Origin of the sequence: Paraburkholderia phenazinium (genome assembly GCF_900100735.1) — a bacterium.
GTDB classification, from domain to species: Bacteria; Pseudomonadota; Gammaproteobacteria; order Burkholderiales; family Burkholderiaceae; genus Paraburkholderia; species Paraburkholderia phenazinia.
In genome coordinates, this window is record NZ_FNCJ01000003.1 from 226,884 (window position 1) to 342,226 (window position 115,343).

The 115,343-nt window shown below is 60.5% G+C and carries 86 protein-coding genes and 1 pseudogene (1 of these 87 only partly in view); 48 read left to right on the forward strand and 39 right to left on the reverse strand.

Annotation, left to right across the window (positions count from 1 at the left end; genetic code table 11):
- Positions 1–72: 72 nt before the first annotated feature.
- Together BLQ92_RS08295 and BLQ92_RS08300 are read right to left on the reverse strand one after the other, a co-directional pair.
- The gene (locus BLQ92_RS08295) at positions 73–1,176 is read right to left on the reverse strand and encodes an alkene reductase (RefSeq protein ID WP_090683338.1); all 1,104 of its coding nucleotides are present in this window, start codon (positions 1,174–1,176) and stop codon (positions 73–75) included.
- Positions 1,177–1,223: 47 nt separating this feature from the next.
- Positions 1,224–1,997 carry an SDR family NAD(P)-dependent oxidoreductase gene (locus BLQ92_RS08300; protein ID WP_090684004.1) on the reverse strand — a complete coding sequence of 258 codons (774 nt, stop codon included), beginning with the start codon at positions 1,995–1,997 and terminating at the stop codon, positions 1,224–1,226.
- Between the two features lie 182 nt (positions 1,998–2,179).
- Between BLQ92_RS08300 and BLQ92_RS08305 the strand changes: the two genes are divergently transcribed.
- A complete protein-coding gene (locus BLQ92_RS08305; RefSeq protein WP_090683340.1) occupies positions 2,180–3,079 on the forward strand; it encodes a LysR substrate-binding domain-containing protein in 900 nt (299 codons plus the stop codon).
- A gap of 4 nt (positions 3,080–3,083) precedes the next feature.
- On the opposite strand, the gene BLQ92_RS08310 is transcribed toward BLQ92_RS08305, so the two are convergent.
- Entirely contained in the window at positions 3,084–3,887 is an 804-nt protein-coding gene (locus BLQ92_RS08310; RefSeq protein ID WP_090683342.1) for a DUF72 domain-containing protein, read from the reverse strand.
- Between the two features lie 213 nt (positions 3,888–4,100).
- Between BLQ92_RS08310 and BLQ92_RS08315 the strand changes: the two genes are divergently transcribed.
- Positions 4,101–5,273, forward strand: coding sequence for a 4-hydroxybenzoate 3-monooxygenase (locus BLQ92_RS08315; protein WP_090683343.1), 1,173 nt, complete (start codon positions 4,101–4,103; stop codon positions 5,271–5,273).
- Here BLQ92_RS08315 and BLQ92_RS08320 read toward each other — a convergent pair.
- Positions 5,249–6,013, reverse strand: coding sequence for a TetR/AcrR family transcriptional regulator (locus BLQ92_RS08320; RefSeq protein WP_090683345.1), 765 nt, complete (start codon positions 6,011–6,013; stop codon positions 5,249–5,251). The genes BLQ92_RS08315 and BLQ92_RS08320 overlap by 25 nt on opposite strands.
- Before the next feature lie 215 nt (positions 6,014–6,228).
- Between BLQ92_RS08320 and BLQ92_RS08325 the strand changes: the two genes are divergently transcribed.
- The 4 genes from BLQ92_RS08325 to BLQ92_RS08340 all read left to right on the forward strand — a co-directional run bounded on the left by BLQ92_RS08325 (position 6,229) and on the right by BLQ92_RS08340 (position 12,030).
- Positions 6,229–7,410, forward strand: coding sequence for an isovaleryl-CoA dehydrogenase (locus BLQ92_RS08325; protein WP_090683347.1), 1,182 nt, complete (start codon positions 6,229–6,231; stop codon positions 7,408–7,410).
- A gap of 74 nt (positions 7,411–7,484) precedes the next feature.
- Positions 7,485–9,092 carry a carboxyl transferase domain-containing protein gene (locus tag BLQ92_RS08330; protein WP_090683348.1) on the forward strand — a complete coding sequence of 536 codons (1,608 nt, stop codon included), beginning with the start codon at positions 7,485–7,487 and terminating at the stop codon, positions 9,090–9,092.
- A gap of 34 nt (positions 9,093–9,126) precedes the next feature.
- Positions 9,127–9,912 carry an enoyl-CoA hydratase/isomerase family protein gene (locus tag BLQ92_RS08335; protein ID WP_090683349.1) on the forward strand — a complete coding sequence of 262 codons (786 nt, stop codon included), beginning with the start codon at positions 9,127–9,129 and terminating at the stop codon, positions 9,910–9,912.
- Between the two features lie 96 nt (positions 9,913–10,008).
- On the forward strand, positions 10,009–12,030 hold the full coding sequence (locus BLQ92_RS08340; protein WP_090683350.1) for an acetyl/propionyl/methylcrotonyl-CoA carboxylase subunit alpha: 2,022 nt from the start codon (positions 10,009–10,011) through the stop codon (positions 12,028–12,030).
- 40 nt (positions 12,031–12,070) lie between these two features.
- Here the strand turns inward: BLQ92_RS08340 and BLQ92_RS08345 are convergent, their stop codons facing one another.
- Positions 12,071–12,862 carry a phosphate/phosphite/phosphonate ABC transporter substrate-binding protein gene (locus BLQ92_RS08345; protein WP_090683352.1) on the reverse strand — a complete coding sequence of 264 codons (792 nt, stop codon included), beginning with the start codon at positions 12,860–12,862 and terminating at the stop codon, positions 12,071–12,073.
- 130 nt (positions 12,863–12,992) lie between these two features.
- Between BLQ92_RS08345 and BLQ92_RS08350 the strand changes: the two genes are divergently transcribed.
- A complete protein-coding gene (locus BLQ92_RS08350; protein WP_090683354.1) occupies positions 12,993–15,233 on the forward strand; it encodes an NADP-dependent isocitrate dehydrogenase in 2,241 nt (746 codons plus the stop codon).
- A 133-nt stretch (positions 15,234–15,366) separates the two neighbouring features.
- On the opposite strand, the gene BLQ92_RS08355 is transcribed toward BLQ92_RS08350, so the two are convergent.
- The 8 genes from BLQ92_RS08355 to tssK all read right to left on the reverse strand — a co-directional run bounded on the left by BLQ92_RS08355 (position 15,367) and on the right by tssK (position 23,871).
- A complete protein-coding gene (locus BLQ92_RS08355; RefSeq protein ID WP_090683355.1) occupies positions 15,367–15,966 on the reverse strand; it encodes a LysE family translocator in 600 nt (199 codons plus the stop codon).
- 135 nt (positions 15,967–16,101) lie between these two features.
- The gene (gene tssE, locus BLQ92_RS08360; protein ID WP_090683358.1) at positions 16,102–16,542 is read right to left on the reverse strand and encodes a type VI secretion system baseplate subunit TssE; all 441 of its coding nucleotides are present in this window, start codon (positions 16,540–16,542) and stop codon (positions 16,102–16,104) included.
- A gap of 11 nt (positions 16,543–16,553) precedes the next feature.
- Complete coding sequence (locus BLQ92_RS41365) at positions 16,554–16,883, reverse strand: hypothetical protein (protein WP_425312406.1); 330 nt, start codon at positions 16,881–16,883, stop codon at positions 16,554–16,556.
- Entirely contained in the window at positions 16,819–19,287 is a 2,469-nt protein-coding gene (gene tssH / locus BLQ92_RS08365) for a type VI secretion system ATPase TssH (protein ID WP_425194944.1), read from the reverse strand. Before tssH ends, BLQ92_RS41365 begins: the two co-directional genes overlap by 65 nt.
- 146 nt (positions 19,288–19,433) lie before the next feature.
- Positions 19,434–19,919: an Hcp family type VI secretion system effector gene (locus tag BLQ92_RS08370; protein ID WP_090683359.1), complete on the reverse strand. Its 486-nt coding sequence runs from the start codon at positions 19,917–19,919 to the stop codon at positions 19,434–19,436.
- A gap of 78 nt (positions 19,920–19,997) precedes the next feature.
- On the reverse strand, positions 19,998–21,776 hold the full coding sequence (locus BLQ92_RS08375) for an OmpA family protein (RefSeq protein WP_090683362.1): 1,779 nt from the start codon (positions 21,774–21,776) through the stop codon (positions 19,998–20,000).
- Positions 21,776–22,459, reverse strand: coding sequence for a DotU family type IV/VI secretion system protein (locus tag BLQ92_RS08380; RefSeq protein ID WP_090683363.1), 684 nt, complete (start codon positions 22,457–22,459; stop codon positions 21,776–21,778). Before BLQ92_RS08380 ends, BLQ92_RS08375 begins: the two co-directional genes overlap by 1 nt.
- A 62-nt stretch (positions 22,460–22,521) precedes the next feature.
- Complete coding sequence (gene tssK / locus BLQ92_RS08385; RefSeq protein ID WP_090683365.1) at positions 22,522–23,871, reverse strand: type VI secretion system baseplate subunit TssK; 1,350 nt, start codon at positions 23,869–23,871, stop codon at positions 22,522–22,524.
- Between the two features lie 544 nt (positions 23,872–24,415).
- Between tssK and tssB the strand changes: the two genes are divergently transcribed.
- From tssB to tssJ, 12 genes are all read left to right on the forward strand, one after another.
- Positions 24,416–24,928, forward strand: a complete 513-nt coding sequence (tssB, locus tag BLQ92_RS08390) for a type VI secretion system contractile sheath small subunit (RefSeq protein WP_090683367.1) — start codon at positions 24,416–24,418, stop codon at positions 24,926–24,928.
- A gap of 50 nt (positions 24,929–24,978) precedes the next feature.
- The gene (tssC, locus tag BLQ92_RS08395) at positions 24,979–26,541 is read left to right on the forward strand and encodes a type VI secretion system contractile sheath large subunit (RefSeq protein ID WP_090683368.1); all 1,563 of its coding nucleotides are present in this window, start codon (positions 24,979–24,981) and stop codon (positions 26,539–26,541) included.
- A gap of 91 nt (positions 26,542–26,632) precedes the next feature.
- Positions 26,633–28,975, forward strand: coding sequence for a type VI secretion system Vgr family protein (locus BLQ92_RS08400; RefSeq protein ID WP_244106339.1), 2,343 nt, complete (start codon positions 26,633–26,635; stop codon positions 28,973–28,975).
- A 7-nt stretch (positions 28,976–28,982) separates the two neighbouring features.
- Positions 28,983–31,487: a glycoside hydrolase family 19 protein gene (locus BLQ92_RS08405; protein WP_090683370.1), complete on the forward strand. Its 2,505-nt coding sequence runs from the start codon at positions 28,983–28,985 to the stop codon at positions 31,485–31,487.
- Positions 31,488–31,491: 4 nt separating this feature from the next.
- A complete protein-coding gene (locus tag BLQ92_RS39260; protein ID WP_143016533.1) occupies positions 31,492–31,977 on the forward strand; it encodes a hypothetical protein in 486 nt (161 codons plus the stop codon).
- Positions 31,978–33,096: 1,119 nt separating this feature from the next.
- Positions 33,097–33,396 (forward strand): PAAR domain-containing protein, encoded by a 300-nt coding sequence (locus BLQ92_RS08410; protein WP_425194945.1) that lies wholly within the window; start codon positions 33,097–33,099, stop codon positions 33,394–33,396.
- The gene (locus BLQ92_RS08415) at positions 33,397–34,641 is read left to right on the forward strand and encodes a hypothetical protein (protein WP_090683372.1); all 1,245 of its coding nucleotides are present in this window, start codon (positions 33,397–33,399) and stop codon (positions 34,639–34,641) included.
- Positions 34,638–38,360 carry an ImcF-related family protein gene (locus BLQ92_RS08420; protein WP_090683373.1) on the forward strand — a complete coding sequence of 1,241 codons (3,723 nt, stop codon included), beginning with the start codon at positions 34,638–34,640 and terminating at the stop codon, positions 38,358–38,360. The genes BLQ92_RS08415 and BLQ92_RS08420 overlap by 4 nt, the downstream gene beginning before the upstream one ends.
- A complete protein-coding gene (gene tssA / locus BLQ92_RS08425) occupies positions 38,360–39,943 on the forward strand; it encodes a type VI secretion system protein TssA (RefSeq protein WP_090683375.1) in 1,584 nt (527 codons plus the stop codon). Before BLQ92_RS08420 ends, tssA begins: the two co-directional genes overlap by 1 nt.
- 10 nt (positions 39,944–39,953) lie before the next feature.
- A complete protein-coding gene (tssF, locus tag BLQ92_RS08430) occupies positions 39,954–41,768 on the forward strand; it encodes a type VI secretion system baseplate subunit TssF (RefSeq protein ID WP_090683377.1) in 1,815 nt (604 codons plus the stop codon).
- Positions 41,765–42,889 (forward strand): type VI secretion system baseplate subunit TssG, encoded by a 1,125-nt coding sequence (tssG, locus tag BLQ92_RS08435; RefSeq protein WP_090683378.1) that lies wholly within the window; start codon positions 41,765–41,767, stop codon positions 42,887–42,889. Before tssF ends, tssG begins: the two co-directional genes overlap by 4 nt.
- 13 nt (positions 42,890–42,902) lie before the next feature.
- Positions 42,903–43,433 carry a type VI secretion system lipoprotein TssJ gene (gene tssJ, locus BLQ92_RS08440; protein ID WP_175772654.1) on the forward strand — a complete coding sequence of 177 codons (531 nt, stop codon included), beginning with the start codon at positions 42,903–42,905 and terminating at the stop codon, positions 43,431–43,433.
- 55 nt (positions 43,434–43,488) lie between these two features.
- Here the strand turns inward: tssJ and BLQ92_RS08445 are convergent.
- The 8 genes and pseudogenes from BLQ92_RS08445 to BLQ92_RS08480 all read right to left on the reverse strand — a co-directional run bounded on the left by BLQ92_RS08445 (position 43,489) and on the right by BLQ92_RS08480 (position 50,768).
- Positions 43,489–44,528, reverse strand: a pseudogene (locus tag BLQ92_RS08445) (MFS transporter).
- Positions 44,529–44,683: 155 nt separating this feature from the next.
- Positions 44,684–45,496: a 4-hydroxy-2-oxoheptanedioate aldolase gene (gene hpaI / locus BLQ92_RS08450; protein WP_175772673.1), complete on the reverse strand. Its 813-nt coding sequence runs from the start codon at positions 45,494–45,496 to the stop codon at positions 44,684–44,686.
- A gap of 13 nt (positions 45,497–45,509) precedes the next feature.
- A complete protein-coding gene (gene hpaH, locus BLQ92_RS08455) occupies positions 45,510–46,313 on the reverse strand; it encodes a 2-oxo-hept-4-ene-1,7-dioate hydratase (protein WP_090683384.1) in 804 nt (267 codons plus the stop codon).
- 3 nt (positions 46,314–46,316) lie between these two features.
- Positions 46,317–46,763 carry a 5-carboxymethyl-2-hydroxymuconate isomerase gene (locus BLQ92_RS08460; protein WP_090683386.1) on the reverse strand — a complete coding sequence of 149 codons (447 nt, stop codon included), beginning with the start codon at positions 46,761–46,763 and terminating at the stop codon, positions 46,317–46,319.
- A gap of 63 nt (positions 46,764–46,826) precedes the next feature.
- Positions 46,827–47,690 (reverse strand): 3,4-dihydroxyphenylacetate 2,3-dioxygenase, encoded by an 864-nt coding sequence (gene hpaD, locus BLQ92_RS08465; RefSeq protein ID WP_090683387.1) that lies wholly within the window; start codon positions 47,688–47,690, stop codon positions 46,827–46,829.
- A 65-nt stretch (positions 47,691–47,755) separates the two neighbouring features.
- Positions 47,756–49,213, reverse strand: coding sequence for a 5-carboxymethyl-2-hydroxymuconate semialdehyde dehydrogenase (gene hpaE, locus BLQ92_RS08470; RefSeq protein ID WP_090683389.1), 1,458 nt, complete (start codon positions 49,211–49,213; stop codon positions 47,756–47,758).
- A 17-nt stretch (positions 49,214–49,230) separates the two neighbouring features.
- A complete protein-coding gene (locus BLQ92_RS08475; RefSeq protein WP_090683391.1) occupies positions 49,231–49,989 on the reverse strand; it encodes a fumarylacetoacetate hydrolase family protein in 759 nt (252 codons plus the stop codon).
- A complete protein-coding gene (locus tag BLQ92_RS08480) occupies positions 49,986–50,768 on the reverse strand; it encodes a fumarylacetoacetate hydrolase family protein (protein WP_090683392.1) in 783 nt (260 codons plus the stop codon). The genes BLQ92_RS08475 and BLQ92_RS08480 overlap by 4 nt, the downstream gene beginning before the upstream one ends.
- Before the next feature lie 176 nt (positions 50,769–50,944).
- Between BLQ92_RS08480 and hpaR the strand changes: the two genes are divergently transcribed.
- Entirely contained in the window at positions 50,945–51,349 is a 405-nt protein-coding gene (gene hpaR, locus BLQ92_RS08485; protein ID WP_090683394.1) for a homoprotocatechuate degradation operon regulator HpaR, read from the forward strand.
- 25 nt (positions 51,350–51,374) lie between these two features.
- Here hpaR and BLQ92_RS08490 read toward each other — a convergent pair whose 3' ends face one another.
- The 5 genes from BLQ92_RS08490 to BLQ92_RS08510 form a co-directional block, all read right to left on the reverse strand.
- Positions 51,375–52,370 carry an alpha/beta fold hydrolase gene (locus BLQ92_RS08490; protein ID WP_090683396.1) on the reverse strand — a complete coding sequence of 332 codons (996 nt, stop codon included), beginning with the start codon at positions 52,368–52,370 and terminating at the stop codon, positions 51,375–51,377.
- 149 nt (positions 52,371–52,519) lie between these two features.
- Positions 52,520–53,380, reverse strand: coding sequence for a DMT family transporter (locus tag BLQ92_RS08495; RefSeq protein WP_208449383.1), 861 nt, complete (start codon positions 53,378–53,380; stop codon positions 52,520–52,522).
- A 111-nt stretch (positions 53,381–53,491) separates the two neighbouring features.
- Entirely contained in the window at positions 53,492–54,307 is an 816-nt protein-coding gene (locus BLQ92_RS08500) for a 2OG-Fe(II) oxygenase (protein WP_090683400.1), read from the reverse strand.
- Between the two features lie 44 nt (positions 54,308–54,351).
- Positions 54,352–55,107: an SDR family oxidoreductase gene (locus BLQ92_RS08505; protein ID WP_090684011.1), complete on the reverse strand. Its 756-nt coding sequence runs from the start codon at positions 55,105–55,107 to the stop codon at positions 54,352–54,354.
- A gap of 13 nt (positions 55,108–55,120) precedes the next feature.
- Positions 55,121–59,449, reverse strand: a complete 4,329-nt coding sequence (locus tag BLQ92_RS08510) for a non-ribosomal peptide synthetase (RefSeq protein WP_090683402.1) — start codon at positions 59,447–59,449, stop codon at positions 55,121–55,123.
- A gap of 624 nt (positions 59,450–60,073) precedes the next feature.
- Here BLQ92_RS08510 and BLQ92_RS08515 point away from each other — a divergent pair.
- From BLQ92_RS08515 to BLQ92_RS08540, 6 genes are all read left to right on the forward strand, one after another.
- Entirely contained in the window at positions 60,074–60,454 is a 381-nt protein-coding gene (locus BLQ92_RS08515) for an ectoine synthase (RefSeq protein WP_090683404.1), read from the forward strand.
- 118 nt (positions 60,455–60,572) lie between these two features.
- Positions 60,573–61,340 (forward strand): formyltransferase family protein, encoded by a 768-nt coding sequence (locus BLQ92_RS08520; RefSeq protein ID WP_090683405.1) that lies wholly within the window; start codon positions 60,573–60,575, stop codon positions 61,338–61,340.
- Between the two features lie 48 nt (positions 61,341–61,388).
- Positions 61,389–62,558: an aromatic ring-hydroxylating oxygenase subunit alpha gene (locus BLQ92_RS08525; protein ID WP_090683407.1), complete on the forward strand. Its 1,170-nt coding sequence runs from the start codon at positions 61,389–61,391 to the stop codon at positions 62,556–62,558.
- Positions 62,555–63,508 (forward strand): multidrug resistance efflux transporter family protein, encoded by a 954-nt coding sequence (locus BLQ92_RS08530; RefSeq protein ID WP_208449382.1) that lies wholly within the window; start codon positions 62,555–62,557, stop codon positions 63,506–63,508. Before BLQ92_RS08525 ends, BLQ92_RS08530 begins: the two co-directional genes overlap by 4 nt.
- 118 nt (positions 63,509–63,626) lie before the next feature.
- On the forward strand, positions 63,627–64,886 hold the full coding sequence (gene ectB, locus BLQ92_RS08535; protein ID WP_341806999.1) for a diaminobutyrate--2-oxoglutarate transaminase: 1,260 nt from the start codon (positions 63,627–63,629) through the stop codon (positions 64,884–64,886).
- Between the two features lie 155 nt (positions 64,887–65,041).
- Positions 65,042–66,004, forward strand: coding sequence for a LysR family transcriptional regulator (locus BLQ92_RS08540; RefSeq protein WP_090683410.1), 963 nt, complete (start codon positions 65,042–65,044; stop codon positions 66,002–66,004).
- A gap of 308 nt (positions 66,005–66,312) precedes the next feature.
- On the opposite strand, the gene BLQ92_RS08550 is transcribed toward BLQ92_RS08540, so the two are convergent.
- Positions 66,313–67,041: an SDR family oxidoreductase gene (locus tag BLQ92_RS08550; RefSeq protein ID WP_342342393.1), complete on the reverse strand. Its 729-nt coding sequence runs from the start codon at positions 67,039–67,041 to the stop codon at positions 66,313–66,315.
- A 369-nt stretch (positions 67,042–67,410) separates the two neighbouring features.
- Here BLQ92_RS08550 and BLQ92_RS08555 point away from each other — a divergent pair, with 369 nt between their 5' ends.
- On the forward strand, positions 67,411–68,466 hold the full coding sequence (locus BLQ92_RS08555; RefSeq protein WP_090683415.1) for a helix-turn-helix transcriptional regulator: 1,056 nt from the start codon (positions 67,411–67,413) through the stop codon (positions 68,464–68,466).
- Positions 68,467–68,562: 96 nt separating this feature from the next.
- On the opposite strand, the gene BLQ92_RS08560 is transcribed toward BLQ92_RS08555, so the two are convergent.
- The 3 genes from BLQ92_RS08560 to BLQ92_RS39885 form a co-directional block, all read right to left on the reverse strand.
- The gene (locus BLQ92_RS08560; RefSeq protein WP_090683417.1) at positions 68,563–68,763 is read right to left on the reverse strand and encodes a hypothetical protein; all 201 of its coding nucleotides are present in this window, start codon (positions 68,761–68,763) and stop codon (positions 68,563–68,565) included.
- A gap of 55 nt (positions 68,764–68,818) precedes the next feature.
- Positions 68,819–69,508: a GntR family transcriptional regulator gene (locus BLQ92_RS08565; protein WP_090684014.1), complete on the reverse strand. Its 690-nt coding sequence runs from the start codon at positions 69,506–69,508 to the stop codon at positions 68,819–68,821.
- Positions 69,509–69,607: 99 nt separating this feature from the next.
- Complete coding sequence (locus BLQ92_RS39885) at positions 69,608–69,943, reverse strand: aminotransferase class III-fold pyridoxal phosphate-dependent enzyme (protein WP_176860731.1); 336 nt, start codon at positions 69,941–69,943, stop codon at positions 69,608–69,610.
- A gap of 202 nt (positions 69,944–70,145) precedes the next feature.
- Between BLQ92_RS39885 and BLQ92_RS39890 the strand changes: the two genes are divergently transcribed.
- Together BLQ92_RS39890 and BLQ92_RS39270 are read left to right on the forward strand one after the other, a co-directional pair.
- Positions 70,146–71,123 (forward strand): hypothetical protein, encoded by a 978-nt coding sequence (locus tag BLQ92_RS39890; RefSeq protein ID WP_176860732.1) that lies wholly within the window; start codon positions 70,146–70,148, stop codon positions 71,121–71,123.
- Between the two features lie 2,780 nt (positions 71,124–73,903).
- A complete protein-coding gene (locus BLQ92_RS39270) occupies positions 73,904–74,119 on the forward strand; it encodes a hypothetical protein (protein WP_143016535.1) in 216 nt (71 codons plus the stop codon).
- A 236-nt stretch (positions 74,120–74,355) separates the two neighbouring features.
- On the opposite strand, the gene BLQ92_RS08580 is transcribed toward BLQ92_RS39270, so the two are convergent.
- The 3 genes from BLQ92_RS08580 to BLQ92_RS39275 form a co-directional block, all read right to left on the reverse strand.
- Positions 74,356–76,248 (reverse strand): type III PLP-dependent enzyme domain-containing protein, encoded by a 1,893-nt coding sequence (locus BLQ92_RS08580; protein WP_143016536.1) that lies wholly within the window; start codon positions 76,246–76,248, stop codon positions 74,356–74,358.
- Between the two features lie 27 nt (positions 76,249–76,275).
- Positions 76,276–76,917: a hypothetical protein gene (locus BLQ92_RS08585; protein ID WP_090683423.1), complete on the reverse strand. Its 642-nt coding sequence runs from the start codon at positions 76,915–76,917 to the stop codon at positions 76,276–76,278.
- A gap of 102 nt (positions 76,918–77,019) precedes the next feature.
- Positions 77,020–77,670 carry a hypothetical protein gene (locus BLQ92_RS39275; protein WP_143016537.1) on the reverse strand — a complete coding sequence of 217 codons (651 nt, stop codon included), beginning with the start codon at positions 77,668–77,670 and terminating at the stop codon, positions 77,020–77,022.
- 138 nt (positions 77,671–77,808) lie between these two features.
- On the opposite strand from BLQ92_RS39275, the gene BLQ92_RS40605 reads away from it, so the two are divergent.
- From BLQ92_RS40605 to BLQ92_RS08640, 10 genes are all read left to right on the forward strand, one after another.
- Complete coding sequence (locus BLQ92_RS40605; RefSeq protein WP_244896628.1) at positions 77,809–79,911, forward strand: FAD-dependent oxidoreductase; 2,103 nt, start codon at positions 77,809–77,811, stop codon at positions 79,909–79,911.
- Positions 79,912–79,981: 70 nt separating this feature from the next.
- On the forward strand, positions 79,982–81,259 hold the full coding sequence (locus tag BLQ92_RS08600) for an NAD(P)/FAD-dependent oxidoreductase (RefSeq protein WP_090683428.1): 1,278 nt from the start codon (positions 79,982–79,984) through the stop codon (positions 81,257–81,259).
- Complete coding sequence (locus tag BLQ92_RS08605) at positions 81,256–82,713, forward strand: aldehyde dehydrogenase family protein (protein WP_090683430.1); 1,458 nt, start codon at positions 81,256–81,258, stop codon at positions 82,711–82,713. Before BLQ92_RS08600 ends, BLQ92_RS08605 begins: the two co-directional genes overlap by 4 nt.
- Before the next feature lie 48 nt (positions 82,714–82,761).
- Positions 82,762–83,958 carry a M20 aminoacylase family protein gene (locus BLQ92_RS08610; RefSeq protein ID WP_425312407.1) on the forward strand — a complete coding sequence of 399 codons (1,197 nt, stop codon included), beginning with the start codon at positions 82,762–82,764 and terminating at the stop codon, positions 83,956–83,958.
- A 135-nt stretch (positions 83,959–84,093) separates the two neighbouring features.
- The gene (locus BLQ92_RS08615; protein WP_090683433.1) at positions 84,094–84,762 is read left to right on the forward strand and encodes a haloacid dehalogenase type II; all 669 of its coding nucleotides are present in this window, start codon (positions 84,094–84,096) and stop codon (positions 84,760–84,762) included.
- A gap of 102 nt (positions 84,763–84,864) precedes the next feature.
- Positions 84,865–86,481, forward strand: coding sequence for an ABC transporter substrate-binding protein (locus BLQ92_RS08620; protein WP_090683435.1), 1,617 nt, complete (start codon positions 84,865–84,867; stop codon positions 86,479–86,481).
- A 66-nt stretch (positions 86,482–86,547) separates the two neighbouring features.
- The gene (locus BLQ92_RS08625) at positions 86,548–87,504 is read left to right on the forward strand and encodes an ABC transporter permease (protein ID WP_090683437.1); all 957 of its coding nucleotides are present in this window, start codon (positions 86,548–86,550) and stop codon (positions 87,502–87,504) included.
- A complete protein-coding gene (locus BLQ92_RS08630) occupies positions 87,501–88,457 on the forward strand; it encodes an ABC transporter permease (protein ID WP_090683438.1) in 957 nt (318 codons plus the stop codon). Before BLQ92_RS08625 ends, BLQ92_RS08630 begins: the two co-directional genes overlap by 4 nt.
- On the forward strand, positions 88,454–90,283 hold the full coding sequence (locus BLQ92_RS08635) for an ABC transporter ATP-binding protein (RefSeq protein ID WP_090683440.1): 1,830 nt from the start codon (positions 88,454–88,456) through the stop codon (positions 90,281–90,283). The genes BLQ92_RS08630 and BLQ92_RS08635 overlap by 4 nt, the downstream gene beginning before the upstream one ends.
- A 229-nt stretch (positions 90,284–90,512) precedes the next feature.
- Positions 90,513–91,439: a 2-hydroxyacid dehydrogenase gene (locus tag BLQ92_RS08640; RefSeq protein ID WP_090683442.1), complete on the forward strand. Its 927-nt coding sequence runs from the start codon at positions 90,513–90,515 to the stop codon at positions 91,437–91,439.
- Between the two features lie 295 nt (positions 91,440–91,734).
- Here BLQ92_RS08640 and gabT read toward each other — a convergent pair whose 3' ends face one another.
- Positions 91,735–93,033 carry a 4-aminobutyrate--2-oxoglutarate transaminase gene (gene gabT / locus BLQ92_RS08645; RefSeq protein ID WP_090683443.1) on the reverse strand — a complete coding sequence of 433 codons (1,299 nt, stop codon included), beginning with the start codon at positions 93,031–93,033 and terminating at the stop codon, positions 91,735–91,737.
- Between the two features lie 214 nt (positions 93,034–93,247).
- On the opposite strand from gabT, the gene BLQ92_RS08650 reads away from it, so the two are divergent.
- From BLQ92_RS08650 to BLQ92_RS08675, 6 genes are all read left to right on the forward strand, one after another.
- Positions 93,248–94,810, forward strand: coding sequence for a PucR family transcriptional regulator (locus BLQ92_RS08650; RefSeq protein ID WP_090683445.1), 1,563 nt, complete (start codon positions 93,248–93,250; stop codon positions 94,808–94,810).
- A 125-nt stretch (positions 94,811–94,935) separates the two neighbouring features.
- Positions 94,936–97,893, forward strand: a complete 2,958-nt coding sequence (locus tag BLQ92_RS08655) for an FAD-binding and (Fe-S)-binding domain-containing protein (protein ID WP_342342394.1) — start codon at positions 94,936–94,938, stop codon at positions 97,891–97,893.
- A 71-nt stretch (positions 97,894–97,964) separates the two neighbouring features.
- Positions 97,965–99,437 carry an NAD-dependent succinate-semialdehyde dehydrogenase gene (locus BLQ92_RS08660; RefSeq protein WP_090683446.1) on the forward strand — a complete coding sequence of 491 codons (1,473 nt, stop codon included), beginning with the start codon at positions 97,965–97,967 and terminating at the stop codon, positions 99,435–99,437.
- Between the two features lie 92 nt (positions 99,438–99,529).
- On the forward strand, positions 99,530–100,234 hold the full coding sequence (locus BLQ92_RS08665) for a DUF2848 family protein (RefSeq protein ID WP_090683448.1): 705 nt from the start codon (positions 99,530–99,532) through the stop codon (positions 100,232–100,234).
- A 364-nt stretch (positions 100,235–100,598) separates the two neighbouring features.
- Positions 100,599–101,351 (forward strand): cupin domain-containing protein, encoded by a 753-nt coding sequence (locus BLQ92_RS08670; RefSeq protein ID WP_090683449.1) that lies wholly within the window; start codon positions 100,599–100,601, stop codon positions 101,349–101,351.
- Between the two features lie 140 nt (positions 101,352–101,491).
- A complete protein-coding gene (locus BLQ92_RS08675) occupies positions 101,492–103,285 on the forward strand; it encodes a methyl-accepting chemotaxis protein (protein ID WP_090683451.1) in 1,794 nt (597 codons plus the stop codon).
- Positions 103,286–104,335: 1,050 nt separating this feature from the next.
- On the opposite strand, the gene BLQ92_RS08680 is transcribed toward BLQ92_RS08675, so the two are convergent.
- The 5 genes from BLQ92_RS08680 to BLQ92_RS08700 form a co-directional block, all read right to left on the reverse strand.
- Positions 104,336–105,766 (reverse strand): ISNCY family transposase, encoded by a 1,431-nt coding sequence (locus BLQ92_RS08680; protein WP_143016538.1) that lies wholly within the window; start codon positions 105,764–105,766, stop codon positions 104,336–104,338.
- 420 nt (positions 105,767–106,186) lie between these two features.
- Entirely contained in the window at positions 106,187–107,878 is a 1,692-nt protein-coding gene (locus BLQ92_RS08685) for a site-specific integrase (protein ID WP_090683453.1), read from the reverse strand.
- A 105-nt stretch (positions 107,879–107,983) separates the two neighbouring features.
- Positions 107,984–109,189 (reverse strand): hypothetical protein, encoded by a 1,206-nt coding sequence (locus tag BLQ92_RS08690; protein WP_090683455.1) that lies wholly within the window; start codon positions 109,187–109,189, stop codon positions 107,984–107,986.
- A complete protein-coding gene (gene tnpC / locus BLQ92_RS08695; RefSeq protein WP_011875611.1) occupies positions 109,186–109,533 on the reverse strand; it encodes a Tn3 family transposase post-transcriptional regulator TnpC in 348 nt (115 codons plus the stop codon). Before tnpC ends, BLQ92_RS08690 begins: the two co-directional genes overlap by 4 nt.
- On the reverse strand, positions 109,520–112,525 hold the full coding sequence (locus BLQ92_RS08700) for a Tn3 family transposase (RefSeq protein ID WP_090683457.1): 3,006 nt from the start codon (positions 112,523–112,525) through the stop codon (positions 109,520–109,522). The genes tnpC and BLQ92_RS08700 overlap by 14 nt, the downstream gene beginning before the upstream one ends.
- A gap of 136 nt (positions 112,526–112,661) precedes the next feature.
- Here BLQ92_RS08700 and BLQ92_RS39895 point away from each other — a divergent pair, with 136 nt between their 5' ends.
- From BLQ92_RS39895 to BLQ92_RS08715, 3 genes are all read left to right on the forward strand, one after another.
- Positions 112,662–113,192 (forward strand): hypothetical protein, encoded by a 531-nt coding sequence (locus BLQ92_RS39895; RefSeq protein ID WP_176860733.1) that lies wholly within the window; start codon positions 112,662–112,664, stop codon positions 113,190–113,192.
- Positions 113,193–113,380: 188 nt separating this feature from the next.
- Entirely contained in the window at positions 113,381–115,060 is a 1,680-nt protein-coding gene (locus tag BLQ92_RS08710) for a DUF3732 domain-containing protein (RefSeq protein ID WP_143016539.1), read from the forward strand.
- 156 nt (positions 115,061–115,216) lie between these two features.
- Positions 115,217–115,343, forward strand: partial view of a UvrD-helicase domain-containing protein gene (locus BLQ92_RS08715; RefSeq protein ID WP_090683460.1) — the beginning only. It continues 2,666 nt past the right edge of the window; only the first 127 of its 2,793 coding nucleotides appear in the window; it begins with the start codon at positions 115,217–115,219; the stop codon falls past the right edge of the window.

Sequence of the window (115,343 nt, forward strand, 5' to 3'; positions counted from 1 at the left end):
GATCTGAATGGATGATGACGGTGTGGCGATGTCGTGGTGTAACGCGCAAAGCGTAGCGCCAATTGCGCAGGGTCACACCGTCTCGGTTGCTTCGTAAGCGGGGAAATCCGAATAGTTCGTTTCGTCGCCACCCCAGAATGCCGCGCGCACATATGGCGTGAGCGGCAGGTTGTGCTTCAGGCGGTACGGCAGGTCGGGGTTCGACGAAAAGTGACGGCCAAATGCGACCAGGTCGGCGTCGCCCGATGCGACGATCGCTTCGGCGCTGGCGCCATCGAAACCGCCTGCGGCAATGATCGGGCCGCTGAAGTGCGGGCGCAGATACTTCACCGCCACCGGCGCGTGGCCTTCGTGCAGGGTCTCGTCGCCCTTGATGCGCGGCTCGATTACATGCAGGTAAGCCAGTCCGTAACCGTCGAGTACTTTCGCCACGTAGCTGAAGGTCGCTTCCGGATTGCTATCGGAGATGCCACCCCATTCGCCCGAGGGCGAGATGCGGACCCCCACGCGCTCTGCGCCGAACACCGAGATCAGTGCTTCAACCGCTTCGCGCAGGAAGCGCACGCGGTTTTCAAGCGGGCCGCCATAAGCGTCCGTGCGCTGGTTGGTGCCGTCCTGGATGAACTGGTCCACCAGGTAGCCATTCGCGCCGTGCAACTCCACGCCGTCGAAGCCCGCCTCGAGCGCACGTTGAGCGGCGACGCGAAACTCTTCGATGATGCCGGGGATCTCTTCGATTTCCAGCGCGCGGTGCGGCGAGGCTGGGACGAAGCCGTCCTTGGTCAGCGCTACGCCGTCGAACGGCACGACCGAGGGGGAGAGCGGCGCGACGCCACCCGTCATTTCGACATGGCTTTGACGGCCGCCGTGAATCAGCTGCATGAAGACGCGGCCACCTTTGGCATGAACCGCATTGGCGATGGCCTTCCAGCCTTCCGTCTGGCCGTCGTGATAGAAGCTGGCGGCGCCGAGGTAAGAGCGTGCCGTGATCGAAATGCTGACACCTTCGACGATTTCAAGGCCGCCTTGCGAGGCGCGCTGGCCGTAGAAGTCCGCCATCATCGGGCTGGGGATATCGCCGGGCTGGATGGTGCGCAAGCGGGTCATCGGCGCGAGAACGACCCGATGTGAGAGGGTGTAGGCACCGACCTTCGTGGGAGTGAACAAGCGAGTCATGATGTTTCCTTGGGGAGTTAGTGAGTACTGGGGAGCTGTGCTGCAAACTAAAACTTCACCTCGCCGTCGACGTATAGCGTGTCGCCGGTGATCCATCGGGCGGCGTCCGAGGCGAGAAAAACGATGGCCGCGCCTATGTCGTTGGGTTGCACAAGGCGCGTCGACACCTGCATGCCGGGGAACGCGTCGCGCACCGCATCGCTGCGGGTGACACCTGTCGCGTTGCTCCCGGTCTTGCACGGCGCGATTGCATTGACGCGAACGCCGCGTGCGCCGAGCGTCGACGCGAAGTGCTTGACCAGCGTGTCCAGTGCGCCTTTGCTGGCTGCATAGACCGACGACGAGCCCATTGCTTCGCGCACGGTTTGCGGTTTCTGCATCGCACCTGCGGCCGGTGGCGAGACAACGATCACGTTGCTGCCTTTGCACATCGCAGGCATAAGCTGTTGCACGAGAAAGAAGGGCGCTCGCACATTGAGGGCAATCAGCGCGTCGAACTGGTCGACGGTGAGGTCTTCGCTGCTTGCGTTCTGCGGGTTGCCCGCGTTTGCTACCAGCACGTCGAGCCGCGCGCCGATGATGGCGCGGGTGCGCCGCGCGAGCCGCTGCGGACCGTCCGGTGTGGCCAGATCCTCTGCCAGTTTCTCGGCATGGCCGCCCGCTGAGCGGATCGCCCTGACCACGCCGTCCGCTTTTTCACCGGCGCTGTTGTGATGCACCAGCACCTGGGCGCCGGCTGCGGCGAGTGCGAGCGCACTGGCGCGGCCGATGCCGTACGAGGCACAAGTCACGAGGGCAGTTTTTCCGCGCAGAGCGTTCATGGTCCGGTTCCCGGCGATATAGATGGCAGGCATGGGGCGGTGATCGAGACGGGCTGTTGCCCTAAGGCTGCTTCCGTCTTGTCCCGGCCCTGTGCGTAATCTAGTGGGGGCTTGCGCGAAGTAAAAAGACTTTGTAGGCTGGCGGGCATGCCTATGAGGCATGGATCACCATCGAGGGGCCCATGGAGCTTCGCCATTTGCGGTATTTCATCGCGGTTGCCGAGACCGGCAGCCTGACGGTCGCCGCCGAACGCCGCCTGTTCACGTCGCAGCCGTCGTTGAGCCGTCAGATCCGCGATCTGGAGGACGAGGTGGGCGCCGAGCTATTCAATCGCAGTGCGCGCGGGGTCGAGTTGACGGCGGCAGGCAAGGCCTTTCTCGACCATGCGCGGCTCGCGCTTTCGCAGGTGGACGCGGCCACCGAAGCCGCGCGCCGTGCGTCGCAGCCGAGCAAACAGGTCTTTGCGTTGGGTTTCCTGACCGGCCAGGAGATGACCTGGCTGCCGCGCGCGATGCAGGTGCTGCGCGAGGAGTTGCCGAAGATCGATGTGACTGTGTCGAGCCACTATTCGCCAGATCTTGCTGATGCGGTTGCGCGGGGCAAGCTCGACCTCGCGTTTCTGCGCGCCGAACCGGGCTACGATCTCGAGTATCGCGTGGTCAGCCGGGAGAAACTCCTCGTGCTGATGCCGAGCGACCACCGCCTCACCGAGCGCGCCACGATCCGTCCGGAAGACTTTGGGGGCGAGCCTTTTATCATGGCGAGCAACAAGGCCGCCGTGCTGCACCAGGTGATCTCGCAGTACCTGCGCGACAACGCAATCGACATCACGCCCGAACATGGTGTGGACAACCTGGCGATGGCTATGTCGCTGGTGGCGTCGACGCGCGGCCTCGCGCTGATGCCGGAGTATGCGAATAACCTGCTGCCGTGGTCGGTGGTGAGCCGTCCGCTTGAGGGTGAGGCGCCGACTGTTGACCTCGTGATCGGCTATAGCAAAGCGAATACATCGCCGGTGCTGAAGTTGTTTCTGTCGCGGGTCGATGAGTTGATGGAGCCGTTGCGCACGGCCGCCTCATGAGCCATCAAAGCCGTTCAATAATCGCCTTCGCGGCCGCCGGATTACGTTCCTTGAAGCCGCTGATCACGTAGAGATATACATCGCGCGCGCCTTTGGCGGCGGCGCGCGCTTCGAGCGGCTCCAGATCGTCAGGGACCGCGCCGGCAGCAAGCTGGCGGGCTCGCTCCGCCCATGCGTCGAGCGCCTTCTTTGCATACCCTTGCGCATGCGCGCCGGTGGTCCCCATGATGCGGGCATAGACAAATGGCGCGGTTAAACTGGCGATCTGCGGATACTCGCTATCGCCCGCAAGCACGATCGCGACACCGTATTTGCGTGCCAGTGCGACGAAGGCTTCGTCACGAAAACTCGCGTGACGCACTTCGACTGCATGCCGCAATGTAAGTCCGTCCAGTTTCTTCGGCAGCAGCGCCAGGAACGCTTCGAAGTCCTCTGCATCGAATTGCTTGGTCGTGGCGAATTGCCAGTTGATCGGACCGAGCTTGTGCTTCAGATGTTCGAGGCCACTGCCGAAGAAGCGCTCGATGCTGTCGCCGGCCTCAGCCAGCACACGCCGGTTGGTCGCGTAACGCGGCGCCTTGAGGGCGAACGCGAAATCGTCCGGTGTCTCGTCGTGCCACTTCATGTAGCTCTCGGGCTTTTGCAGGCCGTAGAACGTGCCGTTGATCTCGATGGTGGTCAACTGACGGCTCGCGTATTCGAGCTCGCGTTTTTGCGTCAGATCCTCGGGATAAAACACCCCGCGCCACGGGGCATACGTCCAGCCGCCGATTCCCACTCTGATTTGCGATTTCGTGCGCGTTGCCATATCCGGTTGTCCTCGTTGTGGTGGCGCATAGCTTAACGCAGGCGGCATCGGGCCGCCTTGGGCCTCCTCAGTGTGCCAGGCAGTATCCGCAGCGCATCGAGTCGTATCTCAAAAACGCATAGTTGTTATCTGTCATATCGCGTTGCGCGATAAGCGGGCTCGTCGGCACACTGGGCGCACAAATCAATCGCGGCATACAGGAAGGAGACACTCATGCGTACTCAAGTCGGCATCATCGGCGCTGGCCCAGCCGGCCTTTTACTTTCCCATCTGCTTCATCTGCGCGGCATCGACTCGGTCGTGCTGGAATCGCGCACCCGTGAGCAGATCGAATCCACCATCCGGGCCGGCGTGCTGGAACAGGGCACGATGGATCTGCTCAGCGAAGCCGGCGTCGGCGCCCGCATGAAGGCAGAGGGTGCACTGCATCATGGCTTCGAGCTGGCCTTCGAGGGTAAGCGACGGCGCATCGATCTCACGGACCTGACGGGCCATTCGATCACGGTCTATGCGCAACACGAGGTCATCAAGGATCTGGTCGCCGCACGAATGGAAGCGGGCGGCCAACTGCTGTTCAGCGTGTCCGACACCTCGATTCACGGCATCGAGACGGCAACGCCTTCCATCCGCTTTCAGCATGACGGGCAAGCCTGCGAGCTTCAGTGCGACTTCGTGATTGGCTGCGATGGCTCACAAGGGGTATCGCGCGCGTCGATTCCGGCTGCCTTGCGCAAGGATTACGAGCGGGTCTACCCATTTGGCTGGTTCGGTATTCTTTGCGAGGGACCGCCGTCTTCCGACGAGTTGATCTACGCTCGCCACGAACGCGGTTTTGCGCTCGTCAGCACGCGCTCGGCGAACGTCCAGCGAATGTACTTCCAATGCGACCCGAAGGAATCCGTCGCGAACTGGTCCGATGACCGCATCTGGGCAGAACTGCATGCGCGCGTCGATTCCGCCGATGGGCAAAAAGTGGTGGACGGCAAGATATTCCAGAAGAACATTGTCGGCATGCGCAGTTTTGTCTCGACCACGATGCAGCACGGCCGTCTCTTTCTGGCGGGCGACGCAGCCCATATCGTGCCGCCGACCGGCGCCAAGGGCCTGAATCTGGCGGTCGCCGATGTGCGCGTGTTGACCGCTGCGCTTCAAGCGTTTTACGTAGAGAACCGCCTGGACTTGCTCGATGGCTATAGCGCGACAGCGCTCAAGCGCATCTGGCGCGCCGAGCATTTCTCTTACTGGATGACGCGGATGATGCACCGGCTCGACGACGCCTCGCCGTTCGAACAACAGCTTCAGGTAGCGGAGCTGGAGCACGTCACCACCTCGCGGGCGGCGGCGACGGCAATGGCGGAAAACTATGTGGGCGTGGCCGCGGTGTGAGAGACCCGCTGGGCCGCCTCGGCTTGTTCAAGGCGGCGGCTCGCTTCCGCCACTTCATGCCTGAACTGCACCAGGGCAGCGAGAGCAGTGTCGGGCGGCTGCAGCGCCGCCCACAGCACCTCGATCAGGCTATCGGCGGTGGCTTCGATATCAATCTGGCGATTGGCGAGCGTCGCATCCCACAGCACATGCTCCATTGGCCCGAACACCATGGAGCGCAACAGGCGTAGCGGCACATCCGCGCGAATCTGGCCGGTTTCCCGGCCGTGCGCGAGCACGCGCATCAGCGGCGCCGTGTAGCGCCGCTGCAAATCCGTCAATGCTTCGCCCAGCTCGTGATGCCGTGCTCGCCCCTCGGAGAGCACCAGCGCGCACAAATCTGTGCCGTTCACCAGCATCAACCGCAAATGCATCCTGACGATAAAGGCGAACTGCTGCCGCACGCTGCCGTCGCGCGGCAAGCCGGTTTCGATCGCCTCGATGATTTCGTCGTACCAATCACCAATGACCCGCGCGCACAGTTCACGCTTGCCGCGGAAATAGCTGAACACCGTCGCCTCGGAGATACCCAGGCGCTGCGCAATTTCAGCAGTGGTGGCGCGCTCATAACCCTTTTCGGAGAACACGTCACGCCCGGCCTGAAGGATTTCCTTCACGCGCTGCTGCGACTTGCGTCCCGCCGGCTGGCGGCGCGAAGCCGGTGCTTCGGCCTTGCTTGGAGCCCTGGGTGTGGCCGTCATATGAGTAAAGGTCAGATTTGTGACTCGAGTGATGCCGGATAGGGCGAGTCTAGCACGATAATATAAGGCTAGAGGCCGTTCGATGCGTTTCTGAGTGTCACTCAAAATACCTATTGACGTATACGGAAATCTGGCGTGAAATTCGGCTTGTGCGGCCGCGCCCGCAAGCACCGCTTACCGCCTACGATGGCCTACGAATTCCTGGAGACACTGCAATGAGTAACCTGCCCGGTTTGCAATTCCCGCTTGGTGAAGAGATCGAAATGCTGCGCGACAGCCTCGCGGGCTTTGCGGCAAAGGAAATCGCGCCGCGCGCCGCTGAGATCGACCGCACCGACCAGTTTCCGATGGACCTGTGGAAGAAGTTCGGTGACCTGGGCGTGCTCGGCATGACGGTCTCGGAAGAATACGGCGGCGCCAATATGGGCTACACGGCGCATATGATCGCCATGGAAGAGATCTCGCGGGCCTCGGCTTCGGTTGGTCTGTCGTACGGCGCGCACTCGAACCTCTGCGTGAACCAGATCCATCGCAACGGCACCGAAGCGCAAAAGCAGAAGTACTTGCCGAAGCTGGTATCCGGCGAGCATGTCGGCGCGCTCGCCATGAGCGAGCCGAATGCCGGCTCGGACGTGGTCAGCATGAAGCTGCGCGCGGACAAGAAGGGCGACCACTATGTGCTGAACGGCACCAAGATGTGGATCACCAATGGCCCGGATTGCGACACGCTGGTGGTCTATGCGAAAACGGATATTGAAGCCGGTCCGCGCGGCATTACCGCTTTCATCGTCGAGAAAGGCATGAAGGGCTTTTCGGTGGCGCAGAAGCTCGACAAGCTCGGCATGCGCGGCTCGCACACCGGCGAGCTGGTGTTCGAAAACGTCGAAGTGCCGGAAGAAAACATCCTCGGCCAATTGAACGGTGGCGTGAAGGTGCTGATGAGCGGGCTCGACTACGAGCGTGCCGTGCTGGCCGGCGGCCCGACCGGCATCATGGTCGCGGTGATGGACTCGGTGGTCCCGTATATTCATGACCGCAAGCAGTTCGGCCAGTCGATCGGCGAGTTCCAGCTGATTCAAGGCAAGGTGGCCGACCTGTACACCACGCTGCAGGCTTGCCGCGCCTATCTGTATGCGGTTGGCCGTCAGCTCGACACGCTGGGCTCCGAGCACGTACGCCAGATGCGCAAGGATTGCGCGGGCGTGATTCTTTATACCGCGGAAAAGGCCACGTGGATGGCCGGCGAAGCGATCCAGATTCTCGGCGGCAACGGTTACATCAACGAATATCCGGTGGGCCGTCTGTGGCGCGATGCGAAGCTCTATGAAATCGGCGCAGGCACCAGCGAAATCCGCCGTATGCTGATTGGCCGCGAACTGTTTGCCGAAACGGCCTGATCCACTTGTGCCACTCAGCCCGCCTGGCCTTGCCAGGCGGCGAATAGAACAGCGGCGCACAGGAGAGCCACGCAATGCCGATCATCGAAACAAAGCTGAACCCACGCTCGGACGACTTCCGCAATAACGCGGCCGCGCTCGAGGCACTCGTTGCCGACCTGCGCGCCAAAATCGAAAAACTCGCCCTGGGCGGCGGCCAGGCCGCGCGCGACAAGCATGTGAGCCGCGGCAAGCTGCTGCCGCGCGACCGGATCGCCCAACTGCTCGACCCGGGCACGCCGTTTCTGGAGCTGTCGCAACTGGCGGCATTCGGCATGTACCACGACGACGCGCCGGGCGCCGGTGTGATCACCGGGATTGGCCGGATCGCCGGGCAGGAATGCGTGATTGTCTGTAACGACGCCACCGTGAAGGGCGGCACGTACTATCCGGTCACCGTCAAGAAGCACGTGCGGGCCCAGGAGATCGCAGCGGAAAACCATCTGCCGTGCGTGTATCTGGTCGATTCGGGTGGCGCGAACCTGCCGAATCAGGATGACGTGTTCCCCGATCGCGACCACTTCGGGCGCATCTTCTACAACCAGGCGAACCTGTCCGCAGCGGGCATTCCGCAGATCGCGGTGGTGATGGGCTCATGCACGGCGGGCGGCGCCTACGTGCCGGCGATGAGCGACGAGTCGATCATCGTCAAGAACCAGGGGACGATTTTTCTCGGTGGGCCGCCGTTGGTGAAGGCCGCAACCGGTGAAGTGGTGAGCGCGGAAGACCTCGGTGGCGGCGACGTGCACACGCGTCTGTCGGGCGTGGTCGATCATCTGGCGCAGAACGATGCGCACGCGCTGGGGATTGCCCGCAGCATCGTCGGCAATCTGAACCGCGTGAAGCAGGTGCCGGTCGCGCTGCAGGAACCGAAGCCGCCGCGCTACGACCCGAAGAGCATCTACGGCGTGATCCCGGTCGATACGCGCAAGCCGTTCGATATCCGCGAGGTGATCGCGCGCATCGTCGACGACTCCGCCTTCGACGAATTCAAGGCTCGCTACGGCACCACGCTCGTCACCGGCTTTGCGCATATCTGGGGCCATCCGGTCGGCATCATCGCCAACAACGGCATTCTGTTCTCCGAGTCGGCCTTGAAGGGCGCGCACTTTATCGAACTGTGCTGCCAGCGCAAGATTCCGCTGGTGTTCCTGCAGAACATCACCGGCTTTATGGTGGGCCGCAAGTATGAGAACGAAGGCATCGCCCGTAACGGCGCCAAGATGGTGACCGCGGTGGCGACCGCCAAGGTGCCGAAATTCACGGTCATCATCGGCGGCTCGTTCGGCGCGGGTAACTACGGCATGTGCGGCCGCGCCTATTCGCCGCGCTTCCTGTGGATGTGGCCGAACGCGCGCATCTCGGTGATGGGCGGCGAGCAGGCCGCGTCGGTGCTGGCTACCGTCAAGCGCGACGGCATCGAAGGCAAGGGCGGCACGTGGAGCGCCGAGCAGGAAGAGGCGTTCAAGCAGCCGATCCGCGAGCAATACGAGCACCAGGGGCACCCGTACTACGCGAGTGCGCGTCTGTGGGACGACGGTGTGATCGACCCTGCGCAGACTCGCGACGTGCTCGGCCTCGGGCTGTCCGCCACGATGAACGCACCGATCGAAGACACGCGGTTCGGCGTGTTCAGAATGTAACGCGGTACGCCCCCAAGCGAAGGAACCGATCGATATGCAATACGAAACTTTGAGCCTGACGGTGGCCGGCCAGGTGGCGACGGTTACGCTGAACCGCCCGGACGTACGCAACGCGTTCAACGAAACGATGATTGCCGAAGTCACTGCAGCGTTTCAGGCACTGAACGAGCGCGACGACGTGCGAGCCGTCGTGCTGGCGGCGAACGGCAAGGCTTTTTGCGCGGGCGCGGACCTGAACTGGATGAAGAAGATGGCCGGTTACTCCGACGAGGAGAACCGGGCCGACGCAATGCATCTCGCGGCCATGTTGTCGGCGATCTACCGCTGCAACAAGCCGGTGATTGCGCGCGTCAATGGCGACGCCTACGCAGGCGGCATGGGCCTGATCTGCGCCTGCGACATTGTGGTGGCGCTGGACACCGCGCGCTTCTGCCTCTCCGAAGCACGCCTCGGCCTGATTCCCGCGACGATTGCTCCCTACGTGATTCGCGCGCTCGGCGAGCAGGCTTCGCGCCGCTACTTCACGACCGCCGAACTGTTCGACTGCGCGACGGCGCTGCGCCTCGGTCTCGTCAGCGAGGCGGTGGGCGAAGACAAGCTGGATGCGACTGTGCAGCAACTCACCGAAACGCTCTGCGCCAACGGCCCGCACGCCGTGCGAGCGTGCAAGCAGCTTGTGCAGGACATCGCGGGGCGCGAACTGGACGAGGCGTTGATCGCCGACACGGCCGCGCGTATCGCGCAGGTGCGCGCCAGCGCGGAAGGCCGCGAGGGCGTGGCGTCGTTCCTCGAAAAGCGTACGCCCGCGTGGCGCAACTGACGCCGCCGCTTATGACGCCCCGAAACTAACCGCGACCACCCGCAGAACAACAGTCCTGAACGGGACACCGCAGCGAGACACTTCAGCGAGACACTCATGTTCAACAAGATTCTGATCGCCAACCGCGGCGAGATTGCCTGCCGGGTTGCGGCAACCTGCAAGCGGCTCGGCATTGCTAGCGTGGCGGTCTATTCCGACGCGGACGCCAATGCCAAGCATGTCGCGGCGTGCGATGAAGCGGTGCATATCGGCGGCTCGACGGCGGCCGAGAGCTACCTGCGCTACGAGCGCATCATCGCGGCGGCCCAGGCTACCGGCGCGCAGGCGGTACATCCGGGCTACGGCTTCCTGTCGGAGAACGAAGATTTCGCGCAGGCCTGCGAAGCGGCAGGCATCGTCTTTATCGGACCGCCGGTCGAAGCGATTGCAGCGATGGGTTCGAAAGCGGCCGCCAAGGCGCTGATGCATGCCGCGGCCGTGCCTCTGGTGCCCGGCTATCACGGCGACGATCAGGACGCGCAACTGCTGCAACGCGAAGCGGATGCGATGGGCTACCCGGTGCTGCTCAAGGCGAGCGCGGGTGGTGGCGGCAAGGGCATGCGCGTGGTCGAGCGCAGCGAAGACTTCGCCGCGGCGCTAGCGTCGTGCAAGCGCGAAGCGGCGAGCAGCTTCGGCAACGACCGTGTGCTGATCGAAAAGTATCTGACCCGGCCGCGCCACGTCGAAGTGCAGGTGTTTGCGGACCAGCATGGCGGGGCGGTGTATCTGTTTGACCGCGATTGCTCGGTGCAGCGCCGCCATCAGAAAGTGCTGGAAGAAGCGCCGGCGCCGGGTCTGTCCGCCGAGTTGCGCCGCGAGATGGGCGAGGCGGCTGTGGCGGCCGCGCGTGCGGTGAATTACGTGGGCGCAGGCACGGTCGAGTTCATCATGACCGGCGCCAGCGACTTCTACTTCATGGAAATGAACACGCGCTTGCAGGTCGAGCATCCGGTCACCGAAATGGTGACGGGCCTCGATCTGGTGGAATGGCAGTTGCGCGTGGCCTCAGGCGAGCCGTTGCCGCTGACGCAGGCGCAACTGAAACTCGAAGGGCATGCGATCGAAGCGCGTATCTATGCCGAGCATCCGGCGCGCGGCTTCCTGCCGTCGACGGGCACGCTCAAGCATCTGCGCATGCCGGAAGGCGTCGAGTTCACGATCAGCGCGGCCGCTGCACCTGGTTTGCGCGCTGCCGTGCGGATCGATAGCGGCGTGCGCGAAGGCGATACGATTACGCCGTTCTACGACCCGATGATCGCCAAGCTGATCGTCCACGGCGCGACGCGCGCCGAAGCGCTGGCGCGGATGAGCCGGGCCTTGCGCGCCTGCGAGGTGGTCGGCCCGCATACCAACGTCGAGTTCCTGCAGCGTATCGTGACGAGCGAGCCGTTTTCGAGCGGCGATCTCGATACCGGACTGATCGAGCGGCATCATGCGGCCTTGTTTGCGCCGGTTCAGAAACCTTTCCGCGAAGCGCTGGCGCTGGCCTGTGCGGCCTTGCTTACGCGTGAGGGCGGTACGGCACATGGCGCGTCGCCGTGGGATGCGTTGTCGCATTGGCGCCTGAACAGCGGTTATACGCAAACGCTCACGTGGCGTGACCTCGAAAACGAGTCTGTCTTCGCGGCCACCTTTGCTCGCGATGGCGCGACGCAGACGCTGGATTTCGGCGGCCATCGTGATGGTTTTACCTGGTGGAGCGGCAACGGCGCGCACGAGTTCGGCGCGACGATCGGCGATTCACATGTCACGGGCCGCGTGTTTGTCGACGGCGACGTGTTTCATGTGTTTTGCCTGGGCGAGGCGCTGGCCTTCGAATGGCAAAACCTGCTGGCGCATGCCGCGGATGCGGAGCATGGCGAAGGGCGTCTCACCGCACCAATGCCCGGCAAGGTGATCGCCGTGCTGGTCGAGCCGGGTACCGTGGTCGAGAAGGGGACGCCCCTGATCGTCATGGAAGCCATGAAGATGGAGCACACCATCGGCGCGCCGGCGGCGGGCACGGTGTCGGAAGTGCTGTATGCGGTGGGCGATCAGGTAGCGGACGGCGCGCAACTGCTGGTGCTCGACGTCGGTTGATACACCGAAACCGATTCAGTTCGGTTCAGTTCAGTTCAGTTCAGGCGAGGCGCGGATAACCCAAGGCCCGCGCCTCGTTTTCCAGTTGTGCGATGCGGGCGTAGTCGTCGAACGACAAGCTCGCAAACCCCTTCAGACGCAGTCGTGCCGCCCGTTCCGGGCTTGCGGCCAGCGCTTCGTCCAACGCCGCGCGCAGTGACTCGATCAGCTCGCGCGGCACGTCGTGTGCGGCAATCAGCGGCAAACCCGGCGACGACGCAGTTCTGCCGATTTCACGCAGTTGCTGCGCCAGTTCCGGCAGTTCGTCACGTACGAATGCAAAGGTCACGCAATCGATCGCCGCGACATCCGCAAGCTTGTCTGCGACGGCTCGCAACGAGCCGAGATGCGAACCGGTGCGTATCACCTCGCCAAAAAACCTCCCGTCCTGCGCAAGCGGCGCCACCGCGTGGCGAAACACGTTCATGCCGCTATTCGAATCGTCCTGGTTGTAGGCCGCGCGTGCGCCGCGGCAGGCGGCGAGCGTGTCGAACGGCGCATCGGCTCGGGTCATCAGCACGCTCGAATACTCAGCGCCCGTGCAGCCGGGGGCGTCGAATTGGGGCGTCGCGATCAGTTGCACCTGGCGCTGCAAGCCGTTGACGAGCGGATAACCGCAGGTCTGCGAGATCAGCAGGTCGGGGCGGCGCCATAGCGCGTGGAGATTGTCGCCCGGGTCGACGATGGACGCGTGCGGGGCGGCCACGCGTAGGACGTCGGCCAGCCAGGCGCGCCATTCGGCGGCCAGGGCAGGCGTCACGTTGTACATGGGGAGGGCGGCGATGCGGTTCATGCGGGAGATTCTGGCATATCCGCATTTGGTTTGGTCCCCGAAAGCAAGATCAGGCAAAATTGGTAATTCGTGCCGCTTTGCGGCGCAGCCGGTGGTGTCCCCAACCCGTTTCCCAGTCCAGAGGCCCGTGATGAGTACCCAGCAACCTACGATCATCTATACCCTGACCGACGAGGCTCCGCTGCTAGCGACGAGTGCCTTCCTGCCGATCGTCCGCACCTTCACCGCACCGGCCGGCATCAACGTCACCACCAGCGATATCTCGGTGGCCGGTCGCATCCTGGGCGAGTTCCCGGAATTCCTGACCGAGGAGCAACGGGTACCTGACAATCTGGTCGAACTCGGTCGTCTGACCCTTCTGCCCGACACCAACATCATCAAGTTGCCCAATATCAGTGCCTCGGTGCACCAGTTGGTCGGCGCAATCAAGGAACTGCAGTCCAAAGGCTACAAGGTGCCGGATTTCCCGGAAGAGCCGAAGACCGAAGCCGAGAAGGCCATTCGTCAGCGCTATTCCCGCTGCCTCGGGAGTGCCGTGAATCCCGTGCTGCGCGAAGGCAACTCGGACCGCCGTGCGCCCGCCGCCGTGAAGAACTACGCCCGCAAGAACCCGCACAGCATGGGTGAGTGGAGCATGGCTTCGCGCACCCACGTGGCCCACATGAAGCACGGCGATTTCTACCATGGCGAAAAGTCCATGACGCTGGACCGTGCCCGCGACGTGAAGATGGAACTGCTCACCAAGAGCGGTAAGAGCATCGTGCTCAAGCCTAAGGTGTCCTTGCTGGAAGGCGAGATCATCGACAGCATGTTCATGAGCAAGAAGGCGCTGTGCGACTTCTACGAAGAGCAGATGGAAGACGCGCGCAAGACCGGCGTGATGTTCTCGCTGCACGTGAAGGCCACGATGATGAAGGTTTCACACCCCATCGTGTTCGGACATGCGGTGCGGATCTTCTACAAGGAAGCCTTCGAGAAGCACGGCAAGCTGTTCGACGAACTCGGCGTGAACGTCAACAACGGCCTGGTGAACCTGTACGACAAGCTGGAAGCGCTGCCCACCTCGCAACGCGAGGAAATCATCCGCGACATGCACGCTTGCCACGAGCACCGCCCGGAACTGGCGATGGTGGACTCGGCCAAGGGCATCTCCAACCTGCACGCCCCCAACGATGTGATCGTGGATGCCTCGATGCCGGCCATGATCCGTATCGGCGGCAAGATGTGGGGCGCCGACGGCCGCCCCAAGGACACCAAGGCGGTAATTCCGGAGAGCACGTTTGCCCGCATCTACCAGGAGATGATCAACTTCTGCAAGACCAACGGCAACTTCGACCCGGTCACCATGGGCACGGTGCCGAACGTGGGGTTGATGGCCCAGCAGGCCGAAGAATACGGCTCGCACGACAAGACCTTTGAAGTACCCGAAGCGGGCGAAGCACGCATCGTCGACCTTGCCACCGGCGAAGTGCTGCTGGTGCAAGACGTGGAAGAGGGCGACATCTGGCGTATGTGCCAGGTCAAGGACGCGCCGATCCGCGACTGGGTGAAGCTGGCCGTCACGCGTGCGCGCAACTCGGGCATGCCGGCCCTCTTCTGGCTGGACCCGTATCGCCCGCACGAAGCCGAACTGATCAAGAAAGTCGAGACCTACCTCAAGGAGCACGATACATCCGGCCTCGACATACAGATCATGTCGCAGGTGCGAGCCATGCGTTACACGCTCGAGCGCGTGATTCGTGGTCTGGACACCATTTCGGTCACGGGCAACATCTTGCGCGACTACCTGACCGATCTGTTTCCTATCATGGAACTGGGCACCAGCGCCAAGATGCTCTCCATCGTCCCGCTGATGGCCGGCGGTGGCATGTACGAAACCGGTGCGGGCGGCTCGGCTCCCAAGCACGTCAAGCAACTGGTGGAAGAAAACCACCTGCGCTGGGATTCGCTGGGTGAGTTCCTGGCGCTGGCCGTGTCGCTGGAAGAGCTGGGTATCAAGACCGGCAATGACAAGGCCAAGATCCTGGCCCGCACGCTGGATGCCGCCACCGGCAAGCTGCTGGAGAACAATAAAAACCCGTCGCCCAAGACTGGGCAACTGGACAACCGTGGCAGCCAGTTCTATCTCGCCATGTACTGGGCCCAGGAACTGGCGGCGCAAACCGATGATGCCGCGCTTGCCGCTCAGTTTGCGCCGCTGGCAAAGCAACTGACCGATAACGAGGAGACGATCGTGGCGGAATTGTCTGCCGTGCAAGGCAAGCCGGCGGACATTGGCGGTTATTACAAGCCTGACTTCGAAAAGCTGGATATCGTAATGCGGCCGAGTCAGACGCTGAACGCGGCTCTCGCGGCGGCCCAGGTTCGGTAGGCTTCGGCTGCCCTGTCAATCGGGGCGGTTTGCTCTCGAATCATGATGTGCTGGACCCCTTTCGGCCGCTAGTCCGAAGGGGGTATCAGTGGCAGGAGCGAGACAGCTTCAAAGATGCGGGCGCATCGGCAGGCTAGTGAACCAAGGTCCACGCCAGCGACAAGGAAAACGCCCCCAGCACAACCGATGCACAACGCTGCATGCCCTCCGGGCTCACCCACGTCAGTCTGCCGCTGCATAGCGCGGCGCCGAACGCGATCCACGCAAGCGCGATCGGAATCAGCAGGAGAGTGAAAATCCCCATCGCCGGAAGATAAGCCGCCCAGCCTGAGAACGCGGCCGCTGGAAAGATCGTTCCGGCGAACAGGATCGCTTTTGGATTGAGCAGCGACGCGACGAATAGCGCGCGCAGTCCGATTGTTTTGTGCGACGACGTCTGAAAGTCGACCGCCGTACGCCACGTATGGACCGCCAGGTACGCGACATAGAGGCAACTGGCGACGCGTACGAGCATTGGCAACCAGGTGAGGGAAGGCGCGGCGTGCGTCAGACAGCGACCCCAGAGCGAAATCGACACAAGGTAGCCGGCGAGTTCAGCAATGATGAGTCGCGCCGCGCGCTTCACCCCTTGCCTGAGTCCGGCTATGGCGAGCAACGTGTTGGTGGGACCCGGCATGATCAATACGATTGCGGTCCCCAGTACGAATAGCGCTGTACTTGACGTTGAATGCATCGGTTAAATGACCCTTGGTAAGCGCGTTTGACTTTTACGCCTTGTCGATCAAGGCTTTTTCGGAAGCCGGGCGCAGGCAGTATTGTACGTCTTTGCGCAATCGGGCCTGAGTTCGGTCGTGCGACAGCAGGCGCTTTAGTAGCGCTCTGATTCCAGCTTTCCCTGAACCCGGCGCTCCACACGCATGCGGCCTGGGGGTTCAAAATAGGTGCCGAACCGCACCAGTCCGGCCTTCTTCAGGTGACAGGTCATCTCGTAGCTCACCAGGACCCCGGGATCGGCGTTGTCGATGTAGTCGACGTCGATCGAGCGGATACGCGGCTCGTACACCAGCAGCGTGGTTTCCATCTGCTGCTTGAGCAGGTGCGCCGAAGCCGGCAGGGCCTTGTAGATGTTCGTGAGGTCCGGCAATCCGTAATCGGGCAGGTGCTTGAGCGAGCCGGCTCGCGTATTGAGGATGCGACGGATGTTCTGCTGGACGCTCAATATCTCTAGCGTTTTGTCGTCGTAGGCGTCGAGCGGTTCGCCGCCGATCTGGCCGAGCAGCATGTCGTACAGGGATGGGCCCGTAGGCATCGCGCGCTCCTTCAGGTGCCGACGCCGGCTGCAACCGGATGGTCTATGGAGGCACCAGTCGAGGACGGCGCGTCACCGCGATCGATAAAATCGATTACGAGTTCGTTGTCCAGAGCCATCGACAGCCGGATTTCAGCCGGCAGCACGCCCTCGGCCATCCGCGCAAGGAGTTCCCGCGACACGGCCGGTAGGATCCGCTGGTTAAGGAACGCATCGACGTTGCGTGCGCCGGATTCGCGCGCGAGGCAAAGCTGTGCCAGCGAATCGGTCAACGCATCATCGCAGGTCAGCGTAACGTCGTACTGCCGGTGCAGACGTTCGGCGACTTTCGCGACCTTCAACCGTACGATCGACGCGAGCGCGGTAGCCATCGAGTGGCCGGTAGAGAAGTGTCTGGAAGCGAGCAAGCAGTGCTGGCTGGAAGTGCGCGACGAGTTGAGGATGAATCGCCTCGAGCAGTGCGCTTTGCGAGATGGACGGGTTCTCGGTCGTGGCCTCATCGATCTGTGCGCTGCCGAGATTGGACGTCATCAGGATCACGCAGTTGCGGAAGTCGATTTCCCGTCCTTCGCCGTCGCGCATCATGCCGCGGTCGAATACCTGATAGAAAATATCGAGCACGTCGCGGTGCGCCTTCTCAACCTCGTCGAGCAATACGACACTGTAAGGCCGTTGGCGCACCGCCTCGGTTAGCACCCCGCCGCGGCCATAACCGACGTAGCCCGGCGGCGATCCCTTGAGCTGCGAGACCGTGTGCGATTCCTGGTACTCCGACATGTTGATGGTGGTCAGCGCCGCCTCGCCGCCAAACAGCAGATCGGCGAGCGCGAGCGCCGTTTCCGTCTTGCCGACGCCCGACGGACCGGCGAGCAGGAACACCCCGAGCGGTGCGTGTTCGTTCTTGAGTCCAGCTTTGGCCGTGCGCAGACTTTCAGCGAGTGCGGCGAGCGCATCGTCCTGCGCGACCACTCGCGTACCCAGGCTCTGCTCAATCGACAACAGGCTTCTGAGTTCGTCATCTACTAGATTGCCGACCGGCACGCCGGTCCATTCGGCGACGACGCGCGCGATCGCCTGCGCATCGACGTCAGCGAGGATCAGTGGGGTCTTGCCTTGCGCGTCCGTGAGTGCCCGCTGGGCGACATCGAGCGTGTCATTGGCGTGGGTGTCCTGCTTATCCCGGCGCGCTTCGCGCTGCACGAGCAGCGCATTGACGAGTTCGAGTTCCCGGTCGTACTTCAGCCGAAGACTATCGAGTTCAACTTTTGCGTCGGAGAGTGCGCTGTTCAGGGCTTCGCGACGCAACGTGGCATCTTCGATACCCGCCTTCCGGTCCGCGTCGAGCGTGGCCAGTTCCAGCTCGAGCGCGGCAACGCTCGCCTGTGCGCGTTGCAGTTCGGCCGGCGGCGATTCGAGTCCCATGCGCACGCGTGCCGCTGCGGTGTCGATCAGATCGACCGCCTTGTCGGGCAGTTGCCGTGCGGGGATGTAGCGGCGTGAGAGCTTCACAGCGGCAATGATCGCAGCGTCGCGAATATGCACGCTGTGGTATTTCGCATAACGGCTTGCCAGACCACGCAGCATGAGGCACGCGGCGGCATCGTCCGGTTCGTCGACTTTGATGAGCTGAAAGCGCCGTTCGAGCGCTGCGTCGCGCTCGAAGTATTCCTTGTATTCGGACCAGGTGGTCGCGGCAATGGTGCGTAGCTCACCGCGCGCCAGAGCGGGTTTCAGCAGGTTCGCCGCGTCGGCGCCGCCGGCCGCGTTGCCCGCGCCAATCAGTGTATGGGCTTCGTCGATAAAGAGCAGAATCGGCACGGGGGAGGCCTGCACTTCGTCAATGACGGTCTTCAGGCGTTGTTCGAATTCGCCCTTCACACCGGCGCCTGCCTGCAGCAGGCCGAGATCGAGCGTGAGGATGCGCACATCGCGGATTACGTTCGGCACACTGCCTTGCGCCACACGCAGCGCAAGCCCTTCGACGAGCGCTGTCTTGCCGACGCCGGGCTCGCCCACGAGGATCGGATTGTTCTTCCTGCGTCTTGCGAGCACGTCGATCGTTTGCTGGATCTCGCGATCGCGGCCATACACCGGATCGATCTCGCCACGTTGTGCCTTTGCTGTGAGGTCGATGGCGAAGCGGGCGAGGGCGTCGCCATCCGTGCTGCGACTGGCAACGGGCGCAGGCCGTTTGTCCACGTTGGACGTTGCCGATCGTTCGGCTTGCGCGACCGCTTCGCTTGCCACCGATTCCTGCACATTGTGCTGCCGCCCTTCAGCCGAGTGACGATCCAGTTCGGGCAGCAAGCGCTGGATCTGCGTCGCGCTAATCGACAGCAGCGCCCATGCGTCGGTTGCCCGCAGGACATGCGGCGCAGCCCCAATGGCCTGCAACAGGTTCGCTGAGCGTATCGGCAACGCCGCATCGCCAGCCGATGCATAGAGCCACGCGCTTTCGAGAACCTGCATCAACGAGCGGGACAACGATGGCTTGCCGCGCAGATCGCGTGGCAGACGATCGATCGCCGTGAGCAACGCGTCCCACACGCCATCGATGTCGATCTCATAGCGGCGCAGGATCGCCGGGATGTCGCCATCGCCCGCCTCAATGAGCTTGAGCAGCCAATGTTCGATGGTAATTTCACCGGCAAGGCGTGCCTGACACAGGCTCGCGGCGGCTTCGAGCACACTCGCGCAATGTGGATTGAGCTTTCGAAGCAGGTGAGTGGAGTCGCGCATGGTCATGTGGGTACCCGGTCTTGGGGAACGGCAGAGAGCCGCCGCTCTGCCGGTAGTGAAATAACGCCAGGCGACAAGGTCGACTGGCGCAAAGAAGGTCGGCAAACATCTGGACAAGAAGGGTCCCTGCCGGCCTCCTGAGAGCTTTGCTCTTACGAGCGCTCGTTCCAGCTATCGGCGTGGATGATGTTGCCGTCCTTGTACGACCAGGTGATCTTCTCGTAGCGCAGTTCGACGTTTTCGAGGTGGTTGTGCTTCTCGAAATCGGGGTTCTTGATGTCGTGCATCTTCGGATTGACGGCCACGACCTTCACGTTGTCGAGCTTCGTGTTGAAGTATTCTTTTTCCTTGCCCGCATCGTCGATCTTGTACCACTTGATCTCGATCGATTTGAGCGTTTGACCACTCGTGACGGCCTTATACAGGTACGGCGTGGAGGCATCGGTTTCCTTGGTGAGCGTGATCGGCTTGTGCACGCGCGTTCCGGTCAGCTTGCCTGTGTTGTCGTCGGTCGGAATATGAACGCCGTGGTCGAATGCGACTAGTTCGACACTGCCTTCGCGGCCTTGCACCGTGACCGAACCCTTGACGTCTGCACCACCATCGTCCTTGATCCACATGTATGCGGGAATTGCCATCTTCTTCACTCCTTCACTGGTACTGCGACACTCGCCCGGAGCGTGCCCCCGAGCCTTGAAATCCCGAAGCGTCGAGCTTCAGGGGCTTAAACCGTTGCGTGTTTGTTGGCTATCGTGTGCGTCCGTCAGAGGGACTTCTTTTGCGGTGTCCGGCACGAGCGTGATCTCGACGCGCCGGTTCTTTGCGCGGCCGGCCGTTGTCTCGTTGTCTGCGATCGGCCGCGTGTCGCCGTAGCCCTGGATCGCAAACTGAGTGGCGGAAATGCCCGAGACCTCGATGAGCCAGTCCCGTACCGCACCTGCACGCGCAATCGACAGCTTCAGATTGCTGTCCGGATTGCCGACGTTGTCCGTATAGCCGGCGACGAGTACCCGCTTGCCGGGGTGCGCCTTTATCATCTCGAGCGCACCGACCATCGCCCGCGTCGAACCTGGCTTGAGCTGGGCGTTGCCGCTGTCGAATAGCGACATGCTGTCGAGCGTGACCACGGCCGGTGGCGGAGGCGGGGGCTGGTACGACGCGATGGCATCGTTGAGCACAGGCATGAGCATGGCGCCTCGGTACATGCCGAACGACAACCGCAACGGCACGCCAGTCCGGCCGTAACGGTCGAGCAGGTCGCGATCGGCGACCAGCGCTTGCAGAGCGTCGCGCCGTGCATTGTCGTGGTCAACGGGAATCATTGCGAAGCGGCCGAGATCGGCTCCGATGTGGGTGAGCAGTGCCTGGTTGTTCCGTGCCGCCCCCCAGATCGCCAGAGCGCCGGCGCAGGCGACGAGCGCCGTTGCATGCGCGAGAGCCGCCATGCGCGGCGACACCCACAACCTCGGTGGCAACGCTTCGATCAACGGCTGCGGGAGTGGCCATGGCGCGGGAGAAGCGGCCATTGACGGCGGTACGATGCGCGTCTGCGCCTCGACGTCGCGCGCCCACGGCGTGTCCGGACCACTTGCTGGGCCGCAATCGATCCAGCCAGCCCCGAAAAGCCGCCACGGCGTCGCTGGCTGCAGCCGGTCGGTCAGCACGTCGAACACGACGCGCTGCGTCCAGCCGATCACCGAAGCAAGCGCCGCAGCACGTGCGGCGGGCACAGGATCGCCTTGGGCCTGCTGGACCTCCACTTCTGCGACTCGCATGACATCTTCAAAGCGCTGTGCGCCAGCGAGTCGTGTCGCCGACGAGACGCCGTACCATTGCACCGGTTTCCCAGATGCAGACGCGTTGGCTTTATGACCCAAGGCCACTTCCTGCGCGGCGCGGGGACTTCCTCCGGTCGTGAGGCGCTGGTATACGGCCACGTAGCCAGGAAGCCTTGCACCCAGCATGCGCGACGCATCCCCAACCGCCTGGCGCGCAACCCGCAGCATCTGCGTCAGCGCATCCTCGCCGGCGTGCAGGGCAGGCGCTAGCGACAGCACAATGCCATCAGGGGCGCGTCCGTCGCGCCACTGCTTGACCGCTGTCGCGAGTTGCGGCAGGTCCTGTGGGCGGTTCACCCGCAACCAGATCGCGCCGTCGCCGACATGGGCAAGCCGTTCCTCGTCACCCCGATCGAAAAGTTGGGCCAGCACATCACCGATCACCAGCACGAGCGGCATGCGCGTGCGCAGACTAACTGGCAGGTCAGCAGTCGTCGCACCGAGTGCGGCCAGCACATGTGCGTTCTGGTCCTGCGCACGCTGGATCTGATGGGATCGCAACGCGAAGACCAGGACGGCGGCCAGCGTAACGACGGTGGCCACCGTCCATGCGAGGCCACGGCTGACCGGCAGCACGAAGAATGTGACCGCGACCACCAGAGCGGCCGCGAAGATCGCGATGGTGCGAAGGGGGTAACCTAGACGCAGATCTGACATCACGGTTTCGATGACAGCAAGTTCGCCAGTTGCAGATCGAGTGCGTGGCCCCAGATCAGATAGACGAGCACCGCGGCCACACAGCCGAGCCCTGCGATCGCCCACGGCGAGAGCCGGTAGAGCCAGTCGGCAAGCCGCCTGCCGGTACGATCGGCGATGAAGGTCTGCCTGCGGGCCGGACGCAGCTTCTCCAGTTGTGCATCGAGCGAGGCTATCAATGCAGAACGCTTTGCTTCCCCTTCACGGGCGTAGCGGCCCATGAAGCCGAGCCCCAGAATCGCCGAATAGTATTCGAGCAGATCGAGGTTCGGCGACACCTCGCGCATCCGCTCCGCAAGCCGTTCGAACACGCGATCACCGGCATCGTGCCGGCCGTCGCGCTCGACCTGCAGCGGCCGTGCATCCCATTCCGGCCTCTCCTTCGCAGACAGATGCCGCAACACGGCTTCGTCGAGCAGCCCGCACTGGGCGTAGAGCGCGTCTTCCCGCACGTCGGACGCGACGCCGCGCTGGTCGAGCGAAGCAGAGAGTGCTGCCATCAAGCCGAGGCAACGCTGGCGCAACCCCGACACGGTTTCAGTGTTGCCACCCTGCGAAAGGGTGGTGACCTGGAGCGCCGTGTCGCGCAGCAGGTCGCGGATGCCAGCGCTCGGGGCACGGCTTCCAGCCGCCTGGTCGTCCATGAGTGCCCCACGTGGACTTTCCCCGGGGCGTGGGATTGCCTTCAAAGCCTTGACAAGTGTTGTCATGATCGAAGTACCGCGTAGAGTTCAAGCGACGCCTCTGGCAACGTCGTCGGCAGGTAGATCTGGCAGGCTCGGGCAGCCAGCATCCTTGCGTGCGCCGGATCGTTCGCGTCGAGTGCGAAGTAGTGATTGTCCAGACGGACCGGAATCGCCGCCGGCACGCGCTGGACCGCCTTGAGCGGAATACCCGCGAGCGCCGAGTTGACGATATGCTCGACATCGTCCGGCGCGCCGATCTTGCACAGGCGTGGCAACTGCTCGACCAGTTCGAAGGGGGCGACCGACGCATTGACCGAGAGGTAATAGTCGGCGCCAGCAACAAGCCGTTCATCCAGGAACTGACCCGCCCACGTGGTCGGACTCTTGCGGCTGAGCCCGATCGAAATCACACGCGACGGGATGATCGCGTCGAGCAGATCGCGAATCAACGTCTCAAGCTTCGCAAATATATCTTCGGCACGCGCGTGGTCGTAGGGCGGGATGTCGGTGAGCTGCGAGCCGGTCGAAAAGGTCATCAGCACACTGGCTAGCTGCGAAAGTGTCGAATAGAGACGCTCGGGCGGCTGATTCGGATGCGTGGCGAAGAAGCGCAGTTGCGGCCAGTACGTGTGAATGGAGTGCAGTAGCCAGAACAGCGACACGTCTGCCACGCCATATTCAGCGACGTCCTCGATGCGCTCGCTCTTGCGCGCACCGAGCGTGGCGCTCTTCGCCTGCAGGATGTCAGCGAGGCGGCTGACACGTTCGACATGCAGCGGATGACCGGCGAGCGTCAGGCACGGCGGCACGTAACGGTGATCGACCTGAAACCGGCCACTTGCGCCGCGCGTGAGACGTGCGATCGCGCATACCGTGTCGTCAGCGTGTGACTCGAAATCGAACAGCAGCCGCACCGCATGGCGCTCGGCTGCGATCTCCGCTTCACCGGTGCCGTTCAGATCCGTGACCTTGACGAATTCGCGATATGAGCGACGCGGCCGCGCGAGCGTCGTCTCGTCGAAGCGGCAGTTACTGCCAGTGGCATTCACGAGCGGCAGGGCGGCCAGTACGACAACGCTTTGCGTATCGGGCGACAGCCCCTGTCCAAGATCGCGCGCAGCGGGAAGTGCATCGCTCACCGCGGTATCGATCAACGTTCCGTCGGGAAAGCGCAGCTTCAATTGCGCGACCTTCAGACGCCGGTTGGCGAGGGCTTCCTCGTCAATCTCCACGCCGTACGTACCCCACGGCTCGGCGAGCGCTGTCGAGGCGAACTGGCGATGCGCGAAGTTCGTCCAACGTTCCTGCTGCTGGAAGTGTTGCTGCGTAAGAATCAGCCCTTCGTGCCAGAGCGGTTTATCGATCCGCATAACTTTGGTTTAAACCCCGTATTGTGAAAGTTTGTGAACCGAGTATTTGATATGTGTTTGCCAAAACTTCACACTTTTAAAGTTCAACTTGGTATGCAAAGCATCTGAAAATTTTAAGATGGCTACCCGACGGTCCTCTTATATTTGGAATAGATATCTTAAAAATAATACTGCTAAGCCACGAACTCTAAATGACCTGGATAGCCTTTGCCGGCAGGGTATTTCGGTATATCGATTGTGCGAACTGATGTAATCCTCTCACGATGTCGAGTGGGAAAAACTGACAAATTGTCGAATTTACAAAAATTCACAGAAATGTGGTGTCTTTTTATCAGTACACCTTTGACTTAATGTCGCACTACTGTGTTTAATGCAGCCTGGCGTCAAAAAAATCGCATGAGTGAGAACCGCGCTATGGGGTATCTGGAAGCGTCGTCGGGAACCGGGCGGGAGAGGTCTGGCCGACTGCGCACAAGAGGACACCGCATCGCAAGGGATGCGTTCGGCGATACCCCTGTGATCCTCATTGTCTAAAGGACTACTTATGGATAGCTTCCAGCGCGAGATTCCGAAGAGCCGCGTTTCGATCACGTTAGATTTGCATACGGGCGGCGCCCAGAAGAAGGTCGAGTTGCCGCTCAAGCTGCTTGTGGCTGGCGACTTCAGTGCCGGTAAGGAGCAGGCGCCCCTTGCTGAGCGCAAGAAGACCAATATCAACAAGAATAATTTCGATGCTGTCTTATCGGACTACTCGCCCGCACTGAAGATTGCAGCGGCGAACACGCTTGCCGATGACGGCTCCGAGCTTCCGGTGTCCCTCAACTTCCGCTCGATGAAGGATTTTGAGCCGGAACAGGTGGCCCGCCAGATCCCCGAACTGCAGGCCATGCTGGCAATGCGCAATCTGCTGCGCGACCTGAAATCGAATCTGCTCGACAACGGCACCTTCCGCCGCGAGTTCGAGAAGATCCTCAAGGATCACGCTCTGTCCCAGCAACTGCGCGGCGAACTGGCGCAGATCGCGACGGCCGCGACCCAGCCTGAAGGCCATGCATAAGACCGAATCCGCCCACTGCATCCCAGACAACGGTAGAGACAGGAAACCCTATGACAAGCAATGAATCCCAGCAAGGCGGCGCGATCGAGACCGTCGTGCTCGATGCCCCGAAGGAAGTCCTCGTGGGGGAAAGCAACAGCGTCTACGAGTCGCTGTGCAGCAAGATCAATCTGAAGCCCGTGGTTAGTGCGCGCCCGCTTGAAGCGTTCCGCGATAGCGATCTGCTATCCGAATCGTCGGCCGACGAGCGCCTGGCGCGCGGCATGAGCGCATTCCTCGACCTCGTCGGCAAGGCCAGCAGGCCTGTCGATCGTCTGGACAAGTCGCTGCTCGATTTCCACATCGGCCAGCTCGACCGGCAGATCAGCCGGCAGCTCGACGCGGTGATGCATACGCCCGAATTCCAGGCGCTCGAAGGTCGCTGGCGCGGTCTCAAGATGCTCGTGAGCCGCACGGACTTTCGCAAGAACGCACGCATTGAAGTGCTCGACGTGTCGAAGGACGCCTTGATGCGCGACTTCGAAGATACGCCCGAGATTATTCAGAGCGGCCTGTACCGCCTCACGTATATCGAGGAATACGACACGCCGGGTGGCCAGCCGATCAGCTCGATGATCAGCGACTTCGAGTTCACGAATTCGCCGCAGGACGTGTCGCTGCTGCGCAATATCTCGAAGGTGGCTGCGGCCGCTCACATGCCGTTCATCGGTTCGGTTGGTCCTGCCTTCTTCGGCAAGCAGTCGATGGAAGAAGTCGCCGCGATTCAGGACATCGGCAACTACTTTGATCGCGCGGAGTACATCAAGTGGAAAAGCTTCAGAGACACTGACGATGCCCGCTATGTCGGTCTGACTATGCCGCGTGTGCTGGGCCGTCTGCCGTACGGCAAAGACACGACGCCGGTGCGTGCCTTCAACTATGAGGAGGCCGTGAAGGGCCCGGACCACGATCGCTATCTGTGGGTCAACGCGTCGTTCGCGTTCGCGGCCAATATGGTTCGCAGCTTCGTGAGCAACGGCTGGTGCGTGCAGATCCGCGGCCCGCAGGCGGGTGGCAAGGTCGAAGACCTGCCGGTTCACCTGTACGACCTTGGTACTGGCGCCCAGCCGAAGATCCCGACCGAAGTGCTGATTCCGGAGACGCGCGAATTCGAGTTTGCCAACCTTGGCTTTATTCCGCTGTCGTTCTACAAGAATCACGACTTCGCGTGTTTCTTCTCGGCGAGTTCGACGCAGAAGCCGGCGCTGTATGAGACCAAGGAGGCAACGGCGAATAGCCGTATCAACGCGCGCCTGCCGTACATCTTCCTGCTCTCGCGTATCGCGCACTACCTGAAGCTGATCCAGCGCGAGAACATCGGTACGACCAAGGACCGGCGTCTCCTCGAGCTTGAGTTGAACAGCTGGATCAAGGGTCTCGTGACGGAGATGAAGGACCCGGGCGACGAGCTGCAGGCATCGCACCCGCTGCGTGAGGCCAAGGTGACTGTCGAGGATATCGAGGACAACCCGGGTTTCTTCCGCATCAAGCTCTTCATCATTCCACATTTCCAGGTGGAAGGTATGGATATCGGGCTGTCGCTGGTGTCGCAGATGCCGAAGGCGAAAACTTGACCCGTAGTAGCTGAGGTAAGCCGCCGGGACGCGCTCGTGCGTGGCCCGGCTTTGTCATCTGTGGCGTGATACGTGTTTGTGGGAGTCGTTCATGGGGTCGATGGTTCTGCCGTCTCAGGCTTACGAGGTGAAGCTGGCGCCGCATCCGGCGCCGTTCTCGGTCTTCAGGTTCGAAGGCGAGGAAGCGGTCAGCCGCCTGTATCGTTACGAGATCGAGTTCACGAGCCCTGTTGCGGAGATCCCGATGGATCAGGTGTTGGGGCGGCCCGTGAAGTTCATTGTCGATCCCATCGACCCGAATGCCGACTATCTGCGCAAGATGTTTGGCGAGAACGCCGAGAAAATCAGCGACAAGCCGCCGGCCCGCACGATACATGGGATCGTGACGCAGTTTGGAGAGCTGGAGACGTCGGCCGATGAGACGCGCTATAAGCTGGTGATCGAGCCGCGTATCGTGGATCTGGCTCGGGCGGTTACGAGCCGGCTGTTTCAGAAGCAGTCGGTGCAGGAGATCATTACTGATACGTTGCGGCACTATGGCTTTCGTGAAGGGGTTGATTTCAAGTTCAACCTGCGGGCGAAGTACAAGAGGCACGAGTACATTACCCAGCATGATGAAACCACGTTTGCGCTTATCCAGCGGATCTGTGCGGACGAGGGTGTCTGGTTTCGGTTTGAACAGGTCAAGGACCGTGAGGTTATCGTCTTTGGGGATGATCTCGATGCGTATCTGCGCAACCAGCGTACTGTGCCGTTTCGGCGTGATGCGGGGTTGAATAGCGTTGGTGCCGAGGCGATCAAGTCGCTTAGGCGTCAGACGCAGCGCGTGCCTGAAGCGGTGCAGGTGAATGATTACAACCATCGTCAGGCGGATGTGTCGTTGTTGGTTGAAGAAAACGTTGCGCGTGACGATAAGACAACGAACGCAGTTGATTGCCGCTGGGGTGAGCATTACGAAACGCCGGAGGAAGGTAGGCGTATTGCGCGGCTGCGGCATGAGGCGCATCTGGCGCAGCAGATTATCTATGTCGGTAAGGGCAATGCGTTTGCGCTAGAGGCGGGGGAGGTGTTGCGGCTGGATCGGAACCCTAAGGATGCGCCGCATGGTCTGTTTATTACCTCGGTTTCATCAAGTGGTGGGCGACGGGAGACGTATTCGAACACGTTTACTGCGATTCCGTCAGACCGGGTTTGGCGTACGCCGGTTGATCCTTCAGCGCAACCGGTCATTAGCGGGATTCTGCCGGCGCGTGTTACATCGCCTGGGGATTACACCCGTGCATACCTGACGCCAGAAGGTTGGTATGTCATCAAGCTGCCGTTCGACCTCGACGAGTGGAGCCCGGGTGGGACCAGCCGACCCGTGCGGCTTGCCAAGCCGTACAGCGGCGATAACTATGGGCATCACTTTCCGCTGATCGATGGGGCGGAGGTGGCGATTGCTTTTACGCTGGGAGATCCGAACAGGCCCGTCATTATCGGGGCCATGCACGATAGTCTGCATCCGGATCTGGTTAGCAACCTGAATCACACCCGGAACCTTATTGTCACGGCCGCAGGAAACACCATGCGGATGGAGGACAAGGAAGGCAGCGAGCATGTGCATCTGATGACGCCGTTTCAGAGCAGCGAGTTGAATCTCGGGCACATGGTCGACGGCGACCGAAAGGAACGGGGACAGGGCGCGGAACTGCGCAGCGATGAGCATGTAGCGGTGCGGGGTGCGAAGGGCGTGCTGGTGAGCGCTGAAGCACAGCCGAACGCTACGGGTCAGCAGCTCGCCATGTCGGACGCAGGCGCTACGTTCCAGAAGGCATTGGACATGATGCGCTCACTCAATGACTCGGCAAACGCGGCCAAGTCATGGCTGGCTGAAATCGATCTGCAGCGTGCGCTTATCGAGCAGAAGCTTACGAATCTCCAGAAGCCAGTGATTGTCGCCAACGCGCCTGAGGGCTTGGGAATCGCGAGTGGGCAGCACGTGCAACTGGCCGCGCGCAAACAGATGTTTGTTACGGCGGGAGACGGCCTGGATATTGGCGCGTTCAAACGCATTACAGCCGCTGCTGGCGAGGCAATTTCGCTCTTTGCCGCGCAGTTCGGTATCCGGATATTTGCCGCCAAAGGCAAAGTGCAGGTCCAGGCGCAGGGTGATGCGATGGAGTTGATGGCGCTCAAGAACGTTGCCGTCAGTTCGTCGACGGGCGAAGTGATCATTACCGGTTCAAAGGGCATCACGCTGGGCGACGGGGCCGGTGCATACGTGAAGATTGCCAACGGAAAGATCGAGATCGCGAGTCCAACGGGGGAAGTCATCGTCAAAGGCAATCTGGATACCCAGAACGCGGCAGGCGGTAGTTTCACTTTCCCTAAATGGTCCGACACCTCGCTGAAAGACGTGAAGGGTGACATGAACTTCGGGTTCTCTGAATAAACGCATCATGGCAAATACCACACCGCAGAATCCCGCGACCACTCCCTTGAAGCAACCAGGCTTCGCGTTTCCGTTTCGCAAGAAGGGCCAAGGCAATGCGGGTTCGTCCGCTGAATTTACGGATGAGCACGAATTCTACAAGGTGTTGAAACAGGAGCCGTCAGGCTCCTATTCGGTCAGCGGCAAGGGGATGTGGCATGGTGGAATCCACGTCACAGAGGCTGGAGCCGGCGGATTGCTGGACCTGAAGAACGGTGTGCGCTGTATTGCCGACGGCGAAGTCGTTGCCTGGCGTGTCAATCAAACCTACCCGGTTAGCGAGATTGCTGCGCAGAACGGCCACCCGGCGATCAACGCGCCGTATAGCACTGGATTTGCGCTGGTGCGTCACTCGATGGAGTTTCCCAAAGGCACGACGCTGAAGTTTTTCAGCCTGTACATGCATTTGCAGGATCTTGAGGACTATGACGGCGATACGACACTGCAGAAGCCAGCTTACTGGTCGACGCAGTTTAAGGTGACCGAATTCGCCAGGGACAAGCCTCACGCTGGTCCGAACGGCCAGGCGGCGGCAGCAGGACAGCAAGGGCTAAGAGTTCACGCGACAAAGATACACGGGACGATCCTCGGTATTCTGCCGCAAGGCGCACAGGTCAGTATCGGCAAGCGAGAAGGGGACTGGGGGCAGATAACAGACACGCATGGGGCGCAACTGATTGCGCAGAAAGTCGGCGGATTCGTCGCACAGAAGGCGGTGAACGGGTGGATGTTTCTGGGCAAGGAAAACGGCGGTCCCGTTGTGGAGGAAGTCATGCCCGACTCGTCGCTCGATTGTGTGGTCGTGCCGCCCACTCCGTTTCCGGTCAAAGCGGGCGACCTGATTGGCCATCTCGGGCGCTACGACTCGTTGAGTCAGCAGACTTCAACCCGCATGGTCCACATCGAGGTGTTCTGTGACGACAGCGTCAAGTCGTCTATCGACCAGGGGCGGGCCTGGATCAGTAACAACGGTGCGCATGCCGGTGCATGGACGCAAGTGGGGTTGCCGAGCGCCCCAACGATCCTGCGGATCGACAAAGGCACGGCGTTGTATAAGGCGGCAAACCAGCAGGGACAGGACGCGAAGCAGACGGGAGTGATCCAGGTGTTAGCGCTCGCGGAGCTGGCGAAGCTTGGCGAAGACGGACAGCACATGGAAACGGAGCCAGGACCAGACGGACTGAAGCTGCACTGGTGGAAGGTCGATAGTGCCGATGTACATGGTCATGACATTAGCGGCTGGGTACGGGAGCAGAATTTCGCTGGCGGGCGGGTGACGCGCGAGTTTGCGCAGAAGTGGGTGGATTTCCAGATACTGGAAGACGCGCACGACCCGACGCATACGATGTTTGCAACCACGAAAGCGTTTGTCGACTATGCCATAGGTAGGGACGTGTCAGATGCGGGGGCGCTCGGCAAACTCAGTCCGCTGATGACCTCGATATATCGAACGTATCCGACCGGAGACGGTAGTCGCGCGGCCGACGATCTTTGCGTCGCTGCGGATGACCCGTGGATCGCGTTATGCATGTCTCGACTGATCGTCAAGCACGAAAGTGAATGGGCCAATCCGGACAAGTGGAAGCAACTCATTGCGGAGATTGAAAAGCAAACCGGACCGCAAGCTCAACACGAAGAGGAACAGAAGCGGATCGGAAAGCTCGTCTGGTGGGATGATGTAAAGGCAGGTCTGCTTGATCTGCCGGCGTCAGATGTTTTCCATATTCATCCCGTTGGATTGGTGGGGAATTTCCAGCGGAAATTTCAGCTAATAACGCTTGAAATGCTGCTTGCCGTGGACCCATCAAATTCACGTGAATACTATGGCAGTATTTTGCCCCATCTAAATAAATATGCAAAAATTTATGGCTTAACCCGTCCAAAAAGAATTGCTCATTTCCTGTCGCAAGCCGCGCACGAAAGCAACTTCAAAACGTCGGAAGAACGGCTGAATTATGGCCCACAAAATATGCGGAAAACATTCGGCTGCAAAGGTGGGAAAAAGAACTATAACGCCGCTTGCGATGATTGTACGCATGGCAGATTGCGAGACAAATTGTGGGGGCAAGAGTCATATTACTCGCACAACCCCGAACATCTCGCCAATTACGTTTACGCTGATAGGATGGGTAACGGGGATGAATCAAGCGGAGAAGGATTCAAATATCGCGGGAGAGGAATCATACAAGTGACTGGCAAGGATGGTTACCAGTCCTTCCAGGATGAACACAATCGACGATCGCCAGACGATCACCAGGATTTTGTCGGAAACCCAGGGCTTGTGTCCTCAAACCTGGGATACGGCGTCGAGTCTGCGTTTGTCTTCTGGTCGCGTAACAACCTGAATTCCGAAGCGGATACTGGCACTGTTGAAACCGTCACGCAGATTGTCAACGGGGGGCAAAATGGATATGTCGACAGACTTCATCGCTTCAACAGCGTTGCGTCTCTTTTGGGACTCTCGAAGGAGTAAGGATATGAAAAAAATACAGTTCATTATTGCTTTGTCAATAAATTTATTTTTCATTTCAAGCGCTCACGCTGAAGGAATGTGCAGGGAAGGAGAGGCAGCAATTTTCAATTGTGAGATGCAAAGATCCATTTCTTCGCTGTGTGAATCAAAGGATTCTAGTGTTGTTTCATATCGTAACGGAATTGGAGAAAAAGTAAATATTGAAATTTCAAGTGACGGTGCAAACGAGAGAAAAGTTTTTTACTTTTCCAATACTCCGTATGCGGGTGGAGGGGAGGCGCATATTAGGTTTTCACAGTCTGGATATACCTATTATCTTTATGATAAAACTATCAAGAGTAATGATGGGCCGGAATTCTCGGCTGGCATCGTTGTCTACCGGGGTGAAAGAAAGATTTCTAACCTCATATGTAACAACGACGCCTCCATTCGCCAGAGTGCATACCATGACATTGACAAGGAGAATTACCGAAGCATAGGGGCGAAATAGTGAGAGGAAATTGTCAATGGAAAAATCGAGATCGCGAGTCCAACGGGGGAGGTCATTGTCAAAGGCAATCTGGATACGCAGAAGCACTTAAAGGTTATAGGCGATATCTTGACCTAGATGACGCGGCTGGCAGACCGGTTGATAAAAACGGCAAGCCTAAAGACCTCGGCTGGTACGGCCTAGCTGGCAACAAGCCGGTTAGGGCTTTTGTGGAAGGTAGATTAAAGATATTGAGTGAGTCTTAAATGTCATGAAGTTGATTCATGCTCTAGCGATAGGAGCTATCGCTGCGATGATTGGTTGCTGTTCACCCGCCGTTGCCGGTAGCAACCAATCTATCATTACGGGATATTTTGATGGCGGTACCGTACCGGGGAAACAAAAAGTACTCATCAGATAGTCGTTGATGGAAGTTGTTCGAGCCAAGGTGGCCAGATATATCAGTATGTCTATGAATGGAGTGGTGCACATAAAATTGGTGTCTCGTTCGGGAGATCACTGGAGAAAAGGATGATATCTCGTCAGGGACGGTTACATCGTCAGAGCAGGTCTCGCGCGTAAAAAACTGCGCCGTCCTGGGAGCGGCCGGGCCTTATTCTTATGAATTGACTGCGGCAACAATCCAGGATATTGACGTCGAGCTGAAAGAGTTCAGAAATTCGACAAATGAAAGACGGCGTTGAAAAATATCTAGATTCATTGCCGTTTTATGATATTTCAGAATTGGCGGATTATATAAATGTCAAAAATGTGCGGGATGTAAACGATCTTGCATTTTGTCTGTAGGAAAATGGAAGCGCATAAGAAAGTACCTGATTGAGGGGGCAAGTGGCTGTTGGCAAAGTTACGGCTGGATGGTGTGAAGTGCACTACTCCGGAGGGGTAAACCACTAGGGATGTGGTTAATGTGCAGTGCACTTAATATTGATGAGCAGACAAAAAATGTGAATTAGTGGATTGGCGTTTGTTCTGAAGTGGTGTGGCCGTATTGCTCGCTAATAGTGTGCGGCTAAAAAGAAATAAATTTACATTTTAAGGGGGCTGTCAGGCTACTTTGATTGATGTAGTGGGGGTAAATGAGAGTCTATTTTAATAGGCGAATGGTCGTGTGTTGCATAAATGGATTCGCTGCTTAGATATACCATTCTGGTACTCAACGTTATGAAAAAGCTGGCGTACGAAGGCGATAGCACAAGCCACGGTGGCAAGATTCTCACCGGTTCGGATCGCGTCAAGATCAAGGGCCGCCGCGCGGCACGGATTGGCGACAGGGTATCGTGCCCGCTCCACGGCGAGAATGAAATCGTGGAGGGAGGCACCAGTATGACGGATGCCGGCACTCCACTTTCACGGGACGGCGACAAGACCCAATGCGGCAGCTTCCTCATTGCTGCATCAGAAGGGGCGACGGTCCGATAGATGCCAATTGACTTTGCAAGGGTACCGCCACGGGGCGTGGTGCCGGAGCCGCCGCGGCCATCAAAGCTTGTCTGGGCAATACTGCTCGGCGTGGTTATGTGCCTCGGCGCCGCGCTGACGATCTTTCTGTGGCCGGCAGGAAGACCGACGAACACCGTTTGGTTCTGGTTCTGTGTCCTCGGCTATCCGATGTTCGCGTGGGTATTCCTGCTCTGTTGTCACCTTGGATATTGTTACGCTCGACGCAGCGAAGCCATTGCAAACAATCGGGTCAGCGCGGCCGAGGAACTGAAATGCCACGAACTGGCCAGCGAGCCTCTCGCCCTGCTCGGGCATGCATGGTGTTTTTCCTGTGATGATCGGGAGAACAGTGTCGATGGACTGATAGACGGTAGTGTGAAGATGGGCGCTCGACCCAGCAGGGCAGAGCCAGGGTTCGATGTCGTCGCTCGGTGGCTGGAAATCCCTGATAAGCCGTTCTATGCAGGAAATGAACTGGCCGAGCACGCGCGTCATCGGGTGGTGTACGACTGGCTCCTGGGCAGGTTACTCGACAACATGCGTTCTGAGCTGGCTGCGCTTCCAGCTCGTACCTCACTTCACGTCGATCTGTGTGTGCAGTCGGCAATCGCCCTGGCAGACTTACGCGCCCGCTCGCAGGAAATAATTTCAGTCAAGATGCCAACCCTGCGAGTGACGGTCAATGCGAGTGAAGAGCATTTATCAATGTATCGGACTGACGAATGGCATGACACCCTGAAGCCACTTGAGGCACATTTGCTAATAGCAATCCAGTTACGTAATGCAGTCAGCGAACGTCTGCTGAACGGCGTCGCCGAAACGGGCGTCGCGCTGCTGCTGGGCCGGCCTGATCTCGTCCGGAACCTGCCTGGAGAGGAGACTTCGTTACGCCTGCATCGCCCAGCTATTGGAGCGCCAAACGCGGTGAGCGAGACACTTGAACTCGCCACCCGTTGGGGGCAGACCGGTTCGACGGACGTCAAGATCGTGTGGAGTCACGGTCTCTGCGCGGAACTCGTGCGTTCTGTCAAATCGTCCCCTCAACTCGGCGAGCAGAAGCCATGGGTCGACCTTGGCGCGACGGTGGGAAGTTGCGACGGTACGGGTGCCTGGCTCGCAACTGCGCTCGCCGCGGAACACACGGCGCTCACCGGGGATCCGCAGCTCGTCCTCACTCAGGAAGGCAGCAACTTGATTGCCCTAGTGTGCAGAAAGCAAAAATGAACGAACACAAGCCACAGCCAGTAGCGATCTTTATAGGCATCGCAATTGCTATCGTTTTCCTTGCGTTAGGCATCGCCGTTTGGGTCGAGGGTCCGGGACAGGGATGGTCGCGCAACACACGGATCATTATCGAGTTGAGTCTGTTATCGGCTCTGCTTTTATCACTCTTATTCGTAAAGTACTTCGAGGCCGTTGTGTTGTGGATCGCTTCGATGCGCGCAGCGAGGTGGCTTGCGCAGTACGACTGGAACCGGCAGAGCCGCAGTGGGAGTGGGCAAGCCGCGCAGTCGCGAGAAGCGGCCCTAGGGCACCCCGCCGCTTTGCGCGACGCGCTTCGCGAGCGTCACGGGTGGCGTTGGCGGTACCGGGACCGGTGGGTTGTGGTTGTGGGGGACGAGCCGATCGTGAAGCGCCTTGCGCCAAGCCTCGTGCAAAGCGGCCATACGATCTCGGGCGACACCGTCCTGCTGTACGCGAAGCAGACGGGCGACCAGCTGGATACTGCCTGGCTGGACCAGATACGTCGGCTGCGCCGCCGGCGACCGGTCGACGCAGTGGTGGCGGTGGTACGCGTCCATACCTCTGGCCATGGGCCGATCGACGCCGAACACACCGCCCAGCGCCTGGTTCGTCACGCCCGCGCACTGCGCTGGGCTGCTCCCGCATACCTGCTCAATGTGACCGATTCCGGCATCGACACATTCGGCCCAGACGAAGCGATCGGCTGCACATGGTCGAACGCGCGGCCCTGTCCGGGAGAGGTGAGTGACTCACTGCGCGGACTTTCCGACGAGCTTGCCGATGCCGGTGTCGTTCGCCTCACAAAGGATGCAACGGACCGGTACCCTGCCGAACTGTCGCAACATATTGCCCGGTACGGAAGCGCCGTGTCAGATTTGGTTACGCAGATTGGCCTGTCCCGTATCTGGCGCCGCGCGATTCATGGGGTACTTTTCACGCCGCTCTTTAAGGAACGCGTCGCGGAGAGTTCCGAAGCCGAGAAGCAAGACGGAGAAGGCAATACCATCCTACAGCGTACAGTCTGGCAGACCGTTGCCGACCACAGTCGCAGCGTCCACGGCCGCCGCGTCGGGTTCTCGTTTTCAAACTCGGCCGCGTGGCTCCTGACTGCGTTGGTCAGCTTATGGATTGCTGGCACCATGTTCTCCGGCGTCACGAACCGATCCGCAATACACGGCGCGGCGGATACGTTGATGCAACTCTCTGAGGCGCAGGACCACACACAGTCCGCGCTCACCCTCGACACCCTGCAAAAACAACTCGACACCCTAGAAATCCGCCAACACGACGGCGCCCCATGGTTCACCCGATTCGGCCTGAACCGCGACACCCAACTGCTTGCCGCGCTATGGCCGAGCTACGAAAGTGCAGCAAACCGCCTTGTCGTCGCTCCCATCCGCGCGAAGCTCGAAGAGCGCCTGCGCCAGCTAGCGTCCCTGTCGGACGAGGAAATCGCCAGCGGCGGCGACACACAGATCAAGTCAGCCTACGCGACGCTCAAGGCCTACCTGATGCTCGCCAAACCCGAACACGCTGACGCAAAGTTTCTCACGCCTCAACTAACCGACTCCGGCGCACCCACCCGCCCGGTCAACTCAACCCTGAGCATCGGCGCATGGGAAGACTTGCGCCAACATCTGATCGCGTTCTACGCAAGCCACCTTGGGCAACACGTGGCTGTCGACGGTTCATCGCTTGCGATCATTCCGGATGCCTCACTGGTGAACGGCACACGGCAGACCATCATCGGCGTCCGGGGCATCCAGAACTCGACGGACGCGATCTATCAGCAGATCCTGGACGAAGCAAAGCCCAAGTATCCGCCGGTCTCGCTTGCGACGCTGCTGGGCGATACGAACAGCAGAGGCCTGTTCAACACCACAGCAACGGTACCAGGTGTCTTCACCCGCGCGGCATGGGACGAACGCATCTCGAAGGCGATCGACGACGCGAGCGAGCAGCGCAGGGTGATGGGCGACTGGGTGCTATCGGATAACCGGACCGGTGCTACGATCCCCTCGTCGCTGAAGACCGAACTACGCCAACGCTATTTCGACGACTACGCCCGCGAATGGGAGCAGTTCCTCAACAGCTTGAGGTGGCAGCCGGATGCGACGCTGTCGGGTACGGTCGACCAGTTGACGCTGCTCGCCGATCCGCAACGCTCGCCGCTCGCGGCACTCATGAACGTGGTCGTCTATCAGGCCGGCACGGGCGCGCTCACGCAGTCGCTGTCCGATTCGCTGATCAACAAGGCGCAGCAACTGGTCGGCGCAGACGAGAAGGACCCTTCAAAAATCGCGCAGTCCCAGAATGTCGCGCCGCTCGCCGCCGCATTCGGCCCGCTATTGCGCCTCGCCGGCAGCGATCTCGCCGGATCCGGCGTCAACGCCGCCAACGGCAAGGGCGCCGCGCAGATGGCTGCCACCGGCGACCTCAGCGTGCCGCGCTACATGGAGCGTGTCACGGCAATGCGCCTGAAGCTGCAGCAGATCATGATGGGCAGTGATCCCGACGCGATGTCACGCGCCGCGGCACAGTCGGTTCTGCAGGGCAAGACCTCGGACATCGCCGACAGCCGCGACTACGCCAGCCGCGTGTCAGCGAGCCTGGGCGAACAATGGGCTGGTTTTGGTGATCTATTCGACGCACCGCTCGACCAGACCTGGCAGGTTGTGCTGCAGCCGGCTGCATCGAGCCTGAACGACACGTGGCGCACCGCGATCGTCGCCGACTGGGACAAAAGCTTCGGTGGCCGCTATCCGTTCGCCGACTCGGAAAACGACGCATCGCTGCCGGAAATGGCGCGCTTCATGCGCCCGGACAACGGCGTGATTGCCCAGTTCGTCACAACTCAGCTCGCAGGCATCGTCGAACGGCAGGGTGACCGCTGGGTGCCGGCGCAAGGGGCCAACCGCAGCTCACTGACCGTCGATCCGGCATTCCTGGCCGCGCTGAACAAGCTCATGCGCGTGTCAACGGTACTCTTCCCGTCCGGCGACGCACATATCCGCTACGAGCTTCGCGCCGTGCCGACGCCCGGCGTCACGGACATGAAGTTCGTATTGTCGGGCCGCGAGCTGCACTACTTCAACCAGAAAGAGGAGTGGACGCCGTTTGTGTGGCCGGGCGATGCGCTGGATAACATCGCGCACATCGAGTGGCAGACCGAGCAGGGCGGATTGCGCTCGGCGCTCGACATGCAGGGGCGCTTCGGTTTCATTCGCCTGCTCGAACGCGCGAAAGTGATGCCACAGGACAGTGCGCGGTATCTGCTGACGTGGATGCCGGATGCCACAAAGGAAGCCACCCATCCGGCCGGCAGCGCGCCTGCAGCGCCAGACGATGGCAGCGAGGGTCCGCTGGAAGGTAATCCTCTTGGGGCTACCCGATCGAGCAGTTCAGCACATGGAAAAGAGGGCACGACATCGTCCGGCATGACACCGCCACCGTCGCTGGCGCCTGGTCTTGGCACACCGTTGCGCTTGCAACTGCGCAGCGAAGCCGGCGCAGGGCCGCTTGACGTGCTCGCGTTGCGCAACTTCACCCTGCCTGGACGCATCTTTATGACGGCCCCGGTGAAAGGCGCACAGAAACCGGCGCTGGCCGGCCCACCACCGTTGCCGCCAGCGGCGATCGCGGCGGCCAAACACGCCGCGGTGCCGCTGCCGCACGGTGCACTTCCGGAGGTCGAGTAATGCTGCCCAATCTCCTGAAAGCGCTGTTTCCATCACGTGACGCCGAGCAGCTCGTTCGCGCGCGCATCGACGCGTGGAGTGAATGGCTGCAACCGTTTCCTGGACCGGATGCCGTTGGTCGCGACCCCGGCTACGAAGACGCCTTCTTTGGCCTGAAAGACGAGGTCACAAAACTCTCGGGCATCGACGATGCGCTGATCGTGCGATCTTGCGAGCAACTCATCAAGGAGGTCGGCAAGGATCTGCGCGTGGCTGGCTATTACGGATTCGCTCGCCTGCGCCAGGATGGACCGGCTGGCTTTGCCGACGGGCTGGAACTCACTGCGGCCCTCGTCGACCGCTTCGGCGAGACATTGTTGCCCGCGCGCGCCGAAGCGAAGAAGGGTGCGCTCGAATGGCTGGCGGCGACGCGCATGGTTGACCTGCTCGCGAGCCACGACGAATTCCCGCCGGCCGATCTCGAACGTGCGCTCGCGGCGCTCGATCTACTCGTCACGCGTACCGGCGAGTGGCCCGAGGCAGCACGCCCGAACCTGCAACTGCTTGTGGCCCGCTTCGAGCGTCACGAGGAATCGCCACGCAGCGTCGAGTCTGGCGGTAGCACGCCATCGTCCCCTGCACAAGATTCAGCCCCGTTTTCTGGAACCGTATCCTCGACGCGCGACCTGCTCGAACAGACGCGCACGATGGCGAGCTACCTGCGCGATCAGGAAAACGGCTACCTGCCGTCGGCGCGGCTCGTGCGCACCGTGCGCTGGGACACGCTGCACGAGGTACCGCCGGCGGATGTGCAGTCCCGTACCCGCCTTGTGCCGCCACGCAGCGAACTGCGTCAGCAGATGAAACGGCTCGTGCTGCAGAAGCAGTGGCACGAGTTGCTCGAACGCGTTGAAGGCGCATTCATGGAAGGCGTCAATCACCTGTGGTTCGACCTGCAGTACTTCCAGCATGTGGCGCTCGATCACGTAGGCGCGCCGTACAACACCTGGCGCGAACTGCTGCGCGCCGACTTTGCACTCTTCCTCGAACGACTGCCCGGCATCGAGCGGCTCGCGTTCAACGACGGTACGCTGTTCGCAGACGACACAACGCTCGAATGGATCGCGCGGCACGCGGTTGTGCGCGATCTGGAAGCGGGCGAGACGGTTGCGCCGCTGCCCGTGTCGGCCGACAGCGAAGACGGCGGCGCTGGCGACTGGCCTGAGATCGAGGCGCAGGCGCGGGACATCGTCGCAAGCCAGAGTCTCGAAGCGGCCTTCGCCTGGCTCGAAGCGCTTCCCGGGCTCAGGACCGAACGCCAGCGCTACCTGCAACGCCTCGTGATGGCGCGCCTCGCCGATCACGGTGGCCGTATCGACACTGCGCTACCGCTCCTTGCCGAACTCGACGCCGCCACACAAACGGTGCCGCTCGTGCGCTGGGAGCCTGCGCTCGCCTTCGAGGTGAAACACCAGTTGATCAAGGCGCTCATCGCGATGAGCAACCGCAAGGATGCGGACAAACCGGCGCTGGCACGCCGTATCGAACACCTGCGGGGCGAGCTGACCGTGCTCGACCCAGCACGCACGCTGACCCTGTCATAAGAACATCCCCATGGACCACGACGATCCGATCCTGCGGTACTACGAAGCCGAAATGCGCTACCTGCGTGAGGCCGGTAAGGAGTTCGCGAAAGCGCACCCCGACCGGGCACGCATGCTCAACCTTGATCGCGTCGGAGATCGCGATCCATATGTCGAACGCCTGTACGAGGGCTTCGCGTTCCTAACGGGACGCTTGCAGCAGAAGCTCGACGACGAACTGCCGGAGCTGACCGAGGGGCTGGTGAGCCTGCTGTGGCCGCACTACCTGCGGATGATTCCGTCGCTGTCGGTGGTTGAACTATCTCCGCTCGCCGAACAGCTGCAGAAAACGGAAACGGTGCCTGCTGGTGTGCCGGTACGCTCGGCGCCGATCGCCACACCGGTCGCATCGGGTGCGGAAGGCTCGACGCCGAAGACCGTGCAGTGCGTCTATCGCACTACGCAGGCTGTCATGCTGCAACCTGTCCGGCTAGTCGACGCGGGGCCGACGGTTCGGCATGACGGCCGCTCGGTGATTCGCCTGCGCTTCCTGATCGACGACTCGGCACGCCGTGAGGCAACCGATCTGTCGCGGCTACGTCTCTACCTGAACGCAGATCTGCCGACCGCGTTCGCGATGCACCTTGCGCTGACACGCCAGGTCGACTCGATCGCCTGGCGCATTCCCGAGGTGCGCGATGGCGAGTCCATGCCGCTCGCGGGCATGCACATCGAACCGGCAGGTTTTACGACGGAAGAACGTCTGTGGCCAAAAGCGGAGGCCGCATTCTCCGGCTACCAACTGCTACTCGAATATTTCACGTTTCGCGAGAAATTCCTCTTCGTCGACCTGTGCGGTCTCGACGTCGCGAAACTGCCGGCGAACGCAACGAGCTTCGAGCTTGAAGTCCTGCTGACGCACAGCTATCCGTCCGACCAACGCTTCACGATTGAAAACGTGCGTCTCTACTGCACGCCCGTAATCAACCTGTTCACTCTGGACGCAGAGCCGATCCAGGTCGACCACCACGAGACAGAATATCGCGTCGTGCCGGCCGGCCACCAGGGGGAGCACGTCGAAACCTATTCGGTCGACGCAATCGAATCGTTCGACCACGAAACCGCGGAGCGCTACGAGTACGTGCCGTTCGCTACCTTCCGGCACCGCGGCGGCATGCTACGGCACGAAGCCCCCGAACGGTACTTCCATACCCGGGTGCGCCCGGGTGTCACGGGTCTGCACGATACATGGGTGATCCTCGGTGGCCACGCCTGGGAAACGATGGATGATCTGCCGGAAGAAAGCCTGTCGCTGCGCGTGACGGGCACCAACGGCTTGCTGCCGCGAAAGGGCCTGCGCGAGGCGAGCATCAACGAACTGGGCGAGAGTACGCCGAACGTGTCAGCCGTCCGCAATCTGACGGCGCCGACGTTGCCGCTCTATCCGCCGACGGACGACCGGTTCCAGTGGCGGCTGCTGTCGCACCTCGCGCCAAACTTCCTGTCGCTGATGGACGCTGAAGTGCTGCGCGGTGCACTGGGACTCTACGACTGGAGCAACGACGAGCTGAACCGTCGACGGCTTGCGGGCATCTTGCATGTATCAGAGGAATTGCTCGAGGAGGTATCAGGTGGTTCGGTCGAGCGGGGCGTGTTGATCGAAGTCACGCTCGACAGCCATGCATTCGCAGGCGAAGGCGACGTGACGCTGTTCGCTGAATTGCTGCACCGTTTCTTCGCGCTATATGCGGAAATCAACCTGTTCACGAAGCTCGCGATCGTGAGCCTGCCATCCCAGCAACGCACCGAATGGCCACGTAGCAAGGCGCTGCGCTCTCCACTATGAAACCGCGTGACCTGCCCAATCTTGAACCGCTCGTTGCCTCGTTGCTTGCACGTGCGCCGACGATGAACTTCATGCAGTTGTGCCAGTTGCTCGAAGTACGTGTGCCGGATCATCCCGGTTTCGGTGAGCGCGATACGCACGAGCATGAGCCGGTGCGATTCCGCCCGCGGCAGCGCGTCGGCTTTCCCGCCGGTGAGGTATCGTCCGTCGAGTTTGATGACGGGGTCTGCGCATTCGGGCCCGATGCGAAGCCGACGGTACGCACGACCTTCATGGGCCTGTACGGCGTGGATGCCGCGATGCCTTCGCACACGATCGATGACATCGTGCTGCGCGAGGAGGGACATGAAGCGGTCGAAGCGTTTCTCGACCAGTTCAATCATCGGATCGTGACGCTGCTGTATCGCGCGTGGAAGAAGTACCGTTATCCGATTGGCTTCAGGCCGGGCGGCACCGACGGGCATTCGCGCAAGCTGCTGAGTCTCGCCGGTTTCGGCTGGGGTGAGAAGCCCACGCGGGCAGGGCTGCCGGATTCGCGCGTACTGGCGCTGCTGGGGTTGCTGATCCAGCGTACGCGCACGCCTGAGGGTCTTGCCGGCGTTGTTGCGCTCGCGGTGCCGGGCGTTGAGGTCCGCGTCGACGAATTTCACCCGACCTTGAAGGGCGCGGGCAAAGCGCAGCCGCTGACCTCAATCGGCAGCGCCAGCCGTGCGCGAGAGGAGGGCAAGCGCCGCGGTCTCGGCGGCGGCTATGTGCTCGGAAATCGCCTTGAGTATCGCAGTCGCGCCGCGCGCGTGACGTTACGGCCGGCGAGCGCAGAACAGGCCCACGACCTGCTGCCTGGCGCATGGCTGCACCGCGAACTGATGGCGTTTATCCGTCTTTACGTCGGCACGAAGGCAGACGTCTTCCTGCGCATGGAGGTGTCGTCAAAGCTCGCGCCTGCGCCCAGGATTGGCTCAACGTTGGCTGCGTCGGCCGCGCCGGTCGGACCGGCTCCGCGCCTGGCGTGGACCACGGTACTGCCCTCGGATGTCGAACGCCTCATCACGATCCCGCTCGGCTTCTACGAAGTATTTCCTGCGCCGGGACCGAACCCGTTCCTCGCGCCGCTTGCCTGATTCCGGAGTCTCCATGTCTATCCGTCTAACCGCCACCCTCTTTGCATCCAGCCTGCTGCTGTCCGCCTGCGGCGCCTGGCAGGCCGTCTCGGACACGAGCTCGAGCGCGTATCATGCAGTGTTCTTCAAACAGGTGAAGGTACTCGACGTCGACCTCACAGCGCGCGCGTCGATCAATCCGGACGAGGCGAACCGCCCCTGTTCTGTTTCAGTGCGGGTGTACCAGCTCAAGGACCGCAAGCTGTTTGACGCGGCGTCCTATGACGATCTGCTGACGAACGACAAGACCGTACTCGCTCAGGATCTGCAGGCAAACATCGCTACGGTAGTCAATCCGGGTGCGTCAGCGAGTCTGTCGCAGCCGATGCAGCCCGACACGGAATACGTGGCAATCGTTGCGTTCTACCGGGATCCGGACTCAGATGGTGCCTGGCGTCGTGTGATTGCGAAGAAAAAGCTTTCTGCCGATGCTCCGCTGAAGATCGAACTGGTCGGCCGGGAACTGGTTTCGGCAACGGATCTTGCCAGAACCAGGTCTGAATGATGGTACGAGGTCCGACTGCTCCGACTTTGGCCGGATCCTCGAAGCAGGTGAAACGCTACAGATGTTGAGCGCGCCGGCGCATGCCGATACGCACTCGCTCGTTACCGCCGCGGGGTTGGGTATGATTTCTCACCATCGCCAGCGCAACAAACACCAGCAACATGGAGATCGCCAGCAGATTCAGATAAGCACTGGCGCCTCCAGCGGAAATCACCGCCGCTCCCGCAAACGCGCTTAGCACCGCACCCAGTCGACCAAACGCCAACGCCGACGAAGTACCGGTTGCGCGCACACGGGTCGGATAGACAAACGCGCACAGCGCGTACATCGTCGATTGGACCGCATTCACAAACAGACCATGCACACCGAAGCCGACGATCAACAGACCGGGCGCTTTGGTCACATCCAACCCATGCATCGCGAACGCGCTAAGCGCCGCGCCTGCACAACAGATCAGCATCGGCCAGCGCGAGCCGAAACGGGCAATCGCCAGCGCACAGCCGAGCGCACCGAAGACCCCGCCCAGGTTGTACGCCGTCAATCCGGACCCGGCCAACGCTAGCGGCAACCCGGCCGAGGACAGCATGACGGGCAACCAGCTAAACGCGCTATAGGAAGCCACGAGACACATGAAAAAGGCACACCAGATAGCCAGCGTATCGCGGGTCATTCCGCCGGGGTGATCTCAGCGGTCACGGTGGTCGAACTGGGAAGCGCGCCGCCGATGCCGAGACCCGCCACCAGACGCAACAGCGCGATCGTGGGGACATCAGATGCAAAGCCAACGCAGCAGGTTGCCGCGCCGAACACCAGCACGCTGATGATCACGGCCCAGCGCCTGCCGAAGCGGTCAGCCAGCAATCCTGCACAGGCACTGCCGATCCCCATGCCAATCAGGCCAGCCGCCACCGCCGGAGCGAATGCGCTGCGGGTGATACCCCACTCCCTAAAAATATGGGGAATGGCAAAGCCGATCAGTTGACCGTCAAAACCATCCAGCACGATCGAAAGCGCAGCAAGACATACCGCGAGCTTCTGCAGCGTCGTAAAGGGTCCTTCGTCGATCAGCTTACCGACGTCGATGGCGTTGTTCATGCATGTCTCCTGGCTGAATTTCTTTGTATTTGCCGGACGGCCGGTTTCCTCAGGGCGAAACAAACCATGGCCGGCCGTCAAGCAAACCGAAACCTGCTGCACATCAGCACCCCGGCCACGACGGCCAGATGTGATGCGTGTCGTGAGTTCCTGCTTCAGTACGGGCTGTCTGTGCGGCGCGTGTCGGGCACCGGTGAGCGCGTGCCGGTATAGCTGCGAGCCAGCTCAGTGGCCGCTTGCACCAGCAGGGTGGTGTCGACGCCTACGGCAACAAACTGTGCGCCGGCTTCCAGATATAACTGCGCCATCTGCCGGTTCGCCATCAGCACACCGGCTGCCTTGCCGACGGCTCGAACCGTCTTGATGCCGCCGAGAATCGCCTTCTGAACCTCGGGATGGCCCGGCTGCCCTCGATAGCCCATCGACGCGGACAGATCAGCGGGGCCGAAGAAGACACCGTCCACACCCTCCACGGCGGCGATCTGGGCAAGGTTGTCCATTGCCAACGTGGTTTCCGCCTGTACGAGCAGACACATTTCGTCGTTGGCACGGTTCAGGTAGTCATCGACCTGATTCCAGCGCGATGCGCGGGCGAGCGCCGCCCCCATGCCGCGGATGCCTTCCGGCGCATAGTGCATCGCGCGCACCATCAACGCGGCTTGCTCGGGCGTGTCGATCATCGGCACCAGCAGCGTCTGCGCGCCGATATCGAGGTATTGCTTGATGAGCGCGACGTCGCCCTGTACCGGACGGACCACTGCATGGACCGGATAGGGCGCCACCGCGCGAAGCTGGTCGAGTACGGTACGCACGGTGTTGGGCGCGTGCTCGCCGTCCAGCAGCAGCCAGTCGAAGCCGCAGGAGGCGAGCGCTTCCGCGGCATTGGCATCGGCGAGGCCCATCCACAGGCCGATCTGAATCTGCCCCGCACGCAGCGCGTTACGAAAGGCGTTAGGCTGAATTTGCATCATGTCGAAACCTTCAGGCAAACCGGAACGAAACGGAACCGAGCGGGCCGTAGTCCACATGGAAGGCGTCACCGGCCGCTGCTGCCGTGGGCCGCGTGAAGGAACCCGCCAGAACGACGTCGCCGGCGTTCAGTTGCTCGTCGTAGGGAGCGATTTTGTTGGCGAGCCACGCCACGCCCGTGGCCGGATGGTTGAGCACCCCGGCCGCCAGCCCGGTCTCCTCGATCACGCCGTTCTTATGCAAGATTGCGCCGACCCAGCGTAGATCGACATCCATCGGCCGCACCGGACGACCGCCTGGCACGACGCCCGCGTTTGCGGCGAAGTCGCTGATGGTGTCGAAGACCTTGCGCATCACGCGGGTCTCGCGATCGAACTGCTCGATGCGCGAGTCGATGATCTCAATCGCCGGCACGACATAGCCAGTAGCCGACAGCACGTCGAACAAGGTCACGCCAGGCCCTTTTAGCGGCCGGTCCAGGATGAAGGCCAGTTCCACCTCGACGCGCGGCGCGATAAAACGGTTGATCGGAATATCGCCGCCTGCATCGAAGAACATATCGTCCATCAACGGGGCGTAGTCGGGCTCGGTGATCTGGCTCGCCTGTTGCATCGCACGTGAGGTCAGACCGATCTTGCGTCCCTTGATAGTGCGGCCGTCGGCGAGTTCGAGCTTGACCCATTCGCGCTGGATCGCGTAGCCATCCTCAATGGTCATCTCGGGGAACTGCGCTGAAAAATGCCGCAACTGTGTGCGGGTCTTGCGCGCTTCGTAAAGCTGACGGGCGAGAGAAACGATGGTGTCTTGCGGGAGCATGGATCAGCCTTTATTGAACAGAGGGTGCAGCGAGCTGTGCCGCGAGTTGAACACCTCGGTACCTTCGTCGATCTGCAGCGTGACGCCGATATGGCGCGTGGCCAGCAGTGGCGCGAAATGCGCATTCACGCGCTCGTCGAGTGCCCGGCCCACCGCCTCCTGCACAGCCGCACTGCGGCCGCGCGCCATGCGCAGGTTCAGGTAGACAAATGCATAGTCGCCCGTGCCGCCGGCAGCGCGTCCAGCGGCGCCTCCATCCGCGACGGCGAAGTGCGCCGCTGGATAAGCGAGCACGCGCACACCGCCGACCGGGAAAACGGGCTGTCCTGCTTCGTCGCGCTGGGCGTTCATGGTAGTGGCGAGCGTCTGGCACAGCGCTGCTATGTCGCTTCCGCCTTCGCTTGCCGAACGATCGAGGTTCGGGGTGTAGAGAATGGTCAGGTGTGGCACGTTGTGCTCCTCGAGACTTGAGACTTAAGTTGGTAACCTAAGTGTGTGACCTAAGCTTGATATCTAAGCGGGCAGGGGCGTCACAGGGAAAATCGCGTTGATCTGGCCGGTGCCCGAACTGCCGAAATACGGCGTGACGACTTCGACCTTGCCGTCGTAACGATCCCAGCCGAGCGCGCCTAGCAGCATCGCCGTATCGTGCATGCCGCCTTCGCCCCAGCACTTTTCGTTGTAGAGCGGCAGCATTTCGCAGAAGGTCTTCCAGTCGCCCGCCTCCCACAACTCGACCACCTTGCGGTCCATCTGTTCGAGGAAGGGGCTCCACACCTTGTGCATGAACTGTTCGGCGGTGCCGTTGTTGGCAAAGTGGTGGCTGAGCGAGCCACTGGCGAGAATTGCCACGGTACCGTCGTAACGTTCCTCGATGGCCTTGCGTACGGCAAGGCCAAAGCGCGCGCTGGTTTCGAGGTCGTGCCACATGCACCAGCCGGCTACCGAAACCGTTTTGAAATGCTGGTCGGCGTTCATGTAGCGCATCGGCACCAGGGTGCCGTATTCGAGTTCGAGAGTGGTCTCGCTATGCGCGCGGCTCTTCACGCCCATCTCGTTGGCGACTTCCGCGATCAGGTTGCCGAGCCCGACATTACCGGGATACGCGTACGGCATGTTCTTGATGAAGTGCGGCAGTTCGTTACTCGTGTAGACGCCTTCGAAAGCCGGTGCGCAGTTGATGTGGTATTCGCTGTTGACCAGCCAATGAACGTCGAACACCACGATCGTATCCACGCCTAGCTCACGGCAGCGCCGGCCGATTTCATGGTGGCCGTCGATTGCTGCCTGACGGCAGCCCTTATGTGGGCCGTCAAGCTCGGACAAATACAAGGACGGGACATGTGTCACTTTTGCTGCTAACGCGAGGGTGCCCACCGCGGTCTCCCATGCAAGATGCTTGCTATTGTGTTGTGCGTGAATCGCCTTTAAGCCACTACGGCCTACACGCCCCAGCGCGGAATGTGATGCGACCCAAGCGAAACGCAAACGTTCTTCGGCTCCAGGAACACTTCATAACTCCAGGTGCCGCCTTCACGTCCGGTGCCCGATGCCTTCGTGCCGCCAAACGGCTGCCGCAGGTCGCGCACGTTCTGGCTATTGACGAAGCACATGCCGGCTTCCACCGCAGCGGCGACGCGGTGCGCGCGGCCGGTATTCTCGGTCCAGATATAGCTCGACAAGCCGTACGAGATGTCGTTGGAGAGCTTGATCGCGTCCGCTTCGTCGTCGAACGGAATCAGGCAGGCAACCGGCCCGAAAATTTCTTCCTGGGCAATCCGCATGCGATTGTCGACATCGACGAATACTGTTGGCATAACGAAATTGCCCTTGCGCAGCGCGTCGGGCAGGGCGGGAGTATCGAGGCCGCCGCATGCGAGCGTCGCGCCTTCCTTCGGACCCAGCTCGATGTAGCTGCGTACTTTCGCCAGATGAGCCTGGCTGATCATCGGGCCGACAATCGTGCTATCGGCGAGCGGATCGCCTACCGTCAAGCGCCGTGCGCGTTCGATAAAGCGCTCTGAAAAGCGCGCATAGATCGAGCGCTGCACCAGAATCCGCGAGCCAGCGGTGCAGCGTTCGCCATTGTTCGAAAAGATCATGAAAATGGCCGCATCGAGTGCCCGCTCGAAGTCGGCGTCGTCGAAGATCACGAACGGCGATTTACCGCCCAGTTCCATCGAGAACTTCTTCAGGCCAGCCGTTTGCACGATCCGGTTGCCGGTTGCGGTCGAACCGGTAAACGAAATCGCATGGACGTCCGGATGCGCGACCAGCGGTTCGCCAGTCTCCTTGCCGTAACCGTGCACGACGTTCAATACGCCCGCTGGAATACCGGCTTCAAGCGCGAGATTGCCGAGCATCGAGGCGGTGAGCGGCGACAGCTCGCTCATCTTCAGCACGGCCGTGTTGCCGAAGGCGAGGCAGGGTGCGACCTTCCAGGTGGCCGTCATGAACGGCACGTTCCATGGCGAAATCAACGCGCATACACCGACCGGGTGAAACAGCGTGTAGTTCAGGTGCGTGTCGGTCGGATAAGTGTGACCGTCGACCCGTGTGCACATCTCGGCGAAATAGCTGAAATTGTCAGCGGCGCGCGGGATCAGTTGCTTGCGCGTCTGCGAGATCGTCTGGCCGGTATCGCGGGTTTCGGACTCGGAGATCTCCGGGACGTTCTTTGCGATCAGTTCGCCGAGCTTACGCAGCAGTTTCGCGCGTTCCGTAGCCGGCTTGCCGGCCCATGCCGGGAAGGCGTCTTTTGCTGCACGCACGGCGGCATCCACTTCTTGCGCGGTGCCGCGCGCAACCTCGGCGAGCACATCCTGATTCGCCGGGTTGACGGTTTCGAAATAGTCGCTTGCCGTGCCTGGCTTGCCGTTGATCAGATGTTCAATTCGCATTGGATTCCCCTTGTCGATCAAACGCGTCCGAAGTCGGCGTCTGAAGCGATCAGATTGACGAGACGGCCCAGGCCGTCGATCTCGCAGACGACTTCGTCGCCTGCATTGACGTTGACAATCCCTTCCGGCGTGCCGGTCAGAATGACGTCGCCAGGCGCGAGTGTCATGAAGCTGCTCAGATATTCGATCAGCGCGGGAATATCCGTCACCAGATCGCGTGTATTGCCGTGTTGTTGCTGGGTCCCGTTGACGTAAGTGCGCAATTCGAGTTGCGTGACGTCAGCAACGTCCGCCGCATCGACAAACCACGGTCCCAGCACCGTGCCTCCGTCGCGATTCTTCACGCGCAGATTGGGACGGTAATAATTCTCCAGATAGTCGCGGATCGCGTAGTCGTTGGCGATCACGTAGCCGGCGACGTGCTGCATGGCTGCGGCGCGCGTCACGTTCTGCGCGGTGCGGCCGATCACGACCGCGAGTTCGCACTCGTAGTGCATGAAGGTGACATCGGCGGGCCGCCGCGTGACGCCGCGATGGCCGATGACGGTGCCCGGTCCCTTGAGGAACACGAGCGGTTCTTCCTGCTTGGAGAACTGCAGTTCCTTGGCATGCTCGGCGTAGTTCAAACCGAGCGCGAAAATGGTGCCGACCTCGATGGGCGCGAGCCAAACCACTTCATCTTCACGACGCACCCGGCCGTCGGCCAGACGAACACCGTGTTCGTGCGGATACGCCTCGTGAATCGCACCTGCATAGGCAACGCGGCCACGCATCATTGCGGTGCTCCCTCTTGTCCGGTTGAACGGGTTGCGCCGATAAACGACACGTTCAACGGCGCCCACGCGCCGATCGATACCAGTACCTCGTCGCCAGCGTGGGCAATCGGTGCACCGTGCGGCACACCCAGAGTGAGCACATCGCCGGCCGCTAGCGTCATAAAGTCGGTGACATCCGCAATCAGTTGCGCCACGTTGCGCACGGTCGAGGCGGTATTGGCCGTGAAGGGTGCTTTACCCGCGATGGTCACCGTGATGGGCAATGCGTCGGGTGCCGGGACATGACGCGCCGCGATCACGGCCGGACCGATCACACAAAATCCGTCGCGTGCCCGGAACCGGACCGATGGCCTGTACACGCTTGCATGCGGTACGCTGAGGTCCGCCACGGCCGTGTACCCCGCGACGTAATCGAGCGCCCGTTCGACGCTTACACGCGTGGCAGTACGTCCAATCACGATGCCAAGCGAGGCGCCAACTTCGACACCCAGGGCGTCGTCCGGGACGACGATCCGCGCACGGTGTCCGGCAAGCGTATTGCGCGGTTTGAGGTAGAGAATCGGCGCCTTGGGCGGTGCCTTATAGGGCGCGCCGTGCAGCGCGTCGCCGAGCGCACTGAGCGCCGCAGGATCGTTCAACAGGGTTCCATAGACCGCACCCGAGAACGGCGCACGGCAGGCGGTACCACGCGCCAATAGCGTAGCGGCCGTCTGCGCATCGACATCGCGTGGTAGCGCGTCGCCTTCGGGGTGAAGCAGATGATCGGCAAGTGCAAACATGGACTAGGCTTCTCTCCGAGAAAACACTAACATGTTAGTAATGGTGCGCTTGTTATCATTCCCGGTCAATAGCATGCCGGCTGATTACGGGTTTTCCCCTGGCCGACGCCCCACTTTTTACCTTTCTCGTCATGTCTGCACCCACTGCCACTCGAGTTCTACACCGCAATCTGCCGATGCTGTTACTGCGCGCCAGAGAAAAGATGATGGAGCGCTTCAGGCCGTTGATTACCGCGCACGGGCTGACCGAACAGCAATGGCGCGTGATTCGTGCGCTGCACGAACAGGGCCCGATGGAGCCGAGGCAGATCTCCGACATCTGCACCATTTCGAGTCCGAGCATGGCGGGCGTGCTCGCACGGATGGAGAGCATGGAACTGGTGACGAAGGAACGCTTTGAGGAGGACCAGCGCCGCGTGCTGGTGTCGTTGACCGATACGAGCGTCGAACTGGTGCGGCTGATTTCGAAGGACCTCGAAGCACACTATCGCGACCTCGAGCGCAAGGTCGGGCCGGAGATCGTCGAGCGGGTCTATCGCGCGGTCGACGATTTATTGGCGGGGCTGGAAGAGGAGGAGTGAGCGCAAGCTCTATTCGCCGGCCAGTTCATGGCTGCGATTGCGGCATAGCCGCATGAACTGGCACGATGGCGTCGGGGCCGCGGTCGAGCGGGGCAAGCGGGGGGTGGCGAGAGGGGGCCGCGAAGAACGAGCGGATCTCACTCGCGCACAGGTCGGGGGCCTCGTAATGGACGAAATGCCCGGCATCCGCGAAGCCGATTGAATAGTTCGAGAAATAGTCGCCGAGTTTGTCGGACCAATCGGGTTTAATCAAAGGGTCATGCCATCCCCAAAGAAATCGGCTAGGCGCATCGATAACAGGTGGCTTGGCCAGCGTACCCTCGAGCCACCTACGCCGGTCCGGCGCAGAACTCAAATACCAGTCGAAGCCGCCCTGGATATTATCGTTTTGCATGAACATGTCCGTGTAGATCTCCAGCATGTTCGCGAACACGTCAGGAGCGTCGCCGGACCAATGATTCAGGAAGTGGGAGAGGTACAGCTTGCAAGTCTGCCGCGATGCGCCGATCAGTTCCGCCGCCCAGGGCAATTGCTGGAAGTACTGATACCAGACCTCGATCAGATGGCCCGGTGCGCCATATCTGGTGCCGATCCCGGGATAAGGCGTGCAAAAGAAGAAGGCGCGCTCGAGACGCTGCGGGTAATGCCGTGCGAACGCCTGCAGCACGTAGGCGCCGAGATCGCCACCGACTATGCCCGTGCTGGCAATACCCAGCGCGTCGAGCAGGCCGGCGATGTCACGGGCGTGCGTGTTGGCGTCTGCATGGGGGTCGGGGCCGGCGAACGGCTTGCCGGTAAAGCCGAATCCGCGCAAGTCGGGCACGATAACGTCGAACTCGTCCTCGAGCCGCTCGAGCAGCGGACGGTACACGATCCAGAATTCCGGCCAGCCATGCAGCAGCACGAGCGTTTTGCCGTGCCCCTTGCGGGCGTAGTGCATGCGCAGTCCATTCGTCTCGGCGAAGCCAAACCGGATGCCCGATGCGGCCGCTTCCCGCATTGCCTCTTGCAACGCCCCCATGCCTCCTCCTTGCGATGTAGCCCGCGCACCCAGCCAGTAGATCGTCTCAAGCCTTCGCTAACGAAGCACTATCCGACTCGTCCTGATGGATGTCCAATATCGCTTTGCTATTTTTCCAGACGCTATCGATATCGGGTTTCGCAGGCACGTCAGGCGCCCCGCCGCGCATGGGCTATCCAGACCCCCAAGGTTGCGATCGCCATGCCGAGCCAGGCGAGCGCCGGCATACTTTCGCCGACGAGCGGGCCGGCCAGGAGCGCGGCGCCTGGCGGAATCAGAAAGAACAATGCCGATACCCTGGCCGCCTGCTGGCGCCCGATCATGAACAGCAGCAGCATGATGGCGATCAGCGAGTTGCAGATCACCAGATAGGCAAGCGAGGCCAACATGGCCCCGCTCCATTCGATCCGGCCTGGTCCGATCAGCAAGGCCAGAAAGGTCGTGAGCGCGAGGCCGACGCTGCATTGCACGAGCGTCGCCACGACCAGATGCTGCGATGAGCCGGTTTTCTTCTCGTACAGCACGCCCGATGTCATGCCCAGCAGTGCAGCGATGGCCAGCAGGACGCTATCGAGCGAGGGCGCCTCGACGGACGACTTCGAGACGATGACGACAGCCGCGCCGATGAAGCCGAACAGAATGCCCGTCCACTGCCGCCAGGACACGTGTTCGCCGGTCGAAAGCGGCGACGCGATGCCCACCAGGATGGGCTGCATCGAGACGATCAGTGCCAATGCGCCGGCCGAGAGGCCGGCGCGTAAGGCAAGGTAGGTGCCGCCGAAGTACACAAACTGAATCAGGAAGCCGATGATGCAAAGATCGGTCCACCCTTTGCGCGAGGACGGCAGCGGTAGTCTGAAAATTATCTGGACCGGCAACAGGATGAGCACCACGCACGCGTAACGCATCGCGAGGAATGTGAGCGGTTCCACATAGCGCAGGCCGATTTTTGCCACGGAGAACCCGGAGGCCCATAGCACCAGAAAAACCAGAGGAATCCCGACTTCCATCGTCAGTCGGTTCTCCACCAATGAGGCGGCCGATTTGCTAGCAGTTGGAATTTGTGACATCGTCCTCAGCCTTGTTTCCGATAGTACCGGCGCATCTTCGCAAAGTCAGGGTCAGCTCCAGTAGGCTAGCGGACGATGCGGCCCGTAACAACCGATAAATGCTGCCATGCCGATACGATGATTGTCGCGGCTCGGCGTGACCGCATGCAGCATCCTCGAGCTGAAGATGATGAGATCGCCGGCGTCGGGATGGAGCACGAGCGCCGGGCTCTCGACGCTTTCGGGCAGCAGCCCCTCGACGTCGCGAATGAGCACCTTCTCGTCTTCGGACGGATCGCGCAGCCAAAGCTGCAGGTCACCCCCCTCGGTCGGCGTGCGCAGGTACATATTGGCGACGAGCTGTTCGACGATCCCTTCAAGCTCCGGCGCATTGGACTCCTCGTCGATCCGGTCGTGATGCGGGTAGAATTTCGAGGTCGACGGCCTGAACACGCGAATCGCTCCGACGAAGCAGGTGCGGCCATGCAGGCGCTGAATATTGGCGCCGCCAGGCCAAAACTCCTGTAGCAACAGGCGCACCTGATCGGCAGGGGTGGCATAGGGGGCAAACATGCTGCGCAGGTCGTGAATGTTCTCGACCGCTTCGCTGTGATACTTTCGGGCGGCTTCCTCGTTCCATTCGGAATCGATGTGCGGCATGCAGATGCGCCCGACGCTACTGGTGTACTTCTTGTTGTAGTGTCCCAGCTTGGGGTGATCGATCGCGTAGTCCGCGACTTTCTCGGCGACGGCTTTGGGGTAAAAGCCCTTGACGTGAATCGCGCCGATCTCGCGGGCAGCCAGTTTTAGCAAGGTGTCGGTGTTCAGTTCATGCGCAACCACGGCCGGTACGGTGGCTTGCGATTGCGGGCGGGCGAGTGTTTCCATGGATGCTTTCCTTGATGATTGACGGAGCGGGTGAGGTCTACTGGTCATACACGTTGGCGCGACGGCCGGATCCGGATGTCGTCGACATGCACGTGCGGCGGTTGCTCCAGCACGAAACGGATCGACGCGGCCAGATCGCGAGCCGAAAGGAACGGGCCTTGGGTCTGTTCGAGTTCGTTGAACCAACGCATGTCGTAACCTGCGCTCGCCTGGAACTCCGTCTTGACGAAACCGGGTTCGATCAGGCTCACACGTACGCCGCGTTCACATAGCTCTTGCCGCAGCGACTCGACGAGCGAGTGGAGGGCGAACTTGGTTGCTCCATAGACCGGATTGCCGGCCGAAAGGACGCGGCCGACGGTCGAGCCTATGACGACGATATCCCTGATCTGGGCGGTGCCTGGATGCGCTTGCGTGAACAACCCGGCACACGTGCGCAACTGGCGCATCGCGCCCAGCACGTTGATGCGCAGCAAATCCTCCCATTGGGACACATCGGAGGTGACCAGAGACCCCGGCATGCCGCGGCCCGCACACAGGATGAAGGCCGTAGGCTGAGCGCCGAAAGCAGCGCTTGCGGCATCGAACAGCCGGTGCACGTGATCCTCGTCGACTGCATCGGCGACAACCCCTTCGACGCAGCATCCGTCGCGGTTGTGTTCGGCCGCGATCTGGCGAACCCGCTCGGCTCGCCGTCCGCTGAAGGCGACCTGGACGTCGACCTCGCGCAGTGCTTCCAGCGTTGCATACCCGATACCTGATGTACCGCCCGATACCGCCGCTACCTGATGGTTGATCATGGGTTGATCCTGTTCAATCTGCTTCATGGGAGACGAATTCGGCGCGTCGCGCGTGCGGATTGGCGCGCTTGCCGATCTCCAGCACGCCGGATTGCTGGAGACGCGCGACGAACCGCGTGACCCATGCACGATCGAGAGGCTTGAATGCGATGCCCGCGCGGGCGAGCAGCGCCAGCGTTCTACGGTTGTCGTAGCGTACGTTGCGATAGCGCCGCGCCGACCAGAAGTACCCCAGCGCGACGTCCACGTTATCCAGCCGACCCGATTGCCGGAACAGATCTTCCAGGCTGGCGCAGTCGACCCGCTCAATGGACGTGCCGAGTGTCTCGATGGCGTCGATGAAGAGTCTGGCTGGGACCGCGTAGTCGGAATCGACATGGAAGGTTCCGCCCGGTATCCCGCGATCGAGGGAGATTGCAACGATGCCTCGCGCGACCAGATCGACCGCGCTCAATACGATCTGTTCGTCGTACACGCGAGGCGCCTGTTCGAGCGCGACGATGGCGCGCAGGCATTGAACCCAGCGGTTCGCTGCGGCATTTCTCTGGAACGCCCCGGTTCGCGAATTGCCGGTTACGTTGCCCGACCGATAGACAAAGGCATTGTGGCCGCGATAGGCGAAGCCTCTGACCAGAACCTCGGCGTCGAATTTGGTCCGCTCGTATTCGTTCTGAAACGCCTGGCCGGAGTCGAGCGAATCCTCGTCGAAGCTGAGAGGGCGCTTGCCCGGATAGATGCCGCTGACGGAAAGGGTGGAGACGTAGTGAAGGTCCTTGGAGCGCCCTTGCTCGGCGAGCCGGATGATCTCTTCGGTCGGACACAAAATGCTTGACTCCATCTCCGAGCGGCTGCCGACGAGCCGCGTATCCGCTGCGAAGTGATATATCGCATCCGCCGAGCGGGTCATCCGGTGCCACTCGGCTTCGCCCATGCCGAGACGGGGTTGTGCGATGTCGCCCGCGAGCAGCGAGATTCGCGGCCACCATGCTTCGAGCTCGCCTGTGGGAAAGAACGCCGACCACGCGTCGAAAAGCCGGCTGGCGAGGCGGCCGGTGCCCAGATCGCGGACCAGGCAATGAATCCGCGCATCGCTATTCAAGAGCAATTCGCGCAGGGCATGGATACCGATAAAGCCGGTTGCGCCCGTGAGAAACACCTGTTCGTACGAGGGGCGCAGTGCGTGTGTCCGGGTGGGAGACAGAACCTCGGCCGGCACGTTCCACAGGACTCCAGAGCTGTTCGACCCGCGAATCTGCCAGCCGCCGGGATGCGGCTCGCCGCGCGACGAAGCCGCTGCGAGCCGCCCTTTCAAGGCTTGCGAAAACGCCGCCATGGCCTTGTCGGAGCGCACGCTCGCATCGAAGTTGAGATCGATCACAAGCCGGCCATCGATGATTTTCCCCGTTAGCTTCAAGTCGTAGACACGATCGTTCCCGGCGCCCCTAAGGCCTGGTAGTTCGATGCATGCCGGCCGCATCCTCCAATCGTTGCGCAAGCCAAGGCGTTGTTGACCGAGGAAATTGAAGCAGTAGCGTGACGGCGAGTCGCACTGCGCTTGCCTGATCCGCGCGTACCCGTGACCGAGGTTGGGAAGACGGCCGAGGCGCTCGTGGACGATGGCCGGCAGGTTGCCGGAGTGGATTTCCGGGAGAGCGAAGGCGAGCGGGAAGGTCGAGGTGAACCAGCCGACGGTACGCGACACGTCGATTTCCGGCGACAAGCTTAGCCGTCCGTGACTTTCGATATCGATCTGGATCACTTCTGCCGCGGGACTATCCGCGCATTGCTCGAAGAAGCAGGCAAGCAACAGGCGGTCGACACTCGTCCCGTAGGCCGCGGCGCGCTTGACGAAGGCTTCTGTTTCGGTGGGCGTGAGCGTAATCCAGGCGGTGCCGGAATGCTTCTCCAGGCCGGCGGCTATCGGCCCGAGCGCTTGTCGTGGCTGGTTCTCCCAATAGTCTGCGTCGGAGCGAAAATGCCCATGATGGTCTTCAATATGCTGGCACCAGTTGCCGAAGACGCCTGGCTTGAGCGCATCGGCCGCGGGTTCATCACCGTTCAGGATTGCGTAGTGACGGATGAGATCGTCGAGCAGGATGCGCCAGGAAATGACGTCGACAACGAGGTGATGACCGACGAGCAGCAAACGATGCGCGTCATCGCAAACAAGTAGCTCTGCACGGAAAGTGTGCCCGGCAGCGATATCGAGTTGCGACTCAAGAGCGTGATAACGCGTCTTTACGCAGGCTGGGAGGTCGGTCTGAAGGCCGGGCTCGGCCGTGTACACGGAAAACACCGGCGCGCTTGCTGAAGGCGTACGGAAAAGCCAGCGCTGCGCTGCGGCATCGCGCTGAAAGCTCGCGCACAACATGCCATGCTCGGAGACGAGACGCTCGAAGGCCTGCTCGAGCAGCCGCGGATCCAGCCGCACGCCGAGCTCCAGGACCATCGCTTGGGTCCACCGGTTGGGCTCGGCAAAGCCTTTCTCGAGAAACCATTGTTGCGCTGGAGAGCAGGGCCACTGTTGCGGCTCGGCCTGCTTCGGCTCGGCAAGCGAGGATGAGAATACCTTCCGATGACCGGTGATCATGGCGGTCAGGCCAGTTACGCTCGGACACGCGAGGAAGCCATGCGCAGTGGCGGGGTAGCCCTTCAACTGCAGTTCGGAGATCAGTTGGATCGCATCTAGCGAGTCGGCGCCCAGGTCGAAGAAATTGTCGTCGGGTGAGAACTCGGGCGTGCCGATGTACTGGCCAAACAAGCGCATAAGGGCGTCGTGCAGATCTTCGCCGGCCGGTGCAGCTACGCCAGGTGCCGGGCGCGGTGCGCGCTTGAGCAGAAGTGCCTCGATCAGGTGGCGTTTGAGTGTGAGCGTATCCACCTTGCCGTTGGCGTTGGTGGGCAAGCATGCGTGATGGAGAAACACGGCCGGCACCATATAGCCCGGCAAGCACTGTCGAGCTTCCTCGCGTAGCGGCGCATCCGGCTGCGCCACACCTTCGTATGCGCACAGCAGATGGTCCCGGTCCTCGTGGTGGTGATGGACGACGACCGCCTGCCGGATTGCCGGCAGCGTTTGCAGTACCCGTTCGACATGCTCCAGTTCGACGCGATAGCCATTCACCTTGACCTGGCGGTCCACCCTGCCAAGGAAGGTCAGCGTACCTTGCGCGTCGGAGCGGACCCAGTCTCCGGTCCTGTAATAGCGGTCGCCGGCTCGCTCGAGGCTCACGAAGCGCTCGCGAGTCGTTTCCGGCTGATGCCGATACCCCTGGGCGACCGACGGGCCGCCTATGTATAGCTCCCCTTCGCACCCGACTGTACCGAGCCGGTCGTCGGCAGTTTTGATCCGGACCGTGGTCTGTCCAAACGGACGGCCGATGGGGACACTCGCCACGTCGTCTGCGCAAAGAGAGTCGAGTGCGACCGGATGAATGGCGACCCCGATGGTGGTCTCCGTCGGCCCATAGTGATTGACGAGGCGGCGTGCCAGGCCGCTCTCGAGTGTCTTTCGCGCGAGGCTCGTCTGGAGCCGCTCGCCGCCGAGAATCAGCCAGTCGAGGCGCGCGGCATGTGCGCCCGCAGCCTGCGCGGTGTCGAGAATCGCACGCCAGTGCGTGGGCGTGATCTTGAGAACATTGACGTGGTGCCGTTGCAAGGCCGTCACCATCGCCAGCGGGTCTTTGCGTTCGTGCTCTCCGGCAAGATAGAGCGTGCCCCCGCTCCACAACGAGAGGAACAAGGAGGTATTGCCGAGATCGGCTGATAGCGTGCTCACATGCGCGTAGGTCATCCCGCCGGGCAAACCGAGTTTTTCGATGAGCCCTGTGCAGTAGTGCGCAAGGTTGCCGTGACTGACTGCAACTCCTTTGGGGACGCCCGTCGAGCCGGAGGTGAACAGCACGTATGCGGTCGCGTCGTTCGATACGGCGGGGAGCGCTTGCAGAGCCGCAGGCGCCGCCGCTGTCTGCTCGAAGCCGGTCAGGCAATACGGCAGTCCGCTACGCGCGGCGAGGGGCTCCAGTTCCTCGGCAACGATGACCAGGTCGGGGGCGATCTGCGCAATGCGGCTCAGTTGTTCCTGTGGCGAACCGGAGGCTTCGACGACGGTATAGGCGGCGCCGGACATCATGACTGCCAGCATGGCCGCGACGCTCGCCGGCGAGCGCGGCATGAACACCAGCACCAGTTGACCGGGCCTGACGCCTCTCGCGTGCAGTTGCTGCGCGAGGCCCGCGGCTTGCGCGTGGAGCTCGCCATAGGTGAGGTAGCGGTCTTGGGAGCGGATGGCGATGCGGCTTCCGGAACTCGCTGAGAACGACTGGAATTTCTGAATGAACATGCAATCCACCCTCGCCAGGCTTCAAATCACGGAAAAGACGTCTTATGGAAATTGAAAATGATCACTTGCGGGAAATGCGGTGCTGGGCAGGCGCGCCGGCACCCATACAGCGATACTCGAAAAAGTAACGCGCCGTATGAAATGGTTTAGTTGATTTGGAATTCGCTCTCCAGGCCAACCGGCAAATGTGTGTTTAACAATTGCGGCTGATCCCGAATTCGATTGTCACGTGGTGCGTGAATGACCGATGCGTGGACTATATCCAGATTTATGCTGCGGATCATCCGTAAAAATACGGAAGGGAGGCCTGGCCTGAGCGATTGCCGACCCGGCGCGCGCCTGCCGGTCTTGTTGGGCCATTTTTTAACGGCCTCCGTATTTTTGCGGATGTTCCCGGATGAACCCCGCGTTATGGTTCGTCGAACAGATTGCCCGGATGGGCGGTCGCGCTGGGCGGATGCCTGAACTTGAGAGAACTTTTCAACATAAGACCGGCCAATAAAGCCGTATCGAGCCTGTTGCGCGCTCGTTTATAGAAACAGGAGTGTCATTTATAGAAGCGCGTTTTTATTGGTATGAATAAAGCGACGCCTGAATTGCGATGAACTGGAGCGAGAAGACAAGATGATAGTGAGGAATATCAAGGATTACATCGATACGGAATGCCATAAACGGGCGCAGAACTGGGATAGCGTGCGCTTGCTGCTCAAGCGCGACGGCATGGGTTTCGGCTTTCATATCACCACCATGTACGCCGGGACGATCACCGAGATGCAATATCTTCATCACCTGGAGTGTGTCTATTGCCTGTCCGGTGAGGCCACCGTCAAAAACCTGGCAACGGGCGAGACGTTCGACCTTGTGCCTGGGGTCATGTATGCGCTCAACGAACACGACCGGCACGTGGTGAGCTGTATTTCCGACATCAAGATCGCATGCACCTTTTCCCCGGGGCTCCAGGGCGACGAGACGCATGGTGCCGACGGCGCCTATCCGGCGAGCTAGTGAGCGTCTCGCGCGGGTCGTGGACGCTGCCGGCGGTGTGTTACATGGATAGTCATCCATGACACGTTGAGGATGCCTATGCGTTAGAGGGACGTTTATTCAATGAGGTGGACAGACAATGCTGATCAGTACTCTTTCCTTGTGTTTGCGCGCGATGCGCGACGAACTCGCGTTCGCCTACCTTAACTTCAAGAATCATCCACGCGGTCTGATCATGCTCCAGGCACTTCTCGACGCGGGATTTCGTCCCAGCCTCGTGATCGAAGAGGATTCGCCAGCCGCGAATGAAGGCGCACGGGAGCAGCGGCAGGTTCTGAAAAAGCTGCCCGACTACGACGATAGCGGCGACGTCGAAGCGCTGTGCCGCGCGCACGGCGTGCCGTATCGCAGCGTTGCCGATCACAACGCCCCGGAGTGCGCCGAACTGATCCGCGCCTTGCCGATTCAGCTTGCGATCCTTGGCGACACCCGTATCCTCAAGGAGGGAATCATCTCCGCATGCAATCTGGGTGTCATCAACGTCCACCCGGGCGTTTTGCCCGAGCTTAGGGGCAACAACCCCTACGTTTGGGCCGTTCTCGAAGGAAAAGTGCAGGGCGTCACGGTGCACTTCATCGATCGCGGCGTAGATACGGGTCCCATCCTGCTCAAGCGCATCCTCGAACGCGTGCCGCCAAGCTATCCGCAACTGATTCGCAGCATCAATACCTTGTGCGGCGAAGCGCTGGTCGAAGCCTTGCGGCGGATGCGCGGCGGGGCACTCGACCTTGTCTTGCAGCCGGTGCAAGACACCCCGGCACGCAAGGCTGCCTCAGCGGAGCTCAAGCAAATCGCCGCCGAGAAACTACGCGAGCGCCTGTCCGAGATCGACGCGTTGACCCGCTGACGAGCAGGCTGGCGAACGCAATTTCCTGAATCTTTGGAGCCCTCACTTATGTCTTCAAGGTCGGAGTTTCTATCCGAGAATCGCGGTGCCCTCTTCGAGACGGTGGAACGTCATTTCCTCGAAACCACTTCATTGCCGCCGGACTGCTACAAATCTGCGGACTTTCTTGACGCCGAGATCGAGAACATATTCTTCAAGTACTGGCTCTTCGTCGGGCGGGAGGAGAAGCTGGCCGAGCCTGGAGACTACTTTGTCGTCGATCTGCTTGGCGAGTCGATCATCCTGGTGCGCAACAGGAACGGCGGTATTTCGGCCTTACAAAATTTTTGCCGCCATCGCGGCGCGAGGCTGCTCGACGGCGAAGGATCGGTCAAGACGATTCGCTGCCCCTTTCATAACTGGGGGTACGGGCTTGACGGTTGCCTGCTCGGTGCGCCGGACATGGCGCAGAGCAGCAACTTCGAAAAGAAGGACAATGGGCTGCTTCCCGTCAGGGTCGAGACTTGGGAAGGTTTCATCTTCATCAATTTCGATGCCGAAGCGGCTCCGTTGCTGAGCTTTCTCGGCGATCTGCCGGAAAAGATGAGCGGATACCAGTTGCGGGATATGCGCTGCATCATGGAAAGGCAGCATCTCGTGAAGTGCAACTGGAAGCTCTACACCGAGGTGGACATGGAGGATTATCACGCGCCGACCGTCCATCCCGTTTCCATCGGAGAGCAGGTCTTTCCGAGGCAGCCTTCCTCGGGCGAGTATGAGACGACTTTCTTCGAATACCCGCGCACTGTGTCGGTCACGTCTATCGATAACGGCAAGATTTTCCCGAAGATCCCCGGCATTTCCGGCAAGGCAGCCACGGGGACCTATTTCACCATGGTGTATCCGGGTTTCTTCCTCGTCACCACGCAGGATTCGAGCTGGTGGATCAACAAGATTCCCGATACGCCGACCACGACCCGGGTGCACGTCGGCTACTGCTTTCCGGCCAGCACGATCGCGCGGGATGATTTCGCGGAAATCTCCGCGCGATACGTCGCCAGGTGGGACATGGTGATCGACGAGGACAATCGCATCTGCGAGCGCCAGCAGCTCGGTATCAATTCCAGATGGTGCCGTCCCGGCCGCTTCTCGCATCACGAAGAGGTCGTGCATGCGATGAACCGGTGGGTCATCCAGAAAGTCTATGGCGGCGGCGAGAGCGACGCAGCGCAATCATGATGACCCCTTCGACGTTCAAACTGGTGGCGATCGGCATTGCCAGTTCGGCCTTCTTCAGCGCCACCTTCCTGCTTAACGAAGTCATGCACTTGCGGGGCGGCGATTGGGTCTGGTCAGCGGTGCTGCGTTTTATTTTCATGATCCTGCTGCTCTCGGCCATTTTGCCGCTGACGAAAGGTGCTCAGTACTTCAGGACCGTGCTGACCAGCTACTTCAGAAATATCAGATTCTGGATCGTTGCCGGTGGCATTGGCTTTGGCCTCTTCTATTCCGGTATCTGCCTCGCGGCGGATTACGCGCAAGGCTGGATCGTCGCGGCGACCTGGCAAGTGACCGTACTGGCGAGCCCGCTGGTTCTGATGTTGTTCGGCAAAAGCGTGCCGCGCAAGGGGCTCGTCTACTCGTTTCTGATCGTGGCCGGCGTGGCGATCGTGAACTACGGGAGGTTGAAGGGTGGTGTCTCGCTGGACGAGGTGCTACATGGCGTCTTGCCGGCGCTGGTGGCCGCCGTGACGTATCCGATCGGCAATCAGATGGTCAACGGCGCAAGACACGGGCAGCTCGGCCGCTTTCGTCTCGTGAACGGCGCGATCCTCGAGAATCCGATGACCTGTGTGTTGCTGATGAGTCTCGGCTCGATTCCCTATTGGATCGGCCTGATACTTTTCATGCGCCCGCCGCAGCCTTCTTCAATGCAGGTGTTCGACAGCTTTCTGGTCGCTCTCCTGTCGGGCGTGTGCGCCACATCGCTGTTCTATTTCGCGCGTAACAGCACCGCCTCGGCGATGCAGATCGCAGCCGTGGACGCGACCCTGGCAGGAGAAGTCGTGATCACGCTGTTTGCCGGCATGCTCTTCATGGGCGAACTGGCACCGGACTGGATTTCATGGCTTGGGGTAGGGGTCATTGTCTTCAGCCTGATCGGTTACTGCTACAAAAGTTCGCTGTAGGCGGTGGGACGGCGGGTACTGCATCCGCGCGGATGACGGCCTTGCGCCCGCATTGACGAGCGCCTCACGCGCAAGAATGCAGTGTCGTGGGCAAACCGGGGGTGAGATCATGGACTATATGGTGGATAAACTGATAGCGTCCGAATCGCAGGTTCGGAGCTATTCCCGTTCATTCCCTGTCGTATTCTCGAAGGCGCGCGGCGCCGAAATCTATGCGGCCGACGGGCGCCGCTATATCGACTTCCTGGCGGGCGCCGGGACCTTGAACTACGGTCACAATCATCCTGTGCTCAAGGAGGCGCTGCTCGAATACTATGCCGGCGATCATATCGTTCATGCGCTCGACCTCTGGACGCAGGCCAAATACACTTATATCGAGGCGCTGGAGAAGTTCATCCTGCAACCTCGCCAGCTCGACTACAGGGTGCATCTGACCGGGCCGACCGGAACCAATGCGGTCGAGGCGGCGCTGCGTCTTGCGCGCAAGATCAAGAATCGCGCGAACATCGTGGCGTTTACCAACGGATTCCACGGCGTGACCCTGGGTTCGCTTGCCATGACGGGCAACGCGAAGTTCAGAAGCGTCGCCGGCCTGCCCATGGCCGGAAGCACGTTCATGCCTTTCGATCGTTATCTCGGGCGAGACGTGGATACGCTCGCATACTTCGAGAAGTTTCTGTCCGATCGTTCCAGCGGTCTCGATCATCCGGCGGCGGTGATCGTCGAGGTCGTGCAGGGTGAAGGCGGCATCAACGTCGCTTCCGAGCCGTGGTTGCGTGGCCTGCAGGCGTTGTGCAAGCGCAACGATATGCTGCTGATCGTGGACGACATTCAGGCAGGGTGCGGCCGTACCGGCAAGTTCTTCAGCTTTGAGCACGCTGGCGTGGTGCCGGATATCATTGTCAATTCAAAATCGTTGTCGGGTTATGGCTTGCCGTTTTCTCAGGTCCTGATGCGCCCCGAACTCGACGTTTGGGAGCAGGGACAGTACAACGGGACCTTTCGCGGGCACAACCCTGCCATGATAACGGGCGCGAAGGCGTTCGAGCATTTCTGGGGCGACCCTTCGTTCGAACGGGAAGTTGGCCGCAAGGCGCAAGTGCTAAGGGACGGCTTGCGTTCGCTCACGCAGGCGCTGCGGAACTACGACATTGAAGCCGAGGAGCGCGGGCTGGGCCTGATGCGTGGCATCGACGTCAGATCGGGAGCGTTGGCCGGCAAGATCAGCGCCGAGGCGTTTCGCAATGGACTGATGATCGAAACCTCGGGCAGTACCGGCCAGGTCGTCAAGTGCCTTTGTCCGCTTGTGATTAGCGACGAGCAGATCGACGAGGCCGTGCAGATCCTCAGGCGCAGTATCGGGAAGGTGCTTGACTAGCAGACTTGGCCACGCGTTCATTCGCGTCGCCGGCAGAGCGGGATTGAGCCACGCGACCGAATGAAGATGCGAAATGCATTTTATGAAAATATCTACGCGTTTATCCTTTTCGAGCAAAATGAGCAAACCAAATTGCTTGAGATTCGGAGGGGACAATGCGCACAGGAGTTCCGGCGGGACCACAATCTGACGGCAACAACAACGCTACGACAACTGAAGCGCGACTCGAGCTGCGCCATCTGCGCTATTTTCGCGCGGTCGCGGAAGAGCTGAGCTTTACACGCGCCGCAGACCGGCTCTGCATTGCTCAACCGCCGCTGAGCCAGCAAATCAGACAACTGGAAGACGATTTGGGTGTGCAACTGATCGAACGAACCGAGCGTCCTTTGCGGTTGACGGACGCGGGTAAACACTTTCTGCGGCGTTCAACCGAAATATTGTCGTCCGTGCAATCGGCGGTCGACGAAGTACGGCGTGTCGGCCGGGGCATGACCGGGACATTGTCGATCGGCTTCGCCGGCTCGGCGATGTACAACTTCCTTCCCGATATCGTCAACGCTTACCGCGACTTATACCCGGAGATCGCGCTCACTTTCGATGAAATGCTCGCGGGTCAGATTGAGGAGGCGCTGGAGGCGCGACGCATCGATGTGGGCTTTTCGCGCCCCGGCATAGATGCACCGGACAAGGTCCAGCAGCGCTTGCTACTGGAGGAGCCGCTGGTGGTCGCGGTCTCCGAGCGTCATCCGCTCTCCGCGAGATCCAGCGTGCCGGTTCAGGCGCTCAACGAACAGGACGCGATTCTCTATCCCCGTTACCCGAAGCCCAGCCTGACCGATCTTGTGCTCGAGCAACTGGAGCGCGCCGCAGTCCGTCTCAATCTTGTACAGGAGGCGGGCAATCTGCAAACGGCAATGGGCCTGGTCGCGGCCGGCGTAGGAATCACCTTTGTGCCGGCGAGTGTGGCGCAACATCGCCGTTCGGGTGTCCGGTTTCTGCCGGTCGATCCACAGATACTGTTTTCACCGATGACGGTGGTGTGGCTAAAGGACTCGACCTCCGCTGCGCTAAGAAATTTTCTGGCCATCGTCGAGAACCACAGTGCGTCTATCGCTTAGGGCATCGTCAAAATGACGATCACGGTCATTGGTCTTGTCCTGTTTGCGGCGCTCCTGCATGCTGCCTGGAATGCGGTTCTGCGAACCGCCATGTCTGCCTGCGACCAGGCGTGGGAATAGCCGTTACGAGCATTGGACAACATCTCCTTGACGTTTCTGTACGCGAGCAAGAGCGGCCGCATGGCTGAAGCGGGGACACGATTCAAGGTAGTGCAGAGAATCCGCTTAGTCATCCGTATAAATACGGCACCAGCATTGAAATGATGTGTGCGCGAAGGTGTCGGGCGGGCGCCCGATGTCCAGGGCGCCTATCTTCCGCCGGAAACGGGCACGATGGCGCCGGTAATGTAGGCGGCGGCCGGCGATACCAGCCAGCTTACGCATTCTGCGATCTCGTCGGGAAGCCCCGCGCGCCCGATCGGAATCGACGAGGCCATCTTCGCAGTTCGGTCCGGCTTGCCGGCCGCGGCGTGAAGATCCGTTTCGATCAGTCCAGCGGCAACCGCATTGACTCGTACCCCTTCGAGTGCAATTTCCTTGGCCAGTCCTTTTGTGAGCGTGTCGAGCGCGCCTTTGGTCGCCGCATAGTGAACCCACTCCCCGGAACCGCCAAGGTCGCCAGCTCGTGAGGAAATGTTGACGATACTGCCGCCACCGCCGTCATGCCTGACCGACATACGACGGACAGCTTCGCGTGCGCACAGGAATGCGCCAATGACATTGACCGCAAAAACATGTGTGAGAGACTCGGCGCTCAGCTCGTCGACCCTTGAGAATCCGCCGGTGACCCCACCGTTGTTGACGAGAACGGAAACGGTGCCGAACTGGGCGTCTGCCGCGTTGAAGAGATCAATGACGTCGCTCTCCCGCGATATATCCGCCTGGAAGCTACGCGCTGCTCCGCCAGTCTCCAGGATGCTTTCGACTGTGCGTTGCGCGCCTGACCGATCGTGTGCGTAATTGACGGCGATCGCGTATCCGTCGGCGGCTAACCGTGTTGCGATCGCCGCTCCTATGCCGCGGCTCGCACCGGTCACTATCGCAGCTTTCCGTTCATGGGGCATTGAATTTCTCCTTGGTCAGAATTAACGTATAAAAGCTGCGATGAGACACGATTGCCGATTTATAATCAAATACAAATGGTGTAAATAATTAGAGGTTCGATATATAGGAACTTCGTTTGCGCAGCTGCGGGCGGGTTGCCTTGTGAGCCGGGCTGCGCCGGAGCCGCCCGGCCAATATATATCCTGGATATGAAATAGTATCGACAAGATAATTGCCGGGGCCGCCCTCCAGGCTTAGCATCGGCGTTGGGCTTCGCTCTGTCGTGCTAGCCGGTTTAGGCCAGAACCAGCGGCACGAAGAGAGCAGATCGCGAGTCCGCTCCGCGCGTTCCGAAAACTGCCATGACAATCGCACCGGGTAAGGCGCCACAGCGCGAAACAGGGGCGGGGAACCTGGTGTCCGGTTTTCCTTTGTTTGGTGAAGGGAAGGCCGCGAGGTTTCGGCTGCACTTCAGTCAAGGGAAGGGCCGCCCAGTTCAGGCTGCGGCGGCTGTGCGCCAGTTCCCCCGTCTCTTTGCTGGTTCAGCCTCGCGCGCTGCGAGTGAACCAGTGAGGAGAATAATTTTGTCGGATAAAGTCATGTCTCTCGCAAACCCCTCGTTGACCGCGGCTCAAGATGTTGCTGCGATATGCAAAGATCTGTTCCGGAAAACCGAAATCAATTGCTTTTCCTATTCCAGGGTTTATAAGGACGGTTCGCGCGCGGAACTCTGGAGCGATGCCGATGCGCTGGAGCACACCTTTTGCAAGAAGAAATATATTGTGGGTGCGTATACGCCGGATTTCTACGGTGCGAACGAGCGCTACGCAATACTGGAAAGCAAAATCGAGTCATTCCAGATTGCGCTGCGCCAGCGCTACGCGGCGCAACTGGCCGATCAAAGGGTAATTTTTGATCACGCCAGCCCCTTTAAAATTATCAACAAGTGTGACGAATACTGTGAGTATTTCATATTCTACAGCCCGGCATCGAGGCGGTCGGCCGCCAGCTTTTATATAAACAATCTGGATATATTTGAGAATTTTTTGACGTTTTTCAGAATCGTAGCGGTCGACCTGATTTCTGTGGCGTCCAGCAATCGCCTGATCCGCGCGCCTGCGGAAGTCGGTCGAACGGCACTCGGAGGTGCTGGTTTTCTTGCGGCGGATTCCTGGAGCTTACCGAGAGCAGGAACGTATCCGCTTACCGGAAGACAACTGGAAATTGCGCAGTACGTAATAGCTGGACAGACTTCACGCGAGATTGCCCACAGACTGGGCCTCTCTGCACGTACGGTCGAAACGCACATCGACAACATGCGCTCGAGACTCGGCTGCGTCAATAAAACGGAACTCGTTGTACGATTCTCCCACCTTGGCATGATCCAAGGTAGCGTGAGGCGGGAGTCCGGCGCGTGAGGCACGTTCTGCTGCGCGTCGGTGAGTGCGCTCAACATGCGGCGGTTTATTGAGCATGGCCACGCACCGTCTCGGGCCGGTGCGAGAATGCGGTGCTCAAGGGATCGCGGCGATATCGGCGCTTTGGCGAGCGTCAGCCTGAGTGAAGCCGGACGGATTGCCGTGCACGGGGTGAGTAACCGGCGCGAACGTGTAGCGTTTCAACCATTCGCTATAACCGTTTACGAGAAAACCTCCTGAGCGTTGCTGCGCATTCGCGGCCTCGGCCGCGGTTTCGGGACGGGAATGGCCCTTCATTCGACAGTATTGCGTGGCATCGGAGGCGACATGGCGCCCATGGCCAACGGCCAATTCAGCGCGCCCGCAGCTTGTTCGCCTCGACGCGTAGCAGCTTGACGCGCAGATCATCCCAGTGTTCGAGGAAGGCGTCGCGCGCGGTCGGGAAGTCGCGCGTCTTCAGGCAGGCGATCAGATGCTCGTGTTCGCGCACGATCTCCTTCGGGTGTTCGTAGTAATGCTGGCGCTGCACCAGCAGTAACTCGATCTCGCTCTCGATCGCTTCGTAGCTGCGTTGCAGCCGCTCGCTGCCGCTGGCCGACACGATCGCGCGATGGAAGTCGCGATCCGCCGCAACCATGAACGAGACCGGTGCGTCGCCTGGGGCGTCGCGCAGCCGCTCGACAGCATGAATCGCCTCGACGGGGATTTGCCCGGTATGCACGATCATCTTCACCGCCTCGACTTCGAGCACACCCCGAAAACGCGTCACGTCAACGATATCGTCGGCCGAGAACTCCGGCACGAAGAAACCGCGATTGACCACCTGACGCAGGATGCGGCGCCCGACCAGCAACTGTGCGGCCGTGCGAAACGTACTGCGGGAGACCTCGTACTCCTCGGCCATCCTGATGTCACGCAGGTACTCGCCCGGCGCGAAGTCGCCGTTCAGAATGCGGGTCCGGAGCTTCTCGGCAAGCGCTTCGACGGCTGTGGGCCTGGCCGCCTCGGCGACGCTTGCCGGTTTGGAAATTGATGCACTCATATCGCAATAGTTCGTGGGTACCACGATTATATGCGGTGGATGCACCTGAATATGCCGCCTGTCGATGACCGGCTGGTTGGCGCGCCGGGCCATCGCTGATCACAGCCCGGCGAGTACGGCGTCCAGTTCCGTCAGCAGGCGGTCGGCGTCCTTGGCCGCGAACACCAGCGGCGGTCGGATCTTCAGCACGCTCGCGTCCGGCCCGGTCGCCGAAATCAGCACGCGCCGCTGGCGCAGGCCATTGACTACTTTGAGCGCCGTTGCGATATCGGTGTCCTTTTTCGCGCGATCATGCACCATCTCCACGCCGAAATACAGACCCGTGCCGCGTACGTCGCCGATGCATTCGTATTTCCTTGCCAGCCCATTTAGCCCCTCGAAAAAGATCACGAAGGTCCGGCCCGCGCGGCCCACAAACGAAGCGGCGCCGAACACGCCAACCAACGAATCAAAGCCCCCCACAGCCACGGAAATGCCGCCCAAGCAAGAGAAACAGCGCACGCACTGGCCAAACCCAGCCACGACAGCGCCCAGCAACACAACACAACACACCGCACACAAGCACCACATCCGCCAGACCAAACAGACGAAACAGGGCACCACTCCGCGGCGCCAAGCCCCCCAAACGGGCCTCCCAATGCGCAAAAAACCCCACGACAACACGGAACCGATGAACAACCCGCCAACGCAGCGCACCACCGCGGCGACCGACCCCAACAAACAACTCCGGCAGCCGAACACCCCACACCACGAGAAGAAAGACGCGCCGAACAACGACGCCACACCGCACCCGCGACCACGGAAGTCCACCACCCGCAGCGACACCAACGCAGCCAGCCGCGGCCAAAGCCCGCACGGCATGACCCGGCACCAGGCCAGGCCCGGCACACACAGCACACACGGGCCCAGCAAGGCCGAACACACCAGCGAGCAGGAAAAAATCGACCTCAACTCCAAAGTGCCCCGACAGGCCAAACTGCCAACGATCACCCCTCTCGGCCCGATGCAGCGCAGCGCCACGCCCATCCCCAGAGCGCTGGCCCCACAACCGCGCCACGAGAACAGCAGCAGCAACCAGCGGACCGACCTGCAGAACCACGCCACCAGAACACAGCCAGAGGCCAAGATCGGCGAACACATGCAGCGGCAATGCGTGCACAACCACCAGACCCCGCAACTAAAACAACCGACAAGCAGCCGACACGCACGCCACACCCAGACCAAAGCCGGCGAAGCCGCGAAACACGAGGCGCCCAGACAGCCCGACAGACAAACCTTCGCCCCACACACCATACCAACCGGCCAGGAAGAAAACACACAACACGACCGACAGACCAACCGGACGACCCCCGCGACGGCCCGTCGGGTAACGCCGCCAAAGTGCCAAAACCAAGAGCGACCAAAGCACGACCGCATCCAGCCCCGCAAGCAAGCGTCGGCGCCGCCGAAACCGCCGCCTGCCTGCAAAACCCGCGGCCGCGAAGCCGAGCCGCCGCTCAAACAGCGAGCAGCAGAAGCAGGAGCAACCGGCCATAACACCAACGCAAACAACACCGAGGAAACACGAGCATCATCAAGCAGCATGAACCAAACCAGAAGCTCCCATCCCAACTGAGCCAAACGAAGCACAAAGGCCCCCTGGGCCAGGAACAGGTCGGCACGCCATAAAGTCAACAAGACCAGCGCCGCAACGCCCGCCATGGCGAGGCGCCAAAGAAGCAGCAGCCAATCGGCACTCACACGCACAGAAACCAAATAAACGCGAAGCAGGCCCCGCCCGACAAAGAACAGACCCTAAGCGACCTCGAAGGAAAAGACCAACAGAAACACAAGCATGACCGCCCGAGCCAAGGAGAGAGCGAACACCCCGGGTACACAGTCACCAAAGCCGATGATGCCGCCGACGAACAGGCGACCACCTCAGGGCAAGACGACGCTCGAGCCGGGCAAGCAGCAGTGAACGACTGGCGGCCGAAAGCAGCAAAGAGACCGCCCGAAAGAAGCAAAGCGACAAAAGACCGCCTCGACCAGCGAGCGGCGCGACAAGACACCCAGAGGCCCCTGCAATCCCAAAAGGCCCAACAGGTGCAACACGACACACGCAACGACACGGCGCACGTGCACAAGATGGAACCAGAACAGGCCAAGGCGAAACCACGCCAGCACCTCACCAACTGCGCAGCCACAGAGCCCACGCCGGCGAACGACGTCCAACGAAACGACTAACAGAAAGCGAAAGAGCACCAACCCACCACCCACATACGTCAGCGAGGCGAGCGGCACAACAAATCACCCGGCAAGACCCAGAAGCAAACCCCGAACCGCCAACCCAGAAGCGACGACACCAACCCAGCGCACCGCCACCAACCGCAGACCGAGATACGCCCCCGTCAACCAAGGGCGAGAGACGCGCAGAAAGCACCGCCAACAATAGCGGGCCGCAATGAGAAAGGAGAAGACCGCCGCGATCCAAAACCGTCACCATGCGCCAGATATGCCAAACACCCCGCAAGCAAGCGCACCCCAAGCAAGGGAGCACACACCACGGAACCGAGCCCACAGGCAAACGCACAGCACAAACGCGAGCCCAACCCAGGGCGAGAAACATACGGCCCCAGAAGAAAGAGGCGAGCACAACCACGAAAAAGGAACCGCAACACTGGAACCAACGAGGGACGGACAAGAACGGCGCGTAAACCAAAATCACCAAGCCTTACCCGAAGAAACCCACCCAACGGATCCACAAAAACAAACGGAGGGCCACCAACACCACAACGCCGCTAAAAATCGACACGAAACCCCACACAACCGGAGAAGTCGAGGTCGTCAGCATCCGCAACGGCAAACCCGAGCCAGGATCAGAGGACCACCCGGCACCACCCCGGACGCCGGCACAGCGCGCACACAAAGGCCGCAACGCCAAAGAGCAGCCAAGACCGAACCGACGCGACTGCCCTCAACAGAACCGCGACCCACCCCAACGGACCACGGCAAACCCCAGCCACCCGCTGCCACAAGAGACCGCCGCCGAAAACGACCGCGACCGGGAAAACCGAAGCACCGGGCCCCCAAACAGAAGCAAGAACCCACAGAACATCGAAACCCGGCCGCGCTCCCCCGACGCCACACCGCCGGGCGGCACCACAAAGCACAGCCACAACAAGCGAGACACAAGCCACCCTCGAAGAACCACAGGACAGGCAGACAAGGGAGGACAGCGCCAACCACCAGACACCACAACCCAGCCCCCAACAGCCGCTCCAGCCAGCCCAAGCGGCATCCCGCAGACGCAAGCAACCGGACAACACCAACGCACTCCACACGCAACCGAAACCCAAGCCGGCAACAGAAACAGTAAAGGCACCCAAACAGGAACCACTCCCACCCAAGACACGAAGACCCCTGATGGAACAACGAAGTCCGCGATCGCCCGGCAAAGAGGAATCCCACTTCCGCAAACGTCCGCCAAGCCGTCCAGCCTGCAGGACGCGCCAGGGGCAAAAAGCAGACCCCATCCCACCAAAACGGCCCACGTCACCAGCACGCGCCAAACCGACGGCCGGAACACACCGCCGAAAACCGGGCGCGAAAACCGAGACCCAACATTACAACAATACCCCTACCCCCAGCAGATCCGGACCAAGAACCCCAACCGGCGGCGCAACCCCAAACAGGGACAACCGACCCGCCCGCCATCGGCCCACAAAACCCCAGCAAAAACACAGCCCGACGCGCCGAAACCAAAGAAAAGCAACCCAGAGAAAGATCAGGAGACCGAGCGCCAACCCAACCAGAAGACGGCGCGGAGAGAAACCAGGCCCCGACAAGCACTGTCGGCGGGACCTGGTACGCAAGCTAGCCCCCGGCAGAGCGAAAACACACCCGACACCGGAAACCAGATCCGCCAACTGGAACAGACTCCGCGGCGCTGTACCGCAGCCCGCCGCACCCGCCACCGAATCGGAAGCGAACCGCGGGCGAGACAACACCGGACCCATCAGCGGACGAAAGCCCACCCGAGACGAGAGCCCCGAACGTACCACCCACAGCGCCGCGCCAAAGCGGCACGCACAAAGCAAGCGCAGTGCTCAACGACACCGCAAAGCCCCGCAACCAACCCCAGGCCAGCCAGAAGCCGCACAGCGAGAAATGACCACCAGCACCACACCGAACACCGCAACCGGGATGGCCAGCAACGCCAACAAACCCAGACATCCGGCCAAACACAAGACCCCCCAGACCGGCCGACAAACACATGACCGAACTGCCGATACGGGACCCCGCAACACAGGGACCGACAGCACAAGGACCAGCAAAGGCACGGCCACAAGGACCGAACCCAGGCAACACCAGAAGAACAGCAATCCCCGAAGCAGAACCCCAACCGACCGAAACATGGACGAAAAGACCAGCACGCACCCCCACCAACCACCGCCGTCCAAACACCCGACGACGCCAGCCAACCGCGCCCCGAGCGACGCGAAAGCCCTCATCAACCGCGAAAAGTCCCCGAAGACCACCCCAAACAGCTTCCATGCCACCCAAACCAAAGAGAGCACCCCCAATACGGCCAGAAGACAGCCCAAGGCCGGCACCGCCAAAGACAACTGATCCGCCAACGCTGCGAACAAACGCAAGCCAATACGCGAGCACACCCGAAACACAGAACGAACGACGACCACGCGCAACGGCCGCCAGACACAAAACACCCAGACCCAAAGACAGGCGGTGAAAAACGAGACGAAAGTTGCCACCACGACACCGTAAAGGCGATGGACGAAGAGTTCCCGAACCATATCGCCCACGCCGAAGCTGACAAGGGCACCAAACCAGGAAAACGGGACGAATCAAACAACGAACGCGACCACAACAGCAGCCCCCATCAAATACCAAGCCCGAGGGACTCCACAGCAAAACACCCAGCCCAAAACCACCGCGACCAAGCACCGACCACGATGCCGCCAGGACACATCGAACCAAAAAAAAGTTGGCGCCGACAAAGAAGCGAAAACAGAAAAAAACCAACCCGAAAACTCCCAGACAGAAGCCGCAGCAACGCACACGGTGGCAAACAGCCCCGGGTGCGGACAGCGGAAGACGAGCGAAGAAACACTCGCAATCAACCCGCCGTCAGCATCCACACACAAGACGAAGAAACGCCGCCAAGCGGAAACCAACCCAACAGGACCGACGGAAAAATAAAAACGAAGTGCAACCCCGACAGCCCACACCTGCGCAGGCAAAACGAGCAGAAGAGGCCCGAGCGCAAAACCAAGGTCGAACTCGCCAACGCGGGCGCACGATCGGCAAACCAGGCCCTGACCCGCGTAAACACCCCACAGCACACACCCGTCAAACAGCGCCACGGCGCGCTCACACAAAACGACAAACCCGAAAACCCCCAGCTCGCGCTGACCACCACGACCCCCGCAAATCACCATCCAGAAAACGTCGAAAATGGCACAGAAGCCCTCCCCCACGTCGACGAGAACAGGAAGCAACACCACCAAACCGACCGCGAACACGTCCTGCACAACCACGTCACGCACAACGAGAGCCAACACCACAGAGACACCCACGCGAACCTCGAGCACAACATCGAGATCCAGAACGACCACAGCTGCGGACGCAGACACGAGACACACAACAGGAAACCCAAGCTCCGCGACACCAAGGCGCCCACCGGAGCACACGCACACCAAACGACCACGTTCGACGAACCGGACAAGAAAGAAAAAAATATCGCAATCACAGCCAGAACCCCCAGAGGCCAACACAACACCCACAGGCAGGCGGCCGTTACAAAGCCACGTGACCACACCCAAGAGGCGCCCAGCGGCCGCCGCCAACCCTGAACGAAGCCCGCCAACAACGACCTCGAGCAACAAAGCAAACCAGGCGTTCGGAGCCCCCCACAAACCGAAAAAACCCGGCCAGAAGGCAACACTGCCGGCAACAAGCATAACCTCACAGCCCCGATGCCGCACACCAAGCGCCCACGCAAGCTTCGGCAGAACCAGCACGACAGCCCAGACCAGAAAACGGATCCCAATCGCAAAAAACGGTGCCCCGGACCGGAAAACAAACACAGGGACACCAGACGCGCCGCCCACCACATACGCCCCGACCACATCCCCGCATTGCGCACACACAACGCCAGAACCAAAACCCACCCCCAGCCCATGCATGCCGCGCTCCAGCCGCACGACCATCCAGCCAACGCCCACAACAGCAAACAATGCCGCGCGCGGGTGCAACAACACCAAAGTCAACACGCACAACGCGAGATCCGACGCGCAATCCACACCCACGGCAGACATCACCAAAGCGAAAAAGACACAAAAGCACGCCACAACGAACGTCACCCCAACGACAGACAAAGCAACCAGCAAGCTACGCGCAAAGCCAAGACAAACCACCCAACACACCAGGCCGAAAGCCCGAAGCCCCGCAGCCAAAAACACACACCCACAAAGGGCCAGACCGGCAAGCCGCAACAGCAGGGCAAGTACAGCGGAAGCGTACAGGCAACACGCAGGCAACAACACCCCCACCAGACCCACGCCCACGAGACAAACCCAAGCCCAGACAGAGAGCACCACAACGCCGACGCCGGCAACACCCCAACCACGGACCACCACACCGACCTCGAAACACAATGCGAAGGACAACCGAACCGCCACGCCGAAACCCACAAGCGCCCCCGCGCAAGCGACGCGAACAAAAACAAGACGCAGCACGCAGCCATCGTGCCCTAGCAACAGCACCTACGAGAACCGCGTCAGGGCAAACCCAACAGCGAACACGAACACACGAAGACCAAGGCCAAAGAACGCCCACACGAACCGGACGGTCGACACCAAGAAACCACCCACCCAGGAGGACACCTGAACCCGGACAACCGAAACCAATGCGGCTGCCCCAAACGCCGCCCCAAAACGAACGCCGACCACAATCAGGCAAAGCTCCAGACGGGCGAGGGAGCGATGCAGGCCCCAAACAACCAGCAATACAGAGGCACGGCCCAACCACAACAAAGCCACCAAGCACAAATGGCCACTCACCCCACAAGACGCCCCCGAAACACACAACGCAAAGGACGAAAACCCACCAAAGAAGTCCACCGCGAACTGAACAAGAAGGGCACCTAAACCAACCAGGAAAAAACCTCCAACCCCAAGCCAAGCCAGCCAGACCACCAGACGGAAGGCCAGACGCGCCACCCCCAAAAACACACCCGGACGGATGAGAACAAAGAGACGCGCGGACGCCACAACCAATACCGATACACCGACCACACGCAACACCGGCAAGACGCCCAGCAGAAGCACCAAGAACACGAGAACGACGCAATCACAGGAAAATAAACACAAAAAAAAGAGGCCGTCAAAAACCAAATCCCAGAACACGGGCAACTCCGGCGAACACAAGGCGCTGCCCAACCGAACCGACACGGCCCAGAAAACAAGAGCGCCCGCCGCACCCGAGGGAGGCAAACGCAGACAGGTCACCTACTCAAAGTGCCCACCAAAGATCAGAAAAAACACCCGGCGCAGTACACACGGACGACGAAGCCTCCACAACGGACGACCAAGGGAGGCCATTACACAAACGAAGCGGTCGCAAAGGGCCAGAAAATGGCCCACCCACAACGACCCATTAACGCGAACAACCGAAAACACGCCGACAGCTCCCGACAACCCCACGACCAGAAGGTCGACCAAAATCAGCCAAACCCCCAGACTGGGGCAGGAACCAACCACAACAAAAACGAGCAGCGCCACATATACACCGCCGAACCCGAACAGTGCCACAACGCGAAAAAGACCAATGACCCAACGCGACGCGACGCAAAAACAGCACGCAACGGACTCCAGCCGCCACAGCACCACGACCGCCTCAAGAACCAGACCGAAGCCGTCGCAAGGGAAGAAAATCCAGCGAGCCCCACCCGTGACGAAACGCAACCAAACACGGTCTGCCACGCAATGAAACAGGAACGCGACCGCAACCGGCGTTAGACAAAAAAGAATCGCCGCTACCGAAAGCGAAACCCAGACGACAAACCCACGGACCAGCCGCAAGCCATCCAGCTGGACCAGCAAGAAAGCCCGAAAGACGGGCAAATTGCAGATGAAACACCAAAAAAATACGTCGCTCAAGAAAACAGCGCAGCAACTGAGAAACCGCGGTGAGCGAACGGCACGACCGAACGCCCGGCGCACGCCCACAAAACCGAGGCACCCCACCACCAGGGACAGCCCAGGGCCCCCAAACTCATGCAACCCGGACTGGAAGACATGGAGCAACACAAACACGGCGCGCAGGACACCCCGACCGGGAAACCACCCGAACAAAAGACGCCGGGTAGCCACTACAGGCACCTGGAAAAAGAAAAAGGACCAATCGGCAAGACGGCACAACCCCCGATGCACGACAACGACCGAAAACGCACCGACACCCCTGCCGAAGCGCAGGACCACAAGGCTCTCGCAAAGCGCGCTTCCGCCCTGAACCGCGAAGGAAGCGAGGCCAAAAAACTGACGCACGGCCAGAGCGACATCCTCGAACGCGAGCACGAGACCAGCGGCAACGACATCCACCCACGCTGGGCCCGCGACCAGAGAACAGCCCCCGCAGTCGCACCGCGTCCACCGCGACACGTCCGTCCAAAGACTGAGATCGAAGAGAGCCCAACCGCCCAGCACCAAGAAGTCACGCGCAGCCACGTCACCGCGGCAACAAAGCACAACGACCGGCGAAGCGACCGCAAAATGAAGCAAGTCGACACCGAAGAAAAGAGGCCACGCAACACCCCCGCGCATCCAAACAAAGCCGCGCCACAGCCCGACGAAAAGCAGGATGGGAACATCAGCCAAGCGATGGAACAATATCAAGCAACAGACAGCAAGACCCAAACAGCCCCGCAGCTACACGGCGAGCAACCGCACACCCAGACACCAACCCACCCCCCGGAAAGCAACGAACCGACCGTACACGAGCCCGAACCCAAACCCGACGAAAATTGCGCACAAACGATGAACCACAAAAAGAGAGCAGAGAACGAACGTGAACACAAGAGCGTACCGCTCACCCGCATCCCCACCACACCCACCCGCCAGCTCAACGCCCATGTAGTCGCAATACGAGCACGCAACGACGGCCGAGCAACCGCATGGATCCGCGAGAAGCGGACAAGAAAAGACCCCCAACTCAAAAACAGCAACGTCCCGGCAGAAAAAACCAGCACAAACTGGCGAAGCAAACAACAACAAAACCGAGAAGAAACCGAATCGAACATCGCGACCAAGACCCCGCCGCCGCGACAGAAGGGCGAACCAGAGCCCGGCGACACCCCGGACGGGCGTAGCAGTCAACCCATGTACCAGACCAACGATAAAAACGAACAACCCACAAGGAACCAAGACGGCGAAATGCACCGCACCGCGGCGGCAAACACGGAACCACGAAGCAACAAACAAGCAACAGCGAAAAAGGCAGCGACAAGAAACACCAGCAAAAGACGGGCAATAACGCCGAAAAAACGAAGCACCAAAAAACCAAACCCGACAACGCCCGTGGCCAGAAGCGCGAACAACCGACCCGCAACACTACAACACAAACGCGCCCACCAAACCATCAAGACGTCGGGAGACCCGCAAACAGCGGCCGCGAATGAACAGCACACCATCCGGACAACCACCGGAGGAAAGGCGCGCGGCGCGAAAAAGGCAACATCCGCGCAGAAAAACCGAATCCGAACGCCGCAGGGAACCAACAGCACAACGGCGATGCACGAGAAGGCACCACGACGAAACAGACCCGACGCGCGTCAGACCGCGGCCATCACCATCACGCGACGCGGTGACGGCACGTATACGCTCGCCATCAGCGGTCTGGGGAAGCTCGATCTGACGCTGCAAAAAGTGCGCTACGCCAAGGACTTCATTCCTATGTTCGGGCGCCGCTGGCGCAGCCTGAGTCCAGGAAATCTGGAAGGCGTGCGTTCCGGTCACGAAGGAACGGGGCGCTGGCGACTCGACGCACCGACGCCAATGGAAAAAATGCGGGTGCTGGACCCTTGTGTCGATGAAGCCACACTCAAAGAGATTCGGAAGCGGGCGGTCGATCTCTGTCCGGTGATCGGAGAGAGCCAGATTGCTGCGTCGTGGGCGGGCTACATTGATACGACGCCGGACGGCGTTCCCGCTATTGGCGAAACGAAGGAACTACCTGGGCTCGTGCTGGCCGCAGGCTTGAGCGGCCACGGTTTTGGCATCGGCCCGGGGTGTGGCCATCTAGTGGCGGATCTGGTCACAGGTGCGAAGCCGATCGTCGATCCCGAACCCTACCGTCCGGCGCGACTCAACGAATCGGTGTGGGGAAAGGTCGCCGACTTTTAAGGCCAGTTATTTGTCGCTCGCGTGCTTGGTGTCGGATATGTGCACCAGTACGCCAGCTTTGGAGTTTGTCATGCTTTTCAGTTCTTACTGGCTGGACACATCCGAGCCATTCGTTAGCAGCTCGCCCGATGTGCATGGCGGAAGTTGCGACGTCGTGGTGGTCGGTGGAGGTATCACGGGCTCGGCGGCTGCATTGGCGCTAGCCAAAAAAGGCGCGCGCGTCATGGTCTGCGAAGCGGGAACCGTGGGGCAGGCGGCGTCGGGGCGCAATGGCGGCATGTGCAACAACGGCTTCGCACAGGATTATGCTTCACTCTCGCAGCACATCGGCACGGAACTGGCCAACCGGCTGTATCTTGCGTTCGATGCGGGTGTCGATACCGTTGAGCGGCTGGTCAGGGAAGAGTCGATCGATTGCGATTTCGTCCGCCGGGGAAAGCTCAAGCTCGCGGCGAAGCCCGAGCACTACGACAAGCTTGCGCGAAGTCAGGCGTTGCTCGCCGCGAGCGTGGACCCCGATACGCGCCTTGTGACGAAGGCAGAGCTTCGTGACGAGATCGGCTCAGACCGCTATCACGGCGGGTTGATCTTTGAGAAGAGTGCCGGGATGCACGTCGGTCGATATGTTCGTGGTCTCGCGAAGGCTGCGCAAGCGCGCGGCGCACACATTCTGGAGCAGACGCCGGTTCTGGGATTGCAGAGGCAATCTCAGGGCTTATACGTGGTCCGAACGCCGCGGGGAGAGATCCGCACGCCGCAGGTGCTTCTGGCGAGCGGCATCTCGCAGGTGGGACCGTTCGGCTGGATCCGGCGCAGGATTGTGCCGGTCGGGGCTTTTATCATCGTCACCGAGCCTTTGCCGCAGGAACTGCTCGACCGGTTGCTGCCAACCCGCCGGATGGCGACCGACACAAAGAACTTCGTCAACTTCTTTCGTGTCACTCCCGACAACCGGATGCTATTTGGCGGTCGTGCGCGATTCGCGACGTCGAACCCGCGTTCGGACGAAAAGAGCGGGATGATCCTGCGACGGCAGATGGCCGCCGTGTTTCCCGAGCTGGCCAGCGTGCGTATCGACTATTGCTGGGGTGGGATGGTCGACATGACCGCCAATCGCCTGCCCCGTGCGGGCGAGCGAGACGGCGTGTACTACTCGATGGGCTATAGCGGACACGGCACCCACATGGCCACACTGATGGGCACACTGATGGCGGAGATCATGGACGGACGCGCCGAGCTCAACCCGTGGAAAGACTTCGACTGGCCCGCCATCCCCGGGCATTTTGGCAAACCATGGTTCTTGCCCTTCGTGGGCGCATGGTACCGACTCAAGGACGCACTGCAATGAATTCACCTGTTCTTCATCTGACGCAGGCGGGACGGCTCGATCGGTTCTTTATCGGCGGCAAATGGGTGGCGCCCGAAGGTACCGGTCGAATCGCCGTCGTTTCGCCGTCTACGGAAGAAACGCTCTGCGACATTCCGCTTGGGAACGCACGCGACGTCCACCGGGCGGTAGAAGCCGCCCGCGAAGCGTTCGTGCGATGGTCCGTGACGTCGCCGCAGGAGCGCGCCGCACGGCTTGACCGCGTCCATGCGCTGCTTCTCGAGCGCACCGAGCTATTCGCCCAGGCCCTGACGATGGAGATGGGCGCACCGATTAGCTATGCTCGCGGCGCCCATGTGCCGCTTGCGGCCGAACATATCCGCGTGGCGCGGGACAATCTGGCGAACTATCCGTTCCGCGTTCGACGTGGCACGACTGCGATCGTACGTGAGCCGATCGGAGTGTGTGCGCTGATTACGCCGTGGAACTGGCCGATCTATCAGATCACGGCCAAGGTCGGTCCTGCGCTGGCAGCAGGCTGCACCGTGGTCCTGAAACCTAGCGAGCTCTCGCCGCTAAGCGCCTTGCTGTTCGCCGAGGTCATCGCGGACGCGGATGTCCCCGCCGGCGTATTCAACCTGGTGAGTGGCTCTGGCACGGAAGTCGGCGCGTCGCTTGCGGGACATCCGCAAGTCGATATGGTTTCGATCACAGGTTCGACGCGCGCCGGTGTGCTGGTCGCAGAGGCGGCGGCGCCGACTGTCAAGCGCGTGGCTCAGGAGCTTGGAGGCAAGTCACCAAACGTTGTGCTACCCGATGCCGACCTCCCACGTGCCGTATCGCTGGGCGTCGCCGCCGCATACCGGAATATGGGCCAGTCGTGCAGCGCGCCGACGCGCCTGATCGTACCGCGCAGCGTGCTGAACCAGGTTGACGAGCTGGCCGTAGCGGCGACGGAACAAATGATCGTTGGTGACCCGTTCGCCGAGGCGACGACGCACGGTCCCCTGGCCAATCGCGCGCAGTTCGAGCGGGTGCAGCGGATGGTCGAAGCTGGCATTGACGAGGGGGCAAAGCTGGTCGCGGGTGGTCGTGGAAGACCAGCGGGACTCAGCAAGGGCTTCTATGCACGACCGACTGTCTTCTCCAATGTCCGCACCGACATGACGATTGCGCAGCAGGAGATCTTCGGTCCAGTTCTCACAATCCTTCCTTACGACATGGTCGAGGAAGCAGTCACTATCGCAAACGACACGGTTTATGGGCTCGGTGCACACGTTCAAGGCACAGACAAGACTCTCTTGCATGCGGTAGCCGCACGCATCCAGTCGGGCCAGGTTCATCTGAACTATCCGGCATGGGACCCACAGGCTCCGTTCGGAGGATACAAGCAGTCTGGCAATGGTAGAGAGTATGGAATCGAAGGGATGGAAGAGTACATGGAGGTGAAGTCAATCCTCGGGTTCTACGATTGATGCCATTGGTACGCCCGACGCTGTGAATATAAAGCTGTTTGCTTTCTAATGGTGCCCAAATTGGAAACGACTGTAATCACCGAAACATCGCTGACCGAGCATCACGTCCATTGGACGAGGCTGCGACGCGATCTTCACGCTCATCCCGAATTGCGATTTGAAGAGCACAGGACGGCAGACGTCGTCGCGCGCGAACTCGAAGAACTCGGCTATACGATATCTCGCGGGCTCGGAGGAACGGGAGTCGTCGCGAGCCTGCCTGGTGCGAACCCGGACCGGGGAATTGTGCTCCGTGCGGACCTGGATGCGTTGCCGATCCACGAAGTCAATGACTTCGCGCACGCATCGGGCGCAGATGGAATCATGCATGCCTGCGGGCATGACGGCCATACGGTAATGTTGCTGGGTGCTGCGCGCGTCCTGAAACAATTGCCGCAGTTGCCTGGCACGGTTCATTTTGTATTTCAGCCCGGAGAGGAGGGAGGCGCAGGCGCGCGGAAGATGATCGATGACGGGCTGTTCGAACAATGTCCGACCGAAGCGGTGTTCGGCATGCACAACTGGCCCGGTCTGCCCGCTGGACATTTTGGCCTGCGAACCGGCCCGATCATGGCGGCAGGCTCTCGATTTTGCATCAAGGTAACAGGCAAGGGTGCTCACGCGGCGCAGCCGCATCTAGGCCTCGATCCAATACCGCTGGCGTGTTCGATCGTACTCCAGTGTCAGACGATCGCGGCGCGGCACAAGGATCCGGTGGATCCCGCCGTCATTTCCGTGTGCATGTTCCACGCAGGGAACACGGACAATGTCATTCCGGATAGCGCAGAGCTGCGAGGGACGGTTCGCACGCTGTCGTCCGCTTTGCAACAGAAGTTACAGCGCGATATCCAGCTCATGTGCGAAGGGTTAGCCGCCGCATATGGCGCGCAAGTCGAGGTCACGTTTTTCCAATACTACCCCGCGACAATCAACTCGTCGGCCGAGACCGCACTCTGCGAAGCGGTTATTCGCGAGACGTTCGGCGGCGAGCGCCTGAACCGTGACATCCCGTCGAACATGACATCGGAAGACTTCGGCTTCATGCTGGAGGAGCGGCCCGGCGCTTATGTGCTGATCGGCAACGCTCCTATGGGAACGACCGCGCCGTCTCTGCATCATCCGGAGTACGATTTCAACGACGACATTATTCCGGCCGGCGTCCGGTATTGGGTCGCTTTGGCGCAGCATTACTTCGGTGCGGTGTGACCGATTGCACTTTTCGGTGCGGGATGGCATCCAATGAACCACATCCGTTAGTAATACGTAGTGTATGTTCGAGAAACGATTGCTGATTTCACAGTGGAACCCACGCGGGTTGACAAACACAGGAGGACTGAAACCATGATTGACTTTGAGCCAAAATACATCACTTTCGACTGCTGGGGCACGCTGACGAACTTTCGCATCAGCGAAATGACTCGCGAGGCGTACGGGGATCGGCTGCAGGGCGCCGAACTCGAGCGACTCGTCGACTTCTTTACCGCTTACCGTCGCGACGAAGCGCTCGGCGCCTGGAGGCCGTTCCGCGAGGTGCTGATCAACGCCGCGCGCCGCGCGTGCAAGCGCATGAATGTTGAGTTTAGCGAAGCGGACGCGGAGAAGTTCTACCTCGCCGAGCCGACTTGGGGGCCGCACCCGGACGTGCCAGAAGGCCTTTCTCGGCTCGCGAAAAAGTACAGGCTCGTTATTCTTTCGAACGCGCCGGACGAGCACATCCAGAGCAATGTCGACAAGCTGGGCGCCCCGTTCCATCGTGTGTTCACCGCGGAGCAGGCCCAAGCGTACAAGCCACGCATGCAGGCCTTTGAGTATATGTTCGATCAGCTGAACTGCAACCCTGAGGATGTGCTGCACGTTTCGTCGAGCATGCGCTATGACCTGATGACGGCGCACGACATGGGCATCAAGCACAAGGCGTTCGTCAATCGGGGCCACGAGCCGGGCACGCCGTACTACGAATACTACGAAGTCAAGACCATCGGTGAAGTCGCCACGCTGCTCGGCCTGTGATCCGGTGCCCTCGGTTACGCGAGGGCACGGCTGAAACTCGCTAAGGCGCGCGTCGGCACGAATGGCTTCTACTGAGAAACAACTCCCGTGTGGAGGAGACAAATGAACAAGATAAATATGCGCGCCGCTGCTGGCAGCGCCCAGGAGCAATTCCAACAGCTTACGGCCAAGGGCTTGTCGCGGCGCAATCTGCTTCGCGCGATGGCAGCCGGCGGAATGCTGTCGATGACCGGTGCGGGACTGCTGGCCGCGAGTGGGTCAGCTTTCGCCCAGGAGACGCCAAAAAAAGGCGGCAAGATTCGCGTCGCGACGGCAGCGTCGTCCACGGCCGATACGCTCGATCCCGCAAAGGGCGCGCTCGGCACGGACTATGCCCGTGCGTTTATGCTTTACAACGGCCTGACCGAGTTGGATTCGCATCTCGGCGCAAGAATGGCCCTGGCAGAATCGATTGAAACGAAGGACGCGACTGTCTGGGTCGTGAAACTGCGCAAGGGCGTGCAGTTTCACGACGGCAAGGCGCTTGTACCCGCCGACGTTGTCTATTCGATCATGCGCCACAAGGACCCGGCGACCGCCTCGAAAGCGAAGACGCTCGCGGACCAGATCAAGGACGTGAAGGCGACCGGTGCAGACGAGGTGACGATCACCCTGGAAAGGGCAAACGCGGACTTGCCGGTGATTCTCGCGACGTCGCATTTCACGATCATCAAGGATGGCACGCGGGATTTCAACACGGCTGTAGGCACCGGTCCGTTCAGGCTCAAGGAATTTTCGCCGGGCGTGCGTACCGTCGGCGTGCGCAACGAGACCTACTGGAAGACCGGACTGCCGCACCTCGATGAGATCGAACTCGTCGGAATTGCCGATGAAGCGGCGCGGGTCAATGCGTTGCTTTCCGGTGACGTGCACCTGATCAACGCAGTGACGCATACCTCTGCGTCGCGGATCAAGGGGACGCCCGGTTTTTCGGTACTCGAGACGAAGACAGGCCAGTACACGGACCTGATCATGAGGGACGAAGGCGGCGTCACGGGCAACGATGATTTCCGCCGCGGCATGATGTATCTGTTAGATCGCGAACAGATGCTTCATGCGGCTTTTGGCGGGTACGCGGTGATTGGTAACGACCAGCCCATCAGTCCGACGAACAAGTACTACTTTGCGGGCCTGCCGCAACGGAGCTTCGATCCGGACAAGGCCAAGTTTCACTTCCAGAAGGCAAAGCTCAGCGGCACTCCGTTGCAGGTGTATGCGTCGCCGGCCGCAAAAGGATCCGTGGAAATCGCGATGCTTCTTCAGGCTGCAGCGCCGCGCGCCGGGCTCAATCTCCAGGTGAGCCGTATGCCCGCAGACGGCTACTGGTCCAATCATTGGATGAAGCATCCGCTCAGCTTTGGCAACGTCGACGCGCGGCCAAGCGCCGATGTGGTCTTTACGCAGTTCTTCAAATCCGATGCGCCATGGAACGAAGCGAACTGGAAGAACCCGAAGTTCGACCAGTTGCTCATCGCCGCTCGCGGCGAGCCGGACGATGCCAAGCGCAAAAAGATCTATGGCGACATGCAGGTGCTCGTGCACGAATCCGGTGGGATTGGCATTCCGCTGTTCCTGAGTTCACTCGATGGGCATACGACCAAACTCAAAGGTCTCGCCTCGATCCCGATCGCTGGCCTGATGGGATATATGTTTGCGGAACACGTCTGGCTTGAGTCCTGATAACGGCCGATTGCAGTTGCACGCCGCATCTACGCGGCGTGCCCTTTTCATTCAGGAGGCACTTATATGAAAGCCAACGCGCAACGGCTCATTGCCGCTCGCCTCGGTTTCGCGCTGCTCACGCTGTTTCTGGTGTCGGCCATCGTGTTCGCCATCACGGGCCTGCTGCCAGGCGACGCGGCGCAGCAGGCGCTCGGCCAGGCGGCCACGCCCGAACAGGTGGCCGCCTTGCGCCACCAGTTTGGCCTCGATCAGCCCGTGCTGCAGCGTTACTTCCAGTGGTTCGTGCATGCCGTGATCGGCAACTTCGGCACGTCGCTGTCGAACAACATGCCCGTGAGGGAACTGATCGCGACTCGCCTGCCGAATACGCTCACGCTCGCAGGGTTGACGGCCGCCGTCTCGGTTCCGGTCGCGCTGGCGATCGGCATTCTGTCGGCGATGTATCGCGGTTCGCTGCTCGACCGCGCCTTGAACGTGCTGACGTTGTCGACCGTCGCGGTGCCGGAGTTTCTGATTGCGACGATCGCCGTGCTGATCTTCGCTGTCAAGTTGCGCTGGTTGCCGGCACTGTCATACCTATCGGAGGTCACGTCGTTTAGCGCGCTGCTGCGGATCTATGCAATGCCTGTAATGACGCTGTGCTGTGTAATCGTAGCGCAGATGGCGCGTATGACGCGCGCGGCGGTGTTAGATCAGCTGGACGCATCATATGTCGAAATGGCCGTACTCAAGGGCGCGTCGTCCGCGCGCATCGTGTTGCGCCATGTGCTGCCCAACACGATTGGCCCGATCGCGAATGCGGTTGCCCTGAGTCTGTCGTATCTGTTCGGCGGCGTCGTGATCGTTGAGTCGATTTTCAACTATCCCGGACTCGCGAGTCTGATGGTCGATGCTGTCACGAACCGCGACATGCCGCTAGTGCAGGGCTGCGTGATGGTATTTTGCGCAGCGTATCTCGCACTTGTGCTCATTGCCGACCTATGTCAGATCATCTCCAACCCGAGGCTGCGTCAACGATGAACCGACCTAACACATCCCGTGCGGGTACCGTTCGGTACGCGGTACCCGGTGAAGAAGCCCGGCCTTGCGCGGATGCGTTCCAGGACGCCCCCGCCGCAGAGCCAGTCCGGAAACGCGGTGCGCTGCGCCGGCTCGTGAACCGCCTCTCGCTGCTGGGCCTGGTCGGCCTCGTGCTTGTCGTATTCTGGCTCGGCGTTGCATTCATCGGGCCGTTGGTAGCGCCGTACAAAGGGGGCACGGTGACGTCGACTGAAATGTTCGCATCGTACAGCGCGGCACATCTGTTCGGCACCGATTATCTGGGACGCGACATGCTGAGCCGTGTGTTGTACGGCACCCGATACACGGTCGGACTGGCGCTCGCGTCGGCGGTTCTCGCCAGTTGCATTGGCACATTCTTCGGGTTGATCGCAGCCGTATCCGGTCGTCGGGTCGATGAAGCCATGAGCCGACTGTTTGATGCGCTGATCTCGATTCCCAGCAAGATTCTCGCACTCGTCATGATCGCCGCATTCGGCTCGTCGGTTCCCATGCTGATCATGGTCGCCGCGCTCGCGTACATTCCCGGCGCCTTCCGCATCTCGCGCTCGCTGGCGGTCAATCTGATGACGCTCGAATACGTGCAAGTTGCCAAAGCCCGGGGTGAAGGGCTGCTCTATATTGCACGCAGCGAGGTGCTGCCGAACATGATTCATCCGATGCTCGCGGACTTCGGACTGCGCTTTGTGTTCATCGTGCTGTTGCTCAGCGGGCTCAGTTTCCTCGGCTTGGGCGTGCAACCGCCAAATGCCGACTGGGGGTCGCTCGTGCGCGAGAACATTGGCGCGCTGGCGGAAGGCGCGCCTGCCGTGCTAATGCCTGCCGTTGCAATCGCAACGCTCACGGTGGGTGTGAACCTGCTGATCGACAGTCTGCGGCGGCGTGGTGCGCCGGCGCATGGAGGTACCAAATGAACATGATCGAAGTCAAAGGGCTGCGCGTGGTCGCCGGTTCGGCACCCGACCCGGTCGTTGAGATAGTGAAGGGCGTGGATTTCACCGTGAAAAAAGGTGAAGTGCTGGCGCTGATTGGCGAGTCTGGCTCGGGAAAGACGACGATCGCACTATCGCTGCTGGGGCACGCACGCGGCGGCTGTTCCATTGCCGGCGGCTCGGTGAGAGTCGGCGGCGTCGAGGTGCTGTCCCTCGATTCAGCCGGACGGCGCGCGTTGCGCGCGCGTACTGTCGCTTACGTCGCGCAGAGCGCGGCGGCGGGTTTCAACCCAGCTCGCACGATCATGGATCAGGTGACAGAACCCGCACTGCTGCACAGGCTGATGACGCCTGTTGCAGCGCGCGAGAAGGCCGTGGGACTTTTCCGCTCGCTGGCGTTGCCGTCACCTGAGACGATTGGCGCGCGCTATCCGCATCAGGTTTCAGGCGGCCAGCTACAACGGCTGATGGCTGCGATGGCCCTGATCACCGATCCCGCCGTCGTCGTTTTTGACGAGCCGACTACGGCGCTGGACGTTACTACGCAGATCGAAGTGCTCGCCGCATTCAAAAAGGTGATCCGCGAACTGGGCACGACTGCTGTCTACGTATCGCATGACCTCGCGGTCGTCGCGCAGATGGCGGACCGCATTGTGGTCCTCAACGGGGGCGCGGTGCGTGAAAACGGCACTACGGCGCAGGTGCTTGACATGCCGGCGGACGACTATACACGGCAACTGCTAGCTGCGACGCGCCGTCCGGAGCCGGAACTCGCGATCGCGACCGCGGATTCGCTGCCACCGCTGCTCGAAATCCGCAATCTGAACGCTGGGTATGGACGGCTCGACGCGAACGGTGTACCTGCCGTTTGCGTACTCGACAATGTGAACCTGAAGATTGGCCGCGGCAGCGCGCTTGGCGTAATCGGTGAGTCAGGTTCGGGCAAGACGACGCTCGCGCGCGTGGTGGCGGGACTTGTGGATCGTACTCGGGGCGATGTACTGCTCGATGGTAAGCCGCTCCCAGCGAAGCTTTCCGCGCGCACCCTCGATCAGTACCGGCGTGTGCAGATCGTGTTCCAGAACGCGGATACGGCGCTCAATCCAAGCCATTCGGTCGCCGACATCCTGGCACGACCGATGAACTTCTATCACGGCCTGCGCGGTGCAGCGGCACGTAAGCGGATGCTCGAACTGCTCGATCTGGTAAAGCTGCCGGCGGCGATTGCGAGGCGCCAGCCCGCTGGACTGTCGGGCGGCCAGAAACAGCGCGTGAACCTGGCCCGTGCGCTCGCGGCGAACCCCGCGCTGATTCTCTGCGACGAGGTGACGTCCGCGCTGGACACCGTGGTTGGCGCAGCGATTCTTGACCTGCTGGTGGAATTGCGGCGAGAACTGGGCGTGTCATACATGTTTATCAGCCACGATATTTCGACGGTGCGGGCGATTTGCGACGACGTCATGGTGCTGTACGCGGGTCAATGCGTCGAAGCCGGCCAGCGCGATGTTCTGGCGGCGCCACCACACCACCCGTACACGGGACTACTGATCGATTCGGTACCGGCACTGCGCCCGGGCTGGCTCGACTCACGGCGTGCGCTCACGGGCGCCGTGCTGCCGTCGATGGGGGCGGGCAGCAATTCGGCCGAACTGTGCAGTTTTCGGGCGCGGTGCCCGGTCCGCATGGACGGCAAGTGCAACGTCACGGCCCCCCCTGCCAGAAAGCTACCCTCGGGAACCGTGATCCTGTGCCATCGCTCTGCTGCCGAACTCGATGCCGTGCAGAGAGCCGATGCGATGACGGCATGACGACACGATTCGTGCAGGTGGTATGAGTTGCCGGCTTGTACTACGCATTTCGCATCCCACGGGGCAGCTTTCCGGCTTCGAAACAGAGCATGTGGCGAAGGTATTCCGTCCCACCTGACTCCGATTTTGGTTTTTCGACCGATCCTGCAACAACTTGATGCGCAAACGGTCATGGCTTCCGCTCCCTTTGGCCACTGCTGAAGCATTGACGACATATCTAGGAGGGCGCATGTCCTTTGTTTATAAAGCCGATCCCGTCCGCGGTGCCGAATGGGCGGAGTTCTTTGCTCGCAAAATGCCGGATATGCCGTTCCATATCTGGCCCGACGTGGGGGATGCGCGCGACGTGCGTTACCTTGCCGCGTGGCAGCCCCCGGCAAACCTTATGACTGACTTTCCAAATCTAGAAGTTCTATTCTGTACCGGCGCAGGCATCGATCACCTCGATCTGTCGGTCGTGCCCGACGCGATACCAATCGTCCGCATGGTCGAGACCGGGATCGTGAGCGGAATGGTGGAATACGTGACGCTGGCCGTGCTTTCTATTCATCGCGACTGGAAAACCTACCTTGAACAGCAGCGCGAACGCGATTGGACAGCACATCGCGTGCGCCCTGCATCGTCGCGCAGGGTCGGCGTGCTGGGACTAGGTTCGCTGGGAAGAGCTGTGTTGCCTCGCTTGCAAAGTTTTGGCTTCTCGTGCGCTGGTTGGAGCAGATTTCCACAGCAAATGGACGGCGTTGATTGCTATGCCGGCGCAGACGAAATGGGTGCGTTTCTCAAACGCACCGACATTTTGATCTGTCTGGTCCCATTGACCGACAGTACGCGTGGCATCCTTGATAAACGGCTTTTTGACGCGTTGCCGCGCGGCGCGGCCGTGATAAACGTTGGCCGCGGCGGACACCTGGTGCAGGACGATTTGTTGCAAGCACTCAACGACGGAACGCTTTCCTATGCAGTGGTGGACGTCTGCGAACCCGAGCCTCTGCCACGCCACCATCCTTTCTGGACGCATCCGAAAGTAACACTGACCCCACACATCGCCAGCATGACACAGCCAGAAACCGCGGTCGAAGCAGTTGTGGCGAACATTCGTCGACTTAAGGAAGGGTCGCCGATGATTGGCCTTGTGGACAGTGCGCGCGGCTACTAGCGAACGGGATGTTTTCCGTAGCACCGTCAGTGCGCACGCAGGGTACACCGCCGGCAACGCTGCCTCGATGCGGTCGATCGTCTCATCTTGAAGCTTGTATGCGTTCGCGATGAAGATAACGATCGACGAATTCTTGGAAGTACGAGGGAAGTAAGGCCCAAAGATGTTGGAAAATCTAGCTACAAACGACATTGCACGAGCGCGAAGGCATGAAACGACGCGTTGCGTTGAGCGCGCTCCCGCTAGACGAGCGCCCTTGGCAAATCCTCACGCGTCGTACCTCCTCTCGTGTCCTTCAAATAGCGGTTTTGGCGGCAGCGACAGCTCGACCAAACATATCGAGCGCGTCAGAAACGTCCTGGTCCGTGACCGTAAGTGGCGACAGAAAACGGACAACATTTCGCTCGACACCGCACTTGATTATCAGCAGCCCTTCTTCGCGAGCCGCATCGAGAATGCGCTGAACGAGGGCGCCGTCCGGTGTTTTCGATTGTGCGTCGGTCACGAACTCTACTGCGACCATAGCACCCGTTTTGCGGATCTCGCCCATCTCGGGATGCTTTGCCTGCAGCTCTTGCAGACCTGCACGCAGTTGAGCACCAATTATTTGGCTGCGCTCAAGCAGATTCTCTTGCTCAAAGATATCGAGCACCGCATTCGCCGCGGCGCAGGCGAGAGGGTTACCGCCGTATGTGCCGCCCAGTCCACCCGCTGGCGGTGCATCTACGATTTCGGGCCGGCCGACGACACCCGAGATAGGCAACCCCCCGGCGAGGCTCTTCGCTACCGTCACCAAGTCAGGCTCGATTCCCGAGTGCTGGAAGCCGAACATCTTTCCAGTGCGGCCAAAGCCGGTCTGGATTTCGTCGCAGATCAGCACGATTCCGTGTTGTTTCGTCAGTGCACGCAATGCCTGCATGAACTCAGCTGGCGCAGCGAGAAATCCGCCATCGCCTTGAACAGGTTCGAGAATGATCGCAGCGACGCGGTCGGGCTGAATCTGTGTCTTGAACACAGTGTTGAGCGCATCCAGCGCATCGTCCGAGCTGATGCCGTGGTAGGCGTTCGGAAACGGCGTGTGATAGACGTCCGGAGCGAACGGGCCGAAGTTCTGCTTGTAGGGGGCGCTCATCCCCGTGAGCGACATGCCGAGGAGCGTGCGACCATGAAAGCCTCCCCGGAACGCAATCACCCCTGGCCGGTCCGTGTAGCCGCGCGCGATCTTGATGGCGTTCTCGACGGCCTCTGCACCCGTTGTCAGAAACACCGACTTGTAGCCTTGACCCGGCGCGACCAGTTCAGAAAGGCGCGCAGCCAGCTTGACGTACGGTTCGTAGGACACTACCTGAAAGCATACATGGGAGTACGCCTCAAGCTGCTTTTGCACGGCAGTCACCACGGCAGGATGATTGTGTCCGACGTTCAGGACGCCGATGCCGCCAACGAAATCGAGATACTTGCGCCCCGTTTCGTCCCACAGGTACGCGCCCGCCGCGCGGGTCGCGATGATCGGATGTGCGGTCGCCACGCCGCGTGCCACGAACGCGCCACGCATGGCCGCAATGCGCTGATGGTCACCGGGATTTTGGTTCATAAATGTTCTCCGAAAGAGTGTGGACACATGCTAGGCGCCGATCCCCCCCGAGGATACCTACGAGAAGTAGGAAATTCGTCTACGCGGTTCGTTCCTTTTTGACGATTCTGCAAGTTTCTGAATAGATGTCCCACTGACGCATCGCGTCGGCCGTGACGTCCGGAGTCTGCTCACTTCCACCCTTGTCCGAAACCGACGCGCGAACCGCCAAGCCATGAAGCTCGACACCGCAATCCGTGAAACTGTTTTGAGCCAAGCAAAGATTGTTGCTGGCGGGCAAAACCTCGACCGAGTCATCGCATGGGTGCACATGGTCGACCATCCGGATATCGCCCAATGGGTCAAGCCCGGAGAGCTCCTCCTCACCACGGGCTATAACTGGCCGGCTGATAACGCTGCATCGCGGAATCTGGTTCGACAATTGGCTAGTGCCGGTCTGTCCGGAGTCGTTATGGCGGTTCCGCAGTTCCGGGATCATTTTCCCCCGGAAGCAGTCGAAGAAGCACAACACGTTGGCCTACCGATGCTGGAGCTACCGTGGGATGTGCCTTTCAGCCAGGTTACTCACCAGATTCTCGCAAAGATCATCAATTTCCAGGCGTGTGTCATCGAGCGTTCGGAGCAGTTGCACCGGGCGCTCACGAACGCTGCCGTTTCGGCGGACAGTCTGTCCGACATTGCCAGTACGTTGGACGCGCTCCTCGGGAGCGCAGTGAGGTTCACGGATACTTCGGGACGTCTGCTAGGAAGTTCCCGCCATGAGCATGAAACACCGGGGCTTGAACGACAGTTCATTCAGACCCTCGCGGCGGCAGCGATAGACATTGAAGCCCTTCGTCGGCCCACGCTTGTGCCGTTCCAACTGCCCGACGGCAAGTTCTATCGGCTGAGCGTGGCTGTCCAGTTGCAAGACACAGTAGTCGCAATTCTGTGGCTCGATCTCGAAGGGCGTGAGGCCGATGAATTGGACCTGCGGGCGCTTGAACACGCAAGCATCGTGGCCGCACTGCATCTCATGCACCAAAGGCAACTTACCCAGCAGGAAGACCGTTTGGGCCATGCACTTGTGGCTGGACTGCTGGACGGAGAATTTTCGCCGAGCGCGAGCGCGCTCGAACGAGCCAGGGTGCGCGGTTGGAGTGAGACGAGCCGGTACAGAGTGTGCCTCGTTCTGCTGGATGAACCAATACCGCTGACCACGCATGGATTGGAGCTTCGAGAACGCTGGGTCGAGAAGTTGAAGCGTCATCTCCGCCTTACTGGGAACCCGGAGCTCATCGCGATCTGGTTGAATCAGATCAAATTCATCCTGTCGGCTGAATTTTCGGCAGAAACACTATGGCGCGCCATCGGCGACAAAAGATGCGCCATGGCGGCGAGCCGCATTCACTCTGGCATTGAGGGCATGACCCAAGGATCCAAAGATGTCGATGCTCTTCTATCGTCGCTGAAACCGGGACGCTTGCATGGCTTCGATGAGATCCTTTTTCCGAGGGCGCTTCTTGGCGACGCGGACGCACGCCAGATGCTTATTGACCGGCTGATCAGGCCGCTTGCGTGTCGTCCTCGAGGCGAATCGTTGCTGGAAACGGTCGGGGTCCTTGCTGACGAAGGTTTCCAGCTGGCCCACGCGGCTCGTGCGCTCGGCATTCACATCAGCACCATGCGTTATCGACTCGAACAAATCGAGAGAATCCTTGGCTTTTCGTTCGAAGACCCGAGAATGAGGTTCGAGGTTCAGGTTGCCATCTCCCTGTATAGATTGCAGCAAGACTGAACTGGGATTTCCTACAGGACGTAGGAAGACTTCGATTTGTCATCGCGCTCTAATGCGGAGAGTCACAAGGTACATTCACACAAGGAGGACGTGTTGACCGGATATTTCCGGCTCGACATTAGACAATGATGAACAAAGCTGCCGCCCGTCCCCCTGTTGAACTGAACCGACTCCTGCATTTGCAGCGGCAAATCGCCGACACGTCTACAGCAGAAATAAGGTTCGATGCGGGGTCGCGGGCGGCTTATGCATCCGAGGCGTCGAATTATCGGCAGGTACCGATAGGCGTTGTGCTGCCACGGACGGCGGATGACGTCGTCGCGGTCATGCGCGCGTGCCGCGAAGCCGATGTCCCAGTACTCACCCGAGGCGCTGGAACGTCGATGTGCGGCCAATCCGTGAACGTCGCGGTCATCATCGACACCTCTCGTTACCTCACCAAAATCGAACGGCTTGATATCGAGAGTCAAACCGCGCTGGTCCAGCCTGGCGTCATCTGCGACCAGCTGAAAAGCGCCGCTGCTCTCGAGGGGCTGACGTTCGGCCCGGACCCGGCGACGCATAGCCGCTGTACCATCGGCGGCATGATCGGCAATAATTCCTGCGGCGCCCATTCGGTGATGGCGGGCAAAACGGCCGAGAACATCGAGTCGATGGAGGTGCTGACCTATGACGGAGAAAGATTCTGGGTCGGTCCGACGGACGATGCGGAATTTCGGGCACATCTGGCCGCCGGCGGACGACGCGCAGAGATCGTTCAGGCTCTACGCGACCTGGTGGACCGCCATGCCGGCGAGATTCGTGCCGGGTTCCCGAAGCTCAAGCGGCGGGTGTCCGGCTACAGCCTCGATCAACTCTTGCCGGAGAACGGTTTTAACATCGCTCGCGCACTGGTGGGCTCTGAAGGAACGTGCGTCTCAGTCTTACGAGCGACCACGACTTTAGTCCGCAACCCGGAGGCTCGCGTGCTCACCGTCTTCGGATTTCCGAGCATATTCGACGCTGCGGACTGCGTCCCTCAGTTGCTGCCTCTCGAACCCATTGCGATGGAAGGGCTCGATACCGGCATCGTGGGAGGATTGCGTGAGCGCGGACTTGCGCTTGCCGACATCGCAGAGTTACCGGACGGCAATGCGTGGCTGATGGTCGAGTTCGGCGCCGACAACGTCGAATCGGCGATGCAGCGCGCGCAGGCAGCCGCGGATCTATCACCGTCACTGCCGGGTCGTCCAAACGCGCGAATGGTCTCCGATGCGGCACTCATGAAGCGGCTGTGGTCTGTCCGTGAGACCGGTGCGTCCGCTACGTCTATCGGCGACGATCCTTCTATGGCGGAACCGGTGGTCGGCTGGGAAGATGCCGCAGTGGAGCCCCGGTTGCTTGGGGCTTATCTGCGAGAGTTTGCCGACCTAGTCGCGCGATATGGTTACACGACAAACATGTACGGCCATTTTGGCGATGGATGCATTCACTCGCGCATCAACTTCGATCTGCGCAACGATCGGGGCGTCCAGAGATGGCGGCAATTTTTAGGGGAAGCAGCGAGACTCGTCGTCAAATATGAGGGCTCACTGTCCGGCGAACACGGAGACGGACAGGCTAAAGGCGAATTGCTCTCATTGATGTACTCGCCAGAGCTCATGAATGCGTTCCACGAGTTTAAGGCCATCTGGGATCCACGGAACAAGATGAATCCTGGCAAGCTCATCGCTGCGATGGCGGTCGATGAGAACTTGCGATTGGGACCAGGTTATCGGCGCGTCGATGTTTCTAGCCATTTCTCTTTCGGCAATCTTCAAAAGCCTGACACGTTCGCACGCGCTACCGAGAGATGTATCGGCATGGGAAAATGTCGTTCACTGGACGGCGGGACAATGTGCCCCAGCTATCGGGCAACGCGTGAAGAGAAGTATTCGACGCGTGGACGCAGCCGCTTGCTGTTCGAGCTGTTGAAGGGCGAAGTCATCACCGACGGATGGAACGACAGTGATGTGAAGGAGTCGCTGGAGAACTGTCTTGCGTGCAAGGGATGTCGCAGCGATTGCCCGACGCATGTGGACATGGCCAAGTACAAGAGTCACTTCCTGTACCAGCACTATCAGAATGTCAGGCGTCCGCTGATCGACGTGCTGGTCGGACACATCGGCACCTGGCTCCCGGTCGCAACCCGCTTTGGCGGCATGGTCAACTCTGCAATGAGGATGCGAGCGTTTCGAGCGATTGCTAAGAAATTCGGACTAGCGTCGCACGTCAAGTTTCCTGCAGTTGCAACCCAGTCGTTTCGCAACAGCGAAGCGTGCCGGCAACTGCTCGGTCGAGCCGATGAAGAGGATGCTGGGGCTTCGAAAACCGTTCTTCTGTGGACCGACACGTTCAACAATGGCTTTTCGCCCCAGGTACTCGAAGCGTCGGTCCGTGTCTTGCGGTCTTACGGAATCAAAGTCCGGCTTTTGAGTAAGCAGATCTGCTGCGGCCGGCCGTACTATGACGCCGGCATGCTGGATCACGCAAAGAGGAATCTGACCGTGATCATGGCTGAACTGAAGGACGTCGTTTCGAGTAAGTTGCCCGTCATCGTGTTGGAGCCGAGCTGTCTTTCCGTCTTCCGCGACGAACTTCTCTCGCTTTTCCCCGCGGATGAGTATGCTTGCGCGTTGGCGAGTTCCGTCAAAACGCTGGCCGAATTCCTTGAGACGGCAGGCTTGGACATCCCGCAGATTGACGACGGCGTCTACGTGCATGGGCACTGCCACCAAAAAGCTTGCGGCGGAATGGGAGCAGAGTCTCGCCTCATCGGCAAAGCAGCTCAATCGGGAGCAGTGCTCCAGACGGGATGTTGCGGGATGGCCGGCGCATTCGGATACCAAACCAGGACAGCTCATGTCGCTGCTGCGGTTGCCGAATCAGAACTCGTTCCTGCAATTAAAGGCATCAATAGCGGCGCTGTGCTTATCAGCGATGGTTTCAGCTGCCGCTCACAGATCCGCAACACAACGGGGCGAGAGGCAATTCACCTGGCGCAGTGGCTCGACCAGCGGACCCGCCGCGACCCGCGTTCGATCGTCGACTCCACGGCGTTCTAAAAAGAGACGACTTAGCCACACGTCCCAGGAATAAGCCTGGAAGCTGCCCCAATTTCTACAAGAGATATGCCATGGAACTCAGACTGAAACGTGAAGAATTGCTCCGGCGACAAAACCTCATCGGGGGCGAGTGGATCGACGCCGTTACTGGGTCACGGTATGCCGTGACGAATCCCGCGACCGGGAGCGTTCTCGCAGACGTTGCTAATAGTGGACAGGCGGACGCCCGTGCCGCGACAGATGCGGCAAATTACGCTGCGAAGGAATGGAAAGAGCGTCTGCCTCGCGAGCGAGCGGGAATCCTTCGGCGATGGCACACATTGATTCTCGAGAATGCAGAGGACCTTGCCACGCTGATATCGCTGGAGCAAGGCAAGCCAATGTCTGAGAGCCGTGGCGAAGTAGCGTATGGTGCGTCTTACGTGGCCTGGTTTGCCGATGAAGCGACTCGCATATATGGGGACATCATCCCGCAAGGTCAGCGCGGCAAGCAAATGCGAGCAATCAAAGAACCCATTGGAATCGTCGCAGCAATCACGCCGTGGAATTTTCCCCTTGCGATGATCGCCCGAAAGATTGCTCCGGCGCTCGCCGCAGGTTGCACGGTCGTCAGCAAGCCGGCGGAGGATACCCCCCTGACTGCGCTTGCTCTCGCGATGCTCGCAAACGATGCCGGCGTCCCGCCCGGCGTTCTCAATATGCTGAGCGCATCTCGTGACCAGGGCATCGAAGCCGTGGGTGACTGGCTGGGCGACGCACGCGTGCAGAAGGTTACCTTCACAGGGTCGACCGCAGTCGGAAAGTATTTGGCCCGAGAGTCGGCCGGCACTTTGAAGAAGCTGTCGCTGGAGCTGGGCGGGAACGCCCCGTTCATCGTTTTCGAAGATGCTGATCTCGAAGCTGCCGTTGCTGGTTTAATGGCTGCGAAATTTCGTAACGGCGGGCAGACTTGTGTTTGCCCGAACCGAATTTACGTGCAGGCATCCGTTTATCAGAAGTTTGCCGAGCTTCTAGCAGCGCGCGTGAGCGCTCTCAAGGTGGCGCCGGCCTCTGATCCTCTATCGCAGATAGGGCCGTTGATTAATGCCAAAGCGATGGAAAAAGTAGCTCGGCATGTTGACGACGCCAGGCGCAAAGGTGCCTCAACTCTTGTCGGCGGCATGCACTTGGTCGATCTGGGAGCGAACTACTACGCACCGACAGTTTTAACGGATGTGACAAACGACATGCTCGTCACCTGCGAGGAAACCTTTGGCCCCGTCGCACCCCTCTACCGCTTCGAAACGGAGGAAGAGGTCATTGCGCTTGCAAACGATACGCCGTTTGGCCTCGCTGCCTACTTTTATACCCAGGACATGCGGCGCGCAGATCGGGTGTCGCGTCGACTTGAAGCTGGGGTAGTGGGATTGAACGAAGGCGCCGTTGCAAGCGAAGCGGCTCCGTTTGGTGGAATCAAGGAATCCGGTTACGGACGAGAGGGATCGAAGTACGGTCTCGACGACTATCTAACGATCAAGTATATCTGCCAGGGTAGCCTCGATTAAACCGGCCCATTCATATTCGTGGCGCGCACAGCGCGAACGCCAAAGGTCCCAATTCCAACGGAGGTTCGAGTTCAATGTTAAATGGGGATCCAATGTCCGCAGACAACGGTTTCGCTTTTGACATCCTTCGGCAAGGCTCGAGCGATGCCATCAACGTTCCCATCAACCGACTGATAGTTGCAGGCTGGACCGGGCGTGATCAGAGGGCTGTGCGCCGCCACATTCTTGAACTCGATGAACGTGGCGTGCCTGGTCCCGAAACAATTCCGATATTTTGGCGCGTTCCGGCATCCCGGCTGACTCGTGCCGACGAAATCGACGGTCTGGGCACAGCAAACTCCGGCGCGGTAGCGTTCGTGCTGTTTCAGCATGAGGGCGAACTGTATGTCTCAGTCGGTTCGGATCACACCGGGAGCGACGTCGTGGCTCGCGAGGCAACCGTGAGTAAGCAGATGTGCGATAAGCCTGTCGCAATGGAAGCGTGGCCATTCAGTGAAGTCGCGTCTCACTGGGATCACATATTTTTGCGTGCATGGATCGTTGAAGACGGCGAGCGAACGTTATATCAGGACGGTCAGGTTTCGGCACTGCTCGACCCTGCGGTATTGCTCGACGCTTTGACTGAATGCGAACAAGGATTCGGGGACGGTACGCTGATATACAGCGGTACCTTCGATCTTATCGGCGAAAGGTGCTTGGCACCGCGTCTGGAAGTCGAGATGTATGACCCCGTTCTTGAACGTTCGATCACTCACGGATACAACATCGTCCACGGCCACGCGGAGGCCAGGCGGTGAAACTCGACTGTATAGATGCCGCAACATCTGCGATCGTCACATGAGTCGACTTAGAAATCTCGCAGTGACTGTCCATCGCAACGTTATTGTCGCGCCGTGCTGTCCGCATGCCGATCAAAGGGCTGACGCATTCATTCCCAGACACGCGGCCAAAAACGGGTACCCCCAACGCCCGATTCGCGTGCGTCTCAAGAACAGCATTTTATGCTGCTCAGGTGGCGATAAACAGTTACAGAAGTCGACGCGTAGCGACTACGATCTGGCGGCTGAACGCACAGCGTGCGCCAATCCGCCACAGCAAGTCCAGGTGCGGCCCAACACAACATGCATCTGGTGAATTTAAACTGAACGAGTGGAATACAATATGTCCAAATCGCAGCAGGCCGTAGCGGAGCATCGCAGCTCCAAATCGTTTGTCGACCTACGAAAGTTCGCCTCAGATAAGAGTGCGGGAATTCCTTCGACCGGTTCGGCAATCGAGAACCGCTATTTATCCAGTCGCCGACTTCTAGATTGGCAGCCCGGCCCGGTGAGCGCGGGCGTGATAGCGCTCGACGCTGGCTGCGGTGTGGTGCCGCCCCAGCCGGTAGATGAATTCATTATCGTTGCGGAAGGCGAGATCGCGTTGAGTCATGCAGAGCGGGAGTTCACGCTCGGGCCTGGCGACAGCGCCGTGCTCGTTAACGGCGTGGAGTTTTCCTGGTCGGCTCGAGGGCCCGTGTCGATCATCTTCATGCGTTACCACGGTAGCCAGTCCGCTGACGGGAAGATTGTCCCGATCCAGCATGCTCCTCAGTTGGAGCCGTCAGGCACACCTCCAGCAGAATTGCTACTCACGCCCGCCCCGGCCTGCCGCAACTTCACGGACTACCGGTCTGCAGATGGCGAATTTGTCTGCGGCACCTGGGATTCGACACCTTATCATCGCAGTGCAATGTTTTTTCGCCACTGCGAGTTGATGTATCTCCTGGAAGGCAGTGTCACATTCGTGGACGAGTCTGGTCGAGCAGGAACGTTCGAGCGCGGCGACATTTTTCTCATCGAGCAGGGCGCGCAGTGCAGTTGGAAAAGTCGCGAGCACGTCGCAAAGGTGTACGCCATTTATCGTCCAGCATAATGCCGCCAACCGGCCGCGAATCACGCCCCTGATGTGGCTTCGCCCGCAGACAGTCCCTGTAAGCGGGCTTTTTTTGACACGGCTGCCATGGATTAACTTACGCGGACGTGTCTCCAGTCATAAAAATCATAGACCATAAGATGCTATCGTCCATTCGTGCGCGCGTTGTATTGACATGCGTCGCACTCGTCGTCTTTTCCGTCGTCTCCAGCACCGCGACAGATTATTCGATTGCGAAGTCGAGTATGGGGGCTGCGATCGACCACGACCTGTCCTCGTCCGCCAACGATCACTCCGCTGCAATCAGCGACTGGATCGCTGAAAAAACTCAAATGATTGCATCGCTGCAAGACGTCGTGCTGACGACCGACCCTCTGCCGATGCTGCAGCAGATCGCCGTCGCAGGTGGATTTTTCGACGTCGGCGTCGGCTACCCGAACAAGACCGCGAAATTCAACGACTGGCCAAGCCCTCCTTCGAGCTACGATCCGACCAGCCGCCCCTGGTACAGAGCCGCCGTGCAAAGCGGAAAGCCCGTTGCCATCCCTTACGTCAGCACGAGCGGGGCATTGCTGCTCGGGCTGGGGATTCCCGTGATACGCGACGGCGTAGTGAAGGCTGTATTGAACGGCAATATTGCGTTGGACAGCGTGGTTGAGAACGTAAAATCGATTAATCCGACGCCGTCGAGTTTCGGCATGCTGGTTGATCATAGCGGCCGTGTTATTGCGTATTCCGATCCAGCGCTCAGGCTCAAACCGGTGACTGACATCGGGGCGGATTTCGCCGGGGTCACCTCTGCGTCGGCTGGCCCGGGGAACCCGCCGATGAAACTCAAGGTCGACGGAAAGACGAAGCTGATACGTGCGCAGAGTGTACCGGGTACAGATTGGGACCTCGTGGTCGCCCTCGACGAGTCCGAGGCGACCGCTGGCATGCGTTCGCTATTGAGTGGGTCGCTGGTGTCGCTCATCGTTATCGTCGGCATCGCGTCTGTCATAGGAGCTGCGATTACGTCGACCGCGTTCCGCCGCCTCGGGGCGGTTTGTCAGGCCATGACAGAGATCAGTTCGGGCACGGGCGACCTGACGCAACGTCTACCAGCCGATGGCCGGGACGAGGTGGCCAACATCGCACGTTCGTTCAACGAGTTCGCTGCCAAACTTCAAAGTGTGATGTTAGAGATCCGCGGTACTAGCGAATCAGTGCGTGCCGCCGCAAATGAAATTGCCGCGGCAAGCCTGGACCTTTCGTCCCGTACTGAGTCGGCCGCAGCGAGCCTGCAGCAGACTGCTGCATCGATGGACGAAATTTCGGGGACCGTAGACCGGTCGGCCGCGGCGGCCCTCGAGGCCGACCAGCGATCCGCCATCGCGACGCAAATGGCTTCACGCGGTGGTGAAATCGTGTCCGATGTGGTCGGCACAATGGCAGAAATCGAGGAAGCCTCCGATCGGATCGGCGCAATCATCAGCGTAATCGACGGCATAGCGTTCCAGACCAATATTCTCGCGCTCAATGCTGCTGTTGAAGCCGCGCGCGCAGGGGATCAGGGACGAGGCTTCGCAGTCGTCGCACACGAGGTTCGTAGCCTTGCTCAGCGCAGCGCCCAGGCCGCGCGCGAAGTGAAGCAACTTGTGGAGTCGACGGTCTCACGCGTTGCTGCGGGATCGTCCCAGGTGCGTAGAGCTGGCGAGACGATGAGCGAGATTGTCGCCAATGCGGTCGATGTTCAATCGGTCATTTCGGGCATCGCCCGTTCGGCAACGGAGCAGACACGCGGCATCCAGGAAGTCAATCTTGCAGTGATGCAGCTTGATGGAATGGTGCAGCAGAACGCCGCGTTGGTGGAAGAATCGGCAGCCGCATCGGCGGCCTTGCAGACGCAAGCGAACGCGTTGGCATCTACCATCGGACAGTTCAAGATCGCGTAAGAGGGCCGCGTGTCGTAGAGGTGGCTCTGCCCGAGCCGGAGCCCATCCTCCAGAGCGCGCCGGAGCCGATCGTCAGCGACCTGACGTTTTGACAACCAGGTCACGAAGCCAAGTCCGTCTTGCCAGCGCTTTTCGTCAGCGCCGGTCACCGCCGGTTGATTTCGGGTGGAGACGAACCACGATTCGAGACAGGGAGACGGTCTGCGCTGATAGAGGTTTTCACGTACCGAAGCTTTTGCGTGAGGGTTGTACCGGCCAGCTGTGCTATCGACCTCGCCGACCAGATCGCCGCCCAGTACCACGGCAGGCCACATTGATCGACCAACACCGGCCCACGAAGTGCTGCAGGCACAAGGTTGCTGTTGAGTTGACGAAACACGCGCCGCTCGCGACGAATACGCAACGGCCAAATTTACCATTCGCTGTGTGTCAGGTTGCTGACTCGGTGCGCTTTCATGCAACACTTTCAAACTGACCACATGTCGAGGCTTTTCTGAAATGTCCGGGTCTAGGCTAATTAGAGATGTCTGATCTCAGGGGTTGGTGTGGAGTCTGTCTTTCACGGGTTTCAACTCATGCGGTGTTGAAGGACTGCTTATGAACGGACAGGGCGTGTCAGTCCGTTCAGTGTGCCCTTGCAGACCGACGGCCCGGTTTTGATGCTGTCTTTGACTGTTTTGTGTGTTGATTCCTGACACCTGTGGCGAGGTGTTGCGCGACAGAGGGAACGGCCAATGTCAGCGCTTATCGACGCCTGAGTAATGTTTTGCAGAAAAAAACCAGCAGGAACCGTTGCGTCGCATGCGTGGCCGTTTCTGTTGCGCAGAATCCGGCGGGAAGCCTTGAGCTACCGTCGCAGGATGCCCGAAAAGCGCAACACTTTTAAACTGACCACATGTCGAGGCTTTTCTGAAGTGTCGTAGGGGTAGCCAAATAGAAATGTCGTATCCGGGGTTGGGTTTGACGTTGGGTTTGCCTCTGTCTTTAACGGTTTGAATCTCACACAGCGTTGAAGGACAGCGTGTGAACGGGCAGGGCGTGTCAGTCCGTTCAGCCGGGTCCTGCAGACCGACGGCCAGGTTTGCGTGTTTGGTTCGGCTGCCTGCGTTGTGCCAGTTCCGTGATCACACCGTTGAGGTCATCCTGGGTGAATTCACGCGGCTTCTTCGTGCCCTGCGCGCGTTCGGTTGCCCGAACCGGTTGTCCCTGATTCGTGCGCGCAGGGGAGCCGGAGATGCGCCGGTTGTCGCGTTGCGCCTGGATCGCCTGCGCGACCTGCAGCACGTGACTCAGGCGCTTGTGTTCAACCACCGCGCCCTGATCGATCTCGGCCAGCCGGTCGTACTGCCTGTACGGCAGCACCCGGCCATTGGCGCGGATCTCGATGCGCCCGTCCGGGTACTCCCACACGTCGATGTAGCGGTGGATCAGTTTGCGGTTCTCCGCCGTGTCATCCAGCAGGTACATCACGCGGTCGTACTGCACCGTCAGCGACTTCGTCACGCGTCGCGTCTCGCGCCAGGTCATCAGCAGGTCGAGATGCTCGTCAGCCCGCAGCGGCCGGTGTGCATCGAAATCGCTCTTCGGCGGCTTCGCGAAGCGTGCGTTGTAGGCGGCCATGAAGGAGGGCGCATACGCATTGGCCTGCGCCACCGTACTGATGCCACGCAGCCTCAGCTCCTTCACCAGCCGGTCCTGCAGCGTCAGGTGCGCGCGCTCGACGCGACCCTTGGCGGAGCTGCTGTTCGCACAGAACGTGTCGATGTTCAGCTCGAACATCGCCCGGCCGAAATGCGTCACGCTGCTTCCCGTTTCATGGGCTTTGCCACTGCGAAACACGCTCGCCTTGTCGCTATAGAACGCGCCAGGCTTGCCGTGGCATTCGATGTACGCCCGCGTTGCCTCGAAGTAGCTGAAGGTCGACTCGCTCGCCGTGAAATGCAGCGCCATCAGCCGGCTGGTCGCATCGTCGACATACACCAGCAGCGTGCAGGCCGGCGCGCGTTCCTCGAACCAGCGGTGATCGCTGCCGTCAATCTGGACCAGCTCGCCCAGACACGCACGACGCGCCCGCGGCTGGTAGAGCTTCGGCGGCCGCTGCCGGCGCGGAATCCACAGCCCGGCATCCGTCATCAGCCGCCGCACGGTCTCAGCGGCAAGCTTCAGCCCGTGGCATTCGGCCAGCTTCTCGCACGCCAGCGTCGGCCCGAAATCGGCATAGCGCTCCCGGATGATCGCCAGCGCACGGTTGGCCACGCCGGCCGGCAACTGGTGATTGCTGGCGTGCTCGCGCCGGCGGGAAACCAGTCCGCGTGCGCCTTCGGCCCGATACCGGTTGGCCAGCCGCTCGATTTGCCGCCGGCTGAGGCCCAGACGTTCCGCCGCACGCCAGGGCATCAACCGTCCGTCAACGACTGACTGGATCGCTCTTAACCGGTCAACCTCGCGCATGCTCATGGTGATCATCCCGCTATGGTCCATGATCGACTCCAGCCATCGTCATGGAGCTTCAGCATGAGCCCGAAGAGGCCCGACTGCGACATTTCTATTTAGCTCAAATACGACATTACTACTTGGGGCCTGCACCACATGTCGAGGCTTTTCTGAAGTGTCGTAGGGGTAGCCAAATAGAAATGTCGTATCCGGGGTTGGGTTTGACGTTGGGTTTGCCTCTGTCTTTAACGGTTTGAATCTCACACAGCGTTGAAGGACAGCGTGTGAACGGGCAGGGCGTGTCAGTCCGTTCAGCCGGGTCCTGCAGACCGACGGCCAGGTTTGCGTGTTTGGTTCGGCTGCCTGCGTTGTGCCAGTTGGCCCCTGACCAAGATTCGGTCGAATTGCGATCATAAGCCTTGAGGTTATAAGGGTGACGAGGTTTTCGTTGGTTTTGGAATAACGGAATCAGTCAGTAAATGCCTGCGCAAACTGCCTCGCCCGCTTTACATCGTCAGCATGCAAGTAAATCGACGTGGTCGAGATCGATGCGTGACGAAGGTTGTCCCGGACGGCGCTGAGTTCGACGCCCTTGGCGATAGCGTGAGTGGCATGCGTGTGCCGCATCCAGTGCGGCGTAGCCTGACGGAGTTTCTCGGCGAGCGCCGGACGGTCGTTTTCAATAATCTGCGCCGCTTGCCGGAAAAACCTGCGCATGACTTCCCACAACCGCAGGGGCTTGATGCCGGCATCGCTGTCGTCCAGGCTACCGATCAGCGGCGCGACTGGGTTCCAGCGCGCCCGGCTTACCGCCAGGCCCCGCTCCTGCAGATACCGGTCCAGCGCCGCGCGAGCGAGCGGTGTCAGGGTCACCCTGGCTGGCTTGCCGCCTTTGCCGGTGACGTGAAGCCAGTGATCACCTGCGGCGTCGATCTCGATGTTTCGCAGAGTCGCATTGGCCAGCTCGCTGATCCGCAGTCCCGTCGCGTAACCGAAATCCAGCATGAAACGAAGTCGCTGCGCTGCGGCTGCCTGCCAGCCGTACGACCACTCAAGCCCGTTGGCGATGGTGCGTGTGAGCAGCCATTCTCCTTCGGTGAAGGCGTGCGCGGTTTCCGCGGCCATGGCGCGCTTGCTGCCGCGCACCTTGATGCCGGCAAAGGGGTTGGCCACAACATAGCGCTGCTCCACCAGCCAGCGGAACATGGCGCTGAGTACGGCAAGCGCGTGCGCAATCGAACGCGCCGAGAGGTTGTCGACAAACGGTCTCCAGTTTGTTGATGTGCGCGGCCGCGGCGGTCCAACCCAGCGCTCGCGCGGGGTGGGTCTGCGCAGAAATGCCCTGTAGTCAGTTGCATCCCGCGTGGTCAGGGACGACAGGGCCTTGCCGCGGGCAACAATGGCCCAGAGGATCAGCCGTTCGGCTTCCTTACGGTAGGCGCGCTGCGTGGCCGGGGATTCGTGCAACGCAAGCCATGCCTGGACGGCGTCGTAATCGTTGTCGACGCCCAGGATGCAGGTCGACAGCGGTGCGCGGAACGCGCCTGCGGATCCGTCAACCTCATGCGGTAGCCGGAGTTGCTCCCATGGCGTCACGACTGACTGCCGGTCGGCGACGATCAGTGCGCGAGCCCGCTCCGTGAGTGCTGGATGCGCGACAAAGAATGCCTCGATCCGCTTTGCACTGGCGGGGCCGAGCCCCGGAACGGCACTCCACCACTGACGACGGCGGGGAATCCTTACCGTGAGATCAGCCAGGGTCCGGATGCCCGCCGCGTGCAGGACACGGGCAGCGCGATCCGGCAACCAGCGCGTAATGTCATCCCCGATCTGCGGCGTCGGTAAAGGCAGCGTGCGCAACGTTTCGACTGCCTGCGTGGTGGCACGGGCATGATGTCTGCGCTTGTGGGCCTGGCATTCGAACAGCGTCGCCAGATCCGCCCGCTGCCGGCTGCGGGCGTAAAGTGCAAGCTGCCGGCGGATCTGGCCGATGACGCCGCGTGCAGACTGCCCCTGACCGAGCCGGTCCCGCAGGTACCGGCTGGCCGCGTCACGCGAAGATGCGCCTTCGTACCAGGCGCGCAGCGCGGCAAGCGCGTCGGCATCGGGAAAATCGTTCGGCATGTCGGCGGCGGCCGGGTTCGGGAGACGCGTTTTCATGACATGGAGTTTAGTCCAGAAATGTCAATACAGAGATAATAACTGTTATCTCTGTACTGATCACGAAAGACGTCCCGCCAGGATTTTTCACGATGATTTTCCGGCTTAGATCGCCTGCAGGGCGCGACTCAAAAAGTCCGCGTGCACAGAGGTTCCGGAGGCCAGAAAGCGAATCTGCTGCCGCACGGATTCGGGATCGACGCCAGCGTGTTCCGCTGCCTGCAGCGTGGCGCGGCTTGCATCGAGCACATCGACACCTGTGATCTCGTAGCCGTAGCCCATCGAGATCCAGTGCAACGCCGCGAGACCGGCGGCCATGGCGAATCCCGGCTGCTTCTGCGCAAAGTCCCTGGCCGCGCGCGTCAACGTCCGGGGGTCGGTCGGGCTGGCATTGGCCAGCTTGATGGCCTGGTTGAACAGGCCTGCGTCCTTGGCTGCCGCGAACCACTTCCCTGGCTCGCCTGGCGACGCAGCAACCAGGTCGCTCAGGATGGTCTCTTGCGCGATGTGCGGATACTTCTTTGCGATGGCACGGAAAGTTGCCAGGTAGGTGGTGCCCTGGTTCGCTTCGCATGCATAGCGCCGGTATGCCTCGTCGGCAAGACCCGATGACAGCAGGATCGCCTCGCAAGCTTTCGCAATCTGCCCGTCCGGGCTGTTGAGGCCGCGCGTGTTTTCCGCGTAGGCCACGGCTTCAGCCTTTCTGCCCATCGCAAGCAGTGCCTTGACGCCCCAGCGTCGGTAGTGCCACATCTTGAACGGAGCGCGGTCCACCAGTGCGATCAACTGCGCATGTCGCCCAGCTGCATATAGCGAAGCCAGACAGATCGGTGTCCCCGCAAAATATCCCCCGGGCCCCTCGGACCAGACGTGCTCGACGAGATCAATAAACCTGTCGGCCCACTCGCTGGCGATTTCGGGCGTCACGCAGAGTGTGTCCCATTCGTCCGACAGACCTTCGATATAGGGGACGCCCTGATCCTGAATGGCTTCCCATAGCCGCTCGAGCCAGGCCTGGCGCGTGACTGTGTCGACCTGTGCGCCAGAAATGACCGGGACCAGTGTTTCGATCGCACGATTCACGGCCGTGCCGATCGCACCTGACGACCCGTCGACGTGTTCCAGCGCGGGCGAAACTTTCTCCAGAAATTTCACAGCGCCCTCTGCCGCAAGCACTGTATCGCCGCGCGCCACCTGCCGGATCTCCGCGAGCGCTTCCTTGATACGCTGGATCGGTACGTCCGAGCGCCAGCCGAAAGCGTGGCGCCGGAAACGCTGGGCGAACTGCCACTTGTACGAGGCAGGCTTCACAGTGGTTCGTCCGTTTCGGATCGCAGATCCTGCAGGGGGCGCAAGGCGAGAATCATTTTTTCGAGCACCATGATCCAGTCCTCGAGTTCCTCGATGGTGCAATCAGCCTGTTCGACCAGCGTAAGGTCATCCGTCGAGCACGACAGGCTCGCGCCATTGATAACGGTATGCGCCATGGCGTGCAGGCGCAGAAGATCGTCACGCAAACCATCGGGCTCGCAGCGGGCGCGGATGGTGTCGAAAAGATCCACGGCCTGCTGGATGACGGTCGTGTCGTATCGCTGCTGCAATGATTCCAGCGCGTCGGCATCGACGATGCCATAGGGGGTCTCAAGGTCGGGCATGGGATCGGGATCTCCGCAGGGAACGGACCGGGCCGGCGAACAGGTGATCGTGTATCCAGCCCTCGACGTGTCCAAAATCCAGTTCGTACCTGCCAAAACGTTTCAGGTTGCTGGTGAGGTAGGGACTGAGGAATCCAATGTCGTCGGGATTGACCTCAATGCCCTCATTCACCATCGATCGCAACGCCTGCATCATGTCCACCGTGTTCTGCAGGATCGCGGCCGAAGCCATCAGGTCGTTGTAACGCAGGCGTTTCTGCTGCTCGTCCGGGTCATTGACTGGCAACACATCTCCGCCGAACGAAAACCACTTGGCAAAGCCATTATAGGACTCGACCTTGTTGGTTGTGGCGGTGATCTCCTGTCGCAGTTCGTTGCTGCCGAGCCACTCAAGCAGGAATACCGTGCGAACCACCTTGCCAAGCTCCTCGGCCGCCAGGGACAGGCGATTTTTCGGACTGGCCGCACCGAAACGGCGCAGTAGAAGGGGCGATGAAATCGCTCCAGACTGGATCGACAGCGCGAGCTGCATCAGGTCCTTCCAGTGGCGCCCGATGAGTTCCCAGTCAACCGTTTCCACGAAAAGATCATCGATATGTTTGTATCGGGTCGCAGCATCCACGCGATACAGCTTGAGGTCCTGCCAGTTGCGAATCCGCGGCATCAGCTTGATGCCCAGCAGGTAGGTGAAGGCGAACACCGCAGCCGACTGCCCCTGGGTGTCGGCGTGCACCGTATCGGCCTCAACGCTCAATCCAGCCTTAAGCAGCCCTTCGATCACGTAGATGGCTTCCCATATGCCCGGCGGGATGAAATGCCGGAATACCGCGATATAGTTGTCGGCGACGTGGCGGTAGGCGACCGCGCCCATTTTCCGGTAGCGGAAGTGATAGCCTGCCAGCAGGTTGTTGTCGTAGAAGTCGTACTGGGTGCCGTCGGCTGCCACCGTCTTGCCGTCTCCCCAGTGCTTCGGCAGGTCAAGCCGGAGATAGAGTTCGATCAGCTCGCGTTGTGCACTCTCAAGGCGTTCGAGACTCAAGTGCCGGCGGTTGACGAACGACATCATGTGCGGCGTGATCCTGTCACCCATGTGGCGCGCGGCCTGGGTGGGACCAAGATTGCACCCCATTGCGAAGATGGTAAGCAGGTACCGCTGTTCGGCGTCGCGGATTTTGGGATCGTTGCCGCTTAACGGACCAAAGTGTCGTGTGAAATGTGTCCAGTGCTCGATATTGGCGAGTACGTCCAGCAGATTGCGCACAGGCATGCGCTTGACGATCGCCTTTTGCAGGGCCACCGCGCTTTCAGGGATGACCGTCGCCGTGGTGCGACGGACAACAAACTCACCTGCCTTGTTGACTGTCACATGGTCGGACTTCTCGGGAAAACGCTCATCCAACTGGCGTGCTGCATCGGAGAGCCATTCGCGCAGCTGCGCCACAAAGCCGGCACTGCTGTCGGCAATGCCAAGCCTCTCGCTGTATCCCGGCAGGCGCTTCTCACATTCATGCCAAGGCAACAGGTAATCGCGATAGTCTGCAAAGGCATCCGAGCCGGCTACGCACAGGTCTCCGCTGCGCAGTTCCCTCGTCATGGCGGACAGTACGCACAGTTCCAGATAACGCCGGTTTGTCGTCGCACCCTTCTCGGGCGGGCGGAAAACCAGCTTGCGCCAGCGCTCGGAAGCAAAGCTGAGATCGACCTCGACGTTGATCCATTCGCGATGAAGCGATTCGTTCCTGAAAACGACCTCCATTGCCTGCAGCAAGGACTCGGACTGGGTGGTCGAGCTCCATGCCAGTGCATGCGCCAGACGTAGTAGTACTGATCGATGTGCCTTGAAATGCCTCCACAGCAGCGGCAGATAATTTCTGCCGCTGTAGGCCCGGACCTCGGCACAGCTTTCGCGCAATGGTTCGAGGTCGCCCGACGGCGCCAGATATTGGCGAACACGCGCACCAAGTTCGGTGTCGTCGGTATAGTCGTCGAGAATATTGACGACGCCGTCAAGCGTATCGACCAGGCTTTCCATCTGTTCGCGCTGACGTGCCTGGATCTGGTCTAGCTCTTCCCTGGCCCGCTTGTGGATTGCGCTCATACGACGGATGAACATCTCGGCCAGGTCGTCGCGGGCTCGCACGCGCATTTGATGCAGCAACGCGACAATGAGCGTATATCGCCGCTCCGGCAGGGTTTCCTTCAGATTCGCCGCGTCCAGACTCATCGCCTGCGTCGAGAGGGAGCGCAGCTTTGTCGCGGGAACACCCTCCAGCGCATGGTTGAAGTCGCCAAAACCATCGAGCCAGGCAAGATGGTCGACGAGCAGGGAGATATGCTTTCGCGATGGGCGTAAGGCGTATCGCTTGATGGTGTTGTACGCGCTCTGGCGCTGGTTGAATTCGCGCTTGATCAGCCGGTCCAGTTGGGCCTTGTCCTCATCAGAGAGGCGACGCGAGACACGTCGGAACAGCGCTGTTTGAACTCGCGTGTGGATCTGCTCCACAATGGCATCGAGCGTCGAGAACGCGGGCAGTTCGACCTGCTGCTGGATCAGGCTGTCGATGGTTGCATTGATGATGTCCACCGGCTGATCCATCGTCTCGGCAGCCTCATGTGCCGCGCGTACCGCGATTTCGTTGGCATCGGAGCCGTAGTAGGACTGGATGCCGAGAAATTCGCGGATTGCCGCATAGTGACGAAACAAGGCGGGCGACCTTGCCCTGTTGTAGCCGAATGCGGCCTCGGCGCCTATGTTCGCGCTCGCCCGGATGTGCTCGATGACAACGGGGGGAATGGCGTCAACGAAGGGAAAGTAGTGCATCTGCTGAAAGACCTTCAGCAGAACCAGCAGGCCCAGTCTCGAGGACTGGCCACGCGCGTTGCGGCGCACCCACTCAAGCTCTTCGACGTCCGGCGTATAGAACGCCTGCAGTTCCTCCGGTGAAAAACCCTTGGGCAACCTCGGATACGCGGTACGTTCGATGGTCGCCATGCCGGATTCCGGATCTCGAATGGGCTGGCCAGTGTAGCGCAAAAAATCCGGCAAAGCCGTCACACTTGTGCCAGTCTGTGCAACCAGCTGGCCGCTATAATTTTCGGATTCAGAACGCAGCGAAGGGGACAGAAACATGGGCAAAGCCAGCCAGCAGAAAAAATCGTCGCGCGCCCGCAAGCTGGGCACGCGCGACCTGGAGGCATTGCGACGGGGAGCGGTTCAGTCAGGGATCCCCGACGCTATCGTTCTCGATCGTAATGACCTGCCGCCGGAGCAGAAAATCTCCTGGCCCCTCGCCCAACTGCTTCAGGATGAGGTATCCGATCATCCAACACTGGAGGAATATCAGAGCGCACTGACGGCGATAGTTGCGGCGTGGAATACCAGCCTCCTGCCCGAGAGCGAGCGTGCTGAAGCGCTACGTGATCAGATCGGATTCGACAAAAGTGTTCCACCCGAAATACGGCGTGAGGTCACACAGGGCATCGAGCGCCTGATTGAGGAAAAAGTGGCCCGTTTTCCCCATGACCGCCGCCGTATCGTCTCGTGGGAGGCGAGACTCGAAGGTGACGTACTCCGGGTCGTAGCGGCGGCCTCTGACGGTCCCCGGCACGATACCCTGGAGGATGCCATGCGGGGTTTGCTGCGAACGATGTCCGCGTAAGAGACCGCACATTCAGACCAGTCAGCTAAGGACGCGACCGTCCCGCGCTGGCTGACCACGTTGACCTGTCTGCATGCCGACGCGCAAGCGGACGCGATAGCTCAGGGACGCATCCACAGCCCGAGTTCCTTATTCCATCAAAGCATAGAGATCCGTCGCTTCATAACTTTCAGGCTTATGATGGCAATTTGACCGGATCTTGGTCAGATCCCAAGATTGGCCAATCGCTCGATATTCCGCAAGCCGCCGAACTTCGGCAGACCACGAATTCCGCCGGACTGGCGGCGATGCTGGCGTCCTGGGTAGGCATAACGGACTATCTGCACGAGCCGCCGGCAGGACACTCACGTCCGCCGCTGTCCGCGACCTTCAATCACGCACTCACGTTTTGCTTTCAGTCACAAAACGAGATTGGCCAGAAGGGCGTCCTGTTTCATGGTGCTAGCGATCGCTTCGTAGCCCAGGCGATCAAGGACACGTTGCCATACTTTCTTGGCGCTGTTACCGACGAATACATCCGGAATCAGCAGCTGCTGAAGCAGGTCCGCGCCGAAATCCGACAACTCGAAAAGCGGCTGGCCGAAGCGTCCGCAATCGTCGGGGACGGCGTGAGTCGTGCTGACACCCTGCTGGCAGAGGCCAAATCGGTCGGGCTGTCCGACCTCGCGGATGACGCTTCGTGGGCTGACAAAGTGGAAGTCCTAAAACGGATACAGAACTCTCCGCTCGCTGCACCTGTTGCGGATGGCGATGACCAGGCCGAATTCAATCGACTGACACAAAAACGTACCGAGTTAATGCAGGCGCAACGTGCTATCCAGGCTGCAATAGACAGGGCGCGCGCGTTTGAAGGCAACTCTCGCGGATTTGCAAAGGAAGCCGCTGAGCATGTCGCCCGGTTGGACGCCATCTCCGTTTTCGAACCCTCCGTTCAGGGTCATGCGTGTCCATTGTGCCTGCAGGACCTTCCGACAGCGTCTTCCGCGCCGTCAATCGGTGAGCTGCGTACAGCAAAGGACACTATCGGAGAGCGCGGCGGCGCGATGGATTCGGCGACGCCACGCATTGAATCCGCGATTGTTGAGATTGAACAAAAACTCATCGAGAACCGTCGTGACCTGGAGGCGAATCGCGAGTTACTCGGCTCCATCAAGCGGTCAAGCAAGCGACTACAGCTCGCGTCGGACAAAGAGGCGCGACAGGCCCTCGTAGTTGGACGCATCAGCCTATACGTCGAAAACATTCCGGAGATGCCCGACGTAAGTGAGCAACTCAACAAGCTTGCAAAGCTCAGGGAGCTGGAACTGGAGCTCTACGAAGCCGTCAGTACCGACGCCATCCAGGAACGTCTGGAGTCGTGTCTGTCCAACGTCAACCGCAGTCTCTCCGACTACGCTGAACGTGTCGACCTCGAATACTCGGATAGTCCGCTGCGCCTCGACCCGAGGGCGCTGACCATTGTTGCAGACACCCCGAATCGGCCGATCCCGATGCGAGAAATTGGCAGCGGAGAAAACCACGTTGGCTACCACATCGTTGCGCATCTTGCCCTGCACAAGTGGCTCGCGGAACGAAAGCGTCCTGTTCCCTCATTTCTTCTGCTCGATCAGCTTTCGCAGGCGCATTTCTCTCCAGATGTCGAGCAGCGCGAAAATGTGGATCTCACCAAAATCGATACCGACCGGAAGGCCGTCAAAGCGCTTTACAAGTTGATCTTCGACGTGATCGAAGAGGAGGAAGGTCGCTTCCAGATCATTATTACGGACCATCCTGACTTCAGCGATGATCCGCGTTTTCAGGCCGCTGTTCGCGAGCGCTGGCGCAACGGGGTCAAGCTTATTCCGCAAGACTGGCCGTTATCGAGATAGCAGTTCATTTCCAGCTTCGTCCGTTTGTCGCATTGCTTTGCTCGGCCCTGGCCCGTGCCGGCCGTGGTTCGCGAAAGGCTCGCACATCGCCGGGCGACCGGTCCTGCCAGAAGGCGCGGGGTTGCTGACGTAAAAAAGTATAGGATAAGGGAATACATGATTTCATTTTCTCCGGGTTGGTGGGGACGCCTAGTTGCGGGAGTATCCCAATGGACGATTGTTCTGAATTCACCTGAGAGTGAGATCAATGAAGCAGACGGAAGTCGTCGGCGCGTCGCGGTAG

Excerpts from the sequence above, each read along its gene's own strand:
- BLQ92_RS08700 (WP_090683457.1), bottom strand. The coding sequence starts at position 112,525 with ATGGCGACCATCGAACGTACCGCGTATCCGAGGTTGCCCAAGGGTTTT.
- BLQ92_RS08565 (WP_090684014.1), bottom strand. The coding sequence starts at position 69,508 with ATGAGTGCATCAATTTCCAAACCGGCAAGCGTCGCCGAGGCGGCCAGG.
- BLQ92_RS08600 (WP_090683428.1), top strand. The coding sequence starts at position 79,982 with ATGCTTTTCAGTTCTTACTGGCTGGACACATCCGAGCCATTCGTTAGC.
- BLQ92_RS08355 (WP_090683355.1), bottom strand. The coding sequence starts at position 15,966 with ATGCATTCAACGTCAAGTACAGCGCTATTCGTACTGGGGACCGCAATC.
- hpaH (WP_090683384.1), bottom strand. The coding sequence starts at position 46,313 with ATGCTCCCGCAAGACACCATCGTTTCTCTCGCCCGTCAGCTTTACGAA.
- BLQ92_RS08680 (WP_143016538.1), bottom strand. The coding sequence starts at position 105,766 with ATGGACCATAGCGGGATGATCACCATGAGCATGCGCGAGGTTGACCGG.
- BLQ92_RS08370 (WP_090683359.1), bottom strand. The coding sequence starts at position 19,919 with ATGGCAATTCCCGCATACATGTGGATCAAGGACGATGGTGGTGCAGAC.
- hpaI (WP_175772673.1), bottom strand. The coding sequence starts at position 45,496 with ATGCAAATTCAGCCTAACGCCTTTCGTAACGCGCTGCGTGCGGGGCAG.
- BLQ92_RS39890 (WP_176860732.1), top strand. The coding sequence starts at position 70,146 with ATGCGCAAAAAACCCCACGACAACACGGAACCGATGAACAACCCGCCA.
- BLQ92_RS08665 (WP_090683448.1), top strand. The coding sequence starts at position 99,530 with ATGTCCGCAGACAACGGTTTCGCTTTTGACATCCTTCGGCAAGGCTCG.
- BLQ92_RS08670 (WP_090683449.1), top strand. The coding sequence starts at position 100,599 with ATGTCCAAATCGCAGCAGGCCGTAGCGGAGCATCGCAGCTCCAAATCG.
- BLQ92_RS08480 (WP_090683392.1), bottom strand. The coding sequence starts at position 50,768 with ATGTTTGCACTTGCCGATCATCTGCTTCACCCCGAAGGCGACGCGCTA.
- BLQ92_RS40605 (WP_244896628.1), top strand. The coding sequence starts at position 77,809 with ATGGAGCAACACAAACACGGCGCGCAGGACACCCCGACCGGGAAACCA.
- BLQ92_RS08490 (WP_090683396.1), bottom strand. The coding sequence starts at position 52,370 with ATGGGGGCGTTGCAAGAGGCAATGCGGGAAGCGGCCGCATCGGGCATC.
- BLQ92_RS08675 (WP_090683451.1), top strand. The coding sequence starts at position 101,492 with ATGCTATCGTCCATTCGTGCGCGCGTTGTATTGACATGCGTCGCACTC.
- BLQ92_RS08660 (WP_090683446.1), top strand. The coding sequence starts at position 97,965 with ATGGAACTCAGACTGAAACGTGAAGAATTGCTCCGGCGACAAAACCTC.
- BLQ92_RS08520 (WP_090683405.1), top strand. The coding sequence starts at position 60,573 with ATGCTGATCAGTACTCTTTCCTTGTGTTTGCGCGCGATGCGCGACGAA.
- BLQ92_RS08315 (WP_090683343.1), top strand. The coding sequence starts at position 4,101 with ATGCGTACTCAAGTCGGCATCATCGGCGCTGGCCCAGCCGGCCTTTTA.
- BLQ92_RS08300 (WP_090684004.1), bottom strand. The coding sequence starts at position 1,997 with ATGAACGCTCTGCGCGGAAAAACTGCCCTCGTGACTTGTGCCTCGTAC.
- tssH (WP_425194944.1), bottom strand. The coding sequence starts at position 19,287 with ATGACCATGCGCGACTCCACTCACCTGCTTCGAAAGCTCAATCCACAT.
- BLQ92_RS08405 (WP_090683370.1), top strand. The coding sequence starts at position 28,983 with ATGGCAAATACCACACCGCAGAATCCCGCGACCACTCCCTTGAAGCAA.
- hpaE (WP_090683389.1), bottom strand. The coding sequence starts at position 49,213 with ATGCGAATTGAACATCTGATCAACGGCAAGCCAGGCACGGCAAGCGAC.
- BLQ92_RS39895 (WP_176860733.1), top strand. The coding sequence starts at position 112,662 with ATGGGCAAAGCCAGCCAGCAGAAAAAATCGTCGCGCGCCCGCAAGCTG.
- BLQ92_RS08305 (WP_090683340.1), top strand. The coding sequence starts at position 2,180 with ATGGAGCTTCGCCATTTGCGGTATTTCATCGCGGTTGCCGAGACCGGC.
- tssG (WP_090683378.1), top strand. The coding sequence starts at position 41,765 with ATGAAACCGCGTGACCTGCCCAATCTTGAACCGCTCGTTGCCTCGTTG.
- BLQ92_RS08475 (WP_090683391.1), bottom strand. The coding sequence starts at position 49,989 with ATGATGCGTGGCCGCGTTGCCTATGCAGGTGCGATTCACGAGGCGTAT.
- BLQ92_RS08420 (WP_090683373.1), top strand. The coding sequence starts at position 34,638 with ATGAACGAACACAAGCCACAGCCAGTAGCGATCTTTATAGGCATCGCA.
- BLQ92_RS08635 (WP_090683440.1), top strand. The coding sequence starts at position 88,454 with ATGAACATGATCGAAGTCAAAGGGCTGCGCGTGGTCGCCGGTTCGGCA.
- BLQ92_RS39270 (WP_143016535.1), top strand. The coding sequence starts at position 73,904 with ATGGACGAAAAGACCAGCACGCACCCCCACCAACCACCGCCGTCCAAA.
- BLQ92_RS08650 (WP_090683445.1), top strand. The coding sequence starts at position 93,248 with ATGAAGCTCGACACCGCAATCCGTGAAACTGTTTTGAGCCAAGCAAAG.
- BLQ92_RS08555 (WP_090683415.1), top strand. The coding sequence starts at position 67,411 with ATGACAATCGCACCGGGTAAGGCGCCACAGCGCGAAACAGGGGCGGGG.
- BLQ92_RS08640 (WP_090683442.1), top strand. The coding sequence starts at position 90,513 with ATGTCCTTTGTTTATAAAGCCGATCCCGTCCGCGGTGCCGAATGGGCG.
- tssJ (WP_175772654.1), top strand. The coding sequence starts at position 42,903 with ATGTCTATCCGTCTAACCGCCACCCTCTTTGCATCCAGCCTGCTGCTG.
- BLQ92_RS08505 (WP_090684011.1), bottom strand. The coding sequence starts at position 55,107 with ATGATCAACCATCAGGTAGCGGCGGTATCGGGCGGTACATCAGGTATC.
- BLQ92_RS08325 (WP_090683347.1), top strand. The coding sequence starts at position 6,229 with ATGAGTAACCTGCCCGGTTTGCAATTCCCGCTTGGTGAAGAGATCGAA.
- tssE (WP_090683358.1), bottom strand. The coding sequence starts at position 16,542 with ATGCCTACGGGCCCATCCCTGTACGACATGCTGCTCGGCCAGATCGGC.
- BLQ92_RS08625 (WP_090683437.1), top strand. The coding sequence starts at position 86,548 with ATGAAAGCCAACGCGCAACGGCTCATTGCCGCTCGCCTCGGTTTCGCG.
- BLQ92_RS08515 (WP_090683404.1), top strand. The coding sequence starts at position 60,074 with ATGATAGTGAGGAATATCAAGGATTACATCGATACGGAATGCCATAAA.
- tssC (WP_090683368.1), top strand. The coding sequence starts at position 24,979 with ATGACAAGCAATGAATCCCAGCAAGGCGGCGCGATCGAGACCGTCGTG.
- BLQ92_RS08350 (WP_090683354.1), top strand. The coding sequence starts at position 12,993 with ATGAGTACCCAGCAACCTACGATCATCTATACCCTGACCGACGAGGCT.
- tssA (WP_090683375.1), top strand. The coding sequence starts at position 38,360 with ATGCTGCCCAATCTCCTGAAAGCGCTGTTTCCATCACGTGACGCCGAG.
- BLQ92_RS08415 (WP_090683372.1), top strand. The coding sequence starts at position 33,397 with ATGCCAATTGACTTTGCAAGGGTACCGCCACGGGGCGTGGTGCCGGAG.
- BLQ92_RS08410 (WP_425194945.1), top strand. The coding sequence starts at position 33,097 with ATGGATTCGCTGCTTAGATATACCATTCTGGTACTCAACGTTATGAAA.
- BLQ92_RS08310 (WP_090683342.1), bottom strand. The coding sequence starts at position 3,887 with ATGGCAACGCGCACGAAATCGCAAATCAGAGTGGGAATCGGCGGCTGG.
- BLQ92_RS08340 (WP_090683350.1), top strand. The coding sequence starts at position 10,009 with ATGTTCAACAAGATTCTGATCGCCAACCGCGGCGAGATTGCCTGCCGG.
- BLQ92_RS08500 (WP_090683400.1), bottom strand. The coding sequence starts at position 54,307 with ATGGAAACACTCGCCCGCCCGCAATCGCAAGCCACCGTACCGGCCGTG.
- BLQ92_RS08400 (WP_244106339.1), top strand. The coding sequence starts at position 26,633 with ATGGGGTCGATGGTTCTGCCGTCTCAGGCTTACGAGGTGAAGCTGGCG.
- gabT (WP_090683443.1), bottom strand. The coding sequence starts at position 93,033 with ATGAACCAAAATCCCGGTGACCATCAGCGCATTGCGGCCATGCGTGGC.
- BLQ92_RS08525 (WP_090683407.1), top strand. The coding sequence starts at position 61,389 with ATGTCTTCAAGGTCGGAGTTTCTATCCGAGAATCGCGGTGCCCTCTTC.
- BLQ92_RS08345 (WP_090683352.1), bottom strand. The coding sequence starts at position 12,862 with ATGAACCGCATCGCCGCCCTCCCCATGTACAACGTGACGCCTGCCCTG.
- BLQ92_RS08605 (WP_090683430.1), top strand. The coding sequence starts at position 81,256 with ATGAATTCACCTGTTCTTCATCTGACGCAGGCGGGACGGCTCGATCGG.
- BLQ92_RS08560 (WP_090683417.1), bottom strand. The coding sequence starts at position 68,763 with ATGAAGGGCCATTCCCGTCCCGAAACCGCGGCCGAGGCCGCGAATGCG.
- BLQ92_RS08335 (WP_090683349.1), top strand. The coding sequence starts at position 9,127 with ATGCAATACGAAACTTTGAGCCTGACGGTGGCCGGCCAGGTGGCGACG.
- BLQ92_RS08380 (WP_090683363.1), bottom strand. The coding sequence starts at position 22,459 with ATGGACGACCAGGCGGCTGGAAGCCGTGCCCCGAGCGCTGGCATCCGC.
- BLQ92_RS08495 (WP_208449383.1), bottom strand. The coding sequence starts at position 53,380 with ATGGAAGTCGGGATTCCTCTGGTTTTTCTGGTGCTATGGGCCTCCGGG.
- BLQ92_RS08685 (WP_090683453.1), bottom strand. The coding sequence starts at position 107,878 with ATGAAAACGCGTCTCCCGAACCCGGCCGCCGCCGACATGCCGAACGAT.
- BLQ92_RS08620 (WP_090683435.1), top strand. The coding sequence starts at position 84,865 with ATGAACAAGATAAATATGCGCGCCGCTGCTGGCAGCGCCCAGGAGCAA.
- tssK (WP_090683365.1), bottom strand. The coding sequence starts at position 23,871 with ATGCGGATCGATAAACCGCTCTGGCACGAAGGGCTGATTCTTACGCAG.
- BLQ92_RS08615 (WP_090683433.1), top strand. The coding sequence starts at position 84,094 with ATGATTGACTTTGAGCCAAAATACATCACTTTCGACTGCTGGGGCACG.
- BLQ92_RS08510 (WP_090683402.1), bottom strand. The coding sequence starts at position 59,449 with ATGTTCATTCAGAAATTCCAGTCGTTCTCAGCGAGTTCCGGAAGCCGC.
- BLQ92_RS08655 (WP_342342394.1), top strand. The coding sequence starts at position 94,936 with ATGATGAACAAAGCTGCCGCCCGTCCCCCTGTTGAACTGAACCGACTC.
- BLQ92_RS08320 (WP_090683345.1), bottom strand. The coding sequence starts at position 6,013 with ATGACGGCCACACCCAGGGCTCCAAGCAAGGCCGAAGCACCGGCTTCG.
- BLQ92_RS39260 (WP_143016533.1), top strand. The coding sequence starts at position 31,492 with ATGAAAAAAATACAGTTCATTATTGCTTTGTCAATAAATTTATTTTTC.
- ectB (WP_341806999.1), top strand. The coding sequence starts at position 63,627 with ATGGTGGATAAACTGATAGCGTCCGAATCGCAGGTTCGGAGCTATTCC.
- hpaR (WP_090683394.1), top strand. The coding sequence starts at position 50,945 with ATGCTGTTACTGCGCGCCAGAGAAAAGATGATGGAGCGCTTCAGGCCG.
- BLQ92_RS08375 (WP_090683362.1), bottom strand. The coding sequence starts at position 21,776 with ATGTCAGATCTGCGTCTAGGTTACCCCCTTCGCACCATCGCGATCTTC.
- BLQ92_RS08610 (WP_425312407.1), top strand. The coding sequence starts at position 82,762 with ATGGTGCCCAAATTGGAAACGACTGTAATCACCGAAACATCGCTGACC.
- BLQ92_RS08530 (WP_208449382.1), top strand. The coding sequence starts at position 62,555 with ATGATGACCCCTTCGACGTTCAAACTGGTGGCGATCGGCATTGCCAGT.
- tssB (WP_090683367.1), top strand. The coding sequence starts at position 24,416 with ATGGATAGCTTCCAGCGCGAGATTCCGAAGAGCCGCGTTTCGATCACG.
- tnpC (WP_011875611.1), bottom strand. The coding sequence starts at position 109,533 with ATGCCCGACCTTGAGACCCCCTATGGCATCGTCGATGCCGACGCGCTG.
- BLQ92_RS08630 (WP_090683438.1), top strand. The coding sequence starts at position 87,501 with ATGAACCGACCTAACACATCCCGTGCGGGTACCGTTCGGTACGCGGTA.
- BLQ92_RS08330 (WP_090683348.1), top strand. The coding sequence starts at position 7,485 with ATGCCGATCATCGAAACAAAGCTGAACCCACGCTCGGACGACTTCCGC.
- BLQ92_RS08540 (WP_090683410.1), top strand. The coding sequence starts at position 65,042 with ATGCGCACAGGAGTTCCGGCGGGACCACAATCTGACGGCAACAACAAC.
- tssF (WP_090683377.1), top strand. The coding sequence starts at position 39,954 with ATGGACCACGACGATCCGATCCTGCGGTACTACGAAGCCGAAATGCGC.
- BLQ92_RS08295 (WP_090683338.1), bottom strand. The coding sequence starts at position 1,176 with ATGACTCGCTTGTTCACTCCCACGAAGGTCGGTGCCTACACCCTCTCA.